Source organism: Brevibacillus sp. FW306-2-1A-C05A, assembly GCF_058781555.1.
This window is the reverse complement of sequence record NZ_JBYSWV010000015.1, coordinates 1-98,914: the sequence shown is the minus strand read 5'-3', so window position 1 is coordinate 98,914 and position 98,914 is coordinate 1. Positions and strand designations below refer to the sequence as shown.

At 53.1% G+C, this 98,914-nt stretch carries 104 protein-coding genes, 2 pseudogenes and 2 riboswitches; of the genes and pseudogenes, 55 read left to right on the top strand and 51 right to left on the bottom strand.

Annotation, left to right across the window (positions count from 1 at the left end; all coding sequences use genetic code 11):
- Positions 1–332 precede the first annotated feature (332 nt).
- The 3 genes from AC3WJN_RS11810 to motB all read left to right on the top strand — a co-directional run bounded on the left by AC3WJN_RS11810 (position 333) and on the right by motB (position 2,791).
- Entirely contained in the window at positions 333–1,064 is a 732-nt protein-coding gene (locus AC3WJN_RS11810; protein WP_005829932.1) for a ZIP family metal transporter, read from the top strand.
- Positions 1,065–1,179: 115 nt separating this feature from the next.
- On the top strand, positions 1,180–1,995 hold the full coding sequence (motA, locus tag AC3WJN_RS11805; RefSeq protein WP_007783444.1) for a flagellar motor stator protein MotA: 816 nt from the start codon (positions 1,180–1,182) through the stop codon (positions 1,993–1,995).
- On the top strand, positions 1,988–2,791 hold the full coding sequence (motB, locus tag AC3WJN_RS11800) for a flagellar motor protein MotB (protein ID WP_005829936.1): 804 nt from the start codon (positions 1,988–1,990) through the stop codon (positions 2,789–2,791). Before motA ends, motB begins: the two co-directional genes overlap by 8 nt.
- 28 nt (positions 2,792–2,819) lie before the next feature.
- Here the strand turns inward: motB and AC3WJN_RS11795 are convergent, their stop codons facing one another.
- Complete coding sequence (locus AC3WJN_RS11795) at positions 2,820–3,248, bottom strand: winged helix-turn-helix transcriptional regulator (RefSeq protein ID WP_005829938.1); 429 nt, start codon at positions 3,246–3,248, stop codon at positions 2,820–2,822.
- 156 nt (positions 3,249–3,404) lie between these two features.
- Here AC3WJN_RS11795 and AC3WJN_RS11790 point away from each other — a divergent pair, with 156 nt between their 5' ends.
- From AC3WJN_RS11790 to AC3WJN_RS11780, 3 genes are all read left to right on the top strand, one after another.
- Positions 3,405–3,959, top strand: coding sequence for a DJ-1/PfpI family protein (locus AC3WJN_RS11790; protein WP_005829940.1), 555 nt, complete (start codon positions 3,405–3,407; stop codon positions 3,957–3,959).
- Between the two features lie 1,132 nt (positions 3,960–5,091).
- Positions 5,092–6,078, top strand: coding sequence for a hypothetical protein (locus AC3WJN_RS11785; RefSeq protein ID WP_005829942.1), 987 nt, complete (start codon positions 5,092–5,094; stop codon positions 6,076–6,078).
- Between the two features lie 159 nt (positions 6,079–6,237).
- On the top strand, positions 6,238–7,047 hold the full coding sequence (locus AC3WJN_RS11780; protein WP_007783439.1) for an alpha/beta hydrolase: 810 nt from the start codon (positions 6,238–6,240) through the stop codon (positions 7,045–7,047).
- A 28-nt stretch (positions 7,048–7,075) separates the two neighbouring features.
- Here the strand turns inward: AC3WJN_RS11780 and AC3WJN_RS11775 are convergent, their stop codons facing one another.
- Positions 7,076–7,537 carry a low molecular weight protein-tyrosine-phosphatase gene (locus AC3WJN_RS11775; RefSeq protein WP_007783436.1) on the bottom strand — a complete coding sequence of 154 codons (462 nt, stop codon included), beginning with the start codon at positions 7,535–7,537 and terminating at the stop codon, positions 7,076–7,078.
- 210 nt (positions 7,538–7,747) lie between these two features.
- A riboswitch (guanidine-I (ykkC/yxkD leader) is annotated at positions 7,748–7,851 on the top strand.
- 112 nt (positions 7,852–7,963) lie between these two features.
- Between AC3WJN_RS11775 and AC3WJN_RS11770 the strand changes: the two genes are divergently transcribed.
- From AC3WJN_RS11770 to AC3WJN_RS11760, 3 genes are all read left to right on the top strand, one after another.
- Complete coding sequence (locus AC3WJN_RS11770) at positions 7,964–8,317, top strand: DMT family transporter (protein ID WP_005829948.1); 354 nt, start codon at positions 7,964–7,966, stop codon at positions 8,315–8,317.
- Positions 8,314–8,628: a DMT family transporter gene (locus AC3WJN_RS11765; protein ID WP_005829950.1), complete on the top strand. Its 315-nt coding sequence runs from the start codon at positions 8,314–8,316 to the stop codon at positions 8,626–8,628. The genes AC3WJN_RS11770 and AC3WJN_RS11765 overlap by 4 nt, the downstream gene beginning before the upstream one ends.
- 184 nt (positions 8,629–8,812) lie before the next feature.
- The gene (locus tag AC3WJN_RS11760) at positions 8,813–9,790 is read left to right on the top strand and encodes a cation diffusion facilitator family transporter (RefSeq protein ID WP_005829952.1); all 978 of its coding nucleotides are present in this window, start codon (positions 8,813–8,815) and stop codon (positions 9,788–9,790) included.
- Between the two features lie 85 nt (positions 9,791–9,875).
- Here the strand turns inward: AC3WJN_RS11760 and AC3WJN_RS11755 are convergent, their stop codons facing one another.
- The 4 genes from AC3WJN_RS11755 to AC3WJN_RS11740 form a co-directional block, all read right to left on the bottom strand.
- On the bottom strand, positions 9,876–11,216 hold the full coding sequence (locus AC3WJN_RS11755) for a hemolysin family protein (RefSeq protein ID WP_005829954.1): 1,341 nt from the start codon (positions 11,214–11,216) through the stop codon (positions 9,876–9,878).
- Between the two features lie 235 nt (positions 11,217–11,451).
- Positions 11,452–12,567, bottom strand: a complete 1,116-nt coding sequence (locus tag AC3WJN_RS11750; RefSeq protein WP_005829956.1) for a site-2 protease family protein — start codon at positions 12,565–12,567, stop codon at positions 11,452–11,454.
- 63 nt (positions 12,568–12,630) lie between these two features.
- Positions 12,631–12,933: an iron-sulfur cluster biosynthesis family protein gene (locus AC3WJN_RS11745; protein ID WP_005829958.1), complete on the bottom strand. Its 303-nt coding sequence runs from the start codon at positions 12,931–12,933 to the stop codon at positions 12,631–12,633.
- 108 nt (positions 12,934–13,041) lie between these two features.
- Positions 13,042–13,395 carry a DUF3905 domain-containing protein gene (locus tag AC3WJN_RS11740; RefSeq protein WP_005829960.1) on the bottom strand — a complete coding sequence of 118 codons (354 nt, stop codon included), beginning with the start codon at positions 13,393–13,395 and terminating at the stop codon, positions 13,042–13,044.
- A gap of 173 nt (positions 13,396–13,568) precedes the next feature.
- Here AC3WJN_RS11740 and AC3WJN_RS11735 point away from each other — a divergent pair, with 173 nt between their 5' ends.
- A complete protein-coding gene (locus AC3WJN_RS11735) occupies positions 13,569–14,405 on the top strand; it encodes a glycosyltransferase family 2 protein (protein WP_005829962.1) in 837 nt (278 codons plus the stop codon).
- 27 nt (positions 14,406–14,432) lie between these two features.
- Here the strand turns inward: AC3WJN_RS11735 and sspK are convergent, their stop codons facing one another.
- Positions 14,433–14,564: a small acid-soluble spore protein K gene (gene sspK / locus AC3WJN_RS11730; protein WP_007783429.1), complete on the bottom strand. Its 132-nt coding sequence runs from the start codon at positions 14,562–14,564 to the stop codon at positions 14,433–14,435.
- A gap of 97 nt (positions 14,565–14,661) precedes the next feature.
- On the opposite strand from sspK, the gene AC3WJN_RS11725 reads away from it, so the two are divergent.
- Genes AC3WJN_RS11725 through AC3WJN_RS11715 form a run of 3 tightly spaced genes read left to right on the top strand, consistent with a single transcriptional unit; the run spans position 14,662 to position 15,311 of the window.
- Positions 14,662–14,937 (top strand): YqkE family protein, encoded by a 276-nt coding sequence (locus AC3WJN_RS11725; RefSeq protein WP_007783428.1) that lies wholly within the window; start codon positions 14,662–14,664, stop codon positions 14,935–14,937.
- On the top strand, positions 14,934–15,083 hold the full coding sequence (locus AC3WJN_RS11720) for a hypothetical protein (protein ID WP_155808584.1): 150 nt from the start codon (positions 14,934–14,936) through the stop codon (positions 15,081–15,083). Before AC3WJN_RS11725 ends, AC3WJN_RS11720 begins: the two co-directional genes overlap by 4 nt.
- 51 nt (positions 15,084–15,134) lie before the next feature.
- Entirely contained in the window at positions 15,135–15,311 is a 177-nt protein-coding gene (locus AC3WJN_RS11715; protein WP_007783427.1) for a hypothetical protein, read from the top strand.
- Between the two features lie 51 nt (positions 15,312–15,362).
- Here the strand turns inward: AC3WJN_RS11715 and AC3WJN_RS11710 are convergent, their stop codons facing one another.
- The 3 genes from AC3WJN_RS11710 to AC3WJN_RS11700 are packed head-to-tail and all read right to left on the bottom strand — an operon-like array spanning position 15,363 to position 18,587.
- Entirely contained in the window at positions 15,363–16,553 is a 1,191-nt protein-coding gene (locus tag AC3WJN_RS11710) for an ABC transporter permease (RefSeq protein ID WP_007783425.1), read from the bottom strand.
- The gene (locus tag AC3WJN_RS11705) at positions 16,550–17,269 is read right to left on the bottom strand and encodes an ABC transporter ATP-binding protein (RefSeq protein ID WP_007783421.1); all 720 of its coding nucleotides are present in this window, start codon (positions 17,267–17,269) and stop codon (positions 16,550–16,552) included. Before AC3WJN_RS11705 ends, AC3WJN_RS11710 begins: the two co-directional genes overlap by 4 nt.
- Before the next feature lie 40 nt (positions 17,270–17,309).
- Positions 17,310–18,587, bottom strand: a complete 1,278-nt coding sequence (locus AC3WJN_RS11700) for an efflux RND transporter periplasmic adaptor subunit (protein WP_007783419.1) — start codon at positions 18,585–18,587, stop codon at positions 17,310–17,312.
- A gap of 197 nt (positions 18,588–18,784) precedes the next feature.
- Here AC3WJN_RS11700 and AC3WJN_RS11695 point away from each other — a divergent pair.
- From AC3WJN_RS11695 to AC3WJN_RS11655, 9 genes and pseudogenes are all read left to right on the top strand, one after another.
- Positions 18,785–20,134 (top strand): annotated as a pseudogene (locus AC3WJN_RS11695) (glucose-6-phosphate isomerase); the annotation flags it as partial.
- 21 nt (positions 20,135–20,155) lie between these two features.
- A complete protein-coding gene (locus AC3WJN_RS11690; RefSeq protein ID WP_307723519.1) occupies positions 20,156–20,374 on the top strand; it encodes an excisionase family DNA-binding protein in 219 nt (72 codons plus the stop codon).
- Positions 20,375–20,453: 79 nt separating this feature from the next.
- A riboswitch (TPP riboswitch) is annotated at positions 20,454–20,569 on the top strand.
- Between the two features lie 156 nt (positions 20,570–20,725).
- Positions 20,726–21,862: a glycine oxidase ThiO gene (gene thiO, locus AC3WJN_RS11685; protein WP_007783416.1), complete on the top strand. Its 1,137-nt coding sequence runs from the start codon at positions 20,726–20,728 to the stop codon at positions 21,860–21,862.
- 80 nt (positions 21,863–21,942) lie between these two features.
- Positions 21,943–22,830: an LSm family protein gene (locus tag AC3WJN_RS11680; RefSeq protein WP_007783414.1), complete on the top strand. Its 888-nt coding sequence runs from the start codon at positions 21,943–21,945 to the stop codon at positions 22,828–22,830.
- 149 nt (positions 22,831–22,979) lie between these two features.
- A complete protein-coding gene (locus AC3WJN_RS11675; protein WP_005829981.1) occupies positions 22,980–23,378 on the top strand; it encodes a YugN family protein in 399 nt (132 codons plus the stop codon).
- 706 nt (positions 23,379–24,084) lie between these two features.
- Entirely contained in the window at positions 24,085–24,534 is a 450-nt protein-coding gene (locus AC3WJN_RS11670; protein WP_492329266.1) for an NUDIX domain-containing protein, read from the top strand.
- A 104-nt stretch (positions 24,535–24,638) separates the two neighbouring features.
- On the top strand, positions 24,639–25,436 hold the full coding sequence (locus AC3WJN_RS11665; RefSeq protein WP_007783411.1) for an NAD kinase: 798 nt from the start codon (positions 24,639–24,641) through the stop codon (positions 25,434–25,436).
- A gap of 24 nt (positions 25,437–25,460) precedes the next feature.
- Positions 25,461–26,180, top strand: coding sequence for an MOSC domain-containing protein (locus AC3WJN_RS11660; protein WP_005829987.1), 720 nt, complete (start codon positions 25,461–25,463; stop codon positions 26,178–26,180).
- Positions 26,181–26,238: 58 nt separating this feature from the next.
- Positions 26,239–26,724: a YbaK/EbsC family protein gene (locus tag AC3WJN_RS11655; RefSeq protein WP_007783408.1), complete on the top strand. Its 486-nt coding sequence runs from the start codon at positions 26,239–26,241 to the stop codon at positions 26,722–26,724.
- A gap of 145 nt (positions 26,725–26,869) precedes the next feature.
- Here AC3WJN_RS11655 and AC3WJN_RS11650 read toward each other — a convergent pair whose 3' ends face one another.
- The 6 genes from AC3WJN_RS11650 to AC3WJN_RS11625 all read right to left on the bottom strand — a co-directional run bounded on the left by AC3WJN_RS11650 (position 26,870) and on the right by AC3WJN_RS11625 (position 32,255).
- The gene (locus tag AC3WJN_RS11650) at positions 26,870–27,373 is read right to left on the bottom strand and encodes a GNAT family N-acetyltransferase (protein WP_007783406.1); all 504 of its coding nucleotides are present in this window, start codon (positions 27,371–27,373) and stop codon (positions 26,870–26,872) included.
- 44 nt (positions 27,374–27,417) lie between these two features.
- Positions 27,418–28,152, bottom strand: coding sequence for an exonuclease domain-containing protein (locus tag AC3WJN_RS11645; protein WP_005829991.1), 735 nt, complete (start codon positions 28,150–28,152; stop codon positions 27,418–27,420).
- Between the two features lie 12 nt (positions 28,153–28,164).
- Positions 28,165–29,205, bottom strand: coding sequence for a DUF294 nucleotidyltransferase-like domain-containing protein (locus tag AC3WJN_RS11640; protein WP_007783404.1), 1,041 nt, complete (start codon positions 29,203–29,205; stop codon positions 28,165–28,167).
- A 22-nt stretch (positions 29,206–29,227) separates the two neighbouring features.
- Positions 29,228–30,562 (bottom strand): ammonium transporter, encoded by a 1,335-nt coding sequence (locus tag AC3WJN_RS11635; RefSeq protein ID WP_007783402.1) that lies wholly within the window; start codon positions 30,560–30,562, stop codon positions 29,228–29,230.
- A gap of 123 nt (positions 30,563–30,685) precedes the next feature.
- Positions 30,686–31,933, bottom strand: a complete 1,248-nt coding sequence (locus AC3WJN_RS11630) for an MFS transporter (protein ID WP_007783400.1) — start codon at positions 31,931–31,933, stop codon at positions 30,686–30,688.
- A gap of 163 nt (positions 31,934–32,096) precedes the next feature.
- Positions 32,097–32,255, bottom strand: a complete 159-nt coding sequence (locus AC3WJN_RS11625) for a hypothetical protein (protein WP_007783398.1) — start codon at positions 32,253–32,255, stop codon at positions 32,097–32,099.
- 154 nt (positions 32,256–32,409) lie between these two features.
- Here AC3WJN_RS11625 and AC3WJN_RS11620 point away from each other — a divergent pair, with 154 nt between their 5' ends.
- Positions 32,410–32,748, top strand: coding sequence for a toprim domain-containing protein (locus tag AC3WJN_RS11620; RefSeq protein WP_005829999.1), 339 nt, complete (start codon positions 32,410–32,412; stop codon positions 32,746–32,748).
- Between the two features lie 80 nt (positions 32,749–32,828).
- Positions 32,829–33,035, top strand: a complete 207-nt coding sequence (locus AC3WJN_RS11615) for a hypothetical protein (RefSeq protein ID WP_005830001.1) — start codon at positions 32,829–32,831, stop codon at positions 33,033–33,035.
- A gap of 51 nt (positions 33,036–33,086) precedes the next feature.
- Here the strand turns inward: AC3WJN_RS11615 and AC3WJN_RS11610 are convergent, their stop codons facing one another.
- Positions 33,087–33,866, bottom strand: a complete 780-nt coding sequence (locus AC3WJN_RS11610) for an undecaprenyl-diphosphate phosphatase (RefSeq protein WP_005830002.1) — start codon at positions 33,864–33,866, stop codon at positions 33,087–33,089.
- Between the two features lie 190 nt (positions 33,867–34,056).
- Between AC3WJN_RS11610 and AC3WJN_RS11605 the strand changes: the two genes are divergently transcribed.
- A complete protein-coding gene (locus AC3WJN_RS11605; protein ID WP_005830003.1) occupies positions 34,057–34,968 on the top strand; it encodes a CvfB family protein in 912 nt (303 codons plus the stop codon).
- Positions 34,969–35,069: 101 nt separating this feature from the next.
- Here the strand turns inward: AC3WJN_RS11605 and AC3WJN_RS11600 are convergent, their stop codons facing one another.
- The 3 genes from AC3WJN_RS11600 to AC3WJN_RS11590 are packed head-to-tail and all read right to left on the bottom strand — an operon-like array spanning position 35,070 to position 38,497.
- On the bottom strand, positions 35,070–37,013 hold the full coding sequence (locus AC3WJN_RS11600) for a TRAP transporter permease (protein ID WP_492329265.1): 1,944 nt from the start codon (positions 37,011–37,013) through the stop codon (positions 35,070–35,072).
- Positions 37,010–37,543 carry a DUF1850 domain-containing protein gene (locus AC3WJN_RS11595; protein ID WP_005830006.1) on the bottom strand — a complete coding sequence of 178 codons (534 nt, stop codon included), beginning with the start codon at positions 37,541–37,543 and terminating at the stop codon, positions 37,010–37,012. The genes AC3WJN_RS11600 and AC3WJN_RS11595 overlap by 4 nt, the downstream gene beginning before the upstream one ends.
- A 6-nt stretch (positions 37,544–37,549) precedes the next feature.
- On the bottom strand, positions 37,550–38,497 hold the full coding sequence (locus AC3WJN_RS11590; protein ID WP_005830008.1) for a TAXI family TRAP transporter solute-binding subunit: 948 nt from the start codon (positions 38,495–38,497) through the stop codon (positions 37,550–37,552).
- A gap of 344 nt (positions 38,498–38,841) precedes the next feature.
- Here AC3WJN_RS11590 and AC3WJN_RS11585 point away from each other — a divergent pair, with 344 nt between their 5' ends.
- Entirely contained in the window at positions 38,842–39,774 is a 933-nt protein-coding gene (locus AC3WJN_RS11585) for a response regulator (RefSeq protein WP_238501796.1), read from the top strand.
- 62 nt (positions 39,775–39,836) lie between these two features.
- Positions 39,837–40,892 (top strand): tetraprenyl-beta-curcumene synthase family protein, encoded by a 1,056-nt coding sequence (locus AC3WJN_RS11580; protein ID WP_007783385.1) that lies wholly within the window; start codon positions 39,837–39,839, stop codon positions 40,890–40,892.
- Between the two features lie 11 nt (positions 40,893–40,903).
- Here AC3WJN_RS11580 and AC3WJN_RS11575 read toward each other — a convergent pair whose 3' ends face one another.
- On the bottom strand, positions 40,904–41,077 hold the full coding sequence (locus AC3WJN_RS11575) for a DUF5325 family protein (RefSeq protein WP_005830013.1): 174 nt from the start codon (positions 41,075–41,077) through the stop codon (positions 40,904–40,906).
- A gap of 118 nt (positions 41,078–41,195) precedes the next feature.
- Here AC3WJN_RS11575 and AC3WJN_RS11570 point away from each other — a divergent pair, with 118 nt between their 5' ends.
- The gene (locus tag AC3WJN_RS11570) at positions 41,196–41,816 is read left to right on the top strand and encodes a PilZ domain-containing protein (protein WP_005830015.1); all 621 of its coding nucleotides are present in this window, start codon (positions 41,196–41,198) and stop codon (positions 41,814–41,816) included.
- Positions 41,817–42,259: 443 nt separating this feature from the next.
- Positions 42,260–42,706, top strand: a complete 447-nt coding sequence (locus AC3WJN_RS11565; protein ID WP_007783381.1) for a PQQ-dependent sugar dehydrogenase — start codon at positions 42,260–42,262, stop codon at positions 42,704–42,706.
- On the opposite strand, the gene AC3WJN_RS11560 is transcribed toward AC3WJN_RS11565, so the two are convergent.
- From AC3WJN_RS11560 to AC3WJN_RS11550, 3 genes are read right to left on the bottom strand one after another with little or no spacing between them, the layout of a single operon-like run.
- Positions 42,678–43,925 (bottom strand): MFS transporter, encoded by a 1,248-nt coding sequence (locus tag AC3WJN_RS11560; RefSeq protein WP_122952696.1) that lies wholly within the window; start codon positions 43,923–43,925, stop codon positions 42,678–42,680. The genes AC3WJN_RS11565 and AC3WJN_RS11560 overlap by 29 nt on opposite strands.
- 59 nt (positions 43,926–43,984) lie before the next feature.
- Positions 43,985–45,127 (bottom strand): winged helix-turn-helix domain-containing protein, encoded by a 1,143-nt coding sequence (locus tag AC3WJN_RS11555; RefSeq protein WP_007779472.1) that lies wholly within the window; start codon positions 45,125–45,127, stop codon positions 43,985–43,987.
- Positions 45,118–46,848 (bottom strand): sigma-54 interaction domain-containing protein, encoded by a 1,731-nt coding sequence (locus AC3WJN_RS11550; RefSeq protein WP_007779474.1) that lies wholly within the window; start codon positions 46,846–46,848, stop codon positions 45,118–45,120. Before AC3WJN_RS11550 ends, AC3WJN_RS11555 begins: the two co-directional genes overlap by 10 nt.
- A 237-nt stretch (positions 46,849–47,085) precedes the next feature.
- Here AC3WJN_RS11550 and AC3WJN_RS11545 point away from each other — a divergent pair, with 237 nt between their 5' ends.
- The 7 genes from AC3WJN_RS11545 (at position 47,086) to AC3WJN_RS11515 (ending at position 55,026) form a co-directional block, all read left to right on the top strand.
- On the top strand, positions 47,086–48,006 hold the full coding sequence (locus AC3WJN_RS11545; RefSeq protein ID WP_005830024.1) for a proline dehydrogenase family protein: 921 nt from the start codon (positions 47,086–47,088) through the stop codon (positions 48,004–48,006).
- A gap of 101 nt (positions 48,007–48,107) precedes the next feature.
- A complete protein-coding gene (locus AC3WJN_RS11540) occupies positions 48,108–49,037 on the top strand; it encodes a DNA-3-methyladenine glycosylase family protein (protein ID WP_005830026.1) in 930 nt (309 codons plus the stop codon).
- 117 nt (positions 49,038–49,154) lie between these two features.
- Positions 49,155–50,510: a branched-chain amino acid transport system II carrier protein gene (gene brnQ, locus AC3WJN_RS11535; protein ID WP_005830027.1), complete on the top strand. Its 1,356-nt coding sequence runs from the start codon at positions 49,155–49,157 to the stop codon at positions 50,508–50,510.
- Positions 50,511–50,732: 222 nt separating this feature from the next.
- Entirely contained in the window at positions 50,733–51,428 is a 696-nt protein-coding gene (locus AC3WJN_RS11530) for a response regulator transcription factor (protein ID WP_005830029.1), read from the top strand.
- Positions 51,428–52,879 carry a sensor histidine kinase gene (locus AC3WJN_RS11525; protein WP_007779486.1) on the top strand — a complete coding sequence of 484 codons (1,452 nt, stop codon included), beginning with the start codon at positions 51,428–51,430 and terminating at the stop codon, positions 52,877–52,879. The genes AC3WJN_RS11530 and AC3WJN_RS11525 overlap by 1 nt, the downstream gene beginning before the upstream one ends.
- A gap of 152 nt (positions 52,880–53,031) precedes the next feature.
- Positions 53,032–53,430 carry a hypothetical protein gene (locus AC3WJN_RS11520; protein WP_081494685.1) on the top strand — a complete coding sequence of 133 codons (399 nt, stop codon included), beginning with the start codon at positions 53,032–53,034 and terminating at the stop codon, positions 53,428–53,430.
- 579 nt (positions 53,431–54,009) lie between these two features.
- Positions 54,010–55,026, top strand: a complete 1,017-nt coding sequence (locus tag AC3WJN_RS11515) for a S66 family peptidase (protein WP_005830033.1) — start codon at positions 54,010–54,012, stop codon at positions 55,024–55,026.
- A 188-nt stretch (positions 55,027–55,214) separates the two neighbouring features.
- Here the strand turns inward: AC3WJN_RS11515 and AC3WJN_RS11510 are convergent, their stop codons facing one another.
- The 3 genes from AC3WJN_RS11510 to AC3WJN_RS11500 form a co-directional block, all read right to left on the bottom strand.
- A complete protein-coding gene (locus tag AC3WJN_RS11510; protein WP_005830035.1) occupies positions 55,215–56,123 on the bottom strand; it encodes a DMT family transporter in 909 nt (302 codons plus the stop codon).
- Between the two features lie 143 nt (positions 56,124–56,266).
- A complete protein-coding gene (locus AC3WJN_RS11505; protein ID WP_007779491.1) occupies positions 56,267–56,791 on the bottom strand; it encodes a GNAT family N-acetyltransferase in 525 nt (174 codons plus the stop codon).
- On the bottom strand, positions 56,788–57,243 hold the full coding sequence (locus tag AC3WJN_RS11500) for a DinB family protein (protein ID WP_005830038.1): 456 nt from the start codon (positions 57,241–57,243) through the stop codon (positions 56,788–56,790). The genes AC3WJN_RS11505 and AC3WJN_RS11500 overlap by 4 nt, the downstream gene beginning before the upstream one ends.
- A gap of 153 nt (positions 57,244–57,396) precedes the next feature.
- On the opposite strand from AC3WJN_RS11500, the gene AC3WJN_RS11495 reads away from it, so the two are divergent.
- Positions 57,397–57,807, top strand: a complete 411-nt coding sequence (locus AC3WJN_RS11495) for an acyl-CoA thioesterase (protein ID WP_005830039.1) — start codon at positions 57,397–57,399, stop codon at positions 57,805–57,807.
- Positions 57,808–57,866: 59 nt separating this feature from the next.
- On the opposite strand, the gene AC3WJN_RS11490 is transcribed toward AC3WJN_RS11495, so the two are convergent.
- Positions 57,867–58,199, bottom strand: a complete 333-nt coding sequence (locus tag AC3WJN_RS11490) for a hypothetical protein (RefSeq protein WP_005830041.1) — start codon at positions 58,197–58,199, stop codon at positions 57,867–57,869.
- 148 nt (positions 58,200–58,347) lie between these two features.
- Here AC3WJN_RS11490 and AC3WJN_RS11485 point away from each other — a divergent pair, with 148 nt between their 5' ends.
- Positions 58,348–59,052: an HAD family hydrolase gene (locus AC3WJN_RS11485; protein WP_274388545.1), complete on the top strand. Its 705-nt coding sequence runs from the start codon at positions 58,348–58,350 to the stop codon at positions 59,050–59,052.
- Between the two features lie 310 nt (positions 59,053–59,362).
- Here the strand turns inward: AC3WJN_RS11485 and AC3WJN_RS11480 are convergent, their stop codons facing one another.
- From AC3WJN_RS11480 to AC3WJN_RS11470, 3 genes are read right to left on the bottom strand one after another with little or no spacing between them, the layout of a single operon-like run.
- Complete coding sequence (locus AC3WJN_RS11480) at positions 59,363–59,536, bottom strand: hypothetical protein (RefSeq protein WP_007779499.1); 174 nt, start codon at positions 59,534–59,536, stop codon at positions 59,363–59,365.
- Positions 59,512–60,447, bottom strand: coding sequence for an ABC transporter ATP-binding protein (locus AC3WJN_RS11475; RefSeq protein ID WP_007779502.1), 936 nt, complete (start codon positions 60,445–60,447; stop codon positions 59,512–59,514). The genes AC3WJN_RS11480 and AC3WJN_RS11475 overlap by 25 nt, the downstream gene beginning before the upstream one ends.
- On the bottom strand, positions 60,447–61,130 hold the full coding sequence (locus tag AC3WJN_RS11470; protein ID WP_007779505.1) for an ABC transporter permease: 684 nt from the start codon (positions 61,128–61,130) through the stop codon (positions 60,447–60,449). Before AC3WJN_RS11470 ends, AC3WJN_RS11475 begins: the two co-directional genes overlap by 1 nt.
- Before the next feature lie 137 nt (positions 61,131–61,267).
- Here AC3WJN_RS11470 and AC3WJN_RS11465 point away from each other — a divergent pair, with 137 nt between their 5' ends.
- Positions 61,268–61,990, top strand: a complete 723-nt coding sequence (locus AC3WJN_RS11465) for a response regulator transcription factor (protein ID WP_007779508.1) — start codon at positions 61,268–61,270, stop codon at positions 61,988–61,990.
- On the top strand, positions 61,987–63,744 hold the full coding sequence (locus tag AC3WJN_RS11460) for a sensor histidine kinase (protein WP_007779511.1): 1,758 nt from the start codon (positions 61,987–61,989) through the stop codon (positions 63,742–63,744). The genes AC3WJN_RS11465 and AC3WJN_RS11460 overlap by 4 nt, the downstream gene beginning before the upstream one ends.
- A 71-nt stretch (positions 63,745–63,815) precedes the next feature.
- Here AC3WJN_RS11460 and AC3WJN_RS11455 read toward each other — a convergent pair whose 3' ends face one another.
- The 5 genes and pseudogenes from AC3WJN_RS11455 to AC3WJN_RS11435 form a co-directional block, all read right to left on the bottom strand.
- Positions 63,816–64,697, bottom strand: a complete 882-nt coding sequence (locus AC3WJN_RS11455) for a YitT family protein (protein WP_005830053.1) — start codon at positions 64,695–64,697, stop codon at positions 63,816–63,818.
- A 249-nt stretch (positions 64,698–64,946) separates the two neighbouring features.
- Positions 64,947–65,456 carry an FkbM family methyltransferase gene (locus AC3WJN_RS11450; protein ID WP_005830055.1) on the bottom strand — a complete coding sequence of 170 codons (510 nt, stop codon included), beginning with the start codon at positions 65,454–65,456 and terminating at the stop codon, positions 64,947–64,949.
- A gap of 132 nt (positions 65,457–65,588) precedes the next feature.
- Complete coding sequence (gene eutH / locus AC3WJN_RS11445) at positions 65,589–66,869, bottom strand: ethanolamine utilization protein EutH (RefSeq protein WP_005830057.1); 1,281 nt, start codon at positions 66,867–66,869, stop codon at positions 65,589–65,591.
- Positions 66,870–67,278: 409 nt separating this feature from the next.
- Complete coding sequence (locus AC3WJN_RS11440; protein ID WP_005830059.1) at positions 67,279–67,479, bottom strand: cold-shock protein; 201 nt, start codon at positions 67,477–67,479, stop codon at positions 67,279–67,281.
- Positions 67,480–67,827: 348 nt separating this feature from the next.
- Positions 67,828–68,100: pseudogene (locus AC3WJN_RS11435) on the bottom strand (nitroreductase family protein); the annotation flags it as partial.
- Between the two features lie 289 nt (positions 68,101–68,389).
- Here AC3WJN_RS11435 and AC3WJN_RS11430 point away from each other — a divergent pair.
- Entirely contained in the window at positions 68,390–69,049 is a 660-nt protein-coding gene (locus AC3WJN_RS11430; RefSeq protein ID WP_007779520.1) for a futalosine hydrolase, read from the top strand.
- Positions 69,050–69,895, top strand: coding sequence for a 1,4-dihydroxy-6-naphtoate synthase (locus AC3WJN_RS11425; RefSeq protein ID WP_005830065.1), 846 nt, complete (start codon positions 69,050–69,052; stop codon positions 69,893–69,895).
- 216 nt (positions 69,896–70,111) lie between these two features.
- Here the strand turns inward: AC3WJN_RS11425 and AC3WJN_RS11420 are convergent, their stop codons facing one another.
- Positions 70,112–70,636: a superoxide dismutase family protein gene (locus tag AC3WJN_RS11420; protein WP_005830067.1), complete on the bottom strand. Its 525-nt coding sequence runs from the start codon at positions 70,634–70,636 to the stop codon at positions 70,112–70,114.
- A 161-nt stretch (positions 70,637–70,797) separates the two neighbouring features.
- Between AC3WJN_RS11420 and AC3WJN_RS11415 the strand changes: the two genes are divergently transcribed.
- From AC3WJN_RS11415 to AC3WJN_RS11380, 8 genes are all read left to right on the top strand, one after another.
- Positions 70,798–71,475, top strand: coding sequence for a response regulator transcription factor (locus tag AC3WJN_RS11415; protein WP_005830069.1), 678 nt, complete (start codon positions 70,798–70,800; stop codon positions 71,473–71,475).
- A complete protein-coding gene (locus tag AC3WJN_RS11410; protein ID WP_283858740.1) occupies positions 71,472–72,896 on the top strand; it encodes an ATP-binding protein in 1,425 nt (474 codons plus the stop codon). Before AC3WJN_RS11415 ends, AC3WJN_RS11410 begins: the two co-directional genes overlap by 4 nt.
- 117 nt (positions 72,897–73,013) lie before the next feature.
- The gene (locus tag AC3WJN_RS11405) at positions 73,014–74,123 is read left to right on the top strand and encodes a Fe(3+) ABC transporter substrate-binding protein (protein ID WP_005830072.1); all 1,110 of its coding nucleotides are present in this window, start codon (positions 73,014–73,016) and stop codon (positions 74,121–74,123) included.
- 3 nt (positions 74,124–74,126) lie between these two features.
- Positions 74,127–75,782 carry an ABC transporter permease gene (locus AC3WJN_RS11400; protein ID WP_005830074.1) on the top strand — a complete coding sequence of 552 codons (1,656 nt, stop codon included), beginning with the start codon at positions 74,127–74,129 and terminating at the stop codon, positions 75,780–75,782.
- Complete coding sequence (locus AC3WJN_RS11395) at positions 75,779–76,420, top strand: ABC transporter ATP-binding protein (protein WP_026558241.1); 642 nt, start codon at positions 75,779–75,781, stop codon at positions 76,418–76,420. The genes AC3WJN_RS11400 and AC3WJN_RS11395 overlap by 4 nt, the downstream gene beginning before the upstream one ends.
- A 133-nt stretch (positions 76,421–76,553) precedes the next feature.
- Complete coding sequence (locus AC3WJN_RS11390; RefSeq protein WP_005830077.1) at positions 76,554–77,276, top strand: DsbA family oxidoreductase; 723 nt, start codon at positions 76,554–76,556, stop codon at positions 77,274–77,276.
- 19 nt (positions 77,277–77,295) lie between these two features.
- Complete coding sequence (locus tag AC3WJN_RS11385) at positions 77,296–77,781, top strand: RrF2 family transcriptional regulator (RefSeq protein WP_007779530.1); 486 nt, start codon at positions 77,296–77,298, stop codon at positions 77,779–77,781.
- A gap of 204 nt (positions 77,782–77,985) precedes the next feature.
- Positions 77,986–78,456 (top strand): ankyrin repeat domain-containing protein, encoded by a 471-nt coding sequence (locus tag AC3WJN_RS11380; RefSeq protein ID WP_007779533.1) that lies wholly within the window; start codon positions 77,986–77,988, stop codon positions 78,454–78,456.
- A gap of 176 nt (positions 78,457–78,632) precedes the next feature.
- Here the strand turns inward: AC3WJN_RS11380 and AC3WJN_RS11375 are convergent, their stop codons facing one another.
- Positions 78,633–79,079, bottom strand: a complete 447-nt coding sequence (locus AC3WJN_RS11375) for an NUDIX domain-containing protein (RefSeq protein ID WP_007779535.1) — start codon at positions 79,077–79,079, stop codon at positions 78,633–78,635.
- Between the two features lie 95 nt (positions 79,080–79,174).
- Positions 79,175–79,774 (bottom strand): hypothetical protein, encoded by a 600-nt coding sequence (locus AC3WJN_RS11370; RefSeq protein ID WP_007779537.1) that lies wholly within the window; start codon positions 79,772–79,774, stop codon positions 79,175–79,177.
- Positions 79,775–79,952: 178 nt separating this feature from the next.
- On the opposite strand from AC3WJN_RS11370, the gene AC3WJN_RS11365 reads away from it, so the two are divergent.
- Entirely contained in the window at positions 79,953–80,876 is a 924-nt protein-coding gene (locus tag AC3WJN_RS11365; protein ID WP_007779540.1) for a GNAT family N-acetyltransferase, read from the top strand.
- Between the two features lie 43 nt (positions 80,877–80,919).
- Here AC3WJN_RS11365 and AC3WJN_RS11360 read toward each other — a convergent pair whose 3' ends face one another.
- Both AC3WJN_RS11360 and AC3WJN_RS11355 read right to left on the bottom strand, forming a co-directional pair.
- Positions 80,920–81,438 carry a DinB family protein gene (locus tag AC3WJN_RS11360; RefSeq protein ID WP_007779543.1) on the bottom strand — a complete coding sequence of 173 codons (519 nt, stop codon included), beginning with the start codon at positions 81,436–81,438 and terminating at the stop codon, positions 80,920–80,922.
- 34 nt (positions 81,439–81,472) lie between these two features.
- On the bottom strand, positions 81,473–82,348 hold the full coding sequence (locus AC3WJN_RS11355; RefSeq protein ID WP_005830093.1) for a radical SAM/SPASM domain-containing protein: 876 nt from the start codon (positions 82,346–82,348) through the stop codon (positions 81,473–81,475).
- Positions 82,349–82,609: 261 nt separating this feature from the next.
- Here AC3WJN_RS11355 and AC3WJN_RS11350 point away from each other — a divergent pair, with 261 nt between their 5' ends.
- Positions 82,610–82,696 carry a putative holin-like toxin gene (locus AC3WJN_RS11350; protein WP_221175368.1) on the top strand — a complete coding sequence of 29 codons (87 nt, stop codon included), beginning with the start codon at positions 82,610–82,612 and terminating at the stop codon, positions 82,694–82,696.
- Positions 82,697–83,073: 377 nt separating this feature from the next.
- Here the strand turns inward: AC3WJN_RS11350 and AC3WJN_RS11345 are convergent, their stop codons facing one another.
- The 10 genes from AC3WJN_RS11345 to AC3WJN_RS11300 all read right to left on the bottom strand — a co-directional run bounded on the left by AC3WJN_RS11345 (position 83,074) and on the right by AC3WJN_RS11300 (position 95,458).
- Positions 83,074–83,775: a VanZ family protein gene (locus AC3WJN_RS11345; RefSeq protein ID WP_005830095.1), complete on the bottom strand. Its 702-nt coding sequence runs from the start codon at positions 83,773–83,775 to the stop codon at positions 83,074–83,076.
- A 234-nt stretch (positions 83,776–84,009) separates the two neighbouring features.
- A protein-coding gene (locus AC3WJN_RS11340) for an IS3 family transposase (RefSeq protein ID WP_100225778.1) occupies positions 84,010–85,130 on the bottom strand; the annotation gives its coding sequence in 2 pieces (ribosomal slippage) (positions 84,010–84,881 and positions 84,881–85,130; 1,122 coding nt in all).
- 55 nt (positions 85,131–85,185) lie between these two features.
- A complete protein-coding gene (locus AC3WJN_RS11335; protein ID WP_007779567.1) occupies positions 85,186–86,127 on the bottom strand; it encodes a DEAD/DEAH box helicase in 942 nt (313 codons plus the stop codon).
- 282 nt (positions 86,128–86,409) lie between these two features.
- Positions 86,410–87,396 carry a restriction endonuclease gene (locus AC3WJN_RS11330; protein WP_007779570.1) on the bottom strand — a complete coding sequence of 329 codons (987 nt, stop codon included), beginning with the start codon at positions 87,394–87,396 and terminating at the stop codon, positions 86,410–86,412.
- Between the two features lie 22 nt (positions 87,397–87,418).
- A complete protein-coding gene (locus AC3WJN_RS11325) occupies positions 87,419–87,850 on the bottom strand; it encodes a group I intron-associated PD-(D/E)XK endonuclease (protein WP_035316895.1) in 432 nt (143 codons plus the stop codon).
- 42 nt (positions 87,851–87,892) lie between these two features.
- On the bottom strand, positions 87,893–90,175 hold the full coding sequence (locus tag AC3WJN_RS11320) for a UvrD-helicase domain-containing protein (protein ID WP_007779572.1): 2,283 nt from the start codon (positions 90,173–90,175) through the stop codon (positions 87,893–87,895).
- Between the two features lie 13 nt (positions 90,176–90,188).
- Complete coding sequence (locus AC3WJN_RS11315; protein ID WP_007779574.1) at positions 90,189–90,866, bottom strand: restriction endonuclease; 678 nt, start codon at positions 90,864–90,866, stop codon at positions 90,189–90,191.
- A 259-nt stretch (positions 90,867–91,125) separates the two neighbouring features.
- Entirely contained in the window at positions 91,126–91,506 is a 381-nt protein-coding gene (locus AC3WJN_RS11310; RefSeq protein WP_035316898.1) for a flagellin, read from the bottom strand.
- A 386-nt stretch (positions 91,507–91,892) separates the two neighbouring features.
- Positions 91,893–94,841 carry a Tn3 family transposase gene (locus tag AC3WJN_RS11305; protein WP_035317569.1) on the bottom strand — a complete coding sequence of 983 codons (2,949 nt, stop codon included), beginning with the start codon at positions 94,839–94,841 and terminating at the stop codon, positions 91,893–91,895.
- Positions 94,820–95,458, bottom strand: coding sequence for a recombinase family protein (locus tag AC3WJN_RS11300; RefSeq protein WP_007786749.1), 639 nt, complete (start codon positions 95,456–95,458; stop codon positions 94,820–94,822). The genes AC3WJN_RS11305 and AC3WJN_RS11300 overlap by 22 nt, the downstream gene beginning before the upstream one ends.
- 269 nt (positions 95,459–95,727) lie before the next feature.
- On the opposite strand from AC3WJN_RS11300, the gene AC3WJN_RS11295 reads away from it, so the two are divergent.
- From AC3WJN_RS11295 to AC3WJN_RS11285, 3 genes are read left to right on the top strand one after another with little or no spacing between them, the layout of a single operon-like run.
- The gene (locus tag AC3WJN_RS11295; protein WP_007786747.1) at positions 95,728–96,099 is read left to right on the top strand and encodes an ArsR/SmtB family transcription factor; all 372 of its coding nucleotides are present in this window, start codon (positions 95,728–95,730) and stop codon (positions 96,097–96,099) included.
- Positions 96,089–98,221, top strand: a complete 2,133-nt coding sequence (locus AC3WJN_RS11290; protein ID WP_007786745.1) for a heavy metal translocating P-type ATPase — start codon at positions 96,089–96,091, stop codon at positions 98,219–98,221. The genes AC3WJN_RS11295 and AC3WJN_RS11290 overlap by 11 nt, the downstream gene beginning before the upstream one ends.
- A gap of 57 nt (positions 98,222–98,278) precedes the next feature.
- Positions 98,279–98,728, top strand: a complete 450-nt coding sequence (locus AC3WJN_RS11285; RefSeq protein ID WP_081494733.1) for a putative iron-sulfur cluster-binding metallochaperone — start codon at positions 98,279–98,281, stop codon at positions 98,726–98,728.
- Positions 98,729–98,914: the final 186 nt, after the last annotated feature.

The following is a 98,914-nucleotide window of genomic DNA, read 5'->3' as shown; positions in this document are numbered from 1 at the left end:
GTCTTAGGAGGGGCAATGAGATGCCCTCATCTTGAAGGCTGTTCAAAACAGAAATGGACTGCGAACGCTTAGTCATTGTGGAAGGCTTGCGGCTTTAGCCGTGGGAGTCTCAATTTGGCCTGGGAGCTGAGCTGGGCAAGACGTATCGCGCGGAAACATAGCCGCGACGCCTCGAAAACGCCAGTGTTTCTGGCGTTTTTTTGTTGCCGCAGCGATGAACTTTTTAACATGTTCCGCCTCGTTTTATTATAAGCTAACAGGAGGGACAATCTTGCCCCCTGTATCTGGATGATTGAAATGCGACAATACATACGACTCGTGGAGGAACTTTCATGGAACAGCTTTTGATGGGGAGTTTTCTGTCCGCGATGGCAACGGGGGTCGGGGCTCTGCCCATTCTGTTTTTTCGCACGGTCACGCACCGTTGGCGGGATATTCTTCTGGCCTTTACCGCTGGCATCATGGTGGCGGCAGCGACGTTCAGCCTGATTCCGCAGGCGATGTCCAACGCCCCGTTTATGATCGTCTGTCTGGGCGTGCTCACCGGGACGCTTTTTCTCACCGTTTTGGAGAGCGTGATTCCACATATTGATCTGGAGCACACGAGAGTCAACATCGCGATGGACTCGCAGGCGCTGTTGATCCTGATGGCGATTACCTTGCACAATATCCCGGAGGGGCTGTCGGTCGGGGTGAGCTATTCGAGCGAGCAGCCGGAGCTTGGCGGCCTCATCGCCTTTGCCATTGGCCTGCAAAACGCGCCGGAAGGGTTTCTGGTCGCGCTTTTTCTGATTAATCAAAAGGTCAGCCGGCTCAAAGCCTTTTTCCTGGCGACGATGACGGGAGCGGTGGAAATCGCGTCGGCGATCTGCGGCTACTACCTCACCGCCGTAGTCAAAGGGCTGGTGCCGTACGGCCTGGCGTTTGCAGCAGGCGCGATGCTGTTTATCGTCTACAAGGAGTTGATCCCGGAGAGCCACGGGGACGGCCATGCGCGCTCCGCGACTTTTTCGTTCATTTTGGGTCTGTTGGTCATGATCGGGCTGGTGCAGTTTTTCGGGTGAGCGGATTTTTTGCGAAAGAATGCGGAATTTGTGCAACTACCCCTCACAAAAGCGGCGAAAAAAACCGAAACCATAATATAGATAGATTTCGATTATGGTAATAGGGAGTGTCACGATGGAAAAGTCTACCTTGATAGGTATCGTACTAGGTATTGTTGCAGTAGTGGTCGGGATGATCTTGAAGCACGCGAGTCCCTCGGCCCTGCTGAATCCGGCAGCGTTCATGATTATCATCGTGGGTACGATCGCCGCCCTTTTCAACGCATTTCCCATGTCGGAAATCAAAAGGATTCCTGCCCTTTTCAAGGTTATTTTTAGCGAGCAAAAACTCCCTGCCAAAAGGGAATTGATCGGTCAGTTTATGAACTGGGCTTCCATCGCCCGTCGCGAAGGTTTGCTCGCGCTGGAAAACACGTCCGATGAGATCGAGGACCCTTTCCTGCGCAACGGCATGAAGATGATTATCGACGGGGGCGAGCCGGATTTCGTCCGCGACGTGCTCAATGAGGAAATTCACGCCATCGAGGAACGCCATCAGGCAGGTGCGCTTGTGTTCAGCCAGGCGGGTAGCTACGCTCCGACCCTCGGGGTACTCGGAGCGGTAGTCGGTCTGATTGCGGCGCTCGGCAACCTGAGCGATATCGACGCACTCGGCCTTTCCATTGCGGCCGCGTTCGTGGCGACCTTGCTCGGTATTTTCACCGGGTACGTGCTGTGGCACCCGTTTGCAACCAAGCTGAAACGAAAATCGAAACAGGAAATCGAGATCAAAAAGATCATGGTAGAAGGACTTCTTTCCATCCAGGCTGGCGTTTCTCCGGCAGCTATCGAGCAGAAGCTTCTGGTGTACATCCCGTACAACGAGCGTGCCGAGATGAAGGAAGAAATGAAGGAAGAGAAGAGGGAGGAAGGAGCTGCGGTAAATGGCTAAGCGACCGAAGAGACATGCTCAGCACGAAGAGCATATGGACGAGTCTTGGCTGATTCCGTATGCGGACTTGCTCACCCTCCTGCTCGCTTTGTTTATCGTATTGTTTGCCTCCAGCGAAATGGACGCCAAGAAGTTCGACCAGATGGTTCGCTCCTTTAACGTTGCGCTGAACGGCGGAGTGGGCGTGCTGGACCAGCCAAGCCCGATTCCGCTCGACCCGAACATGATGCAGCAAACGATACATAAAGGCGCTCAGGAAAGGCCGAAGACAGAAGAAGAGAAAAAGCTGGAGGAAGCCGTCCGCAAAGAGACAGAGGACTTGAAAAAGCTGCAAACACAGCTCGAAGGCTACATCCAGCAAAACAAGCTGCAGGACAAGCTCCAGACGAAGCTGACCGAAGAAGGGCTGCTGATTACGATTCTGGACAACGCCTTGTTCGACTCCGGCAGCGCCGTGCTGAAGCCGGAAGCGAGAAAGCTGGCAAGCGAAATGGCCGCGATGCTCGTTCCCCATCCGAAAAAGGTGACCGTGACCGGACATACGGACAACGTGCCGATTCATCGTGCTGAATTTCCGTCCAACTGGGATCTTTCCGCCAAGCGCTCCGTCAACTTTCTGAAAGTGCTTCTGGAAAACAAAAAACTGGACCCGACCAAATTCAGCGCGACTGGCATGGGCGAGTACCATCCGGTAGCACCGAATACGACAGCGGAAGGCCGGGCGAAAAACAGACGGGTAGAGGTAGCGATTTTGCGCGACCTGGCCTCCCCGCCGAAAAACAGTGTCAATCCATAAGCAAAAAGGATAGCGCCCGATTCAGGTGCTATCCTTCGTTATTTTCGGGAGCTTTTGGACAATCGCAGCTTGCACTGGATGCCTGCGGTTCTCCCATGGCGAGCCTCAACTGCTCCATCCGTTTTTCTCCCCACTCATACATCAGCTCGATGATCGGCAAAAGCGTCATCCCTAGCTCCGTCATGGAGTATTCCACGCGTGGCGGAACTTCGGGATACACCTCGCGATGGACGATTCCGTCCTCGATCAGCTCCTTGAGCTGGTTCGTCAGCATTTTATGCGTGATTTTCGGAAACAGCCGCTGCAGTTCGCTGAAACGGTGCGGGCCTTCCACACCGAGGTGCCAGAGGATGACGACCTTCCACTTGCCGCTGAACATGGACAGCGTCAGCTCCTTGGAGCAAGTAAAATCGCCGTTGCGGATTTTTTCCATCGTTTCTTTTCTCAGGTCAGACATGGTTTTCTCCCTTTGCTTACGGTTTGTCCATAGGTACCCTTTTGGTAACTACCGCACAAAAAAGTGCATTCTTATGTTGCCAGGCGCACGCCTTTATAATAAGCGATGTGGAAAGCAAAGCAATCCTATCGTTTGGAAAAAAGGAGTGAAGCCATCATGGCCAAAAAAGTATTGATGCTGACAGGTGACGCCGTAGAGGCGCTGGAAGCTTATTATCCGTACTACCGCTGCCTGGAGGAAGGGTTCGACGTGACGATCGCTTCCCCTACCGATAAAAAAGTGCTCAACACCGTCGTGCACGATTTTGAAGACTGGCAGACCTTCACGGAAAAGCGCGGCTACCAGATCGAAGCGCACGCCACTTTCGACGAGATCAATCCAGAGCAGTACGATGCGCTGATTATTCCAGGAGGACGTGCTCCTGAGCATATCCGCCTGCACAAAGATTTTGCCCGCATCGCCCGCCATTTCTTCCAACATGATAAACCAGTTATGATTTTGTGTCATGCGAGCGTGGCACTTACCGTCATCGCCGACGAGATCAAAGGCCGCGAGATGACTGCCTACTTCGCTTGCCGTCCAGAGGTGGAAGCAGCGGGAGCCAAGTACATCGAGACTCGCTTCCACGTAGACCGCAACCTGATTTCCGGGCACGCCTGGAACGACCTGCCGCAACTGATGAAAGAATTTGTGAAGCAAGTAAATGCCTAATTACAAGCCAAAAGCCGATTCGCCAATGGGGGCGCAATCGGCTTTTTTTATAGACATCAGGAATGGATAAGACTCTTGGGCAGCATTGCGAGACGGACTGTCAGCTTGGAAAACGGTTGATCGTAGCGGTAGTGGTGAGAGGAAACAGGAGAAAGCGCTACAGGTACTTGGGCCTCTGGCGGGGGAGCGAAGACTGTCCGCCTCCGGAGAAAAAGGAAAACCGCGTCAAAAGTAGAGGATTCAAAAAAAGTAGGTTCACGTTGACGCTGAAAAGCATGTTTTCCTTTTTCTCCTCCGGCTAGGTAGGAGTCCCAAAGACCTTCGCTTGCTTTCTCCTGTTTCTTCTACGAGCTGTTTCTGTCGTTCGGGGTTGATTTTGGGGTTGTTGTTAATCAGGAAGCCAAGAAGCGTAAGGCAAGGGAAAAATTTCAAAAAGCATTGTGTATGGTCAAACAGGTAGAATGATAGCTCTCAAGAAGGTCCACACGCATGCCCGCACTCCTTCTTTGAAATTCTTGTATGATGCTTTTTATCCTGCGTTTTCTTTCCCCCTCCGACGATCCCCCTTAGCCCCTGACGAGGAAAGAGACGAAATCCGCGAAAGCTCTTTGGGCTCCCAACCGAGGCGGAGGGGAGAAAGCGAAACACGCTTTTAGCGTCCAACTCTGAGAGGCTACCTGAATCGACCACTTTTGGACGCGGTTTCGCTTTTTCCCCGGAGCCGGGCAGTCTAACCCCCAGCAAGGAGCCCAAGAAGCTACCGCGATTTCGTCTCTTTCCTCGCCACACCAAAAGTTCCGATGAAGGAGCTTTTCAAGCAAAAACGCCCCGACAGCCCCATGCCCACATCACCATGCTACTATGCTGCTATAGTTTCAACCCAAAAACGGATACGCTTCATCCACCTATATGGCCAACATAGCAGCCTTCGCCCCAAAGGAGAAAGCAAGACTTGTGCCCTTTGGGTACGAAGCCTCCGCCAAAGGCTTGGCGCAATCAAGTTTTTTACGCGAACGCAAACATTTTCCAGCCAATTGTGTTACAAAACGCCCGCTCCGTCGTCTAATAACTGTGAGACAATCTGGGCCTGTGTGTTTGACAGGCATCGCGATCAACCGGGAGGCGTTCAGAAATGTATAAAAAACTCATCGCGTTAGGGTCGGCACTGGCAATCGGGGTGACAGCCTATTCTGCAGCCTCGATTGCGCAGCAGCCAGCCAACGCCGCAGCAGCAGTGGAGAAACCGGCGGAAGCTGCGCAAAGCACGCTGGCCGAGCAGTTGAAAATGCTGGAGAGCGGGATCGTTCCCACTTCCCCGTACGAAACAGTCCAAACATGGGCGAAAGCGGTCAAAATGCGAAACGGCGCCCTGCAATACGCGCTGTTTACCGAACAGGCGCGCTTGGGGCTAAAGACACCAATGGAGAGCTTCCATTGGGTGACGGGGACATCCAGCCCGTGGGTTGAGGGCTTTACGGTCACAAGCATAACAGAAGACAAAGCCGACAGCGGGCAAGCCCAGGCACAAGCGCAAACCAAAACGTTGAAATTCCAGGTCGATTTTGACCTGGTGACTTCCACAGGGAAGTTCGGCACAGACCGGGCCATCATCGGCGTGACGCAAAAAGGGGATCAATGGTTCATCGAAAGTGTCGCACCTGCATCGGAAAAGTCGGTAGGCATCTGGAATACGCCGGAATCGTTGAACGACCAAAACATCGAGAAAACATTCGAGACGATGAAAGCGTACGACAGCACGCTCGGCTACCGGATTCTTTTGCCGGAAAAAGCGATGAGCAAGCTGAAAATCGAGCAGTCCACCTGCGCGAACGAAGAAGGCAACCCGCCGTGCCTGAACTTTTTCTACAAGGATCCAGCAGCCAAAAAGGACGTGCTGCTCGCAACCGTTGTCCGTTTGAGCAAGGAGCAGGAAAAGCTGCCGTACTACCAGGAGCATCCTTTCCTCACCAAGCTCGGGGAGAACAAAGCGGGCGCATTTTACTCGCTCTATCCAAGCGAGCACCAGTATGCCGGAGCGGAAGATTCCGAGCAAGGCCGCGAATGGATGCAACTGCTTGAACTCTTGCAACAGCGAATCGGCAAATCCATCCAGCCGTAAATCGCCGCGCTTCTCGGGCCTATTCCCGTCGCCTCTGCTACTCAAGAGCCACCTGTGCCAATCGCAGGTGGCTCTTGACATTTTCGCGGAAAAAGGGGATAATAAAGTCAATAACAAAGTAAACTACTCGGAATACTATAAATAAAAGAGGTGAGTTCTTTGGAACGGACATTACATATTCCAAGCGATACAGTTACGTTGGCGGCAACGTTGCATGAGCCAGAGCAGGAAAACGGCAGAACGGTCGCAAAATACCCATTGGTTGTGATCTGCCACGGCTTTATCGGCAGTCGGATTGGCGTCAACCGCTTGTTTGTAAAGGCCGCCAGAGAACTCGCCGCGCACGGGTTTGGCGTATTGCGCTTCGACTACGGCGGCTGCGGGGAAAGCGACGGCGACTACGGGGCTGGCGGGCTGGATGTGCTTTTGAAGCAGACGCGTGACGTGCTCGATTACGCTGCAGGGCTGGAGCATGTCGACCAGGAGCGGATTACGCTGCTTGGGCACAGCCTTGGCGGAGCCGTTTCCGTTCTGACGGCAAGCCAGGACAAGCGGATTCACTCGCTCGCGCTGTGGGCTCCGGTAGCGCAGCCGTTTGACGACATTGTGCGGATTGTCGGGGAAAACGAGTACCAGGACGCGCTTGCATTAGGGACAACGGATCACAACGGCTATTTGCTCTCCGGGCGGTTTTTCCAATCGTTGAACGGAGCCCAGCCGCTGCGCCACGCCAAGCAGTTTGAGGGGGATGTCCTCATTTTGCACGGCAATCGCGACGATGTGATTCCTGTCGATGCGATGTTCCATTATGAGCGGGAGCTGCGTTTGCGCAGACGAGGCGCGTGCGAAACCGAAGTGATTGTAGGCGGGGACCACACGTTTTCATCTGCGGACAGCTACAGCAAGCTGATCGGCAACACCGTAAGCTGGCTGGGACGGCTGTGGGCGGAAAAAACAGTGGCAGTATAAAAAAGAAAGGGATGCCCTGACAAGCGGGCTATCCCTTTTTGCGTTTGATTTCTGCCAAAAGACCGCGGCAGCCAGCTTCCACCAGGTCGTAGACGTAGGAAAAGCGCCCTGTGTAGTACGGGTCTTCCACGTTTTGCTCCTGGACGGCGTGGGCAAAATCGAGCAGGCGGTACACTTTTTTGCCTGCGGGAGCCATTTTCATGAGCGCGGCCAAATTTTCGTCGTCCATGCATACGACGTAGTCGTACTCGGTAAAATCGTTGCGGGTAATCTGGCGGGCGCGCAGCGTGTCGCAGGCGATGCCTTTTTCGGTCAAAACTTTTTGCGTGCCTTTGTGCGGCGGCTCACCCGCGTGCCAGCCGCCAATTCCCGCCGAATCGATGGAAATGTCCCCGGCCAAGCCTTCCTGCTCCGCGAGATGGCGAAAAACGGCTTCCGCCATGGGGGAGCGGCAAATATTGCCGAGGCAGACAAACAGTACGCTTGTCATCGGTTTTCTCCTCCTCACTGTTTTGATCGGTTTGGGACGATCTTTCTATTTAGCTAGAATAGCACAAGAAGCTGTTTTTGAAAAAAACTGCCCGACGGCTAAAAAGCAGGCTGGTTTTCCGCGCCCGTACGTGTCCTGCTCGCAGTTCTTGCAAAAATCGCCTTGCTTTTGCTACAATAAGAGCCAGTTACCCCATGTTCGAATTGCATACGATACGTTTTCTAGGGTTCCGCGGTCAGGAGGCTGGCCGGACTGGACCGAGAGAAAACGCACGGCTGCGGCCGTGTACACGGAGGGATAAAAGCCCGGGAGAATATCTGAGACGGTATTCGCCCGCGGCTTTTTTTGCTTGTGTGAAAAAGGTGCTCCGGATGAGCCTGCGCGCAAGCTGCGCTTGGGGAACGATAGACAAAAGGAGGGATTGTGGTGGGAAAGAACTGGCTTTTGGTTGTGGCCGCTGCAATGTTTGAGGTGATGTGGGTAGCGGGCTTGAAGCACGCCGACAGTTTTTGGGAGTGGCTGCTGACCGTTGTCGCGATTCTGGTCAGCTTCGCGGTATTGATCTATTCGGGCAAGCGGCTGCCGACGAGCACGGTGTACGCCGTCTTTGTCGGACTGGGAACAGCGGGTACGGTGATCGTCGAGATGGCCGTTTTTCAGGAGCCGTTCAGTTGGGCCAAGGTAGGGCTGATCGCTCTGCTGCTCGTCGGCATTATCGGGTTGAAGCTGGTCACGCATGAGCATGAGGGAGATGCGCACAAGGAGGGGGAAGTCGCATGACATGGGTGTCCCTGATTTTGGCCGGACTGTTTGAGGTAGTCGGTGTCATGGGGATTTCGCAGGTGAATCAGAAGCCGTCCCTGCGCTCCTGGGCGGTGCTGCTCGGCGGATTTTCGCTCAGCTTTCTCTTGCTGTCTGTGGCGATGCGCGAGATTCCGATGGGGACGGCGTATGCGGTCTGGACGGGCATCGGCACGGTGGGAAGCGCCCTCGTAGGCATGCTGTTTTACGGAGAACCAAAAGACGGGCTGCGGCTGTTGTTCATCGGGCTGGTCATCGTGTCGGTGGCAGGTTTGAAGCTGCTGGCGTAAAGGCACGGCTGCTATCGAAACAGATGGCTCCTGGAGAGCTGCTGCCCGGAAGCGGCGCCGCACTGTTGATTCGGCCAACGGCGCTTGTTTTCATTTTTTTTCCTTTTTTTGAAAAGGGACGATGGTTCTTCGTGGGGAATAGTAAACAAGAACAGGATTTTTTTCGAGGGGGATACATGGCAGCATGGGCTCTTTTTGGGCAACGTTAAAAAAAGGAAACACATCTTCGGCTACGGCCGCCTTGGGCAATATGGGCCTGGCGATTGTCAAAGGGGTCGCCGCTGCGTACAGCGGCAGCGGGGCCATGTTTGCGTCGGCGATGCACTCGATTGCCGATGCGGTGAACCAGGGCTTCGTCTTTTTCGGCAGCGTGCTGGCGGAGAAAAAGCCGACGCCGCGGTTTCCGACCGGATTTGGCCGCGTTATCAACCTGTTTTGCATGATCGCGGTCATCGTCGTGACGATCATGGCGTACGAAACGATCATGGAAGGCTTCCATCTGCTCAAGGAGCCTGCGCATTCCAGTCACTTCTGGCTTAATTTTATCATTTTGTTCCTGGCGATTGTCGTCGACGGCTACGTGCTGGTCAAAGCGATGAAAGAGATCGTCCACGAAACCCGTGTCGACGCGAAGGGCTGGGCGATCGTCCCCGCTGCTTTTCGCCATGTGGGACGGGCGGCGCCGCCGACGCGCCTCGTCTTTTACGAGGACATCGTGGCTACGACAGGCGCGCTATTGGCCTTGATCGCGGTCATTGTCACGCAGTTTACGACATTTGCCCTCCTGGACGGCATCGCGACGATCCTGATTGGCATTTTGATGGTCGGCGTAGCGTTCAAGGTCGGGTACGACAACATGGTCGGACTGATCGGGGTAGCGGCTCCGAAAGAAGTGGAGGACCGGGTTGCCGCGATCATTTTTGCCGATCCGGATGTGGTCGATATCAACCGGCTGCGGATCGTCCAGGAAGGGCGGTTTTACCATGTGGAGTGCTACGTGGAGCTGCGGACGGGCCTGACGCTGGCGGTAGCGGACGACATCAAATACCGCATCAGGGACAGCCTGCTGACCGATCCGGACATCAGCGACGTGACGATGGGCATTCTGGAGGACAACGGCGTAAGCGACTGGGAGCGGCCGAACATCCTCGAAACAACCTGACCCCGGCGAATTAACAGGAAAAAAAGCCCCTCACCTTATGCTGCAAGGTGAGGGGCTTTCGCTATTGATTGCGATGCGCAGGCGATCAGGAGACGGTCAAAAGCTCTTCCGGCTGCTGTGCTTCATCGCTTTTGATCGGCGTAATCAGCACGCGCGTGACGCGGTGATTATCCATCTGCTTGACGGTGAACAAATGGCCTTCCCATTCTACCGTAGCGCCCACCGCGATATCTTCTTCCAGTTGGCTGTACAGCCAGCCGCCGATCGTGTCCACGTCTTCCGATTCCAGTTCGAACGGAAGGTGGTCGTTCAAGTCAGCGAGCGTCAGCATGCCGGATACGGAGAGGCCGTTTTCCAGCTTTTCGATCTCCGGTCTTTCCTCGTCGAACTCGTCCTGGATATCGCCGACGATTTCTTCCAAAATATCCTCCATGGTCACCAGTCCGGCTGTACCGCCGTACTCGTCGATGACAATCGCGAGCTGCGAGCGTTTTTTCTGCATCAGGCGCAGGACCGTACTGATTTCCATCGTTTCCGGAACAGTCAGAACCGGGCGGAGCAGCGAATCCAGCTCGACATGCCCGTCTTGCAGGGCCGCGAGGTAAAAGTCGGTCGCGTGGACAAAGCCGATGATATTGTCTTTGTCATCATCCGCTACAGGGAAACGGGTGTGTCGCTGGGTGCGGATGATCTCCAGGTTTTCTTCAAAGGTGTTCGTGCTATATAAGCAAACCATGTCGATGCGCGGGATCATCGTCTCCCGGGCAAGGGTTTCGGAAAAGTCGAAAACGTGTTCCACCAGCGCCAGCTCGGTTTGGTCGATATGGCCGCTTTGGTGGCTCTGGTTGACGAGAATGCGAATTTCTTCTTCCGTGTGAGCCGCTTCATGCTCCGAAATAGCTTCGAGGCCAAAGCGTTTCATCAGGGCGTTGGCTGTTCCGTTCAAAAACCAGATCGCCGGGTAAAGCAATTTATAGAAAAACATCAATGGCGCGGCAACCCACAGCGAAGTCACTTCTGCTTTTTGAATGGCCAATGATTTCGGCGCCAGTTCACCCAGGACAATGTGCAGGAAGGTAATGATCGCAAACGCTATCCCAAAAGAGATCGCAGAAATCAGATAGTCAGGCATCCCTGTTGAACCGAGCAGCGGTTCGACAATCATGTGGGCGATAGCCGGTTCCCCGACCCACCCCAGTCCGAGCGAGGCGAGAGTGATCCCGACCTGACAGGCAGACAGGTAGCCATCCAGCTTTTGCGTTACTTTTTGGGCGTAAACAGCGCGTTTGTTTCCTTCATTCACCATTTGCGTCAGGCGCGTTTGCCGCACCTTGACGAGAGCGAACTCAGCGGCGACGAAAAAGCCGTTGAGAAAAACAAGAAATATGACAAGCAGCAGGTTGAGCACTATCGGGACGGTGTCCAAGTAAAAAGTCATCCTCTCTGGAATATTATGAATGTACGCTTCTATTTTACTCTGTTTGGCGACAACTCTCAAAAGCGATAAATCACCGTAGCAGCCGTTTCTGACCCCTTGCTGGGGAAGAGCGACCTTCAGGTATCCATAGCGCACGATTTTGCGCCCACAGAAGGCCGCAGAAGGTCACAGATGGTCAAACTGTCCGCTCCAGGCAGGCGGGACCGAGGCGAAAAAGCCCGCGCTACCTGTGCAAAATCTGCTGTCCGTAGACGAAGAAGGCCGACAGGACAGCGGCCAGGCCGAGGTAGGCAGCCAGCACTTTCCACTTGGTTGCCGCCGGTGCTACATAGTACGTCGTCAGCCGATGCATTTGCTCTTCGACTTCCGTCAGCCGCTGACGAGCCATTTGCTCTGCTTCGCGCAGCAATTCGGAAGGGGCAGGGCGCAGCGGGTCCGAGTCGATGAAGAGAATCGGCTCGCGCTCCCATTGCTTGAACAGTTCCCATTTTCTGTTCATGTACACCTTGTCCAGACGCTTCCGGTCGCGGATGAGGCGTTTTTCGTCCTGGAGAAAAGGGACGAGGAAGCCTTTGTCCGGCTCTGCCTGGTTGAGCGCGGTGACCTCTTCGTTCAGGCGAACGCGCGTGTCCCAGGTCGTTTCCAGCTCGGGCCATTGGGCGATGCTCTGCAAAAAGTCGGCGATTTTGTCCCGCTCGTACTGGAGCACCTGGTGCTGGTAGCTTTCCCGCAGCCGACTCCACCACGTAATCAGGCCGATGATGAAGATGAGCACCATGATAGGCCCCGGATTGGCAAACAGCATGATCCCCAGTCCGACCAGCCCGAAGAACCAGATTTTTGTGGACAGCACAGAGACGATCCGCCCGCCATCGAGCGGAGAGACAGGCAGCAAATTGAACAGGTTGAGCAGGGCGCCGAGGTAAATGACCAATGCCCAGAACGGGTCCTGCGTCCACCAATACAGCGGCAGGGCAGGCAAAAAGGCAATCATGCCGGCAAGCGGTCCGCCGTAAGCGAGATAGGCCTCTGTTTTGGCATCGCGCGGCATGTCTTTCATGGATATAAAAGCACCCGCAAACGGGATGAAGACGGCTGGCGAAGTCGCGATGCCTTTTCGTTTGGCAGCGATGACGTGCCCCATTTCATGGACGAAGATCAGGTAGACGAGCGCCACGGCGAACTTCCAGCCGTAAAACATGGCGTACGCCCACAGGCTGATGACCATTGACAACAAGGTCGTGCCGAATTTGGAAAACTTCAGGATGCCGATTAACCATTTGAAATTGGCCAGCAAAAAAGCACCGATGGCCAAGAGGACCGAACGACTTTTTTTCATCAAAAGCTCCTCCCATACGTCATGGCAGTCTTTCTTTCATACGGACGACGCCCGGGAAAGTTTCTACTGGCCTTCCAGGCGCGGATTCGCGAAGCGAAAGCCGTACTCTCCGTATGTAGGATCAAAGCCGAGCTGTCCGCCGTCGAAAAACCAGAAATCGGTCGGCCGGATCACAAAGCGCAAGCCTTCCACTTCGAAAACGGCGTCACCAGGCATGGCCTCGTCTTTTTCAATCGCATAAAACAGTCCGCCCGTTCCGGGTCCGCTTGTCCGTACGTACAGCCGCAGCGTATCGCCCGGTCGAAATTCCGCATAGCGCTGGTAGGCGAGAGAGAATGCGGGCTCTATCGCAAGTGTGATGCTCATGGGCAAGCTCCTTTCCATCGTTTCAAGCCCATTGTAACACACAAACCAAAAACGCCCATTCGGTTGGCCTGTCTTTTCCGAATGGGCGGTCTTTTTTACGGACAGCGGTTAATCCTTGCCTTTGCTGACGTCTTTCGTCGGATGCATGAAGCGGGCATTGCCTATGGGTCTGTCCTCCAAAAGCTCCTTGTTTTCGTAGGAGTTCCAGCCGATGTCGTTGGTCGGGTGCACCCATTGGTCGCCTGCCATGATCGAAGGGTCGGTGTCAGTGCTCCAGTTGTTCAACGGGGATTCTTTGGATTCGTACTGGCTGTCTCCGATCACCACACCAAACTCGTTGACAAAAGGTCGCTGGATCGTGCGGGACGATTTTTTGAAGTCAGGCGCGCTGATCTGATGCGGCAAGGTTCCATCGAGGGAAATATCCTTCGTCTTCTCGTTGTTTTTCTGGTCGTTGTCCATTCGTTGGACCTCCTTTATCCACACAGCCGTATGTTTGCCAGCGAGGCATGCTCGCTTTTAGCATGCATCAGTCGCATTTCCCTTATACGGCGAGCAGCGCGCAAGCATGGCCGCGACCCAAGCCCAGCCCAAGTTGCCGCCACCTGCATATGCTACAAAAAGGGGGAGATTCGATGCTGACCAGTGTCGTTATTCCTGCCAAAAACGCAGACGATCAACTGTTGTACACGTTGTTCGGCTTCAACCTGCAATACTGCGCCTTCGAGGAGTTCGAGGTGATCGTGCTGGACAACACCTCAACGGATGCGACGAGGGAAAAGCTGTCCCGGTTTACCGCTCATTTTCCGCTGAACTACGTGCAGTTTCGGGCCAAAAAACCGCTTGCCCACCTGCTGAACACAGGGATACAGTTGGCGCGCGGCGAGCTGATCGTCTTCCTCGCTGCCCAGATGATCGTACCCCGCAGCTTCATCGGCGTGCATCAGCAGGCACATGAAAAAGCGAGCCACCTGGTCTTGCTCGGGCAGGATCGAAAACGAATCTATTCGGTGTATGAGCCGGGCTTCAGCGCGACACAGCATGCGGAGTGCCAGCTCTGGCTGGAGCAATACCCGCATGTGAAGCGGCCGCATACGCTTGTGGAAACAGTCCCTTTGCTGGAAGAGAGCCAGATTGTAAACGGCTTGCCATTTCACATCGGCTTGCCCTGTCCAATCGCGCAGAAGCGGCTGGCCGCCCGGGAGAAATACGGGGCGAAGCTGGCGCGGCACCGCTCGCCGTGGACGCTGTTTGACACCCAGCACGTCTCGCTGCGGCGGGAAAGCCTGCAAAAAGCAGGACTTTTTCGCGAGCTGCCGCGGATTGAGATGGAGCGCGATCTCGGAAAACGTTTGTTAAAAAATGGCTGCCAATTCCAGTTGGACGATAAGCTGACGCTATTGAAGCAGGAGTGTGTGCAAAAAAGACTGGGCGCAAGCAGCCAGCCGACGAAAAAAAACCGCCGGGCATGACCATAGCCCCGGCGGTTTACTTTGTGCCTAACGGTTTTCTTTTAACCGCTCTTGTGGTTCACTATTAATGGAACCGTTGGAACGGACGGCTTCAGACTGGGCTTTTGGGCCACGAATTTCTGCGGTTTTTCCAAAGTCTTTTGCTTTATTGCGTACCATGTCTCGTCCTCCTCTTCATGCGAAGCGTAAAAATAGTATGACCCAAAAGGCGCTGGAGAATGGGCGTGAATTCGATAGGGAAAGGATGGCAGCTCACATGGCGAAGAAAAAACAAAAACAGCAACCACAACGTCAAAACCTGGATACAGCGACAGAAGCGAAATCTTCTCTCGGCAGCCTGAAGGATATGGTGAATGCGGATGCATTGGCCAAGCTGAAGCAGTTGGAAAAAGAAATGAAGTCCGAAAGCGAGCGCAAGGCGAAGGAAGCGGCCGAGCAAAAGCGCCGCGAGCAGGAAGAGCGCGAGCGCAACAAAAGCTTTGCGGAACTGCTGGCCGACTACGACAAAAAAGGCGGAGGCAAGTACAGTTGATGCGCGATGGACGGCAGACGGAGAGGCCGGATACGTCGAAAAACGGCCTGATGAAAAAACGACAACTCGCGCTCAAGGATGAGTCGATCAAGCAGCGCGGCCAGCAAGTCCTTGGCCGGTTAGGGAAAAAGCAGCCCAAGGAGTGATTTTTTTCCCTCCTTCCCCATATAGCTAGGAGAGGGGAAAGGAGGGAGACCATGGGGACAATCCTGCTCCTGCTCAGTCTCCTTTGTGTAGCTGTAGGCACCTGGAAGCTGAGCGGTATCTACAAGGCAGACAAGACGGACAGCAAAACGCTCTGGTGGACAGTCGCGAGTGTCGGGATTGCGCTTTTTTTTCTTTTGAAGCTGATGACTGATACGTTTCCAACATAAACATGCACCTGTGGCTCAAGCTGCACAGGTGCATGTTTTTTGTTGCTGAAATTATTCGTAGCGAAGCGCTTCGATCGGGTCCAGCTTGGCGGCCTTGTTGGCCGGATACAGGCCGAAAAAGATGCCGATTGCGCTGGAGAAGCCAAAGGCGATGAACACGCTGTTCCAGGACAGAAGCGGCGGCAGATTGGCAAACTGCGCAATCAGGGCGGCGATGCCCAGTCCGAACAGGACCCCGATCAAGCCGCCGATCAGGCAGACGATGACGGATTCGATCAGAAACTGGATCAAAATGTCGCTGCGCCTTGCCCCGAGCGCCTTGCGAATCCCGATTTCCCGCGTGCGCTCTGTGACGGAAACGAGCATGATGTTCATGACGCCGACCCCGCCGACGACGAGCGAGATTCCGGCGATGACGCTGAAGATCAGTGTCAATGTGCCTGTCAACTGGTTGAACTGATCGACCGATTCCTGCATGCTGCGCACCATGTAGTGGTCTTGTTTTTGATGCTTGCGGGTCAAATACTGCTTGACCTGCTGCATGGCAGGGTCGACAGACGGCTTGTCCACGGCTTTGCCCATGAACATCTGGACGGACGGCTCTTCCTGCAGGCTGTGGTAATAACGGATGGGGACAACCGCGCCAAACGTCTCTGCTCCCATGTCAAACTTGAACTTTTCCTCTGTGTACGTACCGATGACGACGAGCGAGTTGTTGCCCCAGCGCACGCGCTGGCCGATCGGGTTCATCTGGCCGAACAGCTTTTCGCCGAGCTTGTCCTCCAGCACGACGACGGCGCGCTGCTCCTTGTCATCCGCGCTGTTGAACAGGCGTCCTTTGGCCACTTTCATCGTCTTCTGCATGGCAAAGTAGTCGGGGGTGCTGGCGGTCAGGTTGACCCGCTCTTCTTTTTTCGGGCCTTTCAGTTCGATTGTATTGGAGTTGTACGGGACGATGTACTCGATTGCCGGGCTGATTCGGCTGAGTACCTCGGCGTCCTCGATGGTCAGGTCGTCTGCGGCTATCTCTTCCTTCGTATCCCAGTTGATGAAGACGTTGAACGTGTTCTGGCCGAATTTTTCCATCTCGTCGTTAATCGCTTTTTGTCCGCCTTCGCCAAGTGTCGTTACGGCGATGACGGAGGTGATGCCGATGATGATGCCGAGCATGGTCAGGCAGGAACGCATTTTGTTCGCCCAGATGCCTTCCAGGGCGGTGTAAAAGCTCTCCATAAAATTCATGTGACAATCACCTCGTCAGACGGGGTAGAGAAAATGCGTTCCTCGACCCGTTCGTCGCGGACGATGACGCCGTCCTTGAAGGTGACGATCCGTTCGGCGTGCTGGGCGATGTCCAGTTCGTGCGTGACGAGAATGATCGTGACGCCCTGGGCGTGCAGCTCCTGGAACATCGCCATGATCTCGACGCCGGAGCGGCTGTCCAGGTTCCCTGTCGGTTCGTCGGCCAACAGGATGGCGGGTCGATTGACCAGCGCTCTGGCGATGGCGACCCGCTGCTTTTGTCCGCCGGAAAGCTGTGTCGGCTTGTGGTTCATGCGCTCAGCAAGCCCGACTCGCTTCAGCGCTTCGGTGGCGCGACTGCGTCTTTCCGAGCGGCTGATGTTGGCGTACATCATCGGCAGCTCCACGTTGTGCAAAGAAGTGGAGCGCGCGAGCAGATTGAACGATTGAAAAACGAAGCCGATTTTTTGATTGCGAACATAGGCGAGCTGCTTGTCCTTGAGGCTGCTGACCTCGATGCCGTCGAGAATGTACGTCCCCGAGTCCGGACGATCCAGGCAGCCCAGCATGTTCATGAACGTCGATTTCCCTGATCCCGATGGTCCCATGATGGCGACAAATTCGCCTTTTTCCACTAGCAGGGAGACGCCTTTCAGGATCGGGAGGGTAGTATCGCCTGTCTTGTATGATTTCGTCAAGCCTTCTACCTGAAGCATTGTCGGCTGACCTCCTTTTTACGTGGAACGCGTCCAGTCGTTACATGCCCAGCGCAGCAGCACCGCCGCTCATCGGCATGACCGCAGCTCCTTCGCTCAGAGCGTCGACAGGTCCCAAAATGATTTGTTCGTCTCCTGACAGTCCCGACTTGATGTGGGAGAACAGCTCATTTTCTGTGCCTGTAACGACTTTTTGCTTCTTGGCGATGCCGTCAGCGGAGATCCATACGAAGGTGCTGCCATCGGCGTCCTGCTGAACGGACTCGATGGGAACTTGCAGGGCGTTTTCGATTTTTTCCACCATGATGTTGATGTCCACGTGGAAGCCTGGCTTCAGTGCGCTCAAATCGCCCTGCGGCTTGAGGATGACTTTGACGCGCGTTTTTTCGCCTTGGCCCGAACTGCTTTGCGTAGTGGTCGCGATCGGCGCGATCCGGGTAATTTGGGCGTTCAGCAGTTGCTTGCCCAGCGTAATTCCTTCAATCGTCGCGGACTGGCCGATTTTCAGTTTGCCGACGTCCGACTCGTTAATATCAGCCTGAATGAGCAGGTTGTTCAGGTTGGCCAGCGTCAAAATTTCCGTGCCTTTGCTGACGTATTGGCCGTTCTCGGCCGCCACGCCAATGACTGTTCCGTCCATCGGCGCGACGAGGACGCTTTGCACGCGCTCTTTTTCCAACTGGCTGCGCTCTACGGCCAGCTTGTTGATTTGCGCCTGCTGGGCGGCGATGTCTTCCTTGCGCGGCCCTTTTTGCTTGAGGGCAAACTGTTGCTTCGTGACATTCAGGGAAGACTGGGCGTTGTCCAAAACAGATTTGGCCTTGTCCAACTCTTGCTGCGTGGAAGCCCCCGAAGCGAACAGTTGCTGGATCCGATCGTACTCGCGTTTGGCTGCGTCGTATTCGCGCTGGGCCTGATTGACCCGCTCGCGCTCCTGCGCCACTTCTTCCGGCTCTGCCCCGATCTGGGCTTTTGCCAGATTGGCTTTGGCTACTTCCATTTGCACTTCCAGATCAAGCAGTCTGCCGTCGACATCCGAGGTGTCGATTTTTGCGATGACCTGGCCTTTCTTGACCTTGTCGCCTTCCTTCACCACAAACTCGCGCAAGGTTCCGGTTACGTTGGCATACTGCTTTTGCTTGTCCTCTACCGTGACGATCCCCGAGGTCAAAATTTTGCTCTCCAGGACTGACTTGGTCGGAGCCCCGATGTTTACCGGCATGCCCATGGCTTGCTGAGAGCCCATCATGTTGATTCCGACGAAGCCCGCACCGAGCAGGACGACCACGGAACCGATGATCCACCACCGTTTTTTCATGTTCATTTCTCCTTGCTGTTAGGAACCGTATTATTTCTTTGCTCGGTGAAGTCTTACGCCAGGTCTGGAAAAAGGTAACACTTGTGGCGAATTGTTCACGATTTGCTCACATTTTGTGATGTTTTGACGGAAAGCAACTTTCTGGCTTTTGGCGTGATAAGATAAGAAAATAGATGACGTTCCTTGGGAGGGGAGCCATGAACCAAGCGATTCGATTTGATTACTCTAATGCACGCGCCTTTGTGAGACAGCATGAGTGGGAGCAGCTTGCCCCGGCGATCGGGCAGGCGCATGAGATGTTGCACAAAAGAACGGGTCCAGGCAGAGACTATCTCGGTTGGGTTGATTGGCCGCAGAGGTACGACCGCGCTGAATTTGAGCGGATTCGCCAGGTGGCGGCGCGTATCCAGGCTGATTCGGATGTGCTTTTGGTAATTGGAATCGGGGGTTCATATTTAGGGGCGAAAGCTGTACTGGACATTTTGGGCCACAGCTTTTACAATTTGCTGCCGAAGTCGAAGCGGCGTTTTCCGGAAATTTATTTTGTCGGGAACAATATCAGCCCGGTTTATATCTCTCATCTGATGGACGTGCTCGAAGGAAAAGACGTGTCCATCAATGTCATCTCGAAGTCGGGCACGACGACAGAGCCCGCGATCGCTTTTCGGCTGCTGCGCACCTGGCTGGAGAACAAGTACGGCCGCGAGCAGGCGAAGAAGCGCATCTATATTACGACGGACAAAACGCGCGGCGCCTTAAAAAGACTCGCGGAGGACGAAGGGTACGAAAGCTTCGTCATTCCGGACGATATCGGCGGACGTTTTTCCGTCCTGACCGCAGTCGGACTGTTGCCAATCGCAGTGAGCGGGGCCGATCTGGACGCGCTGATGAAGGGCGCGCAAGACGCGAGCGAGCGCTACATGGTCATGGATTTGTACGAAAATCCGTGCTACCAGTATGCGGCGATTCGCAATGCGCTGTACCGCAAAGGCAAAACCGTGGAGCTTCTGGTCAGCTACGAGCCGCAGTTCCGCTTTTTCGCGGAGTGGTGGAAGCAGCTTTTCGGGGAGTCGGAAGGAAAAGACGGCAAAGGAATTTTTCCCGCGTCAGCCGAGTTTTCCACGGACCTGCACTCGTTGGGGCAGTACATACAGGACGGCATGCGGCAGTTGTTTGAAACGGTTGTTACGGTCAACAAGCCCGCCGTCGACGTGACCGTGCAGGAGGACCCGCTCGATGTGGACGGGTTGAACTTCCTGTCCGGCAAGCGGATGGGGTTTGTCAATAAAAAGGCTTTCGAGGGAACGGTACTGGCCCATGTAGATGGCGGCGTACCGAACCTGCTTGTGGAGATGCCAGAGGCGACAGCGTACCATCTCGGCGCCCTGATCTACTTTTTTGAAAAGGCGTGCGGGATCAGCGGCTATTTGCTAGGGGTCAACCCGTTCGATCAGCCCGGGGTGGAGGCGTACAAGGCCAACATGTTCGCCCTTCTGGGAAAACCTGGATTCGAGCAGCAGAAAGCGGAACTGGAGGCAAGATTGCGCGAGAACAAGACGTATTTGACTGTGGAGGAGACAGCGGCGTATTTGGAGCTTCCTGAAACGTTTATTTTGGAAAAAATTCATCAGGGCAAAATCCGCGCTCTCCACGACGGCAACGAGTACATCATCAACAAGGAGCAGTTCAATCACCATCTGGAGGAAATGCGCAAGCTTCGCGAGTTCGAGGAAGCGGCGCGTCACGAGACGGTTCCGGAAAGCTACGATGTGAAAGACGAGGATTAAGCTGAGGATGAAAGCGCAGACCATCTTGTCAGATCGCGCCCAAGAGGACTATACTTGGTGGGTGAACGAAAATAAAAGATCAAGCAACTCGGGGAGTCCTTCATGCGGGGCTGAGAGGATGGAAGCAACGACCGTCGACCCATTGCACCTGATCCGGATCATGCCGGCGCAGGGATACGGTTGCCGGCAAACAGCGCTTTTTTATTTGGTTACGATGCGTATGAAGCCCGCCTTTTCCTGCGAAGGAGAAGGTGGTTTTTTTCATTTTGTCGACTGCGCCAGGGGCTTTTGGCTACAACGGCGCTTTCGAACGGCCCCGAAGAGATTACAACAAGCGAGGAGAGAGAAAAATTGAGCGATTGTCTCGTAGTGGGTGGAGGAATTATCGGATTAAGTCTGGCTTATGAGTTGTCACGAAGAGGAAGGAGCGTCACGCTGGTCGAGCAGGGAGAATGGGGCGGACAGGCGTCTTCTGCGGCGGCGGGGATGCTCGCGCCGTTGAAGGAGTTTACGGCCCCAGGCCCGATGCTCGATCTGGGCATGACTTCGCTGGCCTATTACCCGCAGTGGGCGGCCGAGCTGGAAGAGTTTACCGGAGGGGACGTCCAGCTCAGCCTGGAAGGGCTGCTGACGGTCGCGCTCAACGATGACGAGCAGGCACAGCTTTTGGCGAAGTACCATTGGCAAAAAGAAGCGGGGCACAGCGTCCACCTTTTGACGGAGCGGCAGCAACTGGCTGAGGTGGAGCCGCTTTTGACCGAGCAGGCGCAGGCAGCCATCTACTCTCCGTACGAAGGGCATATCAACAACCGCATGCTGCTGCGCGCTCTGGTGACAGCATGCCGGCTGCAAGGCGTCGCGTTGCACGCAGGCTGTGTCGTGAGCGGCATCGCGGTAAAAGGCGGCCGGGTAGTCGGCGTGGAGAGTTCGCTTGGACCGCTGCGGGCGGAGCAAACGATCATCACGTCAGGCGCGTGGGCGGGCATCATGCTGGAAATGCTCGGCGTTTCGATTCCCGTTCGCCCGGTTCGCGGCCAGATCGCGGCGGTATCCTCCGCAGGCATCCCGCTTCGCACCGTCATTTTTGGCACCTCCGGCTACATCACGCCGAAGAAGGACGGGAAAATCATCATCGGCGCGACAGAAGACGAAAGCGGCTTTCAGCGCGAAGTTACAATGGCGGGCTTGGCCAGCATCCTGAACGGAGTCATGCCGTACGTCCCGGCCTTGCACGGCGCTGCTTTTCTGGAGGCGTGGGGCGGACTGCGGCCAGCTACCGCAGATGGCAAGCCGCTGCTTGGTCCCGTGCCCGGCTGGGACGGGCTTTCGATTGCCGGAGGGCACTTCCGCAACGGCATCTTGCTGTCCCCGGCTACCGCGAAATGGATGGCCGACTACCTGGAAAAAGGCGAGACAGAGCGTCTGACGCCGTTTTTGCCATCCCGCTTTTTGGCAAAAACAGACGAAACGTCGAACAAAATGGGCTAGTCCGAACTGCAAACCCGGTACACCTCCCCATGGGCACCTGTATATGGTAATAAAGAAACACCAGAAGGGGAGGAGTTTCCATGCAGTCTGAAAAAAACCTGTACCAGGCTGACGTCCAGACGGTCAGTCTGATAAAGGATATGCGTGAAAATGTGCACAACATATGCAAAGAACACGTCGAGAAAAAGGTGCGCATTGAAGCGATTGACGGCCAGATTTTTGAAGGCGTGATCGTGGACTTTGACGATCAGAATGTATATGTGGAAGTGGACGATCCCGATGCAGAGGAAGACGACTACGAGTTCGAAGAGGTAGCCAGCCGCAAATCGCATGGAGACTGGGGCATGTACCCGGACTGGACTCCCTACGGCTATCCATATGGCGGATACCAGCCGTTTGGCGATGTCAGTCCGCTTGGCAGCAGCAGCCAGCCGAATCGGCCTCCTGCTGGTCAAGTCAGCCCTTACGCGGACGATTGCTATCCATACGCTCCGATCAGCCCATTCGGCAGCCCGAACCAGCCGTATGGGCAGGTAAGTCCGTTCGGCAGCCCGAATCAGCCGTTTGGGCAGGTAAGCCCGTTCGGCAGTCCGGGTCAACCGTATGGGCAGGTAAGTCCGTTCGGCAGCCCGAATCAGCCGTTTGGGCAGGTAAGCCCGTTCGGCAGTCCGGGCCAGCCATATGGGCAAGTAAGTCCGTTTGGCAGTCCGAGCTTTCCGTACGGCCAGGTGAGTCCGTTTGGAGAGGGCGCTCCTTTCGTCAGCCCTTATTCCGGCTTCAATCCGTACATGGCGCCGTTCCCACCGTTCCCGCCCTACCCGCCTCAGCCGTGTTACCCGTACCCACCGCCGCCACCACCTCCGGCTGCAGTCGTCGTGCCGAGGAAAAAACGCCGCCGTCCGTGCCGAAGAGGCAAAAGAATCATTCCGCTCGCCTTGTTTACGCTTTTGACGATCGCGCTGCTCTAAAACCTGAAAGCATAGAGTTACCAAGCCTCTTGCCATCCGCAATTCCGGCAGCGAGGCTTGTTGCTCGTTTTGCCTGCCCTCGCCTGTGAGTACAACCCGCCGTTTTGGCGCACACTACCAGTAGTATGTGACGAAGGCAGGGGATACAAATGAAGAAAATTCAAAGCAGCTTACCAGGGACGAAGGCGACGTTCGGCTATTTCCGCGAGTCGCTCGAGCCGCATTTTACACTGGCGAATTGGGATTACGAACACGGCTATTTCGACCGCACCCTTGACGACAGGAACACCGTGTACCTCCGCCTCCCGGTAAAAGTCTTGCAGGGCGAGCTCGACAGCCCCGACGCGTGGCTGGAACTGGGCGAACCGTTTGTTTTGCGCCACGTCTACAACACAGGCGTAGAGGAAGATATCGGCTACTACGCCCCCGTCGCTTCAGCCGTGATGAACCAGTTCCAGGAGCCGCTCGACAAAGATGCCGAGATCGACCCCCGCTGGATTCGCAAGGCCGAGGCCATCGTCAAAGAACTGGAAAATCGTCTCGGATGAAAAGCGGGCCTTGGAGCAGGCCTGCTTTTTTGTTTTGCTTTGCTGAAAGCAGCAACGAGGAATGGATTTTCAATGAAATTGCTTTTTCAGCCCTGTTCTGTTTGCAGAAAGTATTGCACAGATTGAGGGCAGCAAATCTTGCCTGAGGGCCCCGGATCGGGTGGTTATTTTTTCTAGCATGAAAACCGTCTTTGAAAAACTCTTTAAAAACGTTTTTAAAAAACCCACGCCCACTCAAGCAAGCCGCTGACGAGGAAAGAGGAGAAATCCGCGAAAGCTCTTTGGGATACCGACCGAGGTGGAGGGGAAAAAGCAAAACACGCTTTTAAGCGTCCACTCTGAGACACATCCTGAATCGACCACTTTGGACGCGGTTTTGCTTTTTCCCCGGAGCCGGGCAGTCCAGCCCCCAGCGGGTATCCCAAGAAGCTCCAGCGATTTCTCCTCTTTCCTCGCCTCACCAAAAGCAACGACAGACGGGCTTTTTAATGTTTTTGCTTTTTCCCTCGCCTCGCCAACAGCAACGGGCAAACGCTCTTTTCAATGTTTTCACTTTTTCCCCGCATCACCAAAAACAACAAACAACAACCTTTGTAAAAGATTTGTTTTTCCACTATTAGTCAGGTAATATTTCCCTAACAGCAGAATGACCGACCCGAGACACCCGTGAAAAACGACGTCCTGACAGGAGACAGGAGGCGACAGCATGGCGTGGTACCATGCGATAGCGAAATGGTATTGGAAAATCCGCAAGCCGCTGACTCTCGGAGTGCGCCTCATCGTGGCCGACGAACAAAAAGGCGTCCTGCTCATTCGGCACACCTATGTACCCGGCTGGTACTTGCCCGGCGGCGGAGTCGAAAAAGGAGAATCGCTCTGGGAGGCAGCCCGCAGAGAGCTGCGGGAAGAATGCGGCCTCGTGGCTGGCGAGCTCAGGCTCTGTCACCTGTATTACAGCGAACGCGAAGGCAAGCGCGACCACATCGCCCTGTTCCATGCCTGCCAAATCCAGCCCGGGACAGGCAAGATCGACGCCGATGAAGTCCGGGACATGCGCTACTTTTTGTGGGACCAGCTCCCGGACGACATGACCCCCTCGACGCGAAAGCGATTGGCGGAATTTTGCGCCCAGTCTTTCCGCGAAGAGCGATGGTGAGACTCGGCCGTTTCCATGCATCTCCTTTTCCCATGTGGTATAGTGAGATCAACAAAACGAGCGTACTTGACCGCTTCGAAGGATAAAAGTGAGGGCAGACCAGCATGAAGATTGCGACTGTACTGCGAAATGACGATTATACACGGGAAGTAGAACATTTGTTGAAGGAAAAGCTGCGCGAGGCAGGCAGGCCGTACACGTTTGTGAACGGAACGGAGGCCAAGCCTGACATGGTGCTCTCAATCGGAGGGGACGGGACGCTGCTGGAGGCCGTCCATCAATACGGCATGGAGCCGGCCTATGTCGGGATTCATACGGGACACCTCGGTTTTTACGCCGACTGGCGGCCGGAGGAGCTGGATGAGTTCGTCGACCGGCTGCTGCACGCCGAACCGGCGATCGTCGAGTATCCGACGGTCCAGTGCCGGATTGATACAGCAGATGGCCAGCGATACGAAAAATGGGCGTTGAACGAACTGGTCCTGCGCAACGCGTCCCTCTCGACGTTGGTCGCTTGCGTCTACATTAACGGGGACGAGTTGGAGACGTTTCGCGGCGACGGGTTGATCGTGTCTTCGCCATCGGGGAGTACAGCCTACAACAAAGCCGTGGATGGAGCGATCGTGCATCCGTCCATCGAGGCGATCCAACTGTCCGAAATCGCCTCCATCAACAACCAGGCGTACCGGACGATCAACAGCTCGCTCGTTTTGCCCAAGCATCACGAAGTAGAGCTGATTGTCATGAACCCGGAAATCATGATCGGCCTCGATCGCGAGCAGGCGGTGTGGAGAGGCGTGCGCTCCATTATGTGCCGTGTCGGGCAAGGCAAAGTCAAATTCGCCCGCTACAAGCGACTGACGTTTTGGAGCAGGGTGCGCAATTCGTTTATCAAAGGATAGAGAGACTTGGGGGAGGGGATATCATTGAAAAAGCTAGGAACACTGCAAAGCATTTTCCGCCATCCGGTAAAAGCGATGCAGGGCGAGCAACTGACGACGTCGGAGGTCGACGTTTTCGGCCTGTACGGCGATCGGGCTTATTACTTTCTGGACGACTCTCGCGGCGGAAAATATTTGAGTGCAGACGTCGTCCCGGCGCTGCTCGGCTACCATGCCAGCATGGGGGAAAAGACGGGCGAAGAAGCATACCCCGACGTTCAAGTTGAAGCGCGTGACGGCAGCGTACATACGTGGGGAGAGTCGCTGTTCGCCCATGTCGCAGAGACAGCGAAAAGAGCGGTGACACCGATGCGCAGTCTCCCGACAGAGGGAGGGAAAAACTGGGAGGACCACATTCTTTTGGTGACGGACGCCTCCCTGCGCGAGCTGGCACGGGTGATCGGCAGCGACTGGATTGACCCGAGACGTTTTCGCGGAAACCTCATCGTCGTGCTCGAAGACGACGAACCGTTCGCAGAAGACAAATGGCTGGGCAAAAAGCTGCAAATCAACGATGTTACCTTGCAGGTTACCAAGCATTGCGAGCGTTGCATGTACGTGAACATCGACCCCGATACGCTGCAGAAAAACCCGGCTGTGCTGAAAGCATGCGTGAAGCGCCACGAAAACCATTTTGGCGTGTACGCCTCTGTGGTGACGACAGGTACGGTGTCGCAGGGCGACGAGGTGTTTATTCTGGAGTAGGCAAAAAGGCGAGGCAAACTGCTTTTGCCTCGGCAACTGGCTAGTGGAGGTGCGAAAGATGACCGTGATGAGTCCTGTAGAAAAAGTGAAGGCTTTTGTGCAGCAGTACGATCCCGCAATCGAGCCGATTTTGTTTGAGCAGCCGCTTCCTACATCCGAGGCAGCCGCCGAAGCGTTGGGCAGCGAGGTGGGACAAAACGCCAAGTCGATCCTGTTTCGAGCTGGCGACCAGTTTGCGCTGTTTGTCGCAGCGGGAGATGTCAAGATCCATCCCAAGCAGGTCAAGGCCGCTTTTGGCTCGGGCAAGGCGAAGATGGCCTCCGCCGAAGAAGTGGAAAAGGTGACAGGCTATCGCGTAGGCGCTGTCTGTCCGTTTGCGTTGCAGGAGGAAGTGCCCGTCTTCGTCGATACTTCCCTGCGGCGCTTCCCTGTCGTCTATACGGCTGCGGGCGTTGCCGAATCGCTTTTGCCCGTCACCTACGCGGCATTGCTTGCCATGACCAAAGCCGTCGAGATCGATGCGGCTGCTGCACCAGCCTCGTAAAAACATGACCGTTTTGCCGGCCGCAGGCAGACAAGCAGTTCTGCTGCTTTTCGGAAAATGGCGAAACGTTTTTTGCAAAAACAAAGCCGACAATCCGCATGACACCGTGGATTGCCGGCTTTTGTTCGTTCGCGCAGGGGAAGCTTCACGCTTCTTTTCCCAGCATCAATTGATAAAAATGCACATCGTGCCACTCGCCGAATTTGAAGCCCACCTCCCGGAATTTTCCCGCAAGCGTAAACCCGAACTTTTCATGAAGCCGCACACTTGCCTCGTTTCCACCCGTAATGCCGCTGATGACCGTGTGGTAGCCGAGCTGTTCCGCCCGCTGCAAGATGTCGCTCATCAAGGCCGTACCGACACCGCATCCCCGCTGCTGCGCATCAATGTAGACAGACAGCTCGACCGTTTTGCTGTACGCCGGCTTTTCGCGAAAAGGAGAAAGGCAGCAATAGCCGACCACTTGCCCGTCCGCTTCGGCGACGAGCAGCGGATGAGCTTCAGTGTGCTTGTGAAACCAGACTTCGCGCTGGGCCAAACTCTGCGGCTCCAGGTCGAAAGTTGCAGCCAGATGGGCAATCGCATGGTTGTAAATCGCCAGCATGGCAGGTAAATCGTCCAAAACAGCTTCCCTGATTTGCAGCAGCATGAAGACCGACTCCTTCAAAATCAAACAGCGATTCCTCGCCTGTTCTACCGCAGCGCCTCGTACACATCCCGGAGATTGGTGTATCCGGCCTGCTGCGCTTTTGTCAAATACTTCGCCCACAGCGTCCCGGCGGCCACGGCGTCACAGTAGGCGTGGTGCCTGCGGGAGATCGGGATGTCGTGCTGGGCGCAGAGGGCGTCCAGCGAGCCGTTGCCGATCGGGTTGCTCAACAGCCGAATCAAAAGCATCGTGTCGAGCATCCGGTGAGTCAGCGGTCGTCGGCTCGTTTTCCAGAGGGCGGAGCGAAAAAATTCGCGCTCATGCCGGGAGTGATGGGCGACGAGCGGACGATCTCCGACGAAGCGGAAAAACCGCGAGAGAGCTTCCAACAGATCGGGCGCGTCCGCAGTCATATCGTCGGTAATCCCGGTCAGCGAGCGGACGTGGGGCGGGATCGTGCGCCCCGGATTGACCAGCGTGTAAAACGAATCTCCGAGCAGCAGCTTTTCCCCGCGCATCGCCACCGCGCCGATCGAGATGATCGCGTCTCCGTGATCGGGGTAAAAGCCGGTCGTCTCCAGGTCGACGACGACCACCTCCAGATCGGCAAGCGGGATGTTTTCGCTGGAATCGACGTGTCTTGCTTCCTTGGAGATGGAGCGAAGATAAGCCTGGTGCTGTTTGTCGTCGTCGCCAAGCCCCCACTTCCAGTCGCCCGGCACCCCTGCCATTCCGCGGTTCATGTTCCACAAGCGGCCGATGAAGTCCCATTTTGCCAAATGCGTCTCCTCCTATCCCCTGAAGGTGGACGGGAGCTTCGCCGTCATTTTTTGCAGGCGGATGGCGAGCTTCATCGCTTCGCGCACCTGTGTGATGGAATCAGGCGACAGCTTGCTGAGCTTGATGTAGCTGTTGCTCGTGTAATGGCCGTCCTCCCAGTGCAAGAGGGCGGTCAGGCGCAGCCCCTGGATCAGCCGAAAATGCGCGGCTATTTCGTCGCAAAAGCTTTTGCTCCACACGCCTTTTTCCGCCAGCTCGCCCAGCCGCTCAAGCGTGGAGCTGACGAAGATGCCGTGCGCCAGGGCGAAATGCCGCACGCAGTTGACGATCGGCAAATAGACGCCGTACTTGATGTTGATGGCTCCGCGAAACCGCCCGGTGACCTCGGGCAGCACCCTTCCGAACAGGCCGAGCGGCACGCGGTAATGCAAAGTGTTGCTGACCAGCCGATCGAGCAAAAACGTATTCCCGGCCAAAAGCTGCCGGAAGCGGTCCAGGACAGGGGCGAAAATGGCCGATTCTCCGTACAGGACGCGCACGTCGCTTGCCAGCAGCAAATAGCGGGCGTTTTCCCAGACCGGGTGAGAGATCCATCTGTCCAACTGGTCGATCCATTGGTCGACGCTGCCGCGCCACTTCGGAGAGAGGCAGGTGACATTGCCCTGGCAAGGCGGATAGCCTGCTTCCTCCAGGCCGGAAACGATGGTCGCGGCCAGCAGTTGAAAATAGCCGTGAACCCGCTCCTGCTCGCTTTCGTTGAGGTGCTCGGGGATCGAGTAGACAAGCCCGTTGTCCTGGTCGCTGATGATGGCCTGCTCGAAGCGCCCGCCGCTGCCGAATTGCAAAAAGGCAAACGGGACGGGCGGCGTGCCGACACCTCTTTTAGCCAGAGCGTCTACGGCAAGCAGAACGCCCTGGCGGATAAGGTTGTCGTGAATCAAGTTCACTACGATTGAAAAAGGGGCCATCTCCCCTGCGCGGTTCAATTGGCGCAAGGGATCTGGGTCAAGCAATTGCTGGCGAAGTTGCGCGAGCTCGGCGAACGATTCCACCTGCCGGATACGCGCTACCTGCTCAGGTGAGAGTGTGAGAGGTGCCGCTTTGCTGGGACGCAGAGGGTCGAATGCGCTCGGGCTGCAGTAGTTCGGGATAACCGTATCCCCCGTGTTCGCTAAGGTCAAGGCCAACCACCTCTTCTTCTTCTGTGACTCGAAGTCCGATAGTCGCTTTCAGGATGGACAAAATGACGTACGCTACAACAAACACATAAGCCATGGAGCCTGCGAGGCCAAGCGCCTGTACACCGAGCTGGTGCAGCCCGCCGCCGTAAAACAGTCCGGCGCCGCCTACCCCGACTTTTTCCGCAAGCTCCGGCGTAGCGAACAGGCCAGTGGACAGAGTGCCCCAGATTCCGGCTACGCCGTGAACGGAAAAGGCGAAGACCGGATCGTCAATTCCCATGCGATCGAACCAGATGGAAGTATAGAATGTAAGAATACCTGACACTGCGCCGATCACGACGGCAGCCCACGGCTCGACGAATGCGCACGAAGCAGTGATGGCGACGAGAGCGGCCAGAACGCCGTTCAGCATGCTCGGGATGTCAGCTTTGCCCATGACGATCCAGGAAATGGCGAGGGCGGCGACAGCGCCTGCTGCTGTAGCGAGATTAGTCGTAACGGCGACATAGCCGAAAAAGCCGGAGGTGCTGCCGAGCGTGGAGCCTGCGTTGAAGCCGAACCAGCCGATCCACAGAAACAGCACGCCGAGCACGGAGTACACCTGGTTGTGGCCGGGGATCAAATTGGAGCTGCCGTCACGGTTGTATTTGCCGATGCGCGGCTTCAACAGAACGGTAGCGACGAGTGCGACGATGGCGCCTTGCAGATGGACAACCGTGGAGCCGGCGAAGTCTTGCATGCCGAGCTGGGCGAGCCAGCCTCCACCCCAGACCCAGTGGCCGACGACAGGATAGATGAGGACGGTAAACAATACGCTGAAAATAAAGTAAACGGACAGCTTGGCACGCTCGGCAAAACCGCCCCAGGCGATCGCCAGCGAAACCGCCGCGAAGGCGAGCTGGAAGAGGAAGAGAATCGAGATCGGAACCGTAGCGGCAGAGAAGGCGGAGAAAGCGTCCTTTTGCAAGCCGTCGAAGAAAAAGCCGGATAAGCCGATGAAGGAGTTGCCGTCACCAAAAGTCAGACCGAAGCCGAACGCCCAAAAGGCGATGGAGCAAATGCCGAAGGTGAGGACGGTTTTGCCTGCGACGTGGCCTGCGTTTTTCATCCGGGTCGATCCGGCCTCAAGCAAGGCAAACCCTACTTGCATGAGAATGACCAAAATGGCCGAGACCATGACCCATGTGGCATCAATGGCGGACGATAGATCAGTGAGAGTCGGTTCCATTCATTCCACTCCTTTTATGTCAGGTATTCTGACATTCATTTTATTTATGTCAGATTATATGACACGTAAAAACGGAATGCAATTCTTTTTTCACAAAGAAACAGAAAACACCAATCCTTCTGTCTACACAGAGGCGGATTGGTGTTGTTGGCGCGAATTTCGTTGGTCGATAAAAAATCCTGTCGCAGACATCGCGGCGAGAAACAGCCCGCTGATGAAAAAGAGCTGTTCTACTGGCCAGCTTCCCAGCCAGATGGCGCCAAGGCTGCTCGACAGCATCGAGAAGAACGTAAAGATCAGCATGTTGATCGCAAAAATTTTGCCTGTGCTGCTGCTGGCTGCCTTGATCTGGATCGCCGTGACGGTCGGGATGCCGATGAACGGTCCGCCGACCCCGGCTACGGCTGCTCCGAGAAAAGCGAGCCAATGCACCGTGCCTCCTGTGGCGAGCAGGAGAAAGCCGCCCGCTTGCAGCGTCCACCCGATGAGAATGACCAGCAAGTAGCGCGTATAGTACGCCCGCGACATGTACAGGCTGCCGAGCAGGTTGCCCACGCCGTAAAAGCCCATCAGCATCGCCAGCGTACTCCCGTCCCCTTGCTGGATGCGTTCCGCGAGAAAAGGAAAGCCGACACTGTAGCACACCTGCCAGACGAGAAAGCCCATATTGCTAAACAGCAAGACCAGGAGCAGCAGTCGGCTTTTGCGCAATTCCCGCACCCCTTCTGCAATGTCGCGCACGTACTGGCCGGGAGTCATTTTCGCTGCGGAGGCTGTCGCCTGATCGTGCAGGGAGACGCGAAGTGCATACAAGAAAACGACAGAGAGCATGTAGCTGGCGGCATTGACGAAAAACAGGGTGGAGAGCGGCACGGCTGCGGCAATCAGCCCGATCGTCATCGGCGCTGCAATCCGGACGGTGCGAAAGGTCGTGTCCAAAATCGCGTTTGCCCGCCCCAGTTGTTCAACCGAAACGACAGACTTGAGCGCAACTGTGCGTGCGGGCTGAAACAGGCTGGAAAACAGCCCGAGCAAAAATTGCGCCACGAGAAAAAAGGCAAACTGCTCGATGCCCATAGCAGCCATGATCCCGACGCCGATCGCTACAAATATGCGGGCGACGTCAGCGCCGACCATCAGCAGGCGGGGGCTGTACCGATCCGCAAGCACGCCGCCGATCAGGTAAAAAAGCAGTCCGGCCACCATTTCCGGGATCGCTAGCAGGCTGAGTGCCGTTCCCGACTTGGTCGCCTGCAGCAAATACCAGAGCAGGGCGAAGCTGTAGCATTGATCTCCGACGTTGGCTGTCAATTGCGCCAGCCACAGCTTCAAAAACGAGCGGTTTTTCCATAAGACCGAGGATGAGTCCACGTGTAATCTCTCCGTCATGGTACGTAGTCAAAAGATTTTGATCTAAGCGTAGCAAGGCGGAGAGGGAAAGTAAAGAAGCGATCAGACGATTGGCTGTCCGTTTCAACCAGAGGCGCGCTCCGTTCATGAAAAACGGCTTCCGGAAAGAAGCCGCTGAAAAAATTTACCCTTGGGTGCTGTTGTTTTGCTCGTTGTGCTGCTGTTGTCGGGAAGAGCCTTGGTTGTTGTCGGTATGCGTGTCGTCCGCAACGGTGCTGCTGGTCAGTCCGGCTACAGCCAAACCTTTCTGGTTCAAGTTTTTCGCGCTTTTGAACTTGGACATGGTGCTTCCCCCTTCATCATCTGGCTTCTGTTTTACGATGCCTAGCCAGCGGCAGAAGTAATCGTCCCACATTTTCCCGCAGAGCGGCTGTCTATGTGGAAGCGTAAGATATACTATAGAGAAAAGAGGTTTGTGTAAAAAAGGAGGGGATGGCATGGGAGGATGTGTCATTATCGTGGAAGGGAAGACAGACAAGGAGCAACTGCTCCGCGTACTGGCAGAGCCTGTGACCATCTACTGCACATACGGCTCCTACAGCCAGGAAAAAGGCGAGCAGCTTTTGGCGCAAGCGGAATCGGCAGACGAAGTGTACCTGTTTACCGATGAAGATGACAGCGGCAAAAAACTGCGGGCGAGCTTGTCCGACGATTTCCCGCACGCTGTGCATCTCTACACCCCGAAAATGTACAGGGAAGTGGCGAGCACGCCGTTGCCTGTGTTGGCTGAAATATTGGAGCGGGCCGGATTTGCCGTGGTAAACCTCGATTCCTGATGCTGGAAAGCCGTCAGGGGATAAAACACCTCGCCATCGGCTATAACAGTAGTAGATGGATTGGTGGAGGTGCAAGGCAATTGCGCGGCTTGATGACCTTTTTAAATCGCATGAACATCCTGATGTGGCTGCTGGGCATTTTCATTGCTCATGCGCTGCTCTATCTCGCGCTGGGTACAGCGACCTGGCTGGCGACGTCCCTCTTGGCTACCGCCTTCTACGGCATTATTTTGCTCGTAGGCAAACTGGTCGCCAGCCGTTACCCTGACAAGGAAGAAAGCAGATGAAAAGCCGGCTTTGGCGCAGCCGGCTTTTTCCTTTTTCCACTTTTCTCTTGACTACCAGCCGAAAAACTGGAGGGCGAGAATCAAAGCGCCCAATACCCAGACGTAGACAGCGAAACCCTTCATCGAGCCTGTGCTGATAATTTTCAGCATCCAGCGAATGGCGACGTACCCGGCCAGTCCGGCACACATCGTTCCGACGAGCATCGGGATGAGCAGCGCGGTATCGAGCGGGGCAGCCGCCAGCTTGGCTGTTTGCAGCACGCATGCCCCCAGAATGGCAGGCAAGGAAATCAAAAAAGAAAAGCGCGCGGCGTCGGCGCGGTCGATTCCGCGCATGAGCGCTCCGGCGATCGTCAGCCCCGAACGGGAAATCGCGGGCAAGATCGCAGCCCCTTGCAGCGTGCCGATGATGAGCGCATCCGTGTAGCGAATGTCGTCGAATTTGCGCTCGCCCCGTCGCATGGATTCAACGGCCCACAAAATGGCGCCCGTGGCGAGAAACTCCCAGCCGATGGTGATTCCGGTGCGCGAAATCTCCTCGAAGTAGTCTTCGAACAAAAGCCCGATCGCCGCCGTAGGAATCGTGCCGACGACGAGCAGCTTCGTCAGCTTGGAAAACGGGTTTAAGACGATGTAGCGAATCTGCGGCCAAAATACAATCACGACAGCGATCAGCGTCCCGAAATGCAGCATCGTGTCGAAGAGCAGACCGACTTCCTGCATGCCGAACAGCTTTCTGAACAAGACGAGATGGCCTGTACTGGAGATCGGCAAAAACTCCGTCAATCCCTGGACGATTCCGAGGAAAATATGTTCCAAGAGAACGAGCATGGACATAGGTCACTCCTGTCTGTTGGCAAAATGAAACCGGGTACAAGCCGGGCCTTACTGTCATATGTATGTTCACGGAGACAAGACTTGCCTTTTGGGGGCGGCCTGAGCAAAAAAAGTTGTGGTATTTTCCCGGCCGGGATGGGTATAGTTAGTGTGCATATAGGAAGAGAGTGAGGAAGAAACAACCATGCACAAAAAGAAAAAACGCGAGCCGCAGTTGGCTGCGACGGGAAGCCTGCAGGCGGGCATGACGCTTACCATGACAGTGGCGCGCAAAACGGAGATCGGCTATTTTTTGCGCGAGGGCAACGATGAAGTGTTTTTGCATGAAAAGGAAGCGCATGAGCGTCTGCATGTAGACGATGAAGTAGAAGTGTTTTTGTACCACGACCACGAAAATCGGCTGGCAGCGACGATGGACATGCCTTATGTCAGCATGGGAGAGTACGGCTGGCTGGAGGTCGTGGATGTATCGCCGCGGATGGGCGTGTTTTTGGACAACGGGATCAAAAAAGATTTGCTGCTGTTTGTCGATGACCTGCCAAAGCTCGCCGATGAATGGCCGCGCCCGCGCGATCAAATATTGGTGACATTGAAGCAGGACAAGCTCGGACGGCTGCTCGCCAAGCCTGTAACCGAAGCGGAAGTGACGAAAATCGCCGTGCCCGCTGACGAAAGCATGCGAAACAAGCAGGTGGAAGGTACCGTCTACAAGGTCATTGCAGCAGGGGCGTTTTTGCTGACAGAGGACGACCATATTTTGTTTATCCACCGCGACGAGATGGTAGGCCGCCTGCGCTTGGGCCAGACGATTCGCTGCCGCATCAGCTACGTGCGCGAAGACGGGCGGCTGAACGGCTCGATGAAGGAGCGCAAGGAAGTGCAGTACGGCGAGGATGCGGACAAGCTCTTGCGCTATTTGATTAATCGTGACGGGGCCATGCCTTACACGGACAGTACGGAAGCCGATATCATCCGCGAAAAATTCCAGATGAGCAAGTCCAGCTTCAAACGGGCGCTCGGCAAGCTCATGAAGGAGCGCCGCGTGGAACAGGTTGACGGCTGGACGAAAATCATCCGCCGCGACGACGAAAAATAAACAAATCCCTCCCCCGCGCCCTTTGCTTGCTGCAAGCAGAGGGGACGCGCCGGGAGGGATTTTTCAATTTAGCATGGGAAGCATGCGCGAAAGCCGTCCGGCTAGGGAGTGACTTGCACCTGCTGCTTTTGCTTGCGGCTTTTGTAGTAGGAGAAGCAAAAACCGAGCGCGAGCAGGATGAAGCCAGGAATGTCAGTCGCGAGGCCGGGAATGACGGCAAGCACACCTCCGGCGACCGCGAGCAGCCGCTCCAGCAGATTCATTTTTGCCATCCAGTATCCGATCAGCCCTGCCCCGACCCCGATCATGCCGACGGTAGAAGTAAACATCACCCAGAGCGACTCGGTAAAAGTCGTATCAATCAGCAAAAGCGCAGGCGAGACGACGAAAATATAAGGAGCCATGAAGGCGGCGATGGCAAGTCGGGTGGACTCCACTCCGGTGAGAATCGGCTTGGACTTGGCGATGCCCGATGCGGCGAAGGCGGCCAGCGCGACAGGCGGCGTAATGTCAGCCACGATCCCGAAGTAAAACGTGAACATATGGGCGGCGATCGCGGGCACGCCCAACTGGATCAGCGCGGGAGCGGCAATGGTTGAGGTGATGATGTAATTCGCGGTAGTCGGCGTCCCCATGCCCAAGATCAAGGAAGCGATCATCGTGAAAAACAGCGTGAGGAACAATTGCCCGCCTGCCAGGTCGATCAGTCCGTTCGCCAGCTTGAGCCCGATGCCCGTCAGCGTGATCGTACCGACGATGATTCCCGTGCAAGCCGTCGCCGCCACGACGCCGAGAGCGACGCGGGCGCCAGAGGCGAGCGCTTCGAGGATGTCGGCAACCAACATGCGCGTCTCTTTGCGAAAAGCGCCGACTGCGACGGTTGAGACGATTCCGATGATGGCGGAGTTTTCGGCGGAAATATTCATCATCAAGGCGGCGATGATAATGGCGATCGGCAGGAGTAGATACATTTTTTTCAGCACGGCTTTTTTGTCGGGCAGCTCTTCCTGTGTCAAGCCGCGCAGGCCGAGCCGCTTCGCTTCGAAGTGCGTCATGATCCAGATGCCCACGAAAAACAGGATCGCGGGCAAAGCCGCGGATTTGGCAATCTCCAGGTACGGCACGCCGATGAACTCCGCCATCAGAAAGGCGGCGGCCCCCATGACGGGCGGCATAATCTGTCCGCCTGTGGAAGAGGACGCTTCGACGGCTGCGGCAAATTCCGAGCGGTAGCCGAGCCGCTTCATCATCGGGATGGTGAAGGCGCCAGAGGTGACGACATTGGCGACGGAGCTGCCGCTGATCGTCCCTTGCAAGGCGCTGGAAAACACCGCTACCTTGGCCGGGCCGCCGATTCGTCTGCCGGCAATGACGAGCGACAAATCGTTGAAATACTCGCCTACCCCTGTCTTTTCCAGAAACGCGCCGAACAGCACGAACAGGAAAATGAACGTCGACGAGACGGCGAGCGGCGTGCCCAATATCCCTTCCAACGTGTAGTAGCTGTGGCCGATAATCCGGTCGAGGTCGCTGCCGCGATGCTGCAAAAAGCCCGGCATGTACGGGCCGAGATACGTGTAGACGAGAAAAATGACGGCGATCAGGGTGATCGGGATGCCGACCACGCGGCGCGCCGCTTCCAGCACGAGCAGGATGGCGATTCCGCCTACAGCCATGTCCAATGTCGTGTAGTTGCCCGTCCGAGTGACCAGTCCCTCATAATCAAACACCCAGTACATCGTGACGGCTACGCCCAGGAGAGCGAGAACGATGTTGACGAGCCCGACCTTTCCTTTGTCGCCCTTGGCGGTTCCTGAGTAGAGCAGGTAGACGAGACAAAGTCCAAACGCCAGATGGATCGGCCGATGGATTTGCGGCGGGAGGACGAGGAAAAGCGTGCTGGAAAGCTGGTAGAGGGAAAAGAGGACCAACAGGCAAAAGGTGATCCATTTCATCGGCCCGGCGAGCTGGCGTGTGGCGGATTCCTTGTCGTATTGCGCGATGAGTTTTTCCACTTCCTGCTGGTTGATGTTCGTTGTACTCATTCGTAACCTCCTAACTCGCTTAAAATGGATCGCTTTTCCGCCTGAATGACGACAGCCTCTCCGGGCTTGCCAATCGAGCGAAGCGGCAGCTCTTGTCCGGCGAAAAGCAACGTATGATTCGCCCGAACCTGTCCGATAAACAGATGGAGCGCGGGGAAGGCGCGGTGCATGTTGCGCACTTCGAACTGTCCGTCTGCGAGCGCCAGCTCCTCGCCTGCGGCCAGTTCGTTTTCCATGCCAATGCCGTAGTCGTGAAAGCGGAGCTTAACGAGGACAATCTGCCCGGCTTCCAGACGATAGCGCTCTTCGACGGTAGAACGATGAATAGAATGAGTCCAGCGAATGCCGAAGGAGCCGTCCTGCGCGATGCGGTGGCTCCAGAGAACTTCGTTGCTCGTGCTGTCGCGCACCACCAAGACGGGAAAAAGCGGGATGACAGCGACGATGACGAGCAAAAGCAAAGCCAGGAAGGAGAAAAGGCGGAACAGATTCCGCCTCTCTCCAAAAGCCGCAGACCGGATTGCAGCCATACGCTGTTACTTCACGCCTTTTTCGTCAAAGTACTTTTTCGCCCCGGGATGGATCGGAATGCTGACGCCGCTGAGCACGCTGTCGAGCTTGATCTCCTTGGCCTTGGCGTGGCCGAGCTTGTCGGTGTTATCGAAAATCGCCTTTGTCACCTTGTACACGAGGTCTTCGTCGAGATCGGAGCGGATCAGCAGCATGGATTTGACGGACACGGTCGTGACTTCCTCGGGAACGGTCTGGTACGTATTCGCAGGAACGGTTGTTTTGACGTAGTAAGGGTATTTGGCGATAATCGCGTCGATCTTGTCGTTGTCGATCGGAATGATTTTCACGCCTGTCGTGGCAGCCAGCTCGGTGATGGCGGCAGTTGGAGTCCCGGCAGTCTGGAACGCGGCGTCGAGCTTGCCGTCCTGGATCGCCTTGGCCGAGTCGGCAAACGAGAGCCGCTGCAACTGCGTATCGTCGAATGTCAGCCCGTACGCCTCCAAAATTTGCTGGGCGTTGATCTCCGTACCGCTGCCCGGAGCGCCGACAGAGACGCGCTTTCCTTTCAGATCGGCTACGCTTTTGATGTTGCTGTCAGCCGAGACGACGATCTGAATCGTCTCGTCGTACAGAGCGCCCAAAGCCTGGAACGAATCTATTTTGCCATCTTGCTGAAACATGTTCGTTCCCGCTGCGGCGTATTCGGCGATGTCGTTTTGCGTAAAGGCGATATCCGCTTTTTTGTCGCGAAGCAGCCGGATGTTCTCGGCAGAGGCGCCCGTAGCCTGCGCTGTGGCTGTCACGCCGGCGTTTTTCGTGATATGGTCGGCCATTCCGCCGCCGAGCGGATAGTACGTGCCGCCTGTGCCGCCTGTCGCGATCACCAGTTGCTGGCTGCCGCCGCCACATGCGGTCATCCAGGCCATGGAGAGAAGCAAGATGAGCGAGAAGAGAACAGAACGCTTTTTCAAAAACAATTCCCCCTTGTCAGAAAATTATGTATATATCGTTCATTACGAATTGTAAGGGGACGACTAGAAAAAACTACAATAACCTATAGAAAAATATAGTAAAATAGGAAAGGCAGTGCTTCCCCATCTTCGTCTTGTGCAGAACAGATTGGATCAGGGTAATTATCTTTTTATTTTGAAAAATTATGCTTGCCGCCATCTTTGTCAGTCCTGGTTTTTCGTACGGTGTTTTTGTATCGACTTTCGCTCTTTCACGTTAATACGCTGCATCATCGGCCATGCACAAGAAAAATACCCGCGACGGTTTGCCAGTCGCGAGTCTGATTCGAAAAAGGGGTGGACGGATGCGCTACTTCATCGTGGACGACGATGCTGCTGTGCGATTCATGCTCGCTCAAATCGTTGAAGATGCCGATTTGGGAGAGGTGTGCGGGGAAGCGGAGGACGGCTCCCTCGTTGACCATGATTTTTTGATTTGGAAGCAGGTGGACATTTTACTGATCGACATGCTGATGCCCAAGCGGGATGGCATCGAGACGATCCGGCAGTTGAACCGCTACACAGGAAAAATCGTCATGATCTCGCAGATCGAGTCGAAAGAGTTGATCGCGGAGGCGTATTCGCTCGGGATTGAATACTACGTGACGAAGCCTGTGAATCGGCTGGAGGTCATCAGCGTATTGCAAAAGGTGCGGGAGCGAATCTTGCTGCAGCAATCCATCGAGGGCATCCAGCGCACCCTGCATGTATTGTCTGCGCAGACGGCTTTCACGCGGCCTGTCGAGCACGCCTATTCGGAGCGGAGCATTTTGTCTTCGGCCACCTTTCTTTTGACCGAGCTTGGCGTCATCAGCGAAAAAGGGAGCAAAGATTTGCTGGCGATGATGGAAATTTTGCATCGCTTCGAAAAGGACAACGGCACCGAGGCGAAGCTCCCTTCGCTGCGCGACATGTTCGCCGCCGTGGCGGAGCGCAAGCTGGGAACAGGAGCGGCTGCCTTGATCCAGAAAGAGAGCAAAGCAGCCGAGCAGCGAGTGCGAAGAGTGATCTATCAAGCTTTGACGCACCTCGCCTCTCTCGGGCTGACCGATTTTGGTCACCCGAAGTTTGAAAGCTACGCGGCCCTGTTTTTTGATTTCACGGAAGTCCGCAAGCGCATGCGCGAGCTGGAAAACCAGGTGGAAATGTCGATTCCTCCCACCCGCATTCACACGAAAAAATTCATCTACGTCCTCTACATGGAAGCAAAAAGAAGGCTAGGGGTATTGCAAGGGTGACTTTTGGAGTGCGCATGCAAATGTGGTAAGATATTTCTATTGTTGTTTTGGGAGGGAAGCATGTGAGCGAACTACGCAATCCATGGCAGTTACTATATCGGGTCTATCGTCATGTTCAGCCTGTTCTGGAGCGGGAGTTTGCAGCCTGGTACGAGCGAGCCCAGGCGATTCCCAACCCGGAGCTCAGGAAGCAGGCGCAGGACAGCATGAACTCCAAAAAATTTCATTGCCAGGGAGGATGCGTCTACGCCACGCAGGTCATCCCGTACGTGGAGACGATCGTGCCGTTGATCGTCGCTTACCAGACGATCAGCGACTATCTGGACAATTTGTGCGATCGCAGCACTTCACTGGACCCAAAAGACTTTCGGCAACTGCATTTCTCGATGCAGGATGCGCTGACACCTGGAGCGCCGTTGCGCGATTACTACCAATACCGCGAGGACAAGGATGACGGAGGCTTTTTGGCCGGATTGGTGCAAACCTGTCAGCGGTATGCAGCACAGTTGCCCGCTTACAGCAAGATTCAGCCGCAAGTGCTCGTCTTTTCCTGTTTGTACAGCGATCTGCAAGTGCACAAGCACATCGCCCAGCATTTGCGCGAGGGCGAGCTTTTGGCCTGGTGGGATGAGTACAAGGAGCGATACGACTATTTGCAATGGCAGGAGTTTGCGGCGGTAACAGGCTCGACGATCGGGATTTTTGCCCTGTTTTGCCTGGCGACAGAGGACGATGTCAGCGAGGAGACGATCAACACGGTCAGCGAGGCTTATTTTCCGTGGCTTTGCGGATTACATATACTGCTGGATTACTTGATTGACCTGGAGGAAGACAGACTGGGCGGGGACTTGAACTTCGTAAGCTACTACGATTCCGAGCAGGTGGCGACGGAGCGCTTGCAATTTTTCATTAAACAAGCAAAGGCAAGCGTTAAACGCTTGCCAAATCCTGCATTTCACCGTATGATCGTGGACGGGCTGGTCGCATTTTATCTGGCTGATCGCAAAGTAAACCGCAGTCAGCCACACATTTATACTATCGCTAGACAACTGCTGAAACAGGCAAAAGGTTTGCCATCTGTTCTGTTTTACGTGAACAGCCTGCTTGTACGGCGATAACGGAGAAGAGGTTAGCGCATATGCTTGCGCTTGTACGAAAAGCCAAATCCCATCAATGAGAAGGCAACAACGATACAACCAAGGATGCCGAGGGGGCTTTTTTCCCCGATGGAAATGCCAACTCCGATGAGACAGGCGGTTACGCAAAATGCCAAAGCCAGTGTTACCATTTGATAACGATTCATCGGTTTGTAACCTCCTATCTGTCAATGTTCCCATTATACCTTATTTTCCGCGAAAAGCATCTAGGGAAAGATTCCGGAAAACCTAGTAAATTACTGTACGAAGTGGTGGAGAACGTAGATGGAAAGCATTATACAAATTAGAAAAGGGAATCAATTGGTGGAAGGCCATGTGACATATGAAGAAGGAGACTTGATCGAAGCGGTTTTCCCCCGTCACCTGGAAGTGACTGTCGGCGATCAGATTCCTTGCTTGTTGACCGCTGATTATGAAACCATCAGCAATTTTGATGCCGTCGTGGTGGCGAAGGACAAAAATCGGCTGTTTTTGTTCCATTCGCCTACGATCAGCGAGTTCCGCGAGCAGCGTAGGCGCTATCCCCGCTTCGACATGGAGGTAAAAGGCTGGGTGCAATATCCGACTCAGGAGCCGGATTCGTTTTTTTCCGTGTACAGTCAAATGGCCTATTTGGTGAACTTGAGCCTTGGAGGACTGGCGTTTCGGGCAGACAAGCCCGTCCCGATCGACCAGGCCATTGTGTTTTCTTTTGAGCTGTACGGACGAAACAGGCCGGACGGGGTAGTAAAGGCAGAGCTGCAAGTCATTCACGAACGGATTGAAGGCCCCCACTACTTTTACGGCTGCACGATCAAAGCAATCACGGCCCGGCATTTCCACAATTTGCGCAAGTACATTTTGCACAGGCAAATCGAGGAACGCAGGCAAGTGAAAATCGAATAATTTTTTCGCGAATTGGTCAACGGGACCAATTTTTTTTTGCAATCAGGCCGCTTCGTTAGAAATGATTGGGGTAGTGGCGATGGGGGCGTCTTCGGATTTAGGGGGCAGGTTTTTTGTTCAGCAAAAAGAGGAACAAAAACGTTGGCTCGCGAAGCTTTGTCTGTATAACGTCATTTTCATTCTGATCTTTCAGTCTTTTGTCCGTTTTGAAGTGTCCGTTCAATTGCTTGCCGTCATCGTGCTGCATGGGAGCGGGCGGCTGTTGGCACGGAACAAGTTCTCTTGTCCATGTGGGAGCCGATGTACGCAAAGCGGTTCGGCCATCACAGGCAGTTTGTTTGCTGGCGAGGCTCTTTTGCCCGGGCTGGACAAGCGCCGGACGAACGAATCCGAGCGAAAATGCTGCCTGATTCGCACTGGATCAAACCCAAAGGAGGGATGGCATGAAAAGAATCGCGAGGTGGTACAGCTCCGAGCACGGCCCGTCGGCGCACGATGAACTGAACCGGATCGAGCCAAAAGGAAACTACGGCTGGCCCGCGATCACGGGCGATCAGGAGCAGCAAGGGATGCGAACTCCGATCTGGCAAAGCAAAGACGAGACATGGGCACCGTCTGGCATGGCTTTTGTCCGCCAAGGGCCGTGGGCAGGGCAGTTGCTCATTGCGAACTTGCGCGGTCAGCAACTATTGCGCGTGAAGCTGGACCCTGGCCGCGCCGATGCCGTCACAGAGGCGTCCACGATTTTTGCCAATGAGCTAGGACGCCTGCGCGATGTTGTGGAAGGCCCGGATGGATCGCTCTACCTTTTGACCAACAACCGCGATGGGCGCGGCGAGCCGAGAGACGGGGATGACCGGATCATCCGGCTTGTTTTGCAGCAGCCGTAGCGGCAGTGTCTGCGTCGCGCTTTCCCCAAATCCAGCGCTGCAAAAGAATCGCCCCGCCGCCGACAGCCCCGACCAGCGAGCCGACCCACAAAAAGGCTTGCGCCGGCCCGAGCCAGGTCATCAATGCGCCGCCCAGTAACGGCGCCACAATAAACGTCGCGCTGGACAGCGAATCAATAATGCCCCTGACTCGGCCGAGTGCGTGCGTGGGCGTTTCTTTTTGCACGAGGTAGTTGGTGCCGACCGAAGTCAGTCCCGTACCGATGCCAGCGAGCAGCGAAGCCGCCAGCAGCCAGTGGATGCCGCCGCCCGGCTGGAACAGGCCGATCCAGGCAAAGCACGCGCCGATCAAAAGCACGCCGCCCCCAAGCACCCAGCCGAACGAGCGAATCGTTTTGCGCCGATGCAGCCAGGTGATCGTGAGCAAGGCCCCAAGCCCGATCACACTGACGGAATACCCGACGACCTCCGGATGCCCCGGCACTTTTTCCCTGAACACGACAGGTAACTGCGCGTCCGCAAGCTGAATCGCCATCATCGCCAGCAAGGAAAAAAGCGAGCTAAACAGCAAGACGCGGTTTTGCAAAAACACGGCCCAGCCTTCCTGCCAGGCGAGGCGAAACGGAATCGTTTTTTCCCACGAAGCGGGGCGGGGGAGCTTTTTCTCCACGTGGCGAATGGTCAAAAGCAAGACGGCGGAGAGCAGGTAGCTCACGGCATTGATGATGAGGCAGAGCGCTGGTGTCACCATGGCGGCGACCATCCCGCCGATCAGTGGACCGATCAGCTTGCCGCTTTGGAAAACGGCTCCGTTCAGCGAGGTCGCCTGAAGCAGTTGCTCCGGTGCGACGATTTGCCGCGTCAAGGTTTGCTGAGCCGGATCGTTGAAGACGGAAGCGCAGGAGCGCAAGGCGATGACGAGCAGAAACCAGAGCGGATCAGGCATGGCGAGCAACAGCAGGGTGAGGCTCGCCTGAATCAGATTTGCCGCGATCATCATGCGTACTTTATGGACACGATCGGCCAGCACCCCGGCGAATTGTCCGAGCAAAATGCCGGGAGCCGCATACGCAATCGGCAAAAGCGCCATCGTCATCGGATCGGCATGCCAGACGTAGCCCAGGAAGATGGCGACCGCGATAAAGTCGAACCAGTCCCCTAGCGTAGACAGCCCGTAAGCGAAAAGCAGCGTGCGAAACGTCTTGTTTTCGGTAAGCAAAAAAATCCCTCCATCACTTCGAACTGATTCGATGATAAAAGGGATTTGTCAGAGGCGTATCATAAGAGGGCAGAAAGCTTGTGGACGACCGACTTTTTCAAATGCTCGAACTGGTACTGCACAGCCAAGTCGTGCCACATTTTTTCGTAGCGGCTCTGCCATTTGGCATCGCAAGGGACGTGGCGGAAAAACAGCAGGATCTTGTGCACCGCGTAGATCAGGTGCGGGACAAACTGGGTGGCCCGGATGACTTCGACTCCTTCATCCACCAGCCGCCGCGCTTTGGCGATCTCCTGCTGGCGATACTGGCAAAGCCCTTGCAGCAGCTTGAAGCTGCCCACCTCACGCTGCATCGGCAGCCTGTGCAGGATGGCAAATGCTTGCTGCAGCAGCCCCTCGGCTTTTTCGACCGATCCGGACAGCAGCGCAAGCCATGTTTCGCCCGCCAGCAAAAACAAGGTAAAGCTGTCCGAATCCATCTGCTCGACGATCGTCCGGGCGTGCGCGACCTGCTTTTGCGCCAGCTCCCACTCCCCCATGTTGGCATACAGGGCGACTGCGTTGATTTGCAGTTCATCCTGAAAAATTTGCGGCATGGACGCCTGATGTTTGACGATGGTCTGGAACAGCTTGGCGGTTTGCTCTGCATCCATTTCGGTCATGTGATACAGGTGAAAAAGATAAAACAGCTTTTCCGACAGGGGCGTGTCGTCGTCTGCGACAAACCAGGCAAAGTCGCCCGTGACAAAGCGGATGTAGATGGCGTAAAAAGGGTCCAACTGAAAGCCGAGCACTTCCTGGTTGGCCGCGAGAGTTTGCAGGGCCGCGCCCATCCCCATGCCGTGATAGGCGGACAGCATCGTGCGGATACTTTCCGAAAAGTCCTGCTTCCAGGCATGCAACTGGGGCGGCTGATGCTGCTTCCAGCTCAGCCGGTAGCCGACTCCCCGCACTGTGTCGATCGTGAACAGGTGCGACCATTTTTGCAGCTTTTTGCGCAGCCGGTAAATGTGGTCGTCAATCGTGCGGTCAGTCGGGTCCTCCAGCGGCCATACGGCGTCGAGCAGGCTTTCCCGGGAAAAGCTCCGGTTTTTCCACGTGTACAAATATTTCAGCAAAGCGTATTCCTTCGGCAAAAGCACAATGCCTTCCCCGCCGTAGCGAACTTCCAGCTTGTCATCCTCCCAGGCGATCAATTCCATCTGAACGACTCCCCATCAAGACCGTATTTCTTCATCTTATTGTAAAGAGTGCCGCGCGAAATGCCGAGCAGCTCGGCAGCCGCCTTTTTGTTGCCGTACGTGCGCTCCAGAGCGGCGATGACCCGTTCTTTTTCCGTTGGTCCTGTCGGATGGTGCAGGGCAAGCGGAGTGGCCGGGGCCGGATGCAACGCAGCAGGCGCTGTGTACGCACCGCCCAGCGAGGCGAAGGAAGCAGGGGCAATCGGTTCGGGCTGGGAGCGGATGACGCTTGGCAAATGCTCCGGCGAGATGACGCCGTTTTCTTGCAGGATCGACAGCCGTTCGATGACATTGCGCAATTGCCGGATGTTTCCGGGCCAACTGTAGTCGTACAGCGCCTGCATGACTTCGGACGGGATGCGGGGGACGGCTTGCTCGTGCGCGACGGAATACTCGTGGATGAAAATTTGCACCAGCTCCGGCAAATCTTCGCGCCGCGCACGCAGCGGAGGAATCTCCAGCGAAAACACGTTGAGCCGATAGTACAGGTCTTCGCGGAATCGTCCGTCGGCCACCATCTGCTCAAGCTGGCGGTTGGTTGCTGCGATGATCCGGGTATTGACGGTGATCGGCTCGGTTCCGCCTACGCGGTAAAACTGCCGCTCTTGCAGGGCGCGAAGCAGCTTGACCTGCAACTCCAGGGGCAGCTCGCCGATTTCGTCGAGGAAAAGCGTGCCGCCATGCGCCAGCTCCAGCTTGCCGGGCTTGCCTTTTTTCTCCGCCCCCGTAAAAGCTCCGCCCTGATAGCCGAACAGCTCGCTTTCGAACAAGGCAGCCGGAATCGCTCCGCAGTTAATCGCGACAAACGGCTTTTCCCGCCGCCGACTGGCCTGGTGGATCGCTTTGGCAAACAATTCTTTGCCTACGCCGCTCTCGCCGTAGATCAGCACGGTGGCATCGGTCTGCGCGACTTTTTTGGCCGAACTGATGGCAGACTGGATGGGGGCAGAATGCCCTTTGATCGCGTAAAAAGGGTCGTCGGCCGCCTGGAACCTGCTCATTTCCTGCTGCAGATTGTGCAAGTGTGCGGTCGTGTGCGCCAACTCTTCATTCAGGCGGACAAGCTCCGTAATATCTTGCTCGATGGAGATCGCCCCGATGATCTGCCCCCCCTGGCGAATCGGGGCGGCGTTAATCAGGACGTGGCTGTCTGGACGGGGAATGTGGTAAACCCGTTGGACTGACGTGCCTTGGCGCAAGGCGTCGAGGAGCCGGATGGACTCGCTGGCAAAATGCTCGTCGAGTGAAGTGCCCAGCACTTGCGCCCGGTCGATCTCATAAATCGTTTCCGCTGCCCGGTTCCAGTACTGGACGATGTTGTTGGAGTCCACAATCGTAATCGCTTCGCTCATCGTATCCATCAAGGTGCTGAGCAAAACAGACTGGTTTTGGGCCAGGTTGGCAAATGCCTCCAGCAGTTGCTGGGGCAAAACAATCCCTGTTGCACGTCCTGCTTCATCGACAACTGCCAGCGTGGGCAAATGGGCGGAAGCGAGCGCCTGACGGATTTGCCCCAGGCATTGCGCAAGCGTAGCTGTCCGGGGGACGGGAAGCACCTTTACGGCACGCTCGCCTTCTTGCCACACACCTTCTTTTTCGCCTTCGCGTATTTTGACATCGACAGGATTCACGGGAGCGGCCAAGTCAGAGACAGCACTATCCATTGAAAAGAGAGGTTTCAAATCGTCACTTCCTATCCACACTAACAGGTAAAAGGAACTGGCTCTTGCCTGCTGCGAATCGTATCTAATCAGAAGTGTACAAGGATAGACACGAAATGTACATATGTGTTGAAAAGTATGTACAGCATTCGTGTTCCGTAACCATTGGCAAAGTCAAATATAGCTTACCAGGATGTGTTGGCATGGTTCATGCTAGTACAAATGACGCAGAGTACGTTGAGGAGGAGACAGTCAACGATGGAACAAGCCATGAAAGATTTTTTCTTATTTTTATCCAAAAACAAAGCACTGAACGCGGCTGCTAAAAAATGGGGCCTGCGCTTCGGGGCCGGCCGCTTTGTATCCGGTGTCACGATTGCAGAAGCTATCGCCGCCGTTCGCAAACTGAACCAGCAAGGTCTTGTGTGCACGCTCGACCATCTGGGGGAATTTGTTTTCAGCCTGGAAGAAGCAAACGAGTCTGCTGACTACTGCATCAAAACGTTGGAAGCGATTCACCAGTCCGGCGTAGACTGCAACCTGTCGCTGAAAATGACCTCGCTCGGCCTGGACATCAGCCGTGAGCTGTGCATGACCAACATGCGCCGCATTCTCGACTCGGCGAAGAAAAACGGCAACATTTTCGTGCGGATCGACATGGAAGACTACGCGCACAACCATGTAACGATGGAAATTTTGAACGAGCTGCTGGAAGAATACGAAAACGTGGGAACCGTGATTCAGGCGTATTTGTACAAGGCATCCGACGACATCGACAGCCTGAAGGACAAAAAAGTGAACTTCCGTCTGGTAAAAGGCGCTTACAAGGAGTCGCCGGAAGTAGCGTACCCGAACAAGGCCGATGTAGACGAAAACTACAAAAAAATCATCAAGCAGCATTTACTGAACGGCGGATACGCTGCGGTGGCAACCCACGACGACAACATTATCGCCTATGTGAAGCAGTTGGAAAAAGAATACAACATTCCGCGCACCCAGTTTGAATTCCAGATGTTGTACGGCATTCGCACCCAATCCCAAATCGACCTCGCTCGTGAAGGGTACAAAATGCGCGTCTACGTCCCATACGGCAACGACTGGTACGGCTACTTCATGCGTCGTCTGGCAGAAAGCCCGGCAAACGTGAAGTTCGTGCTCAAAGGAATGTTTACGAAGTAAGGCGGGCATGCTAAAGAAGACACCTCCGAAAGAGCTTTCGGAGGTGTTTTGTGTTAGGATGGAGCAAGAATTTTCCTTTAGGGAGAAAGGGGCCGTTTTTCGTGCGTACATTCACCATTCCACTGACACCTCCGTATTCTTTCGAGCGTCTGCTGCAGCGCCTGCAAACCCATCCTGATCCGCAACTGGAAGTACAGCCGGAACACAACATGCTGCGGCGCATTTTTCGGGTCGGGACGCGCCCGGTGTTGACGCGCGTACAATTTGTCGGCGAGCTTGAACAGCCTGCCCTGAAAATCGAGACGGCCTCTGCCTTGTCTGCGGCGGAGCAGCGCGAGCTGGAACGGACGATTCGTCACGTTTTCAGCGCAGACCTCGACCTTTTGCCGATTTACGAGCAGATGAGAGAAGAGCCGGAGCTGGCTGTGCTTGTCGATCGCTTTTCCGGCCTGCGGCTGATGCACGACTCTGATCTGTTTCAGTCGATGGTCAAGACGATAATTGGTCAGCAAATTAATTTAACCTTTGCGGCGAATCTGACCCAGCGTTTGCTGACGCTGGCTGGCGAAGAGGTGGCAGACGAGCAAGGCGTGAAATTTCTCGCGTTTCCGACTGCGGAGGCCGTCGCGCGGCTGTCGACCGAAGACTTGCGCCCGTTGCAGTTCAGCCAGCGAAAAGCCGAGTATATCATTGACTACGCGCGTGCGATTGTGGACGGAAAGGTTGATCTGGAGCGGCTGTGGGCGATGGAGGACGAGGAGATTATCGCGCATTTGACTCCCCTGCGCGGCATTGGCCGCTGGACGGTCGAGTGCCTGCTGATGTTCGGAATGGGCCGCCCTAATTTGCTGCCGGCAGCGGACATCGGGCTGCGCAACGGGATCGCGCTCGTGTACAAAATGGACAACAAGCCGGACGAGCGAGAAATTCGCCGGATAGGAGAGCGCTGGGCGCCATGGCGCAGCATTTACTCTCTCTACATTTGGGAAGCGGTGGGAGCGGTGAAGCGAAAAGAGGTTTGGGAGGAGTAGCTCCCTTGTTTGCCAAAAATTCTTTACTTTTCAACAAATCGACTGTTGAAAAGTGAAGAAATATTAAGTTATACTAATGGAAATTTTATTAAAATAATAAATATAGAGAGGGACAACATGAGAGAGCTTTCAACGAGAGAAATCATTACTGTCGGTCTTATGCTTTTTGCCCTGTTCTTCGGAGCAGGAAACATGATTTTCCCGCCAGCGCTGGGACAGGCAGCGGGTGAAAATGTGTGGATCGCGATGCTCGGTTTTATCGTCACGGGCGTAGGCTTGCCGCTTCTTGGCGTCATCGCCGTCGGGTTGGGCGGCGGCAATTTGCAAACGTTGGCGGGGAGAGTGCATCCCGTTTTTGCCACGGTGTTTACGTTTATCGTGTACTTGTCGATCGGGCCGTTCATGGCGATTCCGCGCACGGGTACCGTTACGTATGAAATGGGTGTCCTGCCGTTTTTGTCTGAGACGATGAAGGACAGCTCGCTTCCTCTGTTCGTTACAACGATTGTTTACTTTGCCCTCACTTTCTGGCTGGCGCTCAATCCGAGCAAGCTGGTCGACCGGATCGGCAAAGTATTGACTCCTGCCCTGCTTGTCATTATCGGCGTCATGTTTTTCACATCCCTGGCTCAGCCGATTGGCGAGGTTGGACCGCCGACAGGCGACTACCAGCACGCAGCGTTTTTCAAAGGGTTTGTCGAAGGCTACCTGACCTTGGATGCGCTCGCCGCGATGGTGTTCGGGATCGTCGTGACTGCCGCCGTGCGGGAAAAAGGCATTACCGATCCGAGAAAGCTGACCTGGTCGACGATCAAGGCAGCGGTGATTGCGGCAATCGGCCTGGGGCTTGTCTATTTGGCGCTCGGCTATATGGGAGCAACGAGCCACTCGCTGGGACAGTCCGCTAACGGCGGACAAATTTTGACTGGCGCAGTCCTGCATCTGTTTGGTCCGCTCGGCACGCTGCTGCTTGGCGGGGCGGTCACGCTCGCTTGCCTGACGACCTCTGTCGGTCTGGTTACCGCATGCAGCCGCTTTTTCTCCGAGCGTATTCCGGGCGCTTCCTACAAGATGATGGCGGTGATTTTGAGCGTGTTCAGCGCGGCAGTTGCCAACGTAGGGCTTACGCAACTGATTGCCATTTCCGTTCCGGTGCTGATGGCGATTTACCCGCTGGCGATCGTGCTGATGCTCGTGTCCTTTTTCCACCAATGGTTCAAAGGATACTCCGCAGTCTATCGCGGCGCTATCATCGCTACGGCGGTCATCAGCCTGCTGGATGGACTCGCGACGGCGGGCATCAAGATCGCAGCGCTCGCTCCGATCCTGGACCATTTGCCGCTGCACAAGGAAGGCATCGGCTGGCTGCTTCCGGCAATTGCTGGCGCGTTGCTCGGCTTCCTCTGGGGCAGCTTGCGCCCTGAACGAAAAGCAAAGCAGGAAGTGCTGGAGCAAAAGCTCGGCAAGGTGTAACATTGGCAGATTCATAAAAACAAGGAAAAAACGCGCCGCCTCGCTTGAGGTTTGGCGCGTTTTTTGGCGTGTTTTTCTTGCAGACTTCCTGCTATTCCCTGCCAGTTAGGACTTCTATCCGTCCACAACTTTTGCGATCTGTGTTACCATGGGAAAAAGCTGTAGCGTCGCAAAAACGGCACTATTTTCCCATGCCGTTCAAAGGAAGGGAGGTTGTTAGCCATGACCCAGATGAAGGTCCTCGTTGCTGATGACGATCCAAATGTACGCGAAATTATTCGCCTTTATTTTGAAAAACAACAGATTGAGCTTGTCGTCGCCAAGGATGGGCGGGAAGCTCTTGCTCTTGTAGAGACCGAACAGCCGGATGTGCTGATTCTCGATGTAATGATGCCGCAAATGGACGGCTTTGAGGCTTGTCGGGAAATTCGCAAAAAATGGGATACACCGATTATTATGCTAACCGCAAAAGATGAGGAATTTGACCGCGTGCTCGGCCTGGAGCTGGGAGCGGATGACTATGTAACCAAGCCGTTCAGCCCGCGCGAGCTGGTAGCGCGAATCAGGGCGATCATGCGCCGCCTGCAGCCGAAGCCAAAGGTGGAGGAAGACGCGCCGCGCATTTTCAGCTTCGATCAGCTCACGATCGATCTCGACAAGCGCGAGGTGATCGTCGCGGGAGAAAAGGTCAGCTTTCGCCCGAAGGAATTTGATTTGCTCGTGCAACTGGTGAAATCGCCGGGCAGCGTCTGGTCGCGCGAGCAGTTGCTGGAGCAGGTATGGGGATTCGACTACTTCGGAGATGTCCGGACGATTGATGTTCATATCAAAAAGATCAGACAACGCCTGGATAAGCTTCCTTACGAGTGCATCCACACGGTATGGGGGATCGGCTACAAGTTTGGGGTGGAATCCTGATGCTCGGTACTTCCAAAAGCATTTTCCGCCGCCTGCTGTTCAGCTTTTTGGCGACTGTTCTGGTCGGTCTGGGCATTTCCGGCATTTTGCTGTCGTTTTTCGCACGGGAGTATATTTACAACTCCAAGGAAGAAGAGCTGTTGCGGATGGCGAAGAAGGTCAACGTCGCGATTCACAACAGCAATAAAGTGAACAAGGCGCTCCTGGACAAGCTGGCGATGCTCGATGAGTCGTTCGACACGCGAATCTGGCTGTTCAATAAAGAAGGAAAAATTGTCGCGACCTCCATGAAGGACGAGGTGTTCACCGGAAAGTCGGTGGCAGTTTCGATTGCCGACAACGTGCTAAAAGGCAAAAATGCGATTTCCGAGCTGAAAATCGAAGGGCTGGAAGACCCGATGCTCTCGGTTTCCGTTCCATGGGGCGAGGGCGAAAATGTGTACGGAGGAATCATCCTGCACGCTCCCATCGAAGGGATCGAAAAAACATTCGGACAAATGCGCGAGTCGATTTTGTGGGCGACGCTGTTTGGCGTTGTGCTGTCTACCGCGATGGTTTCCTACCTGTCCTGGTCGATCTCGCGGCCGCTGCGCACGATCGAGCGGACGGCGGCGGAGATCGGCAGGGGCAACTACGCGGAGCGTGTCCAGGTAGACACGCACGATGAAATTGCCGATTTGGCGCAGACGATCAACACGATGGCAGAAAAGCTGGAAAAGGTGGAGCAGGAACGGCACCATCTGGAGCAGGTGCGCAACGATTTTCTCGCCAATGTGTCCCACGAGCTGCGCACGCCGCTCACAGCGATACAAGGCTTTTTGGAGGCGCTGCAGGACGGGCTGGTAGAGGACGAAGAGGCCCGGCAAAAATATTACGCCGTCATGTATTCGGAGACGATGCAGGTCAATCGGCTGGTCGATGACCTGATGGATTTGATGAAGCTGGAAAACAACGAGGTCAATCTCGCGAAGTTCCCTGTCGATGTCGCAGAGGTGATGAATCGGGTCGCTTTTTCCTTCCGCCAGGAGGCGGAGGAAAAAGGGCTTCAGCTCACAGTCGAGGTCGAAGAGGAACTGCCGCGCATTTATGCGGACAAGGATCGGGTGGCGCAAATTTTGAAAAACCTGGTAAAAAATGCGCTCAAGTTCACGGCAGCGGGCGAAATCCGGATGACGGCCAAACTGCAGGACCCATGGGTGTGCATCCAGGTGCAGGATACGGGCATGGGCATTGGCGCAGACGATCTGAACCGGATTTGGGAGCGGTTTTTCAAGGTGGATCGCGGCCGCTCGAAAAACAACAAAGGCACAGGTCTTGGCCTTGCCATCGTCAAAGAGTTGGTCGAGCTGCACGATGGCAAGTGCAGCGTGGAAAGCGTGCCGGGACAAGGAAGCACATTTACCATCCTGCTGCCGAAAATGACGGCGCCGCCCGCGAAACAATCGTCATGACCCAAAGCTTGGCTGGCGTCATGGTCATACTTTTTTCATAATTGGATCATGAAATTCTCCTATTCTCCTTACAGAATGGTTATCTTTGCCCGTTACGATGTACTTGTGACGGCGAGAAGGTCACGAAAGCCAAGGATGAAAGGAGAATGAACATGAATAAAAAATGGTTTTCCATTGCAACTGTCGCATTGCTCCTGTCTGGAAGCCTGGTAGCCTGCTCCAGCACAACAGGGACGCCTGAACCAGCGACGCAGCAAGAGGGCACAAGCCAAACGACACCGGCTTCTTCTGATAATGGACAATCAACCGACAGCTCGGTTTCGCAAGATCAATCGACGCCAGATGCATCGGCAAACAGCTCCGATACGACCACAGGCGGTTCGGACAGCACAGGCCCCTCTTCTGATGCCCCGGCAAGCGCTGATGCACCAGCCAGTGACAGCAGTTCAGACAGCAAGTCTGACGCATCGTCTGGCACAACTGGTTCGACTGGAACGGAAAACAGCGGATCTGCCGATCAGTCGACTTCGACTGACGCGAGCAAGCAGTAACGATTCGCCAACTGGAAACACGTTTGTTAACGTTTGTTGAAACTCCTCTACTTCCCTCCCGTTTTATATATATTTGGCGGCTATAGGCCGTCTTTTTTTTGCTTTTTTCTGATCGGGGCGTTTGTGTGAAAAGATGTTGCAATTGGAATTTTTGTTGAATTTATTGTAAAGTGGGGGTAGTTTTCAACAGGGGGCGGGGAATGCGTTGGTGCTGTGAGCGCATGGGATGTAAGCTTCGTGATTTTCGGTTTCAAATGCATGGAATGTTGGGGAAGGCCGGGTTTTGCTACGTTGCCCGGGTTATGTTTGGCGGGTCATGTCATGTTTCGCAGGCCCACAAGCTCTAGTCAGGCTACGCTAGCCCAAGTCAGGCAACGTAAGCGCCTGTCAGGTTACGCAAGCCCGAGTCAGGCAACGTGAGTCCAAGTAAGGTTACGCACGCTCAAGTCAGGCAATGCAAGCCCAGGTCATGTTGGCGTAGGCCCATGCCTACTCTCTGGCTTCTCATCGAGCAATGCGCTTTTGCAATAGCGCGGCTGACAAGCAAGACAAAAAACGGTTTGGCGGGAGGAAACTGTCGTGATTACATATCCGTCTTTGAAAAAAGGAAGTACGATCGGGGTTACTGCTCCGTCCTCAGGGGTGCCGGGCGAATTGCATGAGCTGCTCAAGCTCGCCTGCAGGCGGATGGAGGAGCGCGGCTACCAGACCGTGTGCAAGGACACAGCCTGGACGCAGCAAAAAGCCAAGTCTGCGGAGGCAAAAGTTCGTGCGGCCGAGTTTAACGCATTGCTCCGCGACGACAGCATTGATCTGATTATCCCGCCGTGGGGCGGCGAGCTGCTGATTGAAATTCTTGAGTACCTTGATTTCGAAGCCTTACCTGCCAAATGGGTGCTCGGCTACTCCGATGTCAGCCTGCTGCTTTTTGTCATTACACTGAAAACGGGCCTGGCAACCGCGCACGGAGCCAACCTGATCGATTTGCGCGGAACGTCCATGGATGAGACGACAGCCAAGTGGGAGGCGGTGCTTTCGACTGGGGCAGGCGAGCAGGTTGTGCAGGAGGCATCGGCTCTCTACCAGGCGCAATGGCAGCATGACAAGCCCACTCCGGTTGTTTTTCACCTCACAGAGCCGACCCGCTGGAAATCGACTGAAGCCGCACCGCTAAAACTGACAGGACGGCTGCTTGGCGGCTGCATTGACGTCATCCGCCACGTCGTCGGGACGCCTTACGGAGATGTCCGGCGGTTTCAACGAGAGCGGATTCAGAACGAACCGATCGTCTGGTACCTGGAAAATTGCGAGCTGTCGACTGCCGATTTGCGCAGGTCGCTTGTACAGATGAAGTTGGCAGGCTGGTTCGAGCATTGCGCCGGGATCATGTTTGGGCGCAGCGCAGCGAATCAACCCGTAGACGGCTATACAGCAGAAGATGTATATCAGGAGCTGGCCGCAGAGCTGCGGGTACCGATCCTGTACGACATCGACTGTGGGCATGTGCCTCCGCAGATGACGTTTGTAAACGGAGCGCGCGCCGAGATCGACATGACCGGGGAAAGGCCGCGGGTGACGCAGACTTTTTGTCCGTAGTGGTGGGCTAGATAGTGGCATATAGAGAAGGACAGCAGGAAGTCTGCTGTCCTTTTTTCGAGTAGGCGATACGAGTTTGTAAACGTTCGTTCGCGCTGTGTAGGGACAAGGGGGGCGAAGGGCTTCGCGTAAAAATGGATGAAGCCATGTTTACTCAAGCTCGTAACGGTCTTACCCGTCTGAAAACGTCAATTGCTTTCCGACGATTCGCGCTTGTGCAGATTCGACAGGGCTACGCCGAGAAAAATAAAGGCCGCTCCGACGAAAAAGCTGACGCCCAGGTGCTCGTGCAGCAGAAGCCAGCCCAGAAATGCGCCGACGATCGGCTGGACGAAGAAGAAACCTGCCCCACTGCCCGCCTGCATCAGTTCGAAGCCTTTGTTCCACAGGTAAAACGCCCCGGCTGTCGAGATGAGTCCGATGTACAGCACACCGGCCCAAATCTCCCAGCCAAACTGCCAGGAGACAGGCGTGACAGACAGTTCCCAGACCATGACAGGGCTGGTGAAGACGAGACCAAATAAGGCCACGTACGTTGTGACGAGCAGAGAGGAATAACGCTGCGTCGCTTTTTTGCTGAGGACGGTGTAAAGCCCCCAGCTTACCGCTGCCACGAGCAGAATCAGGTTGCCTGTCAGAGACGACTGGGCGTCCGCCTGGTCCGGCACGCCGATGACGATGATGACGCCCACGGTTGCAAGCAAAATGCCTGTTGCCTGCTTGAAGTGGATTTTCTCTTTGAGCAGCCAAACCGCGAAAATGGCGATAAAAGCAGGGGAAGCGGAAGTAATCAGCGCGCCCATATGCGCGGTCGAGAGCTTCGTGCCGAGAAATTGCGCCGCGATTGAGATGGTGACCCCGACAAAGGCAATGGTCATCAGCAGCGGATAATCTTTTTTCAGGACGGTTTCTCTGCGAGCGAGAGCGAAAGCCCCCAAAACGATCAGCGCGATGCCGAAGCGCAAGATCAAAAGCGTAAACGGCGGAATGACGTCCAGCACGACTTTGCTCACGACGTAGACGCCACCCCAAATTGCGGCAGCGAGAGTCAGGCAAATGGCGCCGAGTAACGATTGCTTCCATTGTGAATGCGACATGAATAGTCCCTCCCGGAATGAATCTGAATGGTACAGTCAGGCTTGTTAGCCGGGAGGCCGTTAGAAAAACCGCTTCCTCACCGACTAGGCGAGGACAGGTACATCACATTCGAACAGGCGACGCTTCATTGCGGTTCACCTCCTTATGGCTCAGATGGGGAGTCAAGCCATTTTGCGACCAAAAGCACTGGCTGCGTCAGCAGTCCAACGGGCGCTTCCACCTGGCGATACTGTTCGTAGCCGAGCCTGCCCCAAAAGCGCAGAGCGGACTCATTATGCGCGATGACTCCATGGTGGATGTGCCGGGTGCCGTGTACGGCGCAGAAGCTCTCGAACAGCTTCACCGCTTCTTTACCCAGTCCTTTTTTCTGCCAGGAAGCGTGCAAGACGAGCAGGCTGATCCAGCTTTTCGGCTCGCTATCGCTTGCGAGGACGACGTGCATCACGCCAACGGGTGTCCCTTCTACGGCCAAAAGCAGCCAATATCCCTGGGGAATGGCAAGCGTCGAATCGTACTCCGCTTCCAGCTCGCTGAGGGTCATGGTGCTGACGTTGTGGCGCAGCAGGTTGTACCCGGGGTTGCTGTTGTACACCTCCAGCACAAACGGCAGCTCTGCGCGCGGCAATTCGCGGATGGCGAGCCTTTCCCCGGTGAGCTTCAGTGTCATTTGGTCCCTCCGTATTTGCGAATCAGCCCGATCTGTCCGCCGTGATAGCCCATGTGGTAGATCAGGCGTCCGAGTGCCTGACGGGGAGTCAGGATGCCGATTGGAGCTTCGCACGGAACATCCCATGCTTCGGGCGGCAGCGCAGCGAGAGAGTCGACCAGATGGCGGTACGAGGCTTCACAGATGGCGAGAAGCGCCGCCAGATCGGTGAAGTTCCCTTCGTCTTTGACCGGGCCGATGGTGCTCAACGAGATGTCGGAAGGGAGTGGACGCTGAAAAAACATCAGACAGAACCGATACTCGACTTCGGCGATATGGCGAATCAAAAAGCCGATGGAATTAGAGCCCGGGGCGAGCTTTAAGGGAAGCTCGTCAGCCTGCAGATTGGCCAGCGCGTCCATGTAACGGGAGCGGGCCGTTTGCAGCGAAGGCAGCAGTTCCTGCTCAAACATCCAGCCATCCTTTCCAGATCGCTTGTTCTTTTCTTTTATTATAGGAGAAACAGAGGGAAAGACCAGCAGAATCGTTCGGAATATTTTGAATGAATATTCACTCAGTTACCGATATTCGTTATACTGGAAGAAACAGTCCAAGGAGTGAGAGAGATGGCCCATCGCTTTGCGTTTACCGTGCAATCTACGGATATTGATGTCATCGGTCATGTGAACAATGCCAAATATTTGGAGTACATGGAGTGGGCGAGGTTTGACTGGATCTGGCAACTGGGATTTACGCTCGATGAATTGAAGCGGCGGGCCGTAATGCCTGTGGTTGTCAATATCAATATCAACTATCGAAAAGAGCTGCATATGCGCGAAGAGGTGTACGCGCTTACGACTGCGCTGCGGGTTGGAGAAAAAAGCTTCGTGATTCGCCATGAGCTGTACAACAGCGAGGACGTGCTGGCCGCAGACGCCGATGTCACAATGGTCATGATCGATGCGAACACGAGACGGTCGGTCGCGCTGCCGGATGAATTGAAAGCCGCGTTGGAAAAAGAGCTGGCAGCCACATAACCTTCGATGCAATGGGGGCAATGGACGATGGTCACTTGCCTCCTGCCTTGCCTGCACGCTTACTTGCGCAGTTGGTCGAGGCGAAACGCATTCCACTCCAGCGCACGCAGGGCAAGCGTTTCCAGCACGCGTTCGTGGCGGTCCTGGCCGTCTTTGACATCTGCCATGTCCTGTTTGAGCAGGGCGACGTCTTGTTTTAGTTCAGCCACGTCCTGCTTGAGCACAGCTACATCATGCTTCAGCTCAGCGACCTCACCTTTAAGCTGATGCACCTCCATCGTTAAAGCTTCCAGCTTGGCGTCTGTCTCGTCCTGCCTGTCCAAAATGGCGCGCGTAACCAGACGAAGCTCATTCATTCCTTCCAGCAGTTGGTCGATTTTTTCTTCTGACATACCGTCAGCCTCCTTTTTCGTAAAATGTGCCAAAATTGTTATGGTGTCGCCGATAATCCGTTACAATGATCTTAGCAAAAGACAGCGGCTCACGCAGATATTTTTTAGAGGAAAAATGGAGGAAAACAGGGAAGAGGAAGTGACCATCTTGTCTCGATTCAGCACGATATTGTTTGATCTCGACGATACGCTGTTTGATTTTTCTGCTTGCTGGGAAAAAGGGATGCAGCAGACGATTGCCACACATGCACTCACGACTGACCTGGACGGCGCGGAGCTGCTTGCGGCGTTGCGCCGCCACGGAGACGATCTGTGGGTGGATGTTATAGCGAAAAAGTACGATTTTACGCAGTATCGCCAGTTGCGCCTGCAGAGGGCCATGGCCGACTTAAACCGCACGATCGCAGTAGAAGAGGCTGACGATTTCCAGCGGACTTACCAGGCGGCTTGCCTCGAGGCCGTCCAGCCTGATCCGGCTGTGCAGGCTGTCATCGCGAAGCTGGCAGAGGAGCATAAGCTTGGCATCGTCACCAATGGTCCGGTAGACATGGCGTTTATCAAGCTGGAGCGTTTGGGGCTGTCTGCTTACTTCCCGCAAGAGCGGGTGGTGATTTCCGAGCTGCTCGGCTACCATAAGCCGGACCCGCGGATTTATGCGGCGGCGCAAGAGCGATTCGGCGTGGCGAGCAGCGAGGTGCTGTTTGTTGGCGATACATGGGAAGCGGATGTGGCAGGAGCTATTGATGCGGGGTTTTCCGCTGTCTGGCTGAATCCACGTGGGAAAAAGGCCACTTCTGCTCATCAGCCGCTGGCCGTTATCGAACGGCTGGAGCAGTTGCCAGCGTATTTGTAGTGTGGAGTTGTGACAGTAGCGTCGGACCGCAGCAGTAGCCAGTAGTAAACTTGTGCCAGCAGCGCCAGCCACAGCAGTAGCCAGTAGTAAACTTGCGACAGCAGCGACGGGCTGCAGCAGTAGCCTGTAGTATAACTTACGACAGATCGACGGCCACAACAGTAGCTATACTCACTCGTAGCCAGCATTTACCCCCCCATCAACAACCTCCCCAAAAAGACAGCTCTTTCCCTCCGCCAACGAAATCGCCACCCTGCCAACCGCAGCTTGCGCGTGTTTTCGCTACAGCCGGGTCAAGAGCTGTCTTTTTCTATTCCCCTCGCCGCGCAGCTTTCCGCTCGCTCCACCGCTTTGCCGCCCAGGCCAGATTGACCGCGAGCAGCCCGCAGACGATATACATCGAAACAGTCCACTCGCCATTTCCAAATATCAGCCGATACGCCAACACTGTCGCCAGAATCAGCGTAAAAACTCCACTAGACATCCCCATCCTCCTGCATAAATATATTTTTCCAGAGAGGGCACATCGACGTTCACGCCGTAAATGTCCACACGCGCTTGCACGAGGGCGCACACCAATGCGGCCACCTTTTGCTCCTCATCTACCTGAAGCTGGAAGCGGCCTTCTCCCCAACGGATGTTGCGGCTCAGCGACTCGACAAAGGCGCGCAGCGCGGCTTGTTCTTCCGCGGAAAAGGCGGAGTGGCGCACCTGGACCTGCCGCCAGGCTTGCTGGGCGGCCTGCAGTTCGGTGAGGCTGCCTTCTGAAGCGATCTTGCCGCTTTTCATAATCGCGATGCGGGTGCAAATTTTCTCTACCTCGTGCAAGTTGTGCGAGGTCATGAAAATCGTTTTGCCTTGCTGATGCAAGCGCAACAGCAGCTCCTGAATGTGCAGGGCTGACTCGACGTCAACGCCGGAGGTCGGCTCGTCGAGGAACAAAATCTCCGGGTCGCCGACCATTGCCTGGGCAATGCCCAGCTTCTTTTTCATCCCGAAGGAAAACGTTTTGGCTTTGCGCGCAGCGTGTTCGCCAAGCTCTACGGCGTCGAGGATGCGCATGCAGTCCTCATGCGTCAGTCCAACTTTTTTGACGCGGGCGAAATAGCGCAGGTGATCCGCAGCAGACAGAGAGTCGTAAAAGGTGGAATAATCGGGCAACACGCCAATGCGTCGCTTCCAGTCTTCCGTCTGGACATCGTGGCCGAACATCCGGATACGGCCCGAGCTCGGGCGGATGATGCCTGTCAGCATGTTGATAAACGTAGACTTCCCCGCCCCGTTTCTCCCCAGAAACCCGAAAATTTCTCCGCCTCGCACGGATAAGCTCACCTGATCGACCACGGTGCGATCGCCGAAGCGTTTGCTCAATTGCAGCGTTTCAATGACGGCCATCAACAATCCCTCCTTTGGAACAAGTACATGGAAGCGCCGAGAAACAGAGCGGCATAGAGCCAGATAAACCCGATCCAGGCGCCGCCTTTTTCCATAAACACAAACGGGGTCAAATAGGCGATCCACTGAGCGGCCGGATGGTCGGAGAAGGTGCTCCACAATCCGAGTCCAGGCAGAAGCATCGCGGCGACGATGCCGAGAAACATCGTGTAGCTCGGCCGAGGGACCACAAGCGAGAGCAAAAGCGCCAGCGAGATGCAATAGACGAGCAGCGACAGGCACTGCCAAAAGGTTTTGCCGTCAAACGTATGGACAGTGACCAGCACCACGCCGAACGTAATCGCAAGACAGCTCAGCCAGAAGCAGACGACCCCGAGAAATTTCCCGAGGACAATCTGGTTCCGGGACGTGCGCGTGACGAGAAACCGCATCGTCCGCCCCGCCAGCTCGCGGTTGATGACGTCATGGGACAAGCTGAATACGAACAGCGGCCCCAGGAGCATAATCAGTGTAAAAATACCGAGGGCGTGCCCCTGCGCCAGATCCTGTGCCGGGACAAAAGCCGCCGCCCGATTGACCAGATCGGAAACCCAATACGATACGCCGACGATAAAGGCGATCGTAATCAATGACTTGATGCTTTTAAACAATCGAACATATTCGTGCCTGCAAATAGCCCACATAAGCGTGATCGCTCCTTTCCCTTTCAGCATAAGCGACGAATCTTTCCTGTACGAAACCGCAACCTTACCATTACCTTATCTTTTTCGTAGCCGCCCCTCGCCCGTGATATGATGAAGGAGAAAAAGGGAGTGAGAACGTGGAAAAAGAAGCGAAAATCTTGCTGGTAGACGACGAGGAAGCGATTTTGCACATGCTGAAAACGGTGCTGCAAAAAGAAGGCTTCGTTTACATAGATACGTGCACGCGAGCAGAGCAGGCGTTGCGATTGGTAGAGGAGCGCCGCTATGATTTGCTGATTCTCGATGTGATGCTGCCGGACAAAAACGGCTTCGAGCTATGCTCCGCCGTTCGCCAGCGCACGAAGGCGCCGATTTTTTTCCTGACGGCGAAAGGAACGGATTTTGACAAGCTGAGCGGCTTTGCCCACGGGGCTGACGATTATATTACGAAGCCGTTTCACCCGCTTGAGGTCGTCGCCCGGATGAAGGCCCACCTGCGCCGGACAATGGGAATGGCCGCTCCTGCCGCACCCCCGGAGCCAAAAATTTACGACTTCGGCCGTTTCCAGGTCAATGCGGATGCTGCCGAGCTGATCGTAGGCGGCGAGCAGGTGGACTGCCCGGCGCAGGTGTTTTCCTTGCTCGTGTTTTTTTGCCAGCATCCAAACCGCGTGTTCACCAAAGAGCAAATATACGATCACGTCTGGAAGGACGAGTACGGATTGTTTGATGAAAATACAGTGATGGTGCACATCCACAAGCTCCGCCAGCGAATCGAGGAAAATCCGGGACAGCCCAAGTATTTGCTTACTGTAAGAGGGGTGGGCTACAAGCTGGTGACGCCAGGGAGACAGGCATGAACCTGCGCAAAAAACTGATTCTGCAATACGTCCGCCAGTTTTTCGGCTTTTTGCTGGTGCTGCTCCTGTGCCTGATCGTGTCGCTGGTTCTTTTGGGCATTCGGCTGATGAACGAGGAGATGGAGGCAGACTTGTCGCGCCTGGTGGCTTCCGACCTGCAAATGCAGCTTGAATACGAGCAGGGAAAAGTCAGCGTCAACGACCGGGTACGAAAAAGTGTCGACAGCCACAACGGCTGGCTGCAAATCATCGACCGCAACGGCAAGCTGCTGTACGCGTACCGCACGCCGGACAATGTTCCGCAGGAGTACGAGCCTGGAGAGTGGATCGCGCAGGCGCAAAATGACGAGAGCGCTCTCTACCACGTGAAGCATTGGGTAGTGGATCTGCCGGAGGCAAACACAAACAAAAAAGCAATCGTGTTGTACGGAGCACCCGCGCCGGAAAATGCCTTGATGGCAAAACTGCTCGCAGCGAAGCCTGCCAACGGTGCGGCTGTCCCGGCCGAGCTGGCGCAGAGCTTTTCCCGGGAAAAGGCGTGGTACGCCGTCTATGATCGGCAAGGGCGGCTCAGCGGACAGTACAACGCGCCACAGATGGCCGAGCAACTCGACTTGATCCAACTGTTGCAGATGGAAAACGAAAACAGAAATACTCCGGACTTTACCGTCAGCCGTTACGACAAGGAGAGCGGGCTTACGTACGTAGTCGGTATGGCGAATCCGTGGTACCGTCCCGGAGCTGCCGCAGAGTCTGTCGACAGCATGATCGCGGACACTTTTTGGCAGGTGGGGATTATTCTGATCGTGTCCGTGCTGGTCGCAGGCAGTTGGTATGCGCTGCGCATCGGGAAGCCGCTGTTGCACATGGTGAACTGGCTGGGCAATCTGGCGCAGGGGCGCTATGCAGAGCCGACAGGAAAAAACGGACGGCGTGTCGGGACGACGCGAAAAGGGAAGCGCAAGAAGTCGTTTGCCGTCTTTCAGGACATTTTTGACGCGCTGGCGAAGCTCAGCCATACGCTGCAGGCGAATGAGGAACGGCAAAAGGACGTGGAGAGGACGCGCGAGGAATGGATATCCGGGCTTTCCCACGACCTGAAGACGCCGCTCAGCTCGATTTTCGGCTATGCGACGATGCTGGAGTCGGAGCAGTACGAGTGGGGCAGAGGGGAAGTCAGCCAGTTTGGCCGGACGATCCGGGAAAAGGCAGACTACATGAACGGCCTGATTGAAGACTTGAACCTGACGTACCGCCTGAAAAACCACGCGCTGTCCATGGTCAAGGAACCCGTCCCGGTCGTGGAGGCGATCCGCCGCATTACGGCTGACCTGGTCAACGAGCCGGACGCAGCCGGGCACGATATCGGGTTTGAGGCGCGCGAGGAAAAAATAGTCGCGATGGTCGATCCGAAATGGTTTTCGCGAATCATCATCAACATCTTGACGAATGCGATCCGGCATACGCCGAAAGGGACGGCTGTGCGCGTAGAGGTTAGCCTGGCAGCACCAGACAGCTTTGTTGTCCGGATTGCGGACAACGGCCCGGGGATGGATGAAAAAACGTTGGCAAACTTGTTCGAGCGCTATTACCGCGGAGGCCATACCGAGGAGGACACGAGCGGGACAGGATTGGGAATGGCGATTGCGAAGCAGCTCGTCATCGCGCACGGAGGGCAAATCGACGTCAAAAGCCAGCCGGGAAAAGGAACGGAGGTTGTCATGACCTTTCCGTGCCAGCCAGCCGGACAGTGAGCTGTTCCAAGTCGGAGCGCGAATACAAAAAAGGTGCCGCTGCCCGTGCAGACGACACCTTTTTTATTTGCCTAGTGAATGGCGTTTTTCTTGAATTGTCCGCCGCGCACGTCGTGGATGTTGCCGACTGCGAGGAAGGCACTCGGGTCGATTTCTTCCACGATCAGCTTCAGCTTGGCCTCTTCCAGACGGGTGATGATGCAGAAAATGACTTTCTTGTCATCGCCGGTGTAGCCACCCTCACCTTTCAAATAGGTGACACCGCGTCCCAGACGGGCAACGATGGCGTCTCCCAATGCCTTGTGATTGTCGCTAATAATCCAGACCGACTTGGATTCCTGGAAGCCTTCGATGGTCAGATCGATCATTTTGAAAGCAATGTAATAGGCGATCAGCGAGTACATCGCGCGATCCCAACCGAATACGAATCCGGCACTGCTCAAAATGAATAGGTTGATAAACATGACGATCTCACCAACGGAGAACGGAGACTTTTTGTTAAACAGTACCGCAATGATTTCCGTACCATCCAGAGAGCCGCCGTAACGCAGGACGAGCCCTACGCCAATTCCCAAAATAATGCCGCCAAACACGGCTGCCAACAGCGGATCATCCGTCAAGCCAGGGACTTCGTGCAACAGCATCGTACCCACGGACATGACACTGACCCCAAACAGCGTGGAAATAGCGAACGTCTTTCCGATTTGCTTATATCCGATTATGAGAAAAGGCAGATTAAGCAAGAACAGGAAAATGCCAAGAGAAAGAGAAGTGAGATGCGAGGCAATGATGGAGATACCTACAATTCCTCCGTCGATGATCTTGTTCGGCACGAGGAAAATCTCCAAAGCTACCGATACAAGGGAAGCACCGACGAGAATAAAGAAGATTCTCTTCAGCAACTTTCCAATGGGTAATTTTTGATGAGTCGAAATTGCATTTTGTTGTTCCATCGTTTCTCTCCCCATTGTGAAATTTTCTACTCTCTTATTATAACATTCATTTTTGATTGACTACTGCTCAATTGCACATTATACGAAAAAAATAGCAAAATCTGATATGGATAATGAAATATGGGAGAAGGCACGCAGCTTGCACGGGATGGCCTGGACGCAAGCGCTCGCCAGTCTAGTCTGGAAAGCGGCGCCGAAAGCAGGCGAGGACGATTTTGTGCTGCGCGCCAAAATTTGGCGTCTGGCAGATCAGTCTGACATGACCAGATACGGGCACTCCCCGGTAGCAAGCACGATGTCGAGGTCGATCTCGACGGTGGCCCCTGTTGCATCGAGGACGAAAAAGCGCTTGGCAAACGTCTGCCGATAGTCGTGCAAAAGCTGGGTAAACGGCTCCCAATCCGCCTGGAGCATATGGCGGTTCAGTTCAAAAACGACGGTTTTCGCCTGCTTCGCGATGATTCTTTCCATGCCGAGAAAAGCCTGATACTCGCCGCCTTCAATGTCGATTTTGACAAAGTCGACGCGCTCGTCGGCACGGATAAGCTCATCGACGGCAGCGGCTTCTGCTTCGATACAGTCAAATTCGTCCTTGTAGTGCTTGTGGTAGTCTGCGCTGTGCTGGTGCAGGGAGCTGTTGCCGAGGAAGCGGCGGGAGGCGTAGAACGCGATGCGGGACGGCCGGGAAAAGGCGGCCAGCGGATAGGGGTGAACCTGATCGTGAAAAATCCGGGAATTACCTCCTTGGTGGTTTTGCAAAATACATTACAGATTATGTACAGCAGGACGTTTTGAGACGTGTTGCTTTCATTACGGCATGGCAAAAGGGCAAAAGAAAAAAGCTGTCTCCAGGGACAGCCTTTTTGTTATGCGGAAAAGCGTGACTTTGTCTTACTCTTTGGTAGCCGCTACTTCAGTAGAAGCTTTTTGCTCGCCGTGTCCGTCCATGTATTCGTCAGGACCGATGATGCCAGCTTCGCGGTCTTGTTTCTCCAGCTCCAGCGCTTTTGGCACAGAGAGCCAGTAGGCGAGCGCGATGGCGATCACACCTGCACCGAGCTTGCCGAGCATCACCGGCAAGATGATGTTAGGCTGGAAGTTCGCGGAGAAGGACAAGTGGTCGCCCAGCAAGAACGCCGCACATACCGCGAAGGAGATGTTGATGACTTTGTCTTTTGGCGGCATGGAGCGCACGAGGCGGAACATGGCCAAAATGTTGGCGACAGTTGCCAGCAGCCCCGCACTGCCTGTAGGACTGAGGCCCAGCTTGTTGCCCAGCGCTTCCAGTGGCTTCGCCGCGTATTTGCGCAGCAAGTACACCATCGGGAACGCACCGCAGAGCATGATTCCGATGTAACCGGCTGTTTCCAGCGCGCGGTATTGATCTTTCGGGTCGGCGATGATCGGATCGAATCCCCAAGAGCCGAATACGGTAGAGAAAATGCCTGTAAAGTATTCCACGATCGAAAACACGAGAACGAGTTTGATGCCAGCGTCCATTGTTTTACCAAAGATCATGAATCCGCGAATCATCAGGTCAGGCATGAAGCGCAGACCTGCGGCAATCGCCACAACAAAAATCAGGATAGGGGACAAGTTCAAAAGCACCTGGCCGATTCCGATGGCAAACGCATACGTGGAGTCAGCGTTTGTAGAGATTTCAGCACGAACTTGCGCGTTTGACAGAGAGAGAATGGCACTGGTGATGAAAGCGCCGATCGGAACAGTCAAAATCCCGGACATGACGCCAAGCGCCATGTATTTGTGGTCGCGCTTGTCGAGCATGGCCAGCCCCATTGGAATGGAGAAAACGATCGTCGCACCAGCCATCAGACCGACGACCATAGCCATTACCCAGCCTTCTGTCGAGCTTTTCAAGATGTTCGCCAACTGGTAGCCACCCATGTCGGAAGCCAAAATGGCTGTTGCCGCGAGGGCAGGGTCGGCGCCGATTTTGTGGAAAATCGGCGACACCGCTTTTTCCACAAACCACGAGATGTAAGGGAGGGAGGCCATGATCCCGGCTGCGGGAACGAAGATGTAGCCGGTTGAGTGAATTCCTTCCATGAACTCCTTGCCAAGCCCTTCATCGCTGTTGCGGATTGCGGCGACAGCACCGATGACTGCGCATAGCATGATGATGTAAATAATGACACTTCCAATGTGCTCCATGGACAACCCCACCTTTTTGAAAGATGTAAACAATAAAAGCGCTTAGGATCCCTGAAAACCGGGGATTTGCCCTAAGCGCCTTTGCTTATTTTCGTATGGACTTGTTTAAACAGCTTGAAGATTGATAAATCATCTGGAACCGCTTTCAAACGAGACTAAAAAATAAGCGAAGGAATGATGTCTCAGCTTGTATCATTGTGTAAATTTTGAAAACTTCATGCTGGAAAGCGCCATTGCTTTTCGCTGCATTATACCGTGATTATATGGGGAGCTTTGTCTGTTGTCAACAGCTCTTTAGGAACAAAGTCCGAATTTTATGGCGGGTGACCGACAAAAAGCGGCCGCGCAGGTTGAAAAAGAGCGAAAAAAAGCCGCCCTGCTATCAAGCAAGGGCAGCTTTGTGAGCCAATTACAGTTTTACTACGTTCTCAGCTTGTGGTCCGCGGTTGCCTTCTACCACGTTGAATTCAACGCGTTGGCCTTCTTCAAGAGTTTTGAAGCCTTCGCCAGTGATTGCGCTGAAGTGAACGAATACGTCGTTTCCGCCTTCAACTGCGATGAAACCATAACCTTTTTCAGCGTTGAACCATTTTACTGTACCTGTTTGCATGGGTGTTACCTCCAACAAAGTTAAAATGAATATGCAACTTTTATTTGTGGATAAAATAAAATTCACACATTGTGAAAGGTTCAAACATAACTGTAAACCCTTTACAATATGTGAACACTCATTTGAAACTTCTTTTGTTTAAATTAATACTACCACAGGCAGGAGCGGAAATCAATCAGTTACTTTCAGATCCGTACAGCAAAAAAACAAGGAAAGACGGCGAAAAGACTGGATGTCTCGCGCGCCGCCTTATTAATGGGGGAATTTACCTAGCGATAAGGAGAAAAACTTCACTCGTTCCGCGATGGGCTGGAACTGTTTTTCGCCAGGCTGTGCGGTTGGCTTGCCGAACGCGTTCATTTTTTCTTCTGTCGGTCCGAAGCTTTCGGCTGGCACGATTTTGCGTAGCGTTTCCTTGGTGATGCTCCACAGCATGTCGTGGTGTTCGCCCAGAAGCACAACGACGCGGGCGCTTTGCGAGTTGAAGGAGGAAGGCGTATGCTTGACGGCTTCTTCGACAAGCTCGCGAATACGCTCGTCAGAGACAACAGCTTCCTTGCTGATTCCGTAATAGGTGCGTCTGTCTTTTACGGCTGTGAAAAAATCTTTACTCAGATTCATACCTCCCTCCAATGGCTTTTTTTCTTTAACAGGATGCATGGAAAATGCAAAACTTATTCAATGTAATATAATTACTTTTCGTAACTAAATATATTTTATTGAAGAATCGTTGTTAATCCTTTTCCAGCAGACGGATGCGTTTTGGCGACAGCAGCGGCGCATTTGTCTGTCAAACACCCCAAACTCTTTACACGAAGGACAAGTAGCGATAACGTGGAGGAGGAAATGTTTTTTCAAGAAAGCTGTACGAAATAAAGAAGGGAAGCAGAGGAAGGAGGGCAGGCTGGAAATGCTTGATGAGCAAAAAAAGCAGCGCATTCTCGTCGTGACGTCGGTAGCGGCAGAGCGGGATGCGGTCATGCAAGGGCTGGGTGAGGACGCACGGTTCACGGTGGCCGTCGGAGGCGTGGGGCCAGCTTCGGCCGCTGCCAGTACGGCGCGGGCGCTGGCAAAGGCGCAGTACGACCTGGTGGTTTGCGCGGGGATTTGCGGCGGCTTCGTCGGCCGGACAGAGGTCGGCTCGATTGCGGTAGCCAGTGAGATCGTCTGCGCAGATTTGGGAGCGGAGACGCCGGATGGCTTTTGCAGCGTGGACGAGCTGGGGTTTGGCTCGGCGCGTGTGCCCGTGGCTGGCGAGCTGGCAGAGCGTGTGGAGCGCGCCATGCAAAAAGCGGGCTTGCCCGTTGGTCGCGGACCGATCCTGACGCTGTCTACGGTGACGGGAACGGCGGAAACGGCACAGGCTTTGGCTGACAGGATGCCGGAAGCGCTCGCGGAAGCCATGGAAGGATACGGTGTGGCGGTCGCTGCGCAAGCGGCTGGCGTGCCTGTATTGGAGATCAGGACGGTTTCCAACGCGATTGGCCCGCGCGACAAGTCGGCGTGGCGAATCAAGGACGCGCTGGAAGCGCTGCGAAAAGGAAGCTCAGTTTTGCGGGAGGTGCTGTAAATGAAGATTGCGTTTTCTCCGTGTCCAAATGACACGTTTGTGTTTCACGCCTGGGCACACGGGCTGATTCCGGGTGCGCCCGAGTTGGACATCATGTATGCCGACATTGATATTACGAACACGCTGGCGACTCGTGCCGAGGGGCCGGAAGTGATGAAAATTTCTTATGCGGCACTGCCGTGGGTGCTGGACAAATACGCGTTGCTCCCTTGCGGCGGGGCTTTGGGCAGAGGCTGCGGGCCGCTCGTGCTGACACAGGGCGATGCAGGCGCAAGCGCCAACGACCCGGCCCGGCTCTCCGGCAAGCGGGTGGCCGTTCCCAGCGAACGCTCGACGGCGTACCTGCTGTTCCGTTTGTGGGCTGCGCAAAACGTCCCGGGCGGTGTAGGGGAAATCGTCGTGATGCCGTTCCACGAAATCATGCCTGCCGTGCGCGACGGCAAAATCGACGCGGGCCTGGTCATTCACGAAGCGCGTTTTACTTATCAAAACTACGGGCTGGCCCTCATGACCGATCTGGGCAACTGGTGGGAAGCAGACACCAATCTGCCGATTCCGCTCGGGGCGATCATCGCCAAAAGATCAATGGATCTCGAAGCGCTGGCGAACTGGACGCGCGCGTCTGTAGAATACGCCTGGGCTCATCCGACCGCTTCGCAGGAGTACGTCATGTGCCACGCCCAGGAGCTGTCCTTCGAGGTTGCCCAGGCACACATTGCCCTGTACGTAAACGAATTTACGCGCAATCTCGGAGAGGACGGCTACGCAGCTATCACCGCCTTGCTGGGGCGCGCTGCCGAGGAAGGGCTTGTCCCTCGATTCGACTTGTCGCTGCTGCGCGGATAACAGGCAACAGAAATGGCGGTCGCGCGAAGGACTGGCCTTTTGCCGATGTGACAAGTCTTTGCGCATAACAAAAGAAAACGAAGGAAGCACAGGGGCTTGAGTCTCTGTGCTTTTTTTGTTGCCACGGCAGCCGAGGGTACGAAGCTGTCCACGGCACGGCTGTGTCCTGCTCTCGCCTGATGGATTCGCATAGCGGAAGCAAAAATGGCGCGGTCGCTAGGCAGGCTGGATAATCCCGCAGGCCAGCCGCTTGCCGCTGTTGCCCGCAGGCTGTGTCCGGTAGTCGTCCGGGCTTTGGTGGATGATGACAGATTTGCCGACGACATCTGCCGCCCTGAACTGGTTGGTGAAAAAGCTCATCCGCGCATAGCCGTCGTTGGAAAACAGGACAGGGAAGTCGCCAGCGTGGTTGCCGTGCGGCTGGTTGGTCGGATTCCAGTGGGAGCCGGCTGCGGTGAACGGATCGTCCGGATTGCCGACGGTGCAGACGCCATGTTCATGCAGGTGAAAGCCAAAAGGGCCAATCGGCTGCTGATTGCCAGTCGCGGGCTTGTAAGGAGGCAGGCCGATGACTTCGACGTAAACCTCCGTTCCGTACGGGACATCGGTGAAGACGATATAGCCGTTCAGGTTCGGAGCCAGCGGACCGCCCTGAATCTGGGCATAAGCCTGTGTCGGGGTGTGCGCATAGTGGGAAGAAATCATGCGCGTATCGTAAAAATAGGGAGGATATCCGTTCATGTTCACTCCACCTTCGCTTTCGTGATCGTTACGATGTTCATCCTATGTCGCGAATGGGCGGATGGTTCATCTTTTCTGTGGGCGGCGAATGTTGACGCTGATAATTATTATCATCTACAATCAGATGGACTTCCCCCGCGGGGACAAAAGGTGAGCAAACGATGAAACGAGTGCTTTTGATTGAAGATGAAAAAAATATGGCGAGGTTCATCGAGCTGGAGCTGCGTCACGAATCGTTTTTCGTGGCGGTTGCCGATGAAGGAAGAACAGGGCTGGACCTCGCGTTGAAGGAAGAGTGGGACCTCATCCTGCTTGATTTGATGCTGCCGGAAATGGACGGGATGGAAGTGTGCCGCAAGATTCGCGAGCGCAAAAAAACGCCGATCATCATGCTGACGGCAAGAGACAGCGTGGATGATCGCGTCTCGGGTTTGGACAGCGGCGCGGACGACTACATTCCCAAGCCGTTTGCGATTGAGGAGTTGCTCGCGCGAATGCGTGTCGTGTTTCGCAGGCAGGAGGAGCAGACCGACGCGCTGCGGGCCAAGCTTGTTTTTCGCGAGCTGACCGTTGACCTGGAGGCGCGAACGGTAGCAAAAGGCGGACAGAGCCTCGAATTGACCAAAAGGGAGTACGATCTGCTCGTGATGTTTATGAAAAATATTAACCGCGTCCTGCCGCGCGACGTGCTGCTCGATACGGTGTGGGGGTACGAGTCTGCCGTCGAAACGAACGTCGTCGATGTGTACGTGCGGTATTTGCGCAACAAAATCGACGCGCCTGAGGAGCGCAGCTACATCCAGTCCGTTCGCGGGATCGGCTACGTGATGAGAAAATGAAAAGATACGCCCCATCCAGACTCCCGATCAAATGGAAGCTGACGCTTTGGTCGTCCGTGCTGCTCTTTTTGGTGTTCATCGCCTACAATACCGTTCAATATTATTTTGTGGAAAAGTGGATGATGCGTCAGGAGGAGCAAGCGGCCGAGCAGACGATGCGCGAGATTCTCAACTTTGCCCTGGAGCGGGAAATCTCCTTCGCGGGAGCCGATCTCGACGAAATGCGCAGCTTTTTGCAAAAAATCAACCAGCACAACCAGCGAATCCGTATCCTCGACGGGCAAGGCGTGCCGGTTGCCGTCGTGTCGGACGGGATCGAAGACAGCCTGGCTGAAACGATCACGCGTGCTCCCCGCGAGCAATGGCGGAGTGTGCACATCAGCAAAAACTTGCTGTTGATGGAGCGGCCGATCACGATTTTTCAGTTTGACGGCACGGTGGAGATCGTGAAAAACATCCAGGAGTTCGAGAAGCTGAGCGGAGCGTTGTTCCGGTTCATGGCGATCGGCTGTCTCGCGGCGGTCATTGTAAGCGGACTCGGCGGGAGACTGCTGGCCCGGCAGTTGGTCAAGCCGCTGCAGGCGATGAACGAAACGATGAAAAACGTGAAGCAAAAGGGTCTGTCCGAGCGGGTGGAGTTTTACGACAATCACGATGAACTCGCCACGACGATGAAGATGTTTAATGCGATGATGGACAAGCTGGAGCGGTCCTTTCAGCAGCAGCGGCAATTCGTGGAGGATGCTTCGCATGAATTGCGCACCCCGATCGCCATCGTCGAAGGGCACCTGGGCATGCTGCGCCGCTGGGGCAAGCACGATCCGGCCGTCCTGGAGGAATCGCTGCAAATATCCGTGGAGGAGCTGTCCAGATTAAAAGCGCTGGTCGAGGAGCTTCTCGTGCTGACGCGGGCAGAGAATCTGCAAATGGATGAAGCGGCCGCAGTATGCGAGCCGGAGCAGGTCATTTCGCAAACGGTAAAAAAGGTCAATATGCTTCATCCCGCCTTCATTATAGAGCGCGATCTGCAGGCGCTGTCCGGGGTGAAGCTGGCCATATCCGCAGAACATCTGGAGCAGATTTTGCTGATTCTTTTGGACAATGCGGTCAAGTATTCGCGGGAACGAAAAAGAATCGCGGTGAGGGCAGCCATTCAGGGCGAGCGAGCCCGCCTGGAGATTATCGACGCGGGAATCGGCATTCCGGCAAAAGACTTGCCGTATGTCACGGATCGGCTGTACCGGGTAGACAAAGCGCGAAACAGAAAAAGCGGCGCCACGGACGGAAACGGCCTGGGGCTGTCGATTGCGAAGCGGCTTGTGGAGCGTTACAACGGAGCGCTGACGATCGAGAGCGTCGAGCAGGAAGGCACTACTGTCAACGTGCTGTTGCCGATTCGCTCGATTGCGGAGAGCGTCTGAAAAAAGTTTTTTTGTTTTTCTCATCGTTTTCTCATTTTGCTTCGCTACAATAAGCCTTGTCGATTGGAAATGATATTCATTATCAAAACAACTTGAGGCAAAGGGGAAGATTCGAAAATGAGAAAAACAAGCATGCTCAGTCTCATGCTCTTTACGATGCTGACTGTGCCATTCATGGCGGGCTGCGGAGCTGGTCAGGGAGAGAGCAGCGCGAGCCAGCCGCAAGCCGGCACTACCGCGCCAAAAGCGGAGGAGACGGCGGCGAAGGACAAGGACCAGGTCGTTAACGTATTTACGGCAAGGCACTACGAGATAGACAGCAAGCTGTTTGCCGAGTTCACCAAACAGACGGGGATCAAGGTCAATGAAGTAAAAGGCACAGCCGAGGAACTGGTGGAGCGCCTGAAGCGCGAAGGCGAAAGCTCGGAGGCGGATTTGTTCATCACCGTGGACGGCGGCGTGCTGAACTACGCCAAGCAAAACGGCGTTCTGCAGCCAATCGCCTCCGCAGAGGTGGAAAAAAACGTGCCGAGCCAATGGCGCGATCCTGACAACGAATGGATCGGCATGGCGACCCGCGCGCGCGTGATCGTCTACGCAAAAGACCGCGTGAAGCCGGAAGATTTGTCCACCTATGAAGATTTGGCGAGCGACAAATGGAAGGGCAAAGTGCTCGTTCGTTCTTCCTCGAATTTGTACAACCAGTCATTGGTCGCTTCCTTTATCGAGCTGAATGGCGAACAGGCGGCGCAAGATTGGGCAACGGGCCTGGCGAACAACCTGGCGCGCAAGCCAGAGGGCGGAGACCGCGACCAGGCGAAAGCGATCGCGGCCAAAGTCGGAGATGTCGCTCTGATGAACACGTACTACGTCGGGCAAATGCTGCATTCCAAAGACGCGGAAGAAGTGAAAGTCGCAGAAAGCGTCGGCGTCTTTTTCCCGAACCAAAACACGACAGGTACGCACGTGAACATTAGCGGCATCGGCTTGACCAAGCATGCGAAAAACAAAGACAACGCCGTCAAGCTGATCGAATACATCACGAGCAAGGAAGGCCAGTCGATGTTGACGCAAGGCAGCTTTGAGTTCCCGGTGAATGCGGAGGCGGAGAAGCCGGCCTTGTTGAAAGAATGGGGCGAGTTCAAGACGCAGCAGCTCAATTTTGCCAAGCTTGGCGAGCACAACAAAAAAGCGGTTGAGCTGATGAACAAAGCAGGGTGGAAATAAACGATGACGGGAGCTGCGTTGCGAAGAAGCCTGAAACGGAAGCTGAACGGGTGGGTAGCGCTGAGCGTGACAGGGGCCATTTTGGCCCTTCTCCCGTCTCTTTACATTTTGCTCGGCCTGTTTGCGCACACGAATGAAAACTGGCAGCACATTCAGGAGTACATGCTCCTAGATTACGCCCTGGAATCGCTGTGGCTCGTCTTGGGAACAGGAGCCTGTACGATCATCGTAGGCGTTTCGCTCGCCTGGCTGGTGGCTGCCTACGATTTTCCGCTGCGCCGTTTTTTCGCGTTCGCCTTCGTGCTGCCGCTGGCGATCCCGCCGTATATTGCGGCCTACACGTACGGCAACATGCTGAGCTATACCGGAAGCATCCAGACTTTTTTGCGAAATGGCTGGGGCTGGACGTTCGATCAGCGCTACTTTGACATCATGTCCATGAAGGGCGCCATTTTTATTTTCACGCTGTTTTTGTTTCCGTACGTGTACTTGATTACGAAAACGTTTCTGGAAAAGCAGAGCGCGGCGTTCATTGAAAACGCCCGATTGCTGGGGAAAAACTCGGTTCACATCTTTTTTCGCATCGTGTTGCCGCTCTCGCAGGCCGCTATTGCGGGGGGAGCGAGCCTGGTCGCGTTTGAGGTGCTGAACGACTTTGGCGTGACTAACCACTTCGGCATTCAGTCGTTTACAACGGCGATTTTCAAGACGTGGTTCGGCATGTACGACGTCGATTCGGCAATCCGTCTGGCTGCCTGGCTGATGAGCCTGATTATCGGCATTTTTGTCGTGGAGCGGCTGGTGCGCAAGCGCAAAAAGTTCAGCTCGCCGACGAACCGGGTCACGACGCTGCGCAGAAGAAAGCTGACAGGGCTGCCCATGTATGCCGCGCTATGCTTTTGTATCGCGATCGTTTCCCTTTCTTTTTTCATTCCTGTGGCACAGCTTGCGGTCTGGGCAACATGGACGTATCAGGAAGTGCTGAACGAGCGGTTCGTGCAGCTTTTGACCAATACGCTGTCGATCTCTGTTGTTTCCATCGCGCTCCTGATGCTGCTTGCGGTCACGGTCGCCAACGTCATTCGCTATTCCCGCACATCTGTATTCGCCATGGTTATGACGCGGCTGATTTCCATGGGGTACTCGATTCCGGGGGCGGTGCTGTCAATCGGCGTGCTGGCCGTCGTGATTTCGCTCGACAAAGAGCTGGGTCCGCTGTACGCCTGGCTGGGCTTTCCAGAGGGCAAGCTGGTGATTAGCATGTCGCTGTTCATGCTCGTTTTTGCCTATATCATCCGCTTTTTGGCGGTCGGCTTCAATGCGGTCGAAGCCGGCTTTGAGAAGACGGGAAACCGCTATTCGGAGGCGGCGCGAATGCTCGGCATGGGGATGACCCGGACTTTTTTCAAGGTCGATTTGCCGCTCATCAAAGGGGCGGTCATGACCGGGGTTATTCTCGTGTTCATGGAGATTGTCAAGGAGCTGCCGCTGACTTTGCTGCTCCGCCCCTACAACTTCGAAACGCTGGCGACGAAGGCGTACCAATACGCAAGCGATGAGCAAATCCAGCAAGCGTCGATTCCGTCGCTGTTCATCGTCGCGGTCGGCATCGTTTCCGTCTTTTTTTATCACTGGGTAGGGGAGAGACAGGCAAAATGAGCTTTTTTCAACTGGACAATATCACGTTTGGCTACGGAGCGGGGAGCGGGCCTGTCGTGCGCAATTTTTCGCTGCGCATGGAGCAGGGCGAGATCGTTGGGATTTTGGGAAACAGCGGCTGTGGAAAAAGCACGCTGCTGCGCTTGATCGCGGGGCTGGAAGCTCCTGCGGGCGGACGAATCCTCATCGACGGACGGGTGCTGGTCGATGCGCGGCAGTTCGTCGAGCCTGAGCATCGCGGAGTCGGAATGATTTTTCAGGACTATGCGCTGTTTCCGCATTTGACGGTCGAGCAAAATATTTTGTTTGGACTGCATCGGCTGACGAAAAAAGAACGGGAGGTACGGCTTCGGGAAATGCTTGCGCTCGTGCAAATGGAGGGCTTCGGCAAGCGCTACCCGCATGAGCTGAGCGGCGGGCAGCAGCAGCGGGTGGCTTTTGCCAGAGCGTTGGCACCTCGACCCGCCATTCTGTTGATGGATGAGCCGTTCAGCAATCTGGACGCAGAGTTGAAAAAGAAAATACGCGAGGAATTGCAGGAGCTGCTGCGGGCAGCGCGCATCACGACGATACTGGTGACCCATGACAGAGAAGATGCGGAGACGATCTGCGACCGGATCATCCGCATGGCTCGCTGACGGGCAAAGTGTCGCTTCCTCCTGAAAAGTTCAGCAGCATTCCCCTGCATCGTGTATAATGTGCTTGTGACGATTGCAGTTTACGGTTTGGCGCGATTGCCGCTGAACCGTTGAATATGAGGAGGATGCATACATGAAAGTAGAAGTGTGGTCTGATTTTGCCTGCCCGTTTTGCTATATCGGCAAGCGCCATCTGGAAGGCGCACTGTCGCAATTCCCGAACAAGGATCAGGTAGAAATCGTCTACCGCAGCTTCCAGCTCGATCCGACCATGGAGCGCGATACGAATATGGACATACACAGCGTGCTCGCTAGCAAATACGGCATGCCGCTGGAACAGGCCAAAAGCATGAATGATCGCGTGGCCCAGCAAGCAAAAAGCGTCGGGCTCGACTATCATTTTGACACGATGATTCCGACGAATACGTTTGACGCGCACCGTCTGGCTCACTTTGCCGCTGCCCATGGCAAAATGACGGAAATGAAGGAGCGCCTCCTGAAAGCGTACTTCACCGAGTCGCTTCACCTGGGAGACCACGAGGTGCTGGCGCAGCTTGCCTCCGAGGTCGGGCTGGACCGCGAAGCGGCACTCGCCATGCTGAAAAGCGGCGAGTACAGCGACAAGGTGCAGGAAGACAAGCGCAGAGGCGCTGAAATCGGCATCAAAGGCGTGCCGTTCTTCGTGTTCAACAACAAATACGCGGTTTCCGGCGCTCAGCCGGACGAAGTGTTCCTGGGAGTGCTGGGCAAAGTATGGGAAGAAGAAAACGCCGCTGCCCCTCTGACGCTTGTCGGTCAGGATGAAAAGGAAAAGACAGCCGGGGACAACTGCGCGGACGGTTCCTGCAAGCTGTAAACGGCGAGGTTGTGGTTGCATGAAGCTGAATCGAATCGATCAGATTGCCAAGCCGCGCTTCCGGATTGCCGTGCACGTGCTGGTCTGGCTGGCGCAAAGCGGCGGTGTGCTGTCCAGCTCCGCCATTGCCGCACAGGTGAAGACGCATGCGACTTTTTTGCGCCGAGTCATGGCCCAGTTGAACCGGGCTGGCATCGTGGAGGCAAAGGAAGGACGCGACGGCGGCTACTACATGACGAGGTGCCCGAAGGAGTTGACGCTCGCCGATATTTACCGCTCCCTTCCGGACGAACGCGAGGAAGACAGTCAGGAGGAGCTGGATTGCGGCGAGGTTGGCGTGCAACTGGACCGCCATCTGGAGGCGCTGATGAACCAGGCCGAGCAGCAGCTTGTTTTATTTCTCGGGCAGTACACGCTGGCGGATGTGATGGACAGCATCGGCTTCGGGCAGGTAGGCCCAAGCGAGGAACTGTTGGAGATCAAGCAGGAAAACCGACTCTTGTAGCAGTAGCAGGAGTCGGTTTTTTGGTACAGATAAGAATGGGTAAGACTCTTATTCCGGATAAGTGCAACCAAGGCTGCACGAATAACTTGGCGCAGCCAAGTTTTCTCACACGGAAAAGGGAGCGTGGGCGAAGGTGCAGAAGCTGACGCGGCTGTACGAGCAGCGCTTTCCCCGATCGTTTGCATGGAAAGGTAGGCGTTGAAGATGGCATATACGTTCGAGGATTTGTACGAGGCAGCGGAAATGGACGATTTCGACGAAGTAAAACGAATTTTGCAGAAGCAGCCTGCCTTGATTCACGGCAAGGATGAGTACGAGTTTTCCGTGCTGCATGCGGCCGTCATGACGGAGAACGAGGAGCTGATCGAATTTTTGCTAGGACAAGGAGCAGATGTCCGCGCCAGTAACGACGAGGGAAGTACCCCGCTGCATATCGTTTTGTATCCGCAGATTGCCGCCCTCCTGATCCGGCACGGAGCAGACGTGAACGCAGCGGCGGACGACGGGAGCACGCCGCTGCACACGCAAGTAGCAGACGGAGAGGAGCGGCTGGATGTCATCGAAGTATTGCTGGAGCATGGAGCGGACAAAGCGCGGAGGGACAAACGGGGGCTGACCCCGCTCGCTATCGCCCGGGGGCGCGAGGAAGAGGAGATTGCCTTGCTGCTTGGCTAACGTGCGGCATGGCGTCCGCCACACGTTGCACCCCTGCTGCACGCCACTCCCCGCGCCAGGTGTCTCGCTGCTGGAAGGCGGGCGGTCGACCGCATCTGTGGATCAGTAGGGAAAAGTATGAAAAAAACGTGGCAGTCTCGAACATGACTGCGCACGAGGATTGCGCAGTCCTTTTTTCAGGAACAGCTTGTTTGCACTCTTCGTTTTTGCAACTGCTCGATTGCAGGCACGGTGAAGCAAGCGAGATTGGCGGGAAGCTCGGCGAGGGAGAACCATTTGACTGCCCCGATCGCTCCGCCTTCCTCCATGTTCCGTGCGGTTCCCGCTTGCACTTGGACTTCGTAGATGGCGGACACCCAATGCTCTGCCTCGTCCGGTCGGATCGTCTCGGCCATGCAGAGCAAGCCGGTAATTTCGACGTCGAGATTTACTTCTTCTTTTACTTCGCGGATGATCGACGCCTCCAGCGGCTCGTACAGATCTACTTTTCCGCCCGGAATGCTCCATGTATCTTTCTCCGGATGACGATTGCGCCACACGAGCAATATCTCGTCGTGCTCGTTGCGGATCACCGCGCCTACGCCCAAGCGGGGAAGTGCCGCTGTATTCGCATTCGTTGTCATTGCTTCGCTCCTTGTTGCCGCAAAAAAGTTCGCGACGTTTTCGTTTCCTCGCTGGATGGCGAGCGACAGCACCGAGTCGCCGCCCTCTTGTCTGGCTATTGCGGGTCATCGGCTTGCCCGGGCTGTGCTTCCGGCAGCGGATAGCGGGCATGCACGTGCTCTCGGAAAGTTGCGTAGTCGCATGCGTAGACGTGCGAATCATGGTCGCTCTCACACAAAAGCCGCATGCCGAGCCGCTCCGCAAACCGATTGCCGGCAGCGGTCACCGCCTCCATCGCGATGGAGTGAATGCGAATGCCGCTTGCGGCCACGCCATCCAGCACGCCGAGATAATGGTGGAGCATCAGCGGCAAGGCAGCACTTTTCCGGTAAGCATCAGCGACAACGACACAGGACAAAAAATAATACGCCGACTCCGGCGACTGCTCCGGATTTTCGATATCCGCAGTCGTCATCAAGCTGTCGTTGAAGCGGCCGGCGACGATTTGCTCGTAGACATGTTTTTTTACCGGGAGCAAATTCAGGAAAGCGACGACGCGGTTATCCGCTTCGATCGCGACGATGCTGTCCGGGCGGAAGCAGTACCAGTTGTAGCTTTCCTGGCTGGGCGTAATGAAATCGGCGCTATAATATTGAAGCTCAAGCTGCTCCATCTGTTGAAAATGCTCAAGCTGCAACTGGTCGAGTTTTTTCACGGGCGGCTCTCCTTGGGCTGAAAAAGTCGATGCGGCCAAGCATTTTCGCCAAACGTTGGCCTGGCATTTGGAACTATCTAGCATTTTATCACACAGTGGAAGACATCGCGAAAAAATAGGGAATTTTCGGGAAATGGTGCTATAGTGGTGGGAATAACAAGGAAGCGAGTGATTAGGCATGAGCCAACCATCCACGAAGACGACGATCCGCCATTTTCAACAGGAAGACATGCCATTGCTTGGCGCGCTGTACAAGTCTGTGACGGCAAAAGAAAACGCCACTTTTTGGTGGGTGGGCGATGAAGAAAACTGGGGCAACGTTTACTGCGCATTCGAGGGCGGGAGGATGGTGGCCAAGGGACAGGTCAGTATCATTAATGTCGTGCCACCCGGACGGCTGCCGGAAAACAAACATGCGATCTACCTCAACCTGAAAACTGTACCGGAGAGGGAGGACGACGACGAGCTGCTGGAAAAGCTGTACCGTCTGCTCTATCAAAAGGCTAGCGAGCTTAAGCAGAGCTTGTCGCAGGAGTACAACACGATTTTGTGTGTGGGCAACGACTCGACGGCAGCGGCCAACAAAGGGTTTTTTATCCGGCAAGGCTTCCGCCACCTGAACAGCCTGTTTCGGATGCGGCGCGAGCTCGATCAGCCTGTTGGCGAGAGGGCTTTGGACGAAGCTTTTCAGTTTGCGCCGTGGCAGATGGAGACGCCTGAAGAGGAACGGCAATATTTGCAGGTGGAAGCGGAGATTTGGCCGGACACGCCGCTTGGGGCGGAACGGCTCGCCGAATACAAAAAGCAACCGCTCTGGACATCGCTCGTCATCCGGCAAAAACGCACGCTCGCAGCCGGGTTAATGGCGTGGCAAGAGGAGGAGCACCGGGTTATTGAGGATGTGTTTGTCCGCGAACCGTGGAGGCAGCGCGGCTTCGCCAAGTTTTTGCTGACGCAGGGACTTGCTTACTTGCAGGCACATGGACTGCCGTACGCCTGCCTGACGGTGCTGACGACCAATCAGTCGGCTTTGTTCCTTTACGAGTCGGTCGGCTTTTATGTGGAGAGCGAAGAGGTCAGGTATTTTACAGAGCTGGCATAAAAAAGAGGGGGAAATCCATCCCCTCATGGTTTTGCCGGAAGCGTCATTTGTTTTGCAAAATGCCCAAATACGCTTTCCACGGCCCGACGTCCGTTCCGTATCGTTTCGCCATGACCCGCACGATTTGCGCGATGTGTGTCAAGTCGTGGACGACCCAGGTGGAAATCAGCTCCCGCGCTTTTACCGCGCCGAATGCCGGGTGCAGGCCAGTCAGCTCCAGGTGCAGCGCTGGATCGATCAGCTCCGTCAGCCTAGCGATATTTTGCTGGCGAATCGCTGTAAATTCGCGCAACTTTTCCGCCAGCGACTGCTCCGTGCGTCGGTTCAGGTGCGAAAAGCGATCAAAAGGCTTGCTGTCGCCTTCCTGCAAAATCAGTTCCAGCCGCGGTATCCAGTTCGTTCGCTCTGCCTCGATCAAATGCTCCAGCACTTCCACGGCGTTCCACGTGTCCTCGCCCTCGTTACAGGTCAGCCACCCCGTCGATAGACCGGATAAAAATTGTTGCAGCAGCAACGGCGTACGCTCCAACACCTCGACAGCTTCATGCATGCTGAAATTCATCAAAACGCCCCCTTGTCCGATTCAGGTTGATCCACTACGCGCCAAAACGTTGGCGATATCCACATCTTCTGCACAGTTCCTCGACAGCCTCCCTGCGAGAAAACCCTTCGACGATGGCATTGGCCCGCTCGCCTTCCACGATGTCCGTAAACGACGCTTGCTGAATATTGCCCAGGTTGATGACGCCCTCCCCGTCCAGACAGCACGGAACGACTGTCCCGTCGACCAGAATCGCCGCCTGGCTGCGCAAGGCGTGGCAAAAGCCCCGGCCCTCGTCGCGTGGAGCTGTCATGCTCGGCCACTGAAACTCATGGTCCTGGTTCAAGTAGACGCGCTCGGCGATTTTTACGCCGCTACCCGGCTCGACCTTTTCTTCGATCTGGTAATCGAGCGCAAATTCTTTTTCGATGATTGCAAGCGTCTGGCGGTTTCTGCTCTTTTGAATGTTCGTGATGTTGTTTTGGGTCAAATTCCACAGGCGGAAGGAAAAGATGACTTTGTGCTCCGCAGCGTCGCGGACGAAGGAGAGAATCTCCCGCAAGTAACCTTCACGGTCGGTCGAGCCGAGGTGGCCGTCAAAGCTGTGCAGCGAAAAGTTCATCTGCCTTAGCGCTGGCTTCCCCAGCAGCTTATGCCGATTTTTCGCAATCAATGTGCCGTTGGTCGTAATGTTGACCTTGAAGCCTTTTTCATGGCTGATGTCGAGCAGCTCGTCGATTTTCGGATGGAGCAGCGGCTCTCCTTTTACGTGCAAGTAAATGTGCCGGGTGTGCGGCCTGATCTCATCCAGCCGCTTCGCGAAGCTGTCCACCGAGATAAACGTAGCCTTGCGCTCCGTCGGCGGGCAAAACGTACAGGCGAGATTGCAGATGCTCGTAATTTCTATATAAACTTTTTTAAACGTTTTCAAAATATTGTCCCCATTCCAGTTGTCCTATTGTGAAGTGCGAATATACCTCACATAGTACCATAGGAGGCGGGGGAGGGGTAACGGTGTATTATGGGGGGCAGTTGTCGCAATGCTCTCTCGCCGTGCGTGAGCGACGCATCTGGAGAAAGGTTGTAGTTGTAGAAAAGTTCTGAAAACATGTGGTATAATCTTCCTGCAATAGCATAGGCTCCCGAGGGGCGGCGGCTCACTCTCTATCCCGAACAGGGAGGGGGTGAGAATATGGAGGTCTATCAAGCACTGACGTTGATGATTTCATTTGCAACGTTGATCGTGTTGATCTTGTCCTTCGACAGAAAAAAGAAGTAACCGCCCCTTGAGCTACCAACTCTGGCGGTTACTTCTCATGTAACGAATGGAGCCGCACCCCTTGGTAGGGGATATGCTATTGCATGGACCGTTCCGGTTGCCGCCGGGGCGGTCTTCTTTGTATTATATACAGCTACTGTTAATTTTAGGATAGATCAGTTTGCGGGATATGTCAATTTTTGAGCAGCAAACCAGCCAACTTGGACAAAAACACCCTCCTTCGTATAGAGCAAGTAATTCAATCAAAACAGGTGCAATGGAAAACATCAAGCATTCGATCAAAAACACCTGTTTTTTAACGGCAGAATCGACTGTAAACACTACTCCAGAGCCGTGAATGCTCGGGCATGCCCAAGAAGCACCAACGCTTGGTAGCGTCAGCATGGCGCTTCGAGGACGTGCACGATTTTGCGGAGCAAGTGAGGAGCGAAGCCTGAACGAATCTCAACGCTGGCTTGTCCAATGCGGACGATAAGTGATGAAACGGAGGTGTCGGGCTGATTCGTAATCGTAAGTGGCACAACCGACGTGAAATGAGGTTTTTTCGTTACTTTGATAAAAACGATTGAAAACAGCCGGAAAATCCCATATCCAATCACGACACCGAGGAAGTTCATGATTACGTCGTTGATGTCGACATAGCGATACGGAAATCCTAGAGCTAAACCTATCAAAAGTTGAAGCGATTCAATGGTACATCCAACGAGTAATCCGAGAAGAACTATTTTTCGCAGGTGAGTCTTGCCTAAAAACGAAATTCCAAATCCGAATGGTACGGTTAATGCGATATTTAATAAAACCTGCATGTCTGCCAATCCAAAACCTGCTGGAAAGAAAAAGGGAATCAGGTTCATTTCTTCTGCGAAGGTATTGGCCACTCGAGCCTTGTCAGCAATCAATCTCGGGTCAATCGGAATCGGAAAGAGTGTATACTTACCAAGATGCAAGACATAGACACAAAATAGTGTATAGAAGAACAGAAAGCCATACTTTTTTTTCCACGCCAGTCGAAGAATGATTGCTGAAATCAGTATCGCGGCAAGGCCAATGAACAACGGAGCTCGTTCGAAGAGCAGCAAGTGAATCCTCTCCTTATGTATAAGGGATGTAACGGCGGTATCGATCAGCCGCCGTTAGTATGCAATTTCATTACTTTGTCTGTAAAGTACCTGATCCTTTGACTGTCCAATAATCAAGGCTACCTTTATCGGCCTCAATGTAGTATTGAGCTGCATCACTTCGAGAACCAAAACTTTTCGAGAAGTTGCCGCTATTAGGAGTCACGGTTGTTGAACTGGATTGTCAACACTAAACTAGACAACTTTTTTAAGGTGTTCAAGTTTGTACTCGACAGGAGTTAGATAACCGAGTGAGCCATGGATTCTGATATGATTGTACCAATGCACGTAGTCGGATAACTCCAGCACTAGTTTTTCTAAACTTTCAAAATGCCGACCTTTAACAAACTCAGTTTTAAAGATTTTGAATGTTGCTTCGGCTACTGCATTATCATACGGACAGCCTTTCATACTAAGGGAACGCTTGATACGGAAAGCTGTCAGTGCTTCATCTATGAGCTTATTTTTAAACTCATTTCCACGATCGGTATGAAACATTTGAATCCTGTTTAAATCGGTTTGAATGGATGCAATCGCCTGGTAAACCAGCTTTGCATCTTTGCGTGGTCCCGCACTATACCCAATAATTTCTCGGTTAAAGAGATCGACTAATAGACATACGTATTGCCATTTTTGCGCGACTCTCACGTATGTCAGATCACTCACTACAACTGCCAGTTGTTCTCTCTGATCAAATTGTCGATCAAGCTCGTTTGTCACGTTTGATTCATTGCAAGACGCTACGTGAAGCTTGAACTGAGCCACGGTATACGATGACACAAGTCCGTTTTCTTTCATGATTCTGCCAATTCTCCGCCGGGATACGATCAAGCCCTTCTTTTTTAACTCCGTCTTAATTTTACGCGTGCCGTAGTTATGGCGGCTGATGCGGAAGATTCCCGTAATCGTTTCGACCAGTTCATCTTCGGAGTGTTTTTCCTGTGCCTCGTAGTAGTATGTACTTCTTGGTAATTGTAGGACTCTGCACATTGCTGATATCGAGTATTTGTGCTGGTTGTTCCGAATCACATTTACTTTCGTCCTAGTATCAGCGCAGCTTGCTTTAAAATATCGTTCTCCATTTGCAATTGTTTATTTTCTTTCCGCAATTTGATAAGTTCCTGTTGCTCGGGGGTAAGGTTATCCTTCTCTTTGAAAGAACCAGATGTTTGACTCTGTTTGACCCATTTGTCAAGCGCAGACGGTGTTAATTCATATTCACGAATGATATCCTTTCTTGGCTTTCCATTCTTATAAAGCTGAACCATCTGTTCTTTAAATTCAGACGTAAATGTCCTTCTTTCTTTTTTCGTCATAGTAGATTCTCCTCAGATATGTTAGTAGTAGTCTACTTGACCTTAATTTTCCTGTCTAGCTAAGTGTAACCTGTCCAATCAATGACCGCTGACTCTTAGGTAAAGCCATGATATCATCTCGCTGAAGATAAGATGATACTTTCTCATATAACTCCCATTCGAGGGCACTAGAGAAAAACTCCTGTACGATTGGGATGCGTTTGGTATATGGTACGTACTCTGTCACCTGTCGTCTTAATGTTCGATGACACACAGGCTTTATTCTATTTTTCAAATCTAGAAAGTCGTGCTTAGACAATTCTTTTGTACCATGTCCAAATTGCTTTCGGAATGTCGTTTCATCCCCAAAAAGATGCGGATCGATAAAACTAATCAAACCATATAACTCCATCAAAGAGTTTTGGAGGGGCGTAGCAGTAAGTAAAATTTTAGGTGCACCTTTTGTTGCATCTCTTAAAATCCTTGCTATTTTATTAGACTTTTTATATACATTCCTCATCCTATGAGCTTCATCAATAATGATTACATCCCATGGTGTTCTTTTAATATCGTTTGCTTTGTTCCTAGCGAATTGATATGAACAGATAACGACGTGATCTCTATGAAAGAACGGATTAACATTTCCGTTGTTTACGTATTCATTGTAGTTTTTATTTTCTAGAATGATGGATGGGATATAGAACTTCTCAATCAACTCACGATTCCATTGTTTTCTTAAGGGCGGTGGAACGATGATTAAGATGTTTCTCTTTCTTTCTGCCCATAACTGACTAATAACTAAACCAGCCTCAATAGTTTTCCCAAGTCCTACCTCATCCGCAAGTATAGCTCCTCGTTCTAATGGAGAACGGAACGCAAAAAGAGCGGCTTCCACTTGATGTGGATTAAGGTCTACAGTGGCGTTAATTAACGATTGGCTTAAACGCCCAACGGAATTAGAAGAACTCTGTTTTGTAAGTTCATAAGCAAAATATTGACTGTGAAAGGAGGTACTCATCTTCATTACCACCCATTTGTTAGTTTGCTTTTGATTCCAATATTCGACAAAAAAGCCGTTATTCCTATGCTCGTATAAGAAGCATACTTATTCCAGTATACAACTAACAGCTCATCTAAAGGTTACCTTTAACATAATAAGGAGAGGTAATTTACACCTCTCCTTTAACCAGGAGAAGGAAAGCACATCTTCCCCATAAATTAATATTGAAAAAAAATAATCAGCTAATCATATTAGCTCCACTAAACATATTGTTCTACGTTACTCCAACGGCTTAATATTCTACATTGGAACATAGACCTTTCTAAGTGGTAATAGAGCCTTTCTTTCAACTGCCATGTTCTCATACCACTCACTAACTAACTCAACCAGTTCAGTTAGATCTAGCATTTTCACTCCATTCTGTTGAGCCACGGATTTTGCTGACGGTGTAAAGCCCCCAGTAGAAACAAAAAGACTGCTTGCTCCAATTGGGTTTGCTCCTAATAGTTGTTGAATTTCAGGGCTACCTGCGGCAGATTTACGATGCTTTACTTGTACTTTAATAATAGGCTTTTCGAATCCGAAAGCATCACGATGAGCAATAATATCGACACCGCCATCGGGGCCTTTAGGGCTAATCCGCACCTGGTAACCCATTGCCTCTAATAGACCACCGACCAAGTCTTGCATCTGCCAGGCATCAAGTTTGTCAATTGCGTCTTCAAGCATAGTCATCGCTTGTTGGATAAACACTTCATTATCTGCACTGTCATCATTATCATCTTGCGTAGTAGTTGTCGTTGTATATCCTTGCCCCTGCATTAAACTTTCAAACTCTTGGGCCCAACTATCAACGCGGAATACTGTTGAAATACCTCCAAGTGTGTTTTTGGCTCCTTGTGAAAGATCATCGCGTGAAATACGCTTTTGATCCCATTGAACCCCGATTACATTTGGATAGTAATCACTAATAATAGCAGGATTATGAGAAAATGGATTGGTTACTGTACCAACTAAATATTCACGTGACTCCTTAGAGTATGTAATGATTTTATCTTCCTTCTTTATATCTCGGCTAAACTTCCAAACCTGACTTGCCCATTGAATACGGGTTCCGGGCTTTTCATTCGTGAATACTGTATGAGCCTTCTCCACCAGTTTCTCTCTGGTTTGATATGTTAAGGGGTTCCCCAGTTTGCTCCATCCGATAGATACGACTTCTTTATCTAACCATTCAGGTATTAATTCATTACTATCTCCAGCTCGTACCATCCACCACTTAACCATCAGTGAATCCCTCCAATAAGTATCAAACTTCCAATAGAGCCTGCCACGAATTAAAATATTGAGAGCGGGTTCCTTCTTTCGCATGAACAACCGCGCTTAACCTACCCTTGAAGTCATCCAAAGGGACAGCGGCAAAACAATCCTCCTCATGGTTGTATCCGACTATTACATCTACTTCCATGCGAGTGTACCCTTTCTTTTGACCATTCATTGGGTTCAATGAGTACGCTTCAAGAACATATACCGGATAAGGAAGTGGTGAGTTTTTGTATGCAGAATCGCGTTTCAAACTCTTAACTTGTATTTTAATAAATCGTCCATCCTTTTCTGCAATAAGATCGTACCGGCATGCTCCCGAAAGCGGACGGCTAACAGTATATCCTTGAAGAAGTAATTTCCCAGCAATGACAACTTCTCTGGCATCGGCTAAATATTGTTGTGAAATATCATTCATCGGCTTTACCCCATTGCTATCATTAATTAGATTATAGGTTCATTAACGATTCAGAATCGCCTTACTCCCTTTTTCCATTGGAGCCTTGCATACCGGACATTCCCTCGACTTTAACTCCGCTTCTTCATATGACAATATTCGTTGCCACACATTACAGCTACCACCAGTGCACAGCCAAGCATAAACCGTTTCTTGTTTCGCATACTTGGGAGAAACAGATCCTTCACTCATAGACTTTCTACTTTCAGCTTTACTCTTATTCGCTTCATACCGTGGATAGGCAGACATAATAAACCTTGATACTTCTGTTTTCTTCCCTCGATAGTACATCGGTGAGCTGATGAATAGTTCTTCCTGAGCACGAGTAACTGCGACATAGGCTAAACGTCGTTCTTCCTCTAAAGCACTGGATACCTTCAAAATATCTTTTAAATCCACATACAAGTCCTCCATCCGCTCAGCATCAATCGCTGAACTGTGAGGCATATTGCCTTCCGAAGCGCTGATTAGGAATACGACCGGAAACTCAAGTCCTTTTGACTTATGAATTGTCATTAATTGAATAGCATTAGCCTGCTTATCCTTTTTTAGCTGTTTCATTTCCTGCCGCTTCTCCGTCACCATAGTAATGAAGGAGAGAAACTCTCCAATAGTGTTAAAGCGCTTAGCTGACGACTCCAGTTCATCGAGTGTCTCCCTGATTATCTCCTTATGGTGGGTAAGCTTATGCCTCTTGTTCGTTTCAAGGAACTGGTCATAGAACTCCCGACGAATGTGTTGGATGGCATCAAGCGGTGTCATTGATTCGAGCGATTTAATACACTTCAGCCGCTCCATGATCTTCTCTTTCTGAAAGTCCTTAATTTCCTGAAGAGACAAGAGATGAATCAGAGGCCATTTTTTCTTCTGAACCGAATCCTGATCGAGTATGTATTGCAACCCTTGCTCCCGATTGATGTACAGCGTTGGCAAAACACCTTCTATTGCTTCAAAGTCCCTTCGATTTATAGCCAATCGTAGATGATCCAATACAGCTTTGACTAACCAGTGATCGTAAAAGGATTCATCCCCACCATAGTCAATAAAAGGAATATCATGCTGGATCAATTGCTCCAAGATTGCCCGATTGTTGTTCGAACTACGATAAAGTATTGCAATATCACGAAACCGTCGTTTTCCACTCTCTACTTCACGCAGGATGTGGCTTACAATTTTCTCCGCCTCATCATCTGAGTTTTTGGGACTCATATATCGTGGTGTTATTCCGTCCTTCTTTGTAGCTTTCAGTGTCTTCTTTTTACGCTTAATGTTATGTTGAATGATCTCGTTTCCAAGCCCTACTATGCTTGAAATTGATCGATAGTTAATGTCGAGTGTAATCGTTTTGGCATTAGGAAACAGCTTGTCAAAGTCCAATATGAAATCGTTACGTGCTCCATTAAATGAGTAAATAGTTTGATCGTCGTCTCCCACTATCATGAGGTTTTGGTGAGGTTTGACGATCATTTTAATTAACTCATACTGCACCATATTCGTGTCCTGAAACTCATCTACTGACACATACAGAAACCGTTTTTGCAATGAGTGTAATAGAGATGGCTTTTGCTGAAGTAATTGATATGCACGCAATAGAACATCATCAAAGTCGATTTTATTGTTCTTGTCCTTCCACTCCTCATACCGACTGAAAATCTGTTTCAGTTCTTTTTCTTCTTCTGTCTTTTCCTGTAATTGATCTACACTCACCATTTGCATTTTATATGATGACAGCAAAGAAAAAAGAGTTTCTGGCTGGTAAGTGTCCTGCAACCCCATCTCACGTAAAATCTTCTTCATTACTATGTGTTGATGCCGAGTCTCACCTAAGATTTCCTGTAGAACACCGTGTTTACGGAGAATCGCCAGGAAAAAGGAATGGAAGGTACGTGCCTGTATATTCTCGGTGATGCTCTTGTCGATTCCGGGTAATTGTGCGATCCGCTCTTTCATTTCATTTGCCGCTTTTTTTGAGAAGGTTACCAACAAAATGTTTCGCGGATCAACATTTCGAACAGATATCAGATAACCGGTACGACAGACGAGGACAGACGTTTTACCAGTACCTGCTCCAGCAAGTGTGAGCAACGGCCCTTGAAAATGACGGATAGCCTGAATTTGAGATTCGTTTAAAAATATGCCTTGTTTCTCCAGCGAACGAAAGTAAAAAGCATCTCTTTCTTGATTGGAAACTAAATCTTTGCTAGTTTTTGGTTCGGTAATAATGGCATGCGGCACCTTTTGAAAGTCAGCACCAAGAGGAGCACTGAAATACGTTCGTTTGCTCACTTCATCACCTTCTTTATTTCACACGCTGTTTTCTCCATCTGTTAATCATGTCGTGGACGGCTACTCCGTTGATTAATCGGATATTTAGCCGTTCTGCGGCTTCCTGGGCCGCCTTCGTAAAATGGCTGGTCGTGATTATCCAGGCATCGTAACATCCATGTACTTGTTTGCCCGCTTTTAGTCTGAGAACAATATCGTTCCCAACGCTTCCTTTCCAACGCTTACACTGAACCGCAATTTTATACCCTTCTTTTCCTTTCAGAATCAAATCAACCTCGTGATCCCCAGAGCCGCCGACGCGTTCCACAGAATATCCATGATCCCGATAATACAGTTCTATTAGCCGCTCAAAATCAACACCAGACAATGTGTCGATATTAGCAATACTGATTTCGTCATCTGTCAGTTTTCTCGTGGTTCTGCGATGTTTTTGGGAAGTCTCAATTTTAGATGATCGTATTGCCTTAATACGATCAGCAGATTTGCTTGTTTGGTTCAATTTTCGTCTATATCTCGTCCACATACTTCCCAGTATTTCAGCCAGAAACACTCCGGCACCGAGCAATAGAAAAAAGAAAACCCAATGCAATCCTGGTGCAAGATAGGAGAATACTAGAACTGAGAGTATAACGAACATCGATCGGAACAGATTTGTGATTTTCCGACCTTCTGCATTGTAGGTTTTAGCCATTAGAAGTCCTCCTGAGCAAAACAGCAAATCATGGACTTTCAGAGATAATCCTTTTGAAGCAGACCTATTGGTACAATTTTACCGAAAATCTGTAAATGAGGTAAGGGCATTGACTATTTTTGTCACCGCTATATGATGAAATAATCGAACTGTTTCGTATTCATTAAAAACAAACAGACATGGTATTACAGAACCATGCCTCTCAAGTCAATCATCATTGTGCTTCAACTCTTGATAGATTGAGTTTCAGTTGATTTATTTATCTGAGTAATTGAAGAACCCCTCTTGGTGTCTGGTTAGCTTGTACAAGCATCGCCGTCGCCACCTGTGACAGAATATTGTTCTTGGTCATCTCCATAATCTCTTTAGCCATGTCTGCGTCTTTAATCCTCGATTCTGCGGCAGAAAGATTAACCGCATAGTTCGATACATTGTTATGAATGTGTTCCAGTGCATTCTGATAGGCACCAAACTTGGAACGCTCCACCGATACCTTTTGAATAGCTTCGTCTATTTTCCCAATCGCCTCTACCGCCTTTTCACGAGGATCAACCTTAATTTGATCGATTCCAAGTGAAGCAGTTCTCACATCCGATAGATCAACTTCAAATGTGTCTCCTGCATTTGCTCCTACCTGCAAAATTACCTTAGGATTAACATCCTCCCACTATAAAGTAATGTTTTCTCCTGTTTTCTCGCTCATTCTCTGTTTTTTAACTTTGACATCTTAAAGCTCTTGTCGGAAGATTGAAGGAGATACAAATATTTCTGTAAGGGCTGTGGCGGGAATAGAGCCTGCAATCACCAGTTTCCAGACTGTGGATAAAAAGGTATGATCGCACAGTGGATCTCCACATCCGCCCTCGGGGTTTACCCTCCCATGTCACGCTGGGTCTATGCCCTTACATTCCTTCGTTCTACCTCTCAAGGGGGTGCCGCCAGCAAAACGCGGATTTACAACGCTAAGGGTTTTTGAACAGAAAAAAAGCCGGTTTTCACCACGCTAAGGGTGTAACCGGTTTATTGCTATTCCTGGTTCAACGGCCGTAATGAGTCTAATGTGGTAACTCTTTTCGGATCAAAACGGTACTCACCAAGGAAGTTGATATGCTCCCATCCTAACGGAGACATATGTTTTAATAAATCCTCTCGTAACGCACCTTTACTCTGGAGTAGATCCGTGGCTTTACCGAGATATACCGTATTCCAAACGCTAATTGCGTTAATCAGGATGTTTAATGCACTTGCGCGCTGGAGTTGATCCTGCAATGCACGTTCTCGCAACTCTCCATGTTTCCCGAAGAAAATGGCCCGTGCCAGTGCGTTCATTGCTTCTCCTTTGTTTAGTCCGCGTTGGATACGGCGGCGCATCGATTCGCTTGAGATATAGTCCAGAATAAAGATTGTCTTTTCAATTCGCCCCATCTCTCGAAGCGCTTTGGCAACTTTATTCTGGCGCGCGTAGGACCCAAGCTTACCCATAATCAGCGCACCGGACACTTTACCCTCCCGAATAGAATGAGCAAGGCGCAAAACATCATCGTAATTTTCACGTATGACCTTCATATCTATTTGGCCACGTAGAAGATTCTCCAACTTTGGAAAGTCGCTAGGTTTTCCGATCACATACAGCTTTGAGTCTGATAAGTCGCGAAGGCGTGGAGCAAATCGAAATCCAAGTAAATGAGTCAAACCAAAGACCTGGTCCGTATAACCGGCTGTATCCGTATAGTGCTCCTCAATGGACAAGTCCGACTCATGATGCAGGAGACCATCGATCACATGCACCGCATCCCGAGCGTTCGTATTAATGACCTTTGTATAGAACGATGAAAATTGATCGCTGACGAATCGATAAATCGTAGCCCCTCTGCCTGATCCGTAATGTGGATTAGGATCGGCACTAAGAGACGAAACGCCTACTTGTACGCGCATTCCGTCGGATGAAGATGTGCTTCCATCTCCCCAATAGGCGGCCAATGATCGCCGGTGGTGAAAGTTCACAAGTGTTGCTTGAGCTCTGTTCATTGCATCATCGTACATTCGCCATTGAGCTGCATTGGCCATTTGATGATATGAGATACCAGGAGTGGCATCAGCCATTTTTGTTAATCCGATGTTCGTTCCCATTGCCATGAGCGCTGCGAGAACAATCGGTTTTTCTTCGGTTTTAGGAGGACGATTGGTCGAAGCATGGATAAATTGCTCGTCAAAGCCCGTCCAACTCGCCACTTCTAAAAGTAGGTCTGTTAGCTTTACTCGCGGCAGCATGCCATAGAGAGTGGAGCTATATTGTTTCGCTTCTTCTGGAACGTCCTTTTCAAGCCGATGAACATGTAGTTTACCTTTTTCTACGTTTACTCCTTCAAGCGCATCGATGTTTTCACCAATCCACTGTAACCGACGTAGGAGGGCGTTAGTTCTTTCCTCAAGATAGTCATCAACATGTAGACTCACGGCCAATCTGGTACCGGTTGCCTGGGTAGATTTCCATTCGTCATGTGGCACTAGGTACTCGTCGAAGTCTTTATGCTGTCTACTTCCGACAATAGAAACATCTCCGGATCTGACATGGTTTCTTAATTCCGTAAGTGCAGCCATCTCGTAGTAATGACGATTAATGGTCCCATCCTCATCGAAAACATGCTTTTGCCATCGGTTGGACACAAAGTCTAAAGGAGCACCTTCAGGTACTTTACGTTTACCAGTTTCATTCATCTCTCGAATCGTATCGAGCGCTCTCATCAACGGTTCGGCTGACTTCGTAGAACGGAATTCTAATGCTTTCAGTAGAGTCGGTGTGTACTTTCGAAGATAATTAAACCGACTTTCTAAAAGATCCAAATAGTCATAATCAAGTGGCCGAGATAGTTTTTTGGCTTCTTCTACAGATTCAACAAACTTTTCCCACGGCATGACCGTTTCTAGCATAACAAAAGGATCAATACCTTCATCCCGTGCTTTAATAAGTGCAGCTCCTAAGTCAGCATAATGGACCACTTTTTCATTTACCGCTTTGCCGTTCTGTTTCTGTATCTCCTCTTGTTGTTTCCGTCCTTTTGATTGTAAGGTTAAGATTTGCTTATCGTGAATCTCAAATGCCTGGTCAACTAAATCCTGACTTAGGTCCAAAAGGTACGCCACCAAGACCGTATATCGTTTTGCTTCATGGAAACGTCGAAAGGATTGCGGCTCGTATCGTGAACCTAGGCGGGAGAGCTGTCTTAACCTGTTGGGATGGATCGATCTGGTATCGATATGTAATTGCAAGCTGCGAATATATTCCAGCCGCTCGATCACCTTTAGAAACGCCTCTGGAGAGAATTGTCCAGTCGTTTCCTTTAGCCAACCGAGTTTTGTTTTTCCGGTACCAATTACGGGTTCGATAATCTTGTCTAGTTTTTGTTTTTGGTAAGAGGTTAGAGATGAGTGGATCTGTCGGTAAATTCGTTCTTCCGCACGATTTCGGGCTTCCCATACAACCCTTTCTATCGTCGTTATGGCCGGCAGGATAATTTTTGACCGGCGCAGCTCATCTAATGTCGAGCGAATTAAGTGAACAGCATTCCCATTTTCCAAGGCCAGCTTAAATAAATACTTCAACAACCGACGATAATCATTTGTTGTAAACGTAGTAAATCCATATTCCTCTCGAATTTCTTTCAGATGGTCCCACAGTGTGTTTTCCCTTCGGGCATACAAGGAAAAAACTCCTGGCTCAATATCCAGCTGTTTGGCCAGATAGTGAAGCAAGAAGTCAGGAATTTCCTTCATGTCAGTTATACTCCAACCTGGATAACGGAGTAGAGCTAATTGGACGGCAAAGCCTAGTCGATTGTAGTCACGTCGATGACGATTAATGATGTCCAAGTCATGTTGCGAGAACGTGTAGTATGTAGCAAGTTCCCATTCACCATTGGGAGGGGTCATCCATTCTAGTCGCTGGTCTGTTGTTAGGAGTTCTTTTCCGCGCAAGGTACCCGCACCTTTCTTTGATTTTCATACTCCTTTACACGTCGATAAAAAGTATTGGGCTTTAACTCAAGGCGTTTCATTCCTTCCGTCGCAGTAATCGCCCCAGATTTCCACTCATTATAAACCTGAATAAATTCGGCATTAATCTCGTACTTTCGTCGTCCGAATCTCACGCCGTTATTCTTGGCCAGCTCTATTCCTTCGGCCTGACGTTGCTTATTTTTTTTACGTTCCTGCTCGGCCACATAAGAAAGCAGGCTTAAAAATTGGTCCTCCATTAGCTTTCCAAGATCACCCATGCTTCGAAATTTCCTACTATCAAACAAAGTCTCATTTTCTAGTACCACAATATCTGCATTTAGTTCACGTGTAATATACTTCCATTCCTGAATGATTCCATCATAATCCCTGCCTAATCGATCGAGTGCGTCAAGATAGAGCAAGTCCCCTTCACGTATGATTAATCGCATTGCCTGATACTGCGGTCGGTTAAAATCCTTACCGCTTTGCTTGTCGACGAAGATATAACGCTCTTCAATTCCAAGTTCACGCATCTTTTTAATCTGTCGTTCCGGATTTTGATCTTTGGCTGAAACGCGAGCGTAACCCAGCTTCAAAATTTCAACTCCCTTCCATTAATCCATGTCAAAAAGTATATCAACAAAATGAAATATTGCGAAATAAGAAAAGACACTTTATGCCATGTGGAATATTACCTGTTTTTCAACATGTCACAAAGTATGCTTTTTGACAGAACGCCACAAAACTTTGACAAATTGGACTGGCTAATAATCCACCTAAAAATCAAATTGTTATTTGATTGTATAAATGATTTGCTGTATGATCATAATAATCAAATATTGGTTTGATTATTGGGGGGTACTGTATGAAAGAAAAAGATACTTGTGAAATTTATTGTTTTGACGAGTCTAAGGTCCGACGCGTACAAGAGCTGCTTCAAAACCAGGATATACAACGTATGGCAAAGATGTTCAAAGTGTTAGCAGATGAGACAAGAATGAAGATTGCTTACGCATTATGCCAGGAAGATGAGATGTGTGTATGTGATGTCGCCAACATCATCGGCTCTTCGCTGGCAACAGCTTCCCATCATTTACGAACGCTAAAACAACTTGGATTGGCGAAATACCGAAAAGAAGGGAAATTGGTTTTTTACTCCCTGGAAGATGAACATGTGCGAGAGCTTGTTCAAATTGCTTCCGCTCACAGCAAGGAGGTCGTGATTAATGGCAAGTAAGGCAGAAGAAAAACATGTATATCGGGTTCAAGGATTTACTTGCACTAATTGTGCAGCAATCTTTGAGAAGAATGTCAAAAACCTGCCTGGAGTTCAAGATGCACAAGTGAACTTTGGAGCAGCTAAAGTAACCGTTCTTGGCGAGGCTACTGTAGAGGAACTGGAAAAGGCGGGTGCTTTCGAAAATCTCAAAATTACCCCTGAAAGAGAACGGGTGGAAGCAAAAAAAGAACCGTTTTGGAAAGCACACGGGAAAGTCGTTATTTCAGCCGCCCTCTTGATCGCAGGCTACCTATTGGGTCAGCAATTCGGGGAAGAACATCTCCTAACTGCTGTTGTCTATGCTGCTTCGATTCTTATCGGTGGCTATGAGCTTTTCATTAAAGGGATCAAAAACCTGGTTCGCCTTCAATTTGATATGAACACCCTCATGACCGTAGCCATCTTAGGTGCGGCAGCCATCGGAGAGTGGGGAGAAGGAGCAACGGTTGTCATCTTGTTTGCCATCAGTGAAGTGCTTGAGCGCTACTCTATGGAAAAAGCGCGCCAGTCTATTCGATCGCTAATGGACATTGCTCCGAAAGAAGCCCTGATCCGTAGAGGTAGCGAAGAGTTGATGGTACCAGTGGATAATATCCAAGTGGGTGACATCATGATCGTAAAACCAGGACAGAAACTAGCAATGGATGGGATTGTAGTAAAAGGAGCATCCACCATCAACCAGGCGGCGATTACGGGGGAATCGGTACCTATCGCCAAATCTGTGGATGACGAAGTGTTCGCTGGTACGTTAAACGAAGAGGGACTTCTTGAGGTAAAAGTAACGAAGCGTGTGGAAGACACTACGATTTCGAAAATCATTCACCTGGTAGAAGAAGCGCAAGCGGAACGCGCGCCGTCTCAAGCATTTGTGGATCGATTTGCGAAGTATTACACGCCAGCGATTATGATCTTAGGACTAGGTATTGCTGTTGTGCCTCCTCTTTTCCTTGGAGGAGATTGGGGAGAGTGGATCTACCGAGGATTGGCGTTGCTTGTGGTAGGATGTCCGTGCGCACTCGTCATCTCCACACCCGTATCGATTGTGACTGCCATTGGGAATGCTGCAAAGAACGGTGTCCTGATCAAGGGCGGGATTCATCTGGAGGAGGCAGGACGTTTGTCTGCCATCGCTTTTGATAAGACGGGAACCCTCACGAAAGGGGTTCCAGCGGTTACGGAATTGATCACCTATGGTGCTCAAGAAAAAAGCAAGTTGTTGGGGATTGCCGCCGTCATTGAAAAAGGATCCCAGCATCCACTGGCTTCGGCGATCATCCGCAAGGCAGAAGAAGAAAACGCCGACTTGTCAGCAGAGGTTGAAGAGTTCCAATCAATTACAGGAAAAGGCGTAAAAGCGAAAGTGAATGGCGAACTCTACTACATTGGAAGCCCGAATTTATTCTCCGAGTTGAATGCGTCGAGCCTGACTGAAAACATACGAATCGAAATCGAAGGTTTGCAAAAACAAGGGAAAACCGTCATGGTTCTGGGAACGGACCATGAGATCCTTGCGCTGATAGCCGTTGCCGATGAAGTGCGTGAAACAAGTAAAGATGTGATTAGAAAACTACATGAGCTTGGCATCCAAAAAACGATCATGCTCACTGGCGACAACCGAGCGACAGCAGAAGCGATTGGAAGACAGCTTGGTGTCGCAGAAGTAAAAGCGGAATTGCTTCCCCAAGACAAACTCGCATACATTAAGCAACTTCGAAATGATTATGGGAATGTCGCTATGGTGGGCGATGGGGTAAACGATGCACCTGCTTTGGCCGCCTCCACAGTGGGAATTGCCATGGGCGGAGCAGGAACGGATACCGCACTTGAAACTGCTGACATCGCTTTGATGGCAGATGATCTAGGCAAACTGCCCTACACCATGAAATTGAGCCGTAAAACGCTTGCGATTATCAAGCAGAACGTCACGTTTTCGTTGGGTATTAAACTATTAGCCTTGATACTGATTGTCCCAGGTTGGTTGACGTTATGGTTGGCTATTTTCGCAGACATGGGAGCCACCCTTATTGTTACGTTGAATAGCCTTCGTCTGTTAAAGGTTAAGGGAAATCTGGATAAATGACCAAGGAAAAAAGGGGAAAGGCTCTCCTCTGAAATCCAATTAAGGAGTGTATTTCATATGGACTGTTGCGCACCATCCAGCAACGTGAAACCAACCAAAACCAATTGTCCTTCCTGCGGGGAGAAGGGGAAAAAAGTACCTCTGATTACACTAAAATCTTTGCTTACAGCTTCTTTTTTGGAAACTATTGAGCCAGCTAACTTTTATTATTTCTGTCCAAACTCGTCTTGTAATACCGTATATTTCAGTGATACTAATTTGCAAACATTTAATGAGGATGCACTAAAAGTACCTGTATTCCAAAAGAACTCTAGCATGGATGTGCCAGTTTGTTATTGCTTTGATTGGACGAGAGATCGCCTTCTTCAAGCAGTTAGTGATAATCAGCAGCCTATTGAACATATAAAGAATCATGTGCAGTCGAACCGCTGTGGCTGCGAAGTAAACAACCCTCAAGGGGCTTGCTGCTTGGGTAATGTTTCCGCGTATTTACAAAGTTTGAACTAACGAAACTACCCCAATATAGCCGGATACACGCTTAGCGTGGTGAAAACCGGCTTTTTTTTGTTTTCAAAACTTCTTAGCGTTGTAAATCCGCGTTTTGCTGGCGGGACCCCTCAAGGGGTGGAGGCCGATTCTAGCTCCTCGACTGGGTCGTTGCCCTTATGGATTATAATTCTTCGGCTTCTCCGG

Excerpts from the sequence above, each read along its gene's own strand:
- AC3WJN_RS11810 (WP_005829932.1), top strand. The coding sequence starts at position 333 with ATGGAACAGCTTTTGATGGGGAGTTTTCTGTCCGCGATGGCAACGGGG.
- motA (WP_007783444.1), top strand. The coding sequence starts at position 1,180 with ATGGAAAAGTCTACCTTGATAGGTATCGTACTAGGTATTGTTGCAGTA.
- motB (WP_005829936.1), top strand. The coding sequence starts at position 1,988 with ATGGCTAAGCGACCGAAGAGACATGCTCAGCACGAAGAGCATATGGAC.
- AC3WJN_RS11795 (WP_005829938.1), bottom strand. The coding sequence starts at position 3,248 with ATGTCTGACCTGAGAAAAGAAACGATGGAAAAAATCCGCAACGGCGAT.
- AC3WJN_RS11790 (WP_005829940.1), top strand. The coding sequence starts at position 3,405 with ATGGCCAAAAAAGTATTGATGCTGACAGGTGACGCCGTAGAGGCGCTG.
- AC3WJN_RS11785 (WP_005829942.1), top strand. The coding sequence starts at position 5,092 with ATGTATAAAAAACTCATCGCGTTAGGGTCGGCACTGGCAATCGGGGTG.
- AC3WJN_RS11775 (WP_007783436.1), bottom strand. The coding sequence starts at position 7,537 with ATGACAAGCGTACTGTTTGTCTGCCTCGGCAATATTTGCCGCTCCCCC.
- AC3WJN_RS11765 (WP_005829950.1), top strand. The coding sequence starts at position 8,314 with ATGACATGGGTGTCCCTGATTTTGGCCGGACTGTTTGAGGTAGTCGGT.
- AC3WJN_RS11760 (WP_005829952.1), top strand. The coding sequence starts at position 8,813 with ATGGGCTCTTTTTGGGCAACGTTAAAAAAAGGAAACACATCTTCGGCT.
- AC3WJN_RS11750 (WP_005829956.1), bottom strand. The coding sequence starts at position 12,567 with ATGAAAAAAAGTCGTTCGGTCCTCTTGGCCATCGGTGCTTTTTTGCTG.
- AC3WJN_RS11745 (WP_005829958.1), bottom strand. The coding sequence starts at position 12,933 with ATGAGCATCACACTTGCGATAGAGCCCGCATTCTCTCTCGCCTACCAG.
- AC3WJN_RS11740 (WP_005829960.1), bottom strand. The coding sequence starts at position 13,395 with ATGGACAACGACCAGAAAAACAACGAGAAGACGAAGGATATTTCCCTC.
- AC3WJN_RS11735 (WP_005829962.1), top strand. The coding sequence starts at position 13,569 with ATGCTGACCAGTGTCGTTATTCCTGCCAAAAACGCAGACGATCAACTG.
- sspK (WP_007783429.1), bottom strand. The coding sequence starts at position 14,564 with ATGGTACGCAATAAAGCAAAAGACTTTGGAAAAACCGCAGAAATTCGT.
- AC3WJN_RS11725 (WP_007783428.1), top strand. The coding sequence starts at position 14,662 with ATGGCGAAGAAAAAACAAAAACAGCAACCACAACGTCAAAACCTGGAT.
- AC3WJN_RS11715 (WP_007783427.1), top strand. The coding sequence starts at position 15,135 with ATGGGGACAATCCTGCTCCTGCTCAGTCTCCTTTGTGTAGCTGTAGGC.
- AC3WJN_RS11710 (WP_007783425.1), bottom strand. The coding sequence starts at position 16,553 with ATGAATTTTATGGAGAGCTTTTACACCGCCCTGGAAGGCATCTGGGCG.
- AC3WJN_RS11705 (WP_007783421.1), bottom strand. The coding sequence starts at position 17,269 with ATGCTTCAGGTAGAAGGCTTGACGAAATCATACAAGACAGGCGATACT.
- AC3WJN_RS11700 (WP_007783419.1), bottom strand. The coding sequence starts at position 18,587 with ATGAAAAAACGGTGGTGGATCATCGGTTCCGTGGTCGTCCTGCTCGGT.
- AC3WJN_RS11680 (WP_007783414.1), top strand. The coding sequence starts at position 21,943 with ATGCAGTCTGAAAAAAACCTGTACCAGGCTGACGTCCAGACGGTCAGT.
- AC3WJN_RS11675 (WP_005829981.1), top strand. The coding sequence starts at position 22,980 with ATGAAGAAAATTCAAAGCAGCTTACCAGGGACGAAGGCGACGTTCGGC.
- AC3WJN_RS11670 (WP_492329266.1), top strand. The coding sequence starts at position 24,085 with ATGGCGTGGTACCATGCGATAGCGAAATGGTATTGGAAAATCCGCAAG.
- AC3WJN_RS11665 (WP_007783411.1), top strand. The coding sequence starts at position 24,639 with ATGAAGATTGCGACTGTACTGCGAAATGACGATTATACACGGGAAGTA.
- AC3WJN_RS11655 (WP_007783408.1), top strand. The coding sequence starts at position 26,239 with ATGACCGTGATGAGTCCTGTAGAAAAAGTGAAGGCTTTTGTGCAGCAG.
- AC3WJN_RS11650 (WP_007783406.1), bottom strand. The coding sequence starts at position 27,373 with ATGCTGCTGCAAATCAGGGAAGCTGTTTTGGACGATTTACCTGCCATG.
- AC3WJN_RS11635 (WP_007783402.1), bottom strand. The coding sequence starts at position 30,562 with ATGGAACCGACTCTCACTGATCTATCGTCCGCCATTGATGCCACATGG.
- AC3WJN_RS11625 (WP_007783398.1), bottom strand. The coding sequence starts at position 32,255 with ATGTCCAAGTTCAAAAGCGCGAAAAACTTGAACCAGAAAGGTTTGGCT.
- AC3WJN_RS11620 (WP_005829999.1), top strand. The coding sequence starts at position 32,410 with ATGGGAGGATGTGTCATTATCGTGGAAGGGAAGACAGACAAGGAGCAA.
- AC3WJN_RS11610 (WP_005830002.1), bottom strand. The coding sequence starts at position 33,866 with ATGCTCGTTCTCTTGGAACATATTTTCCTCGGAATCGTCCAGGGATTG.
- AC3WJN_RS11605 (WP_005830003.1), top strand. The coding sequence starts at position 34,057 with ATGCACAAAAAGAAAAAACGCGAGCCGCAGTTGGCTGCGACGGGAAGC.
- AC3WJN_RS11600 (WP_492329265.1), bottom strand. The coding sequence starts at position 37,013 with ATGAGTACAACGAACATCAACCAGCAGGAAGTGGAAAAACTCATCGCG.
- AC3WJN_RS11595 (WP_005830006.1), bottom strand. The coding sequence starts at position 37,543 with ATGGCTGCAATCCGGTCTGCGGCTTTTGGAGAGAGGCGGAATCTGTTC.
- AC3WJN_RS11585 (WP_238501796.1), top strand. The coding sequence starts at position 38,842 with ATGCGCTACTTCATCGTGGACGACGATGCTGCTGTGCGATTCATGCTC.
- AC3WJN_RS11575 (WP_005830013.1), bottom strand. The coding sequence starts at position 41,077 with ATGAATCGTTATCAAATGGTAACACTGGCTTTGGCATTTTGCGTAACC.
- AC3WJN_RS11570 (WP_005830015.1), top strand. The coding sequence starts at position 41,196 with ATGGAAAGCATTATACAAATTAGAAAAGGGAATCAATTGGTGGAAGGC.
- AC3WJN_RS11565 (WP_007783381.1), top strand. The coding sequence starts at position 42,260 with ATGAAAAGAATCGCGAGGTGGTACAGCTCCGAGCACGGCCCGTCGGCG.
- AC3WJN_RS11555 (WP_007779472.1), bottom strand. The coding sequence starts at position 45,127 with ATGGAATTGATCGCCTGGGAGGATGACAAGCTGGAAGTTCGCTACGGC.
- AC3WJN_RS11545 (WP_005830024.1), top strand. The coding sequence starts at position 47,086 with ATGGAACAAGCCATGAAAGATTTTTTCTTATTTTTATCCAAAAACAAA.
- brnQ (WP_005830027.1), top strand. The coding sequence starts at position 49,155 with ATGAGAGAGCTTTCAACGAGAGAAATCATTACTGTCGGTCTTATGCTT.
- AC3WJN_RS11530 (WP_005830029.1), top strand. The coding sequence starts at position 50,733 with ATGACCCAGATGAAGGTCCTCGTTGCTGATGACGATCCAAATGTACGC.
- AC3WJN_RS11525 (WP_007779486.1), top strand. The coding sequence starts at position 51,428 with ATGCTCGGTACTTCCAAAAGCATTTTCCGCCGCCTGCTGTTCAGCTTT.
- AC3WJN_RS11520 (WP_081494685.1), top strand. The coding sequence starts at position 53,032 with ATGAATAAAAAATGGTTTTCCATTGCAACTGTCGCATTGCTCCTGTCT.
- AC3WJN_RS11510 (WP_005830035.1), bottom strand. The coding sequence starts at position 56,123 with ATGTCGCATTCACAATGGAAGCAATCGTTACTCGGCGCCATTTGCCTG.
- AC3WJN_RS11505 (WP_007779491.1), bottom strand. The coding sequence starts at position 56,791 with ATGACACTGAAGCTCACCGGGGAAAGGCTCGCCATCCGCGAATTGCCG.
- AC3WJN_RS11500 (WP_005830038.1), bottom strand. The coding sequence starts at position 57,243 with ATGTTTGAGCAGGAACTGCTGCCTTCGCTGCAAACGGCCCGCTCCCGT.
- AC3WJN_RS11495 (WP_005830039.1), top strand. The coding sequence starts at position 57,397 with ATGGCCCATCGCTTTGCGTTTACCGTGCAATCTACGGATATTGATGTC.
- AC3WJN_RS11490 (WP_005830041.1), bottom strand. The coding sequence starts at position 58,199 with ATGTCAGAAGAAAAAATCGACCAACTGCTGGAAGGAATGAATGAGCTT.
- AC3WJN_RS11480 (WP_007779499.1), bottom strand. The coding sequence starts at position 59,536 with ATGTCTAGTGGAGTTTTTACGCTGATTCTGGCGACAGTGTTGGCGTAT.
- AC3WJN_RS11475 (WP_007779502.1), bottom strand. The coding sequence starts at position 60,447 with ATGGCCGTCATTGAAACGCTGCAATTGAGCAAACGCTTCGGCGATCGC.
- AC3WJN_RS11470 (WP_007779505.1), bottom strand. The coding sequence starts at position 61,130 with ATGTGGGCTATTTGCAGGCACGAATATGTTCGATTGTTTAAAAGCATC.
- AC3WJN_RS11460 (WP_007779511.1), top strand. The coding sequence starts at position 61,987 with ATGAACCTGCGCAAAAAACTGATTCTGCAATACGTCCGCCAGTTTTTC.
- AC3WJN_RS11455 (WP_005830053.1), bottom strand. The coding sequence starts at position 64,697 with ATGGAACAACAAAATGCAATTTCGACTCATCAAAAATTACCCATTGGA.
- eutH (WP_005830057.1), bottom strand. The coding sequence starts at position 66,869 with ATGGAGCACATTGGAAGTGTCATTATTTACATCATCATGCTATGCGCA.
- AC3WJN_RS11440 (WP_005830059.1), bottom strand. The coding sequence starts at position 67,479 with ATGCAAACAGGTACAGTAAAATGGTTCAACGCTGAAAAAGGTTATGGT.
- AC3WJN_RS11430 (WP_007779520.1), top strand. The coding sequence starts at position 68,390 with ATGCTTGATGAGCAAAAAAAGCAGCGCATTCTCGTCGTGACGTCGGTA.
- AC3WJN_RS11425 (WP_005830065.1), top strand. The coding sequence starts at position 69,050 with ATGAAGATTGCGTTTTCTCCGTGTCCAAATGACACGTTTGTGTTTCAC.
- AC3WJN_RS11420 (WP_005830067.1), bottom strand. The coding sequence starts at position 70,636 with ATGAACGGATATCCTCCCTATTTTTACGATACGCGCATGATTTCTTCC.
- AC3WJN_RS11415 (WP_005830069.1), top strand. The coding sequence starts at position 70,798 with ATGAAACGAGTGCTTTTGATTGAAGATGAAAAAAATATGGCGAGGTTC.
- AC3WJN_RS11410 (WP_283858740.1), top strand. The coding sequence starts at position 71,472 with ATGAAAAGATACGCCCCATCCAGACTCCCGATCAAATGGAAGCTGACG.
- AC3WJN_RS11405 (WP_005830072.1), top strand. The coding sequence starts at position 73,014 with ATGAGAAAAACAAGCATGCTCAGTCTCATGCTCTTTACGATGCTGACT.
- AC3WJN_RS11400 (WP_005830074.1), top strand. The coding sequence starts at position 74,127 with ATGACGGGAGCTGCGTTGCGAAGAAGCCTGAAACGGAAGCTGAACGGG.
- AC3WJN_RS11395 (WP_026558241.1), top strand. The coding sequence starts at position 75,779 with ATGAGCTTTTTTCAACTGGACAATATCACGTTTGGCTACGGAGCGGGG.
- AC3WJN_RS11390 (WP_005830077.1), top strand. The coding sequence starts at position 76,554 with ATGAAAGTAGAAGTGTGGTCTGATTTTGCCTGCCCGTTTTGCTATATC.
- AC3WJN_RS11385 (WP_007779530.1), top strand. The coding sequence starts at position 77,296 with ATGAAGCTGAATCGAATCGATCAGATTGCCAAGCCGCGCTTCCGGATT.
- AC3WJN_RS11380 (WP_007779533.1), top strand. The coding sequence starts at position 77,986 with ATGGCATATACGTTCGAGGATTTGTACGAGGCAGCGGAAATGGACGAT.
- AC3WJN_RS11375 (WP_007779535.1), bottom strand. The coding sequence starts at position 79,079 with ATGACAACGAATGCGAATACAGCGGCACTTCCCCGCTTGGGCGTAGGC.
- AC3WJN_RS11365 (WP_007779540.1), top strand. The coding sequence starts at position 79,953 with ATGAGCCAACCATCCACGAAGACGACGATCCGCCATTTTCAACAGGAA.
- AC3WJN_RS11360 (WP_007779543.1), bottom strand. The coding sequence starts at position 81,438 with ATGAATTTCAGCATGCATGAAGCTGTCGAGGTGTTGGAGCGTACGCCG.
- AC3WJN_RS11350 (WP_221175368.1), top strand. The coding sequence starts at position 82,610 with ATGGAGGTCTATCAAGCACTGACGTTGATGATTTCATTTGCAACGTTG.
- AC3WJN_RS11335 (WP_007779567.1), bottom strand. The coding sequence starts at position 86,127 with ATGAGTACCTCCTTTCACAGTCAATATTTTGCTTATGAACTTACAAAA.
- AC3WJN_RS11330 (WP_007779570.1), bottom strand. The coding sequence starts at position 87,396 with ATGGTTAAGTGGTGGATGGTACGAGCTGGAGATAGTAATGAATTAATA.
- AC3WJN_RS11325 (WP_035316895.1), bottom strand. The coding sequence starts at position 87,850 with ATGAATGATATTTCACAACAATATTTAGCCGATGCCAGAGAAGTTGTC.
- AC3WJN_RS11315 (WP_007779574.1), bottom strand. The coding sequence starts at position 90,866 with ATGGCTAAAACCTACAATGCAGAAGGTCGGAAAATCACAAATCTGTTC.
- AC3WJN_RS11295 (WP_007786747.1), top strand. The coding sequence starts at position 95,728 with ATGAAAGAAAAAGATACTTGTGAAATTTATTGTTTTGACGAGTCTAAG.
- AC3WJN_RS11290 (WP_007786745.1), top strand. The coding sequence starts at position 96,089 with ATGGCAAGTAAGGCAGAAGAAAAACATGTATATCGGGTTCAAGGATTT.
- AC3WJN_RS11285 (WP_081494733.1), top strand. The coding sequence starts at position 98,279 with ATGGACTGTTGCGCACCATCCAGCAACGTGAAACCAACCAAAACCAAT.